The 115,343-nt window shown below is 52.4% G+C and carries 103 protein-coding genes and 1 tRNA gene (2 of these 104 running past the window's edge); 38 read left to right on the forward strand and 66 right to left on the reverse strand.

Annotation, left to right across the window (positions count from 1 at the left end):
- Both O4H49_RS11210 and O4H49_RS11215 read right to left on the reverse strand, forming a co-directional pair.
- A protein-coding gene (locus O4H49_RS11210) for an alpha/beta hydrolase (RefSeq protein ID WP_269423512.1) crosses the window boundary here: on the reverse strand, positions 1-552 show its 5' end (the start). 582 nt of this gene lie to the left of the window's left edge; 552 of the gene's 1,134 nt are visible here — the first part of the coding sequence; it begins with the start codon at positions 550-552; its stop codon lies off the left edge, out of view.
- A 119-nt stretch (positions 553-671) separates the two neighbouring features.
- The gene (locus O4H49_RS11215) at positions 672-1,685 is read right to left on the reverse strand and encodes an ABC transporter ATP-binding protein (protein WP_269423513.1); all 1,014 of its coding nucleotides are present in this window, start codon (positions 1,683-1,685) and stop codon (positions 672-674) included.
- A gap of 194 nt (positions 1,686-1,879) precedes the next feature.
- Here O4H49_RS11215 and O4H49_RS11220 point away from each other — a divergent pair, with 194 nt between their 5' ends.
- The 3 genes from O4H49_RS11220 (at position 1,880) to polA (ending at position 6,054) form a co-directional block, all read left to right on the forward strand.
- Positions 1,880-2,059: a zinc-finger domain-containing protein gene (locus tag O4H49_RS11220; protein ID WP_269423514.1), complete on the forward strand. Its 180-nt coding sequence runs from the start codon at positions 1,880-1,882 to the stop codon at positions 2,057-2,059.
- A 215-nt stretch (positions 2,060-2,274) separates the two neighbouring features.
- Entirely contained in the window at positions 2,275-3,108 is an 834-nt protein-coding gene (locus O4H49_RS11225) for a DUF4344 domain-containing metallopeptidase (protein ID WP_269423515.1), read from the forward strand.
- A 165-nt stretch (positions 3,109-3,273) separates the two neighbouring features.
- A complete protein-coding gene (gene polA, locus O4H49_RS11230; RefSeq protein ID WP_269423516.1) occupies positions 3,274-6,054 on the forward strand; it encodes a DNA polymerase I in 2,781 nt (926 codons plus the stop codon).
- A gap of 81 nt (positions 6,055-6,135) precedes the next feature.
- Here the strand turns inward: polA and O4H49_RS11235 are convergent, their stop codons facing one another.
- The 4 genes from O4H49_RS11235 to O4H49_RS11250 all read right to left on the reverse strand — a co-directional run bounded on the left by O4H49_RS11235 (position 6,136) and on the right by O4H49_RS11250 (position 9,447).
- On the reverse strand, positions 6,136-6,906 hold the full coding sequence (locus tag O4H49_RS11235) for an HAD-IIA family hydrolase (protein WP_269423517.1): 771 nt from the start codon (positions 6,904-6,906) through the stop codon (positions 6,136-6,138).
- A gap of 20 nt (positions 6,907-6,926) precedes the next feature.
- Positions 6,927-7,787 (reverse strand): phosphodiesterase, encoded by an 861-nt coding sequence (locus O4H49_RS11240; RefSeq protein WP_269423518.1) that lies wholly within the window; start codon positions 7,785-7,787, stop codon positions 6,927-6,929.
- Positions 7,788-8,006: 219 nt separating this feature from the next.
- Positions 8,007-8,447 carry a hypothetical protein gene (locus O4H49_RS11245; RefSeq protein WP_269423519.1) on the reverse strand — a complete coding sequence of 147 codons (441 nt, stop codon included), beginning with the start codon at positions 8,445-8,447 and terminating at the stop codon, positions 8,007-8,009.
- Between the two features lie 211 nt (positions 8,448-8,658).
- Positions 8,659-9,447, reverse strand: coding sequence for a HugZ family protein (locus tag O4H49_RS11250; RefSeq protein ID WP_269423520.1), 789 nt, complete (start codon positions 9,445-9,447; stop codon positions 8,659-8,661).
- 293 nt (positions 9,448-9,740) lie between these two features.
- Between O4H49_RS11250 and O4H49_RS11255 the strand changes: the two genes are divergently transcribed.
- A complete protein-coding gene (locus O4H49_RS11255; protein WP_269423521.1) occupies positions 9,741-9,968 on the forward strand; it encodes a cold-shock protein in 228 nt (75 codons plus the stop codon).
- A 239-nt stretch (positions 9,969-10,207) separates the two neighbouring features.
- On the opposite strand, the gene O4H49_RS11260 is transcribed toward O4H49_RS11255, so the two are convergent.
- Positions 10,208-11,230 carry an NAD(P)/FAD-dependent oxidoreductase gene (locus O4H49_RS11260; protein ID WP_269423522.1) on the reverse strand — a complete coding sequence of 341 codons (1,023 nt, stop codon included), beginning with the start codon at positions 11,228-11,230 and terminating at the stop codon, positions 10,208-10,210.
- Positions 11,231-11,697: 467 nt separating this feature from the next.
- On the opposite strand from O4H49_RS11260, the gene O4H49_RS11265 reads away from it, so the two are divergent.
- From O4H49_RS11265 to ptsP, 8 genes are all read left to right on the forward strand, one after another.
- A complete protein-coding gene (locus tag O4H49_RS11265; RefSeq protein WP_020590626.1) occupies positions 11,698-12,396 on the forward strand; it encodes a response regulator transcription factor in 699 nt (232 codons plus the stop codon).
- 71 nt (positions 12,397-12,467) lie between these two features.
- The gene (locus O4H49_RS11270) at positions 12,468-12,968 is read left to right on the forward strand and encodes a hypothetical protein (RefSeq protein WP_269423523.1); all 501 of its coding nucleotides are present in this window, start codon (positions 12,468-12,470) and stop codon (positions 12,966-12,968) included.
- Positions 12,969-13,013: 45 nt separating this feature from the next.
- Positions 13,014-14,669, forward strand: a complete 1,656-nt coding sequence (locus O4H49_RS11275; protein ID WP_269423524.1) for a stimulus-sensing domain-containing protein — start codon at positions 13,014-13,016, stop codon at positions 14,667-14,669.
- A 3-nt stretch (positions 14,670-14,672) separates the two neighbouring features.
- Complete coding sequence (locus O4H49_RS11280; RefSeq protein WP_269423525.1) at positions 14,673-15,137, forward strand: HPr kinase/phosphorylase; 465 nt, start codon at positions 14,673-14,675, stop codon at positions 15,135-15,137.
- A 43-nt stretch (positions 15,138-15,180) separates the two neighbouring features.
- A complete protein-coding gene (gene rapZ, locus O4H49_RS11285; protein ID WP_269423526.1) occupies positions 15,181-16,080 on the forward strand; it encodes an RNase adapter RapZ in 900 nt (299 codons plus the stop codon).
- A gap of 155 nt (positions 16,081-16,235) precedes the next feature.
- Complete coding sequence (locus tag O4H49_RS11290) at positions 16,236-16,640, forward strand: PTS sugar transporter subunit IIA (RefSeq protein ID WP_026261189.1); 405 nt, start codon at positions 16,236-16,238, stop codon at positions 16,638-16,640.
- A 49-nt stretch (positions 16,641-16,689) separates the two neighbouring features.
- Positions 16,690-16,956: an HPr family phosphocarrier protein gene (locus O4H49_RS11295; protein WP_269423527.1), complete on the forward strand. Its 267-nt coding sequence runs from the start codon at positions 16,690-16,692 to the stop codon at positions 16,954-16,956.
- 76 nt (positions 16,957-17,032) lie between these two features.
- Complete coding sequence (ptsP, locus tag O4H49_RS11300) at positions 17,033-18,799, forward strand: phosphoenolpyruvate--protein phosphotransferase (RefSeq protein WP_269423528.1); 1,767 nt, start codon at positions 17,033-17,035, stop codon at positions 18,797-18,799.
- Positions 18,800-18,816: 17 nt separating this feature from the next.
- Here ptsP and O4H49_RS11305 read toward each other — a convergent pair whose 3' ends face one another.
- A complete protein-coding gene (locus O4H49_RS11305) occupies positions 18,817-19,497 on the reverse strand; it encodes an ureidoglycolate lyase (RefSeq protein WP_269423529.1) in 681 nt (226 codons plus the stop codon).
- Positions 19,498-19,639: 142 nt separating this feature from the next.
- Here O4H49_RS11305 and O4H49_RS11310 point away from each other — a divergent pair, with 142 nt between their 5' ends.
- The 8 genes from O4H49_RS11310 to trxA all read left to right on the forward strand — a co-directional run bounded on the left by O4H49_RS11310 (position 19,640) and on the right by trxA (position 32,908).
- Positions 19,640-20,512, forward strand: a complete 873-nt coding sequence (locus O4H49_RS11310) for a LysR substrate-binding domain-containing protein (RefSeq protein ID WP_269423530.1) — start codon at positions 19,640-19,642, stop codon at positions 20,510-20,512.
- Between the two features lie 137 nt (positions 20,513-20,649).
- Entirely contained in the window at positions 20,650-21,945 is a 1,296-nt protein-coding gene (gene ahcY / locus O4H49_RS11315) for an adenosylhomocysteinase (RefSeq protein ID WP_269423531.1), read from the forward strand.
- A gap of 201 nt (positions 21,946-22,146) precedes the next feature.
- Positions 22,147-24,600: a PAS domain-containing sensor histidine kinase gene (locus O4H49_RS11320; protein ID WP_269423532.1), complete on the forward strand. Its 2,454-nt coding sequence runs from the start codon at positions 22,147-22,149 to the stop codon at positions 24,598-24,600.
- Positions 24,601-24,640: 40 nt separating this feature from the next.
- The gene (tsaE, locus tag O4H49_RS11325) at positions 24,641-25,147 is read left to right on the forward strand and encodes a tRNA (adenosine(37)-N6)-threonylcarbamoyltransferase complex ATPase subunit type 1 TsaE (RefSeq protein ID WP_269423533.1); all 507 of its coding nucleotides are present in this window, start codon (positions 24,641-24,643) and stop codon (positions 25,145-25,147) included.
- Positions 25,148-25,909, forward strand: a complete 762-nt coding sequence (locus O4H49_RS11330) for a nucleotidyltransferase family protein (protein WP_269423534.1) — start codon at positions 25,148-25,150, stop codon at positions 25,907-25,909.
- A gap of 9 nt (positions 25,910-25,918) precedes the next feature.
- Positions 25,919-28,957 (forward strand): double-strand break repair protein AddB, encoded by a 3,039-nt coding sequence (addB, locus tag O4H49_RS11335; RefSeq protein WP_331283759.1) that lies wholly within the window; start codon positions 25,919-25,921, stop codon positions 28,955-28,957.
- Entirely contained in the window at positions 28,954-32,454 is a 3,501-nt protein-coding gene (gene addA, locus O4H49_RS11340; protein ID WP_269423535.1) for a double-strand break repair helicase AddA, read from the forward strand. Before addB ends, addA begins: the two co-directional genes overlap by 4 nt.
- A 130-nt stretch (positions 32,455-32,584) precedes the next feature.
- On the forward strand, positions 32,585-32,908 hold the full coding sequence (gene trxA, locus O4H49_RS11345; RefSeq protein ID WP_020590642.1) for a thioredoxin TrxA: 324 nt from the start codon (positions 32,585-32,587) through the stop codon (positions 32,906-32,908).
- Positions 32,909-33,070: 162 nt separating this feature from the next.
- Here trxA and O4H49_RS11350 read toward each other — a convergent pair whose 3' ends face one another.
- The 16 genes from O4H49_RS11350 to aroA form a co-directional block, all read right to left on the reverse strand.
- Complete coding sequence (locus tag O4H49_RS11350; protein WP_020590643.1) at positions 33,071-33,265, reverse strand: tautomerase family protein; 195 nt, start codon at positions 33,263-33,265, stop codon at positions 33,071-33,073.
- A 152-nt stretch (positions 33,266-33,417) separates the two neighbouring features.
- Positions 33,418-34,704, reverse strand: a complete 1,287-nt coding sequence (locus O4H49_RS11355) for a bifunctional folylpolyglutamate synthase/dihydrofolate synthase (protein ID WP_269423536.1) — start codon at positions 34,702-34,704, stop codon at positions 33,418-33,420.
- A 7-nt stretch (positions 34,705-34,711) separates the two neighbouring features.
- Positions 34,712-35,638, reverse strand: a complete 927-nt coding sequence (gene accD, locus O4H49_RS11360; RefSeq protein WP_020590645.1) for an acetyl-CoA carboxylase, carboxyltransferase subunit beta — start codon at positions 35,636-35,638, stop codon at positions 34,712-34,714.
- Between the two features lie 38 nt (positions 35,639-35,676).
- On the reverse strand, positions 35,677-36,507 hold the full coding sequence (trpA, locus tag O4H49_RS11365; protein ID WP_269423537.1) for a tryptophan synthase subunit alpha: 831 nt from the start codon (positions 36,505-36,507) through the stop codon (positions 35,677-35,679).
- Positions 36,508-36,521: 14 nt separating this feature from the next.
- Entirely contained in the window at positions 36,522-37,733 is a 1,212-nt protein-coding gene (gene trpB, locus O4H49_RS11370) for a tryptophan synthase subunit beta (RefSeq protein WP_269423538.1), read from the reverse strand.
- Positions 37,734-37,835: 102 nt separating this feature from the next.
- Positions 37,836-38,717, reverse strand: a complete 882-nt coding sequence (locus O4H49_RS11375) for a phosphatase PAP2 family protein (RefSeq protein ID WP_269423539.1) — start codon at positions 38,715-38,717, stop codon at positions 37,836-37,838.
- Positions 38,717-39,364 (reverse strand): phosphoribosylanthranilate isomerase, encoded by a 648-nt coding sequence (locus tag O4H49_RS11380; RefSeq protein ID WP_269423540.1) that lies wholly within the window; start codon positions 39,362-39,364, stop codon positions 38,717-38,719. The genes O4H49_RS11375 and O4H49_RS11380 overlap by 1 nt, the downstream gene beginning before the upstream one ends.
- A gap of 67 nt (positions 39,365-39,431) precedes the next feature.
- On the reverse strand, positions 39,432-40,364 hold the full coding sequence (locus O4H49_RS11385; protein ID WP_269423541.1) for a hypothetical protein: 933 nt from the start codon (positions 40,362-40,364) through the stop codon (positions 39,432-39,434).
- 87 nt (positions 40,365-40,451) lie between these two features.
- Positions 40,452-41,360 (reverse strand): hypothetical protein, encoded by a 909-nt coding sequence (locus O4H49_RS11390; protein ID WP_269423542.1) that lies wholly within the window; start codon positions 41,358-41,360, stop codon positions 40,452-40,454.
- Between the two features lie 34 nt (positions 41,361-41,394).
- Complete coding sequence (gene pyrF, locus O4H49_RS11395) at positions 41,395-42,099, reverse strand: orotidine-5'-phosphate decarboxylase (protein WP_269423543.1); 705 nt, start codon at positions 42,097-42,099, stop codon at positions 41,395-41,397.
- A gap of 126 nt (positions 42,100-42,225) precedes the next feature.
- Positions 42,226-43,173, reverse strand: a complete 948-nt coding sequence (locus tag O4H49_RS11400; RefSeq protein ID WP_269423544.1) for an ornithine cyclodeaminase family protein — start codon at positions 43,171-43,173, stop codon at positions 42,226-42,228.
- Between the two features lie 180 nt (positions 43,174-43,353).
- Complete coding sequence (locus tag O4H49_RS11405) at positions 43,354-43,704, reverse strand: LapA family protein (protein WP_269423545.1); 351 nt, start codon at positions 43,702-43,704, stop codon at positions 43,354-43,356.
- A gap of 21 nt (positions 43,705-43,725) precedes the next feature.
- Positions 43,726-44,019, reverse strand: a complete 294-nt coding sequence (ihfB, locus tag O4H49_RS11410) for an integration host factor subunit beta (protein ID WP_020590655.1) — start codon at positions 44,017-44,019, stop codon at positions 43,726-43,728.
- Between the two features lie 273 nt (positions 44,020-44,292).
- Positions 44,293-45,984, reverse strand: coding sequence for a 30S ribosomal protein S1 (gene rpsA / locus O4H49_RS11415; RefSeq protein WP_269423546.1), 1,692 nt, complete (start codon positions 45,982-45,984; stop codon positions 44,293-44,295).
- A gap of 139 nt (positions 45,985-46,123) precedes the next feature.
- Positions 46,124-46,765: a (d)CMP kinase gene (cmk, locus tag O4H49_RS11420; RefSeq protein WP_269423547.1), complete on the reverse strand. Its 642-nt coding sequence runs from the start codon at positions 46,763-46,765 to the stop codon at positions 46,124-46,126.
- 80 nt (positions 46,766-46,845) lie between these two features.
- Positions 46,846-48,171: a 3-phosphoshikimate 1-carboxyvinyltransferase gene (gene aroA / locus O4H49_RS11425; RefSeq protein ID WP_269423548.1), complete on the reverse strand. Its 1,326-nt coding sequence runs from the start codon at positions 48,169-48,171 to the stop codon at positions 46,846-46,848.
- A 392-nt stretch (positions 48,172-48,563) separates the two neighbouring features.
- Between aroA and O4H49_RS11430 the strand changes: the two genes are divergently transcribed.
- Together O4H49_RS11430 and O4H49_RS11435 are read left to right on the forward strand one after the other, a co-directional pair.
- Positions 48,564-48,896: a TIGR02300 family protein gene (locus tag O4H49_RS11430; RefSeq protein ID WP_269423549.1), complete on the forward strand. Its 333-nt coding sequence runs from the start codon at positions 48,564-48,566 to the stop codon at positions 48,894-48,896.
- Positions 48,897-49,011: 115 nt separating this feature from the next.
- Positions 49,012-49,087: transfer RNA gene (locus tag O4H49_RS11435), tRNA-Ala, on the forward strand.
- Positions 49,088-49,216: 129 nt separating this feature from the next.
- Here the strand turns inward: O4H49_RS11435 and O4H49_RS11440 are convergent.
- Positions 49,217-50,143 carry a LysR family transcriptional regulator gene (locus O4H49_RS11440; protein WP_269423550.1) on the reverse strand — a complete coding sequence of 309 codons (927 nt, stop codon included), beginning with the start codon at positions 50,141-50,143 and terminating at the stop codon, positions 49,217-49,219.
- A 148-nt stretch (positions 50,144-50,291) separates the two neighbouring features.
- Here O4H49_RS11440 and O4H49_RS11445 point away from each other — a divergent pair, with 148 nt between their 5' ends.
- Entirely contained in the window at positions 50,292-51,311 is a 1,020-nt protein-coding gene (locus tag O4H49_RS11445; protein WP_269423551.1) for an MBL fold metallo-hydrolase, read from the forward strand.
- A 6-nt stretch (positions 51,312-51,317) separates the two neighbouring features.
- On the opposite strand, the gene O4H49_RS11450 is transcribed toward O4H49_RS11445, so the two are convergent.
- The 8 genes from O4H49_RS11450 to hutG form a co-directional block, all read right to left on the reverse strand.
- Positions 51,318-52,310: an FAD:protein FMN transferase gene (locus O4H49_RS11450; RefSeq protein WP_269423552.1), complete on the reverse strand. Its 993-nt coding sequence runs from the start codon at positions 52,308-52,310 to the stop codon at positions 51,318-51,320.
- 38 nt (positions 52,311-52,348) lie between these two features.
- Positions 52,349-52,915 carry a nitrous oxide reductase accessory protein NosL gene (locus tag O4H49_RS11455; protein ID WP_269423553.1) on the reverse strand — a complete coding sequence of 189 codons (567 nt, stop codon included), beginning with the start codon at positions 52,913-52,915 and terminating at the stop codon, positions 52,349-52,351.
- Positions 52,912-53,742, reverse strand: a complete 831-nt coding sequence (locus tag O4H49_RS11460; RefSeq protein WP_269423554.1) for an ABC transporter permease — start codon at positions 53,740-53,742, stop codon at positions 52,912-52,914. Before O4H49_RS11460 ends, O4H49_RS11455 begins: the two co-directional genes overlap by 4 nt.
- A 1-nt stretch (position 53,743) precedes the next feature.
- A complete protein-coding gene (locus tag O4H49_RS11465; RefSeq protein WP_269423555.1) occupies positions 53,744-54,670 on the reverse strand; it encodes an ABC transporter ATP-binding protein in 927 nt (308 codons plus the stop codon).
- A complete protein-coding gene (locus tag O4H49_RS11470; protein WP_269423556.1) occupies positions 54,667-56,001 on the reverse strand; it encodes a nitrous oxide reductase family maturation protein NosD in 1,335 nt (444 codons plus the stop codon). The genes O4H49_RS11465 and O4H49_RS11470 overlap by 4 nt, the downstream gene beginning before the upstream one ends.
- 26 nt (positions 56,002-56,027) lie before the next feature.
- Positions 56,028-57,929 (reverse strand): TAT-dependent nitrous-oxide reductase, encoded by a 1,902-nt coding sequence (gene nosZ / locus O4H49_RS11475; RefSeq protein WP_269423557.1) that lies wholly within the window; start codon positions 57,927-57,929, stop codon positions 56,028-56,030.
- Positions 57,930-58,055: 126 nt separating this feature from the next.
- Positions 58,056-60,434 (reverse strand): NosR/NirI family protein, encoded by a 2,379-nt coding sequence (locus O4H49_RS11480; protein WP_269423558.1) that lies wholly within the window; start codon positions 60,432-60,434, stop codon positions 58,056-58,058.
- A 326-nt stretch (positions 60,435-60,760) separates the two neighbouring features.
- Positions 60,761-61,597: an N-formylglutamate deformylase gene (gene hutG / locus O4H49_RS11485; protein WP_269423559.1), complete on the reverse strand. Its 837-nt coding sequence runs from the start codon at positions 61,595-61,597 to the stop codon at positions 60,761-60,763.
- A gap of 96 nt (positions 61,598-61,693) precedes the next feature.
- On the opposite strand from hutG, the gene O4H49_RS11490 reads away from it, so the two are divergent.
- Positions 61,694-63,073, forward strand: coding sequence for a formimidoylglutamate deiminase (locus O4H49_RS11490; RefSeq protein ID WP_269423560.1), 1,380 nt, complete (start codon positions 61,694-61,696; stop codon positions 63,071-63,073).
- The gene (locus O4H49_RS11495) at positions 63,070-63,771 is read left to right on the forward strand and encodes a GntR family transcriptional regulator (RefSeq protein ID WP_269423561.1); all 702 of its coding nucleotides are present in this window, start codon (positions 63,070-63,072) and stop codon (positions 63,769-63,771) included. The genes O4H49_RS11490 and O4H49_RS11495 overlap by 4 nt, the downstream gene beginning before the upstream one ends.
- A gap of 14 nt (positions 63,772-63,785) precedes the next feature.
- On the opposite strand, the gene O4H49_RS11500 is transcribed toward O4H49_RS11495, so the two are convergent.
- From O4H49_RS11500 to O4H49_RS11515, 4 genes are all read right to left on the reverse strand, one after another.
- Positions 63,786-64,331: a helix-turn-helix transcriptional regulator gene (locus O4H49_RS11500; RefSeq protein WP_269423562.1), complete on the reverse strand. Its 546-nt coding sequence runs from the start codon at positions 64,329-64,331 to the stop codon at positions 63,786-63,788.
- 20 nt (positions 64,332-64,351) lie between these two features.
- On the reverse strand, positions 64,352-64,891 hold the full coding sequence (locus O4H49_RS11505) for a cytochrome b/b6 domain-containing protein (RefSeq protein WP_269423563.1): 540 nt from the start codon (positions 64,889-64,891) through the stop codon (positions 64,352-64,354).
- 57 nt (positions 64,892-64,948) lie between these two features.
- Positions 64,949-65,209: a PepSY domain-containing protein gene (locus tag O4H49_RS11510; RefSeq protein ID WP_269423564.1), complete on the reverse strand. Its 261-nt coding sequence runs from the start codon at positions 65,207-65,209 to the stop codon at positions 64,949-64,951.
- 264 nt (positions 65,210-65,473) lie between these two features.
- Positions 65,474-66,700, reverse strand: coding sequence for an aminotransferase class V-fold PLP-dependent enzyme (locus O4H49_RS11515; RefSeq protein WP_269423565.1), 1,227 nt, complete (start codon positions 66,698-66,700; stop codon positions 65,474-65,476).
- Positions 66,701-66,972: 272 nt separating this feature from the next.
- Between O4H49_RS11515 and O4H49_RS11520 the strand changes: the two genes are divergently transcribed.
- Positions 66,973-68,646 carry a PAS-domain containing protein gene (locus O4H49_RS11520; RefSeq protein WP_269423566.1) on the forward strand — a complete coding sequence of 558 codons (1,674 nt, stop codon included), beginning with the start codon at positions 66,973-66,975 and terminating at the stop codon, positions 68,644-68,646.
- A gap of 12 nt (positions 68,647-68,658) precedes the next feature.
- Here the strand turns inward: O4H49_RS11520 and O4H49_RS11525 are convergent, their stop codons facing one another.
- From O4H49_RS11525 to O4H49_RS11605, 17 genes are all read right to left on the reverse strand, one after another.
- Positions 68,659-69,642 carry a carbon-nitrogen hydrolase family protein gene (locus O4H49_RS11525; RefSeq protein WP_269423567.1) on the reverse strand — a complete coding sequence of 328 codons (984 nt, stop codon included), beginning with the start codon at positions 69,640-69,642 and terminating at the stop codon, positions 68,659-68,661.
- Positions 69,643-69,800: 158 nt separating this feature from the next.
- Positions 69,801-70,856: a putative transporter gene (locus O4H49_RS11530; protein ID WP_269423568.1), complete on the reverse strand. Its 1,056-nt coding sequence runs from the start codon at positions 70,854-70,856 to the stop codon at positions 69,801-69,803.
- Positions 70,857-71,052: 196 nt separating this feature from the next.
- Positions 71,053-71,922: an NAD(P)-dependent oxidoreductase gene (locus O4H49_RS11535; RefSeq protein WP_269423569.1), complete on the reverse strand. Its 870-nt coding sequence runs from the start codon at positions 71,920-71,922 to the stop codon at positions 71,053-71,055.
- A gap of 158 nt (positions 71,923-72,080) precedes the next feature.
- A complete protein-coding gene (locus O4H49_RS11540) occupies positions 72,081-72,386 on the reverse strand; it encodes an ArsR/SmtB family transcription factor (protein WP_269423570.1) in 306 nt (101 codons plus the stop codon).
- 148 nt (positions 72,387-72,534) lie between these two features.
- The gene (locus O4H49_RS11545) at positions 72,535-73,665 is read right to left on the reverse strand and encodes an NADH:flavin oxidoreductase (protein ID WP_269423571.1); all 1,131 of its coding nucleotides are present in this window, start codon (positions 73,663-73,665) and stop codon (positions 72,535-72,537) included.
- Between the two features lie 133 nt (positions 73,666-73,798).
- A complete protein-coding gene (locus O4H49_RS11550; protein ID WP_269423572.1) occupies positions 73,799-76,312 on the reverse strand; it encodes a CHASE4 domain-containing protein in 2,514 nt (837 codons plus the stop codon).
- Positions 76,296-76,715, reverse strand: a complete 420-nt coding sequence (locus O4H49_RS11555; RefSeq protein ID WP_269423573.1) for an iron-sulfur cluster assembly scaffold protein — start codon at positions 76,713-76,715, stop codon at positions 76,296-76,298. The genes O4H49_RS11550 and O4H49_RS11555 overlap by 17 nt, the downstream gene beginning before the upstream one ends.
- Positions 76,705-78,390 carry a molybdopterin-binding/glycosyltransferase family 2 protein gene (locus O4H49_RS11560; RefSeq protein WP_269423574.1) on the reverse strand — a complete coding sequence of 562 codons (1,686 nt, stop codon included), beginning with the start codon at positions 78,388-78,390 and terminating at the stop codon, positions 76,705-76,707. The genes O4H49_RS11555 and O4H49_RS11560 overlap by 11 nt, the downstream gene beginning before the upstream one ends.
- Positions 78,387-79,082 carry an XdhC family protein gene (locus tag O4H49_RS11565; protein WP_269423575.1) on the reverse strand — a complete coding sequence of 232 codons (696 nt, stop codon included), beginning with the start codon at positions 79,080-79,082 and terminating at the stop codon, positions 78,387-78,389. The genes O4H49_RS11560 and O4H49_RS11565 overlap by 4 nt, the downstream gene beginning before the upstream one ends.
- Positions 79,079-79,441: an XdhC family protein gene (locus O4H49_RS11570; protein WP_419715222.1), complete on the reverse strand. Its 363-nt coding sequence runs from the start codon at positions 79,439-79,441 to the stop codon at positions 79,079-79,081. The genes O4H49_RS11565 and O4H49_RS11570 overlap by 4 nt, the downstream gene beginning before the upstream one ends.
- The gene (locus O4H49_RS11575) at positions 79,438-80,727 is read right to left on the reverse strand and encodes a vWA domain-containing protein (RefSeq protein ID WP_269423576.1); all 1,290 of its coding nucleotides are present in this window, start codon (positions 80,725-80,727) and stop codon (positions 79,438-79,440) included. The genes O4H49_RS11570 and O4H49_RS11575 overlap by 4 nt, the downstream gene beginning before the upstream one ends.
- A gap of 3 nt (positions 80,728-80,730) precedes the next feature.
- A complete protein-coding gene (locus tag O4H49_RS11580; protein WP_269423577.1) occupies positions 80,731-81,666 on the reverse strand; it encodes an AAA family ATPase in 936 nt (311 codons plus the stop codon).
- Between the two features lie 69 nt (positions 81,667-81,735).
- Positions 81,736-82,515, reverse strand: coding sequence for an FAD binding domain-containing protein (locus tag O4H49_RS11585; RefSeq protein WP_269423578.1), 780 nt, complete (start codon positions 82,513-82,515; stop codon positions 81,736-81,738).
- A 15-nt stretch (positions 82,516-82,530) separates the two neighbouring features.
- Positions 82,531-84,882: a xanthine dehydrogenase family protein molybdopterin-binding subunit gene (locus O4H49_RS11590; protein WP_269423579.1), complete on the reverse strand. Its 2,352-nt coding sequence runs from the start codon at positions 84,880-84,882 to the stop codon at positions 82,531-82,533.
- A gap of 2 nt (positions 84,883-84,884) precedes the next feature.
- Positions 84,885-85,352 (reverse strand): (2Fe-2S)-binding protein, encoded by a 468-nt coding sequence (locus O4H49_RS11595; protein WP_269423580.1) that lies wholly within the window; start codon positions 85,350-85,352, stop codon positions 84,885-84,887.
- 132 nt (positions 85,353-85,484) lie between these two features.
- On the reverse strand, positions 85,485-86,093 hold the full coding sequence (locus O4H49_RS11600) for an SRPBCC family protein (RefSeq protein WP_269423581.1): 609 nt from the start codon (positions 86,091-86,093) through the stop codon (positions 85,485-85,487).
- A gap of 205 nt (positions 86,094-86,298) precedes the next feature.
- Positions 86,299-87,279 (reverse strand): GAF domain-containing protein, encoded by a 981-nt coding sequence (locus O4H49_RS11605; protein WP_269423582.1) that lies wholly within the window; start codon positions 87,277-87,279, stop codon positions 86,299-86,301.
- A 308-nt stretch (positions 87,280-87,587) separates the two neighbouring features.
- On the opposite strand from O4H49_RS11605, the gene O4H49_RS11610 reads away from it, so the two are divergent.
- Positions 87,588-87,803, forward strand: coding sequence for a hypothetical protein (locus tag O4H49_RS11610; protein ID WP_269423583.1), 216 nt, complete (start codon positions 87,588-87,590; stop codon positions 87,801-87,803).
- A 541-nt stretch (positions 87,804-88,344) separates the two neighbouring features.
- On the opposite strand, the gene O4H49_RS11615 is transcribed toward O4H49_RS11610, so the two are convergent.
- The gene (locus O4H49_RS11615) at positions 88,345-88,536 is read right to left on the reverse strand and encodes a hypothetical protein (protein ID WP_269423584.1); all 192 of its coding nucleotides are present in this window, start codon (positions 88,534-88,536) and stop codon (positions 88,345-88,347) included.
- Positions 88,537-88,645: 109 nt separating this feature from the next.
- Here O4H49_RS11615 and O4H49_RS11620 point away from each other — a divergent pair, with 109 nt between their 5' ends.
- Positions 88,646-89,566, forward strand: a complete 921-nt coding sequence (locus O4H49_RS11620; RefSeq protein WP_269423585.1) for a LysR family transcriptional regulator — start codon at positions 88,646-88,648, stop codon at positions 89,564-89,566.
- A 72-nt stretch (positions 89,567-89,638) separates the two neighbouring features.
- Here O4H49_RS11620 and O4H49_RS11625 read toward each other — a convergent pair whose 3' ends face one another.
- Both O4H49_RS11625 and O4H49_RS11630 read right to left on the reverse strand, forming a co-directional pair.
- Complete coding sequence (locus O4H49_RS11625; RefSeq protein WP_269423586.1) at positions 89,639-90,604, reverse strand: homocysteine S-methyltransferase family protein; 966 nt, start codon at positions 90,602-90,604, stop codon at positions 89,639-89,641.
- Positions 90,605-90,680: 76 nt separating this feature from the next.
- Positions 90,681-91,889, reverse strand: a complete 1,209-nt coding sequence (locus O4H49_RS11630; RefSeq protein WP_269423587.1) for a PQQ-dependent sugar dehydrogenase — start codon at positions 91,887-91,889, stop codon at positions 90,681-90,683.
- A 242-nt stretch (positions 91,890-92,131) separates the two neighbouring features.
- On the opposite strand from O4H49_RS11630, the gene O4H49_RS11635 reads away from it, so the two are divergent.
- The 3 genes from O4H49_RS11635 to O4H49_RS11645 all read left to right on the forward strand — a co-directional run bounded on the left by O4H49_RS11635 (position 92,132) and on the right by O4H49_RS11645 (position 94,551).
- The gene (locus tag O4H49_RS11635) at positions 92,132-93,469 is read left to right on the forward strand and encodes an aspartate aminotransferase family protein (protein ID WP_269423588.1); all 1,338 of its coding nucleotides are present in this window, start codon (positions 92,132-92,134) and stop codon (positions 93,467-93,469) included.
- A 397-nt stretch (positions 93,470-93,866) separates the two neighbouring features.
- On the forward strand, positions 93,867-94,016 hold the full coding sequence (locus tag O4H49_RS11640) for a hypothetical protein (RefSeq protein ID WP_157230773.1): 150 nt from the start codon (positions 93,867-93,869) through the stop codon (positions 94,014-94,016).
- Positions 94,017-94,245: 229 nt separating this feature from the next.
- Positions 94,246-94,551, forward strand: a complete 306-nt coding sequence (locus O4H49_RS11645; protein WP_269423589.1) for a hypothetical protein — start codon at positions 94,246-94,248, stop codon at positions 94,549-94,551.
- Between the two features lie 64 nt (positions 94,552-94,615).
- Here O4H49_RS11645 and O4H49_RS11650 read toward each other — a convergent pair whose 3' ends face one another.
- From O4H49_RS11650 to O4H49_RS11660, 3 genes are all read right to left on the reverse strand, one after another.
- Positions 94,616-95,815: an NnrS family protein gene (locus tag O4H49_RS11650; RefSeq protein ID WP_269423590.1), complete on the reverse strand. Its 1,200-nt coding sequence runs from the start codon at positions 95,813-95,815 to the stop codon at positions 94,616-94,618.
- Between the two features lie 171 nt (positions 95,816-95,986).
- Complete coding sequence (gene hemN / locus O4H49_RS11655; RefSeq protein ID WP_269423591.1) at positions 95,987-97,336, reverse strand: oxygen-independent coproporphyrinogen III oxidase; 1,350 nt, start codon at positions 97,334-97,336, stop codon at positions 95,987-95,989.
- 109 nt (positions 97,337-97,445) lie between these two features.
- Positions 97,446-97,979 carry a c-type cytochrome gene (locus tag O4H49_RS11660; RefSeq protein WP_269423592.1) on the reverse strand — a complete coding sequence of 178 codons (534 nt, stop codon included), beginning with the start codon at positions 97,977-97,979 and terminating at the stop codon, positions 97,446-97,448.
- A 313-nt stretch (positions 97,980-98,292) separates the two neighbouring features.
- On the opposite strand from O4H49_RS11660, the gene acnA reads away from it, so the two are divergent.
- Together acnA and O4H49_RS11670 are read left to right on the forward strand one after the other, a co-directional pair.
- Positions 98,293-100,971 (forward strand): aconitate hydratase AcnA, encoded by a 2,679-nt coding sequence (acnA, locus tag O4H49_RS11665; RefSeq protein WP_269423593.1) that lies wholly within the window; start codon positions 98,293-98,295, stop codon positions 100,969-100,971.
- 117 nt (positions 100,972-101,088) lie between these two features.
- A complete protein-coding gene (locus tag O4H49_RS11670) occupies positions 101,089-101,958 on the forward strand; it encodes a DUF1223 domain-containing protein (protein WP_269423594.1) in 870 nt (289 codons plus the stop codon).
- A 20-nt stretch (positions 101,959-101,978) separates the two neighbouring features.
- Here O4H49_RS11670 and O4H49_RS11675 read toward each other — a convergent pair whose 3' ends face one another.
- Positions 101,979-102,878, reverse strand: a complete 900-nt coding sequence (locus O4H49_RS11675; protein ID WP_269423595.1) for a LysR family transcriptional regulator — start codon at positions 102,876-102,878, stop codon at positions 101,979-101,981.
- Positions 102,879-103,000: 122 nt separating this feature from the next.
- Between O4H49_RS11675 and O4H49_RS11680 the strand changes: the two genes are divergently transcribed.
- From O4H49_RS11680 to O4H49_RS11690, 3 genes are read left to right on the forward strand one after another with little or no spacing between them, the layout of a single operon-like run.
- On the forward strand, positions 103,001-103,306 hold the full coding sequence (locus O4H49_RS11680) for a putative quinol monooxygenase (protein WP_269423596.1): 306 nt from the start codon (positions 103,001-103,003) through the stop codon (positions 103,304-103,306).
- A complete protein-coding gene (locus O4H49_RS11685) occupies positions 103,303-103,548 on the forward strand; it encodes a DUF2798 domain-containing protein (protein ID WP_269423597.1) in 246 nt (81 codons plus the stop codon). Before O4H49_RS11680 ends, O4H49_RS11685 begins: the two co-directional genes overlap by 4 nt.
- A 4-nt stretch (positions 103,549-103,552) precedes the next feature.
- A complete protein-coding gene (locus O4H49_RS11690; protein WP_269423598.1) occupies positions 103,553-103,927 on the forward strand; it encodes a RidA family protein in 375 nt (124 codons plus the stop codon).
- An 80-nt stretch (positions 103,928-104,007) separates the two neighbouring features.
- Here O4H49_RS11690 and htpG read toward each other — a convergent pair whose 3' ends face one another.
- On the reverse strand, positions 104,008-105,900 hold the full coding sequence (gene htpG, locus O4H49_RS11695) for a molecular chaperone HtpG (protein ID WP_269423599.1): 1,893 nt from the start codon (positions 105,898-105,900) through the stop codon (positions 104,008-104,010).
- Positions 105,901-106,158: 258 nt separating this feature from the next.
- On the opposite strand from htpG, the gene O4H49_RS11700 reads away from it, so the two are divergent.
- Complete coding sequence (locus O4H49_RS11700) at positions 106,159-106,803, forward strand: hypothetical protein (RefSeq protein ID WP_269423600.1); 645 nt, start codon at positions 106,159-106,161, stop codon at positions 106,801-106,803.
- Between the two features lie 28 nt (positions 106,804-106,831).
- Here O4H49_RS11700 and O4H49_RS11705 read toward each other — a convergent pair whose 3' ends face one another.
- The 4 genes from O4H49_RS11705 to O4H49_RS11720 all read right to left on the reverse strand — a co-directional run bounded on the left by O4H49_RS11705 (position 106,832) and on the right by O4H49_RS11720 (position 112,610).
- On the reverse strand, positions 106,832-109,636 hold the full coding sequence (locus O4H49_RS11705; protein WP_269423601.1) for a cation-translocating P-type ATPase: 2,805 nt from the start codon (positions 109,634-109,636) through the stop codon (positions 106,832-106,834).
- 49 nt (positions 109,637-109,685) lie between these two features.
- Positions 109,686-111,272, reverse strand: a complete 1,587-nt coding sequence (locus O4H49_RS11710; RefSeq protein WP_269423602.1) for an MBL fold metallo-hydrolase RNA specificity domain-containing protein — start codon at positions 111,270-111,272, stop codon at positions 109,686-109,688.
- Between the two features lie 160 nt (positions 111,273-111,432).
- Positions 111,433-112,317: a copper resistance D family protein gene (locus tag O4H49_RS11715; protein ID WP_269423603.1), complete on the reverse strand. Its 885-nt coding sequence runs from the start codon at positions 112,315-112,317 to the stop codon at positions 111,433-111,435.
- Positions 112,318-112,331: 14 nt separating this feature from the next.
- Positions 112,332-112,610, reverse strand: coding sequence for a copper resistance CopC family protein (locus tag O4H49_RS11720; protein ID WP_269423738.1), 279 nt, complete (start codon positions 112,608-112,610; stop codon positions 112,332-112,334).
- A gap of 277 nt (positions 112,611-112,887) precedes the next feature.
- On the opposite strand from O4H49_RS11720, the gene O4H49_RS11725 reads away from it, so the two are divergent.
- Positions 112,888-115,343, forward strand: partial view of a helicase-related protein gene (locus O4H49_RS11725; RefSeq protein WP_269423604.1) — the 5' portion only. Its footprint extends 313 nt past the window's final position; the window shows 2,456 of its 2,769 coding nt (coding positions 1-2,456); it begins with the start codon at positions 112,888-112,890; its stop codon lies beyond the right edge, outside the window.

Here is a 115,343-nt window from a genome sequence, read left to right on the forward strand (position 1 = left end):
CTGTAAGGCGGCCATGATCACAGCGCCGCCCATGCTCTCTCCAACCAGAAACAGCGGAGTGTCGGGGTGTTTGTCGTGCAGTCGGGCGATGGCGTTGCGCAGATCCGCGATCATGCGGTCATGTCCACCCCAGAGCCCGCGATGTGGCGCTGCCCCAAAACCGCGCTGGTCGTAAGCATAGGTCGCGATGCCTGCTTTTGCCCAATATGTCCCCGGCCCGTCGAAGGCGTTGGAGTAATCATTAAAACCGTGGAGCGCGAGGATGATGGCCTTCGGTTTTGGGGGCAGGGTCGAGGCAGGAGATATCAGCGGGACACGGTTTGTTTCGGTAGAGGAATGATCAGTTGTTTCTCCCCGGGATTTAACATCACCGGGAAGCCAGCTGCGCAGCGGCAATGGCAGCCCGTCTTCCGTGATCAGGCTGTCGGGGGTAAGGGCGGCGGCATTGCTCAGAGATCCCGGTGGGGCAAGCCGTGGAGCGCAGGCACCAAGCCCTCCGAGAATCAGCAGGAGAATGACAAACCGGAGTGCGACTGATCGAGAAAACAGCATTGATAACAGACCTTTACCCATAATCTGTTTCAGTATTGCTTGTCGTTGCAGGCAAAGCAAGTACGAGACCGACGGGAGTGCGGCGAGAGGTAAGGTCTGGTCTTGGCTTTGCTCGTGATCTAGCTTTCGTTCGCGTGCGCCCCGCGGGTCAACTGGAGGAAGATATCTTCGAGATCGCCCTGGTCTGTTGTGACGTCCTCGATGACCAGACTGGCAGTGGTCGCCGCGTTAAGGATGTCCGAGATCTGCCCGTCCTGGGCTTTGTAGGTAAAGGTCAGTTGCCGGGGATTAACCAGATCAACATGAAAGGCTTTCAGGTTTTCCGGAATCTCCTTGAGATCTTCGCCAAGTGAAAGCGAGAGGGTCTTGCTTTCGATCCGGGCAAGGAGGGCTTTCGTGGTATCGCAGGCAATGACCTGGCCATGATTGATGATCGCGATCTGGTCACAGAGTTCTTCGGCTTCTTCCAGATAGTGGGTGGTCAGCAGGATGGTGGTGCCGCGTTTGTTCAGCTCGCGCACATAGGCCCAGAGCTGTTGACGCAGTTCAATATCAACCCCGGCGGTGGGCTCATCCAGCACCAGCACAGGAGGACTGTGGACCATGGCCTTGCCGACCATAAGTCGACGCTTCATGCCACCAGAAAGGCTGCGGGTATAGGTCTTGGCTTTGTCCGAGAGGCCCATAACCTTGAGAATCTCTTCGCTGCGGCGCTCGCTTTTCGGCACACCGTAGAGACCCGCTTGCAGTTCCAGCAATTCCAGGGGGGTAAAGAAGGGATCGAAGTTGAGTTCCTGTGGCACCACACCAATAGCCATGCGTGCCGGGCGCATTTCTTTTTCGATGTCGTGGCCCCAGATCCGGGCGCTGCCGCTGGTCTTGTTTACCAGCCCGGCCAGAATATTGATCATGGTCGACTTGCCTGCGCCGTTGGGACCGAGCAGACCAAAGATGCTTCCCCGGGGAATCTTGAGATTGATATCGCTCAGCGCCCGCTTTTCACCGGCATTTCCTGCGGCTTTGTATACCTTGTTCAGACCTTCCAGTTCTACAGCATAGGTTGGCATTCCTGCGGTATCCTTTTGTGTCGCTTCGGGTGTAATCTGATGGGTAAGGGTGTGATCGTCGGGCATTACGTCGTCGCTTACTTTACTATAGGGAGTTTCGGTTGAAAAAGGGGCTGGAAACTTTTCGGGTCGGGCGGTAAAAGAAATTCAGGTTTATTACATAGTGACTATTCGTCTGTTAATAAAGACTGTCACATCAATAAAGCTGTAAACCAGCGCTTCTCGGGGAGCGTCGGCAGCAGCAAAGTCAGGAAAAAATCATGGCCGTGAATGATAGCATCGTTGTTGAAACCAAAGTTGTCGCCTGTGATGGCGGGAAGGGTGGCGAGGGTCATCCGCTTGTCTACCTCAACATGGAAGGCAAGAACGAGATTACCTGTCCCTATTGCAGCAAGCACTTTGTGCTGAAAGAAGGTGCAAGCGGGGATGCCGGTCACTAGGAGAGTTCTGCAGGGGGTTTTAGGGTGTTGGCACAAAGGCTTGTGACGTGTTTGTGTGAAGCGCCTGAGCTGTAATCAGAAGCCCTGCGCCGTTTGCTGCAGGGCTTTTTGTTTATGTAGCCAGCGTTAAAGGGCTAAAGACGAACGATCTGACATATAGGATCGGTGTAAGAAATTATGGGGTCATGGGCTTAACAGCTTGTGTGAGCGAAAGAATGCGTTGTTTCAAAGAGACAGTTATCGGTGCTGTTTTGTCTTTTACACTCCTGATCCTGTGGGGAGACAGGCCAGAGGCGGCAGAGCCAAAAGAGTCTCTGAGTGAACAGGAGTTTATTGCGGGCAACGTGCTCCTGACACTTTACCATGAAGCCGGGCATGCCCTGATTTCGATCTTTGATCTGCCGATTCCTGGGTCTGAGGAGGATGCCGCAGATGCTTTTTCTGTACTGGCCCTGACAGAAGAGCTGAAGCAGGGGGAGATGAGCGAAGTTCGCGAAACCAAGCTCGATAACTATCTTTTTGCCACGGCGCTTTACTGGCTGGTTATGAGTGAGGATGAAGAAGCTGATCCCGCTGATCAGCCGGGAGAGCATTCTCTGGATTCCCAGCGGTTACTCCAGCATCTTTGTCTGGTTTATGGCTCGGACCCCGAGGTCTACATCGACCTGCCCAGGGATTTTGCTGTGGAAGACCGGATAACTTCCAGCTGTCAGCAGACCTATGAACAGACCATTGGAGGCTGGGAGAATCTGCTTGAACCCTATCTGCTGGGTGATCTTCTTGCGGTTGACAAGCTCACGGTGATCGAAGAGGCGCCCGATCCTCAGTATCAGGGCTATCGGGCATGGCTGCATGTGCACGGCATCCTGGATGAGTTTGAAGGTTTTATCGAAAATTCTTTCAACCTGCCCACCAAGATAACCCTGAGGCTGAAATCCTGTGGTGAAGCGAATGCTTTCTGGGATCCACAAACGCTGGAAATTATTCTCTGCGACGAGCAGGTTGCCGAATATAGCCATGTCTATGAAGAGCTTCAGTTGGCGAAGTGAAAAGCCTGCAAGTGACCTAATGGCGTGAAATCACTGTGATCATTGCTGCTCTGCCTGAGTATAAAAAAGAAGAAACCCCTCCTTGGCAGAATAATTTGACGGCAAAGGGAGTGTTTTCTCTCTTCTTTCTCGACTTCATCAGATGGCTTGGGCATTCTGTGCCGCATGACTGATAGCGCACCTTACAAACACCTCTACCTCGTTGATGGCTCCGGGTATATTTTCCGGGCTTTCTTTGGCATTCCCCGGATGAATCGTCCTGATGGTACCCCCGTCAACGCGGTTTTCGGCTTCACCAACATGCTGCTCAAGCTGCGTGATGACATGGAAGCTGATGCCATTGCTGTGATTTTTGATGCCGGGCGCGATTCGTTCCGGACGGAAATCTATGACCAGTACAAGGCCCAGCGCCCGGACGCGCCGGAAGATCTGGTTCCCCAGTTCGCCCTGATCCGCGAAGCCACCGAAGCCCTGAACCTGCCATCAATAGAAATGCGCGGCTATGAGGCGGATGACCTGATCGCGACCTATGCCATGCAGGCCAAAGCCGCTGGCATGGAGGTGACGATTGTTTCATCAGACAAGGATCTGATGCAGCTGGTCCAGCCGGGGATATCCATGCTTGATCCGATGAAGAACAAAACCATCGGACCTGATGAAGTGTTTGAAAAGTTCGGGGTTGGACCTGATCGGGTGGTCGATGTCCAGGCGCTGGCCGGAGATTCGGTTGATAACGTCCCAGGGGTGCCGGGAATCGGGATCAAGACAGCTGCGCAACTGATCCAGGAATATGGTGATCTGGAAACTCTTCTGTCTCGCGCTGGAGAAATCAAACAGAACAAACGCCGTGAGAAGTTGCTGGAAAATGCCGAGCTGGCCCGGATCAGCCGTCGCCTGGTCGAGTTGAAACAGGACGTTCCGGTGGAAGTATCGCTCAATGAATTTGCGACCCGTGAGTTTATTCCGGATCAGCTGCGTCCGTTTCTGGAGATCAATGGTTTCAAATCGCTGATGGCCAGACTGGCATCGCGTCTGGGGGAAGCCCCGATGGAGGTGGTCAATGAGGCCGCAGCCACGGATGCCGCACCGGGATATGAACTGGTGCAGGACGAAGCTGCTCTGATCCGCTGGATTGCGGAAGCAAAAGAAAAAGGATCGGTTGCGGTTGATACCGAGACAACGTCCCTGAATGCGATGCAGGCCAATCTGGTCGGGATCAGTCTTTCAACTGGCGGAAACCGCGCCTGTTATATCCCGCTTGATCACACTGCGGTTTCTGAAGATGGTGACGGAGGGCTGGATCTGATGGGGGGATCAGCCGATCGCCCTAAACAGATTGCAAAGGCGCGGGCACTGGAGCTGTTGAAGCCCCTGCTTGAAGATCCGTCGGTGCTCAAGATTGGCCAGAATATCAAATACGATATGGTCATTCTCTCTCGCAACGGGATCGAGGTTGCCCCGATCGATGACACCATGCTGCTTTCCTATGTTCTGGAGGGCGGGCTGCATGGACACGGCATGGATGAGCTGGCTGAACTGCACCTTGGGCATTCCACCATCAAGTTCAAAGAAGTTGTCGGGACCGGTAAATCCCAGGTTACTTTTGACAAGGTCCCGCTGGACAAGGCGCTGGACTATGCCGCGGAAGATGCCCTGATTACCTATCGGCTGCATGCCGCGCTGAAAACCCGGCTTGTACCGGAAAAGATGGTGAGCGTTTATGAGACCATCGAGCGGCCACTGGTCGAGGTGCTCTCGCGGATGGAGCAGCGGGGCATTAAAGCGGATCGTCCATTCCTGCACCGTCTGTCCAATGATTTTGCCCAGCGCCTTGCCGCGCTGGAAAGTGAAATCCATGAAATGGCCGGAGAGCGTTTTACCATCGGATCGCCGAAACAGCTGGGTGAGTTGCTGTTTGAAAAGATGGGAATTCCTGGAGGAAAGAAGGGCAAAAGCGGATCCTATGCCACGGGAGCTGATATTCTTGAAGGCCTTGCTGCCGAAGGCCATGCCTTGCCTGCGCGGGTGCTGGACTGGCGTCAGTTGGCCAAACTCAAGAGTACCTATACCGATGCTTTGCAGGAGCAGATCAATCCGGTGACCGGGCGGGTCCATACCTCCTATGCCCAGGCTGTGGCCTCGACCGGGCGTCTGTCTTCGTCTGATCCAAACTTGCAAAACATTCCGGTGCGTACTGAAGAAGGGCGCAAGATCAGGGATGCCTTTATTGCAGAAGAGGGTCACAAGTTGCTGTCTGTGGACTATTCACAGGTCGAACTGCGTCTGGTGGCCGAAATCGCTCGGGAAGACGCTTTGCGTCAGGCCTTTGCCGATGGGCAGGACATTCACGCAATTACAGCGCACCAGGTATTCAACGTGCCGATTGAAGGCATGGACCCCATGGTGCGACGGCAGGCCAAGGCGATCAACTTTGGCATTATCTATGGGCAGTCGGCTTTTGGCCTTGCTGCCAGCCTTGGCATTTCGCGCAAGGATGCCAAGGACTATATCGATGCCTATTTTGCCCGTTTCCCCGGGATCCAGCGCTATATGGATGAAACCAAAGCCTTTGCCCACAAACATGGTTATGTGAAAACCCTGTTTGGCCGTCATATCCATGTGCCGTCGATCAATGAAAAGAACCCGATGCGCAAGAATTTTGGCGAGCGGGCGGCGATCAACGCCCCGATTCAGGGAACGGCAGCGGATATTATCAAGCGGGCAATGATCCGGATGGAAGCGGCGCTGGGGCAGACGGACCTGAAAGCCAAAATGCTGTTGCAGGTTCATGATGAACTGATCTTTGAAGTGCCGGAGGCCGAAGTGGAAGAAACCTCGGCAGTTGTGCGCAGGGTAATGGAAACAGCCTGTGACCCTGTGCTGCAACTCTCGATCCCGCTGACGGCAGATGCAGGTGTGGGCCGGAGCTGGGGCGAAGCGCACTAAAACCCCACAATGACCCGTTTAAAGCATTCAGGCCCACCTCAACAGAAGCGGGCCTGAATATTTCAGGGCGCTTTGTAAAAGTTATTCGTCAAAAAGAAGCTGCTCCAGCTCCTGATAGTTTTCTACAATCCAGGTAGGCTTGTGTTGCGCCGCTTCACCTTCAGCCCGTGTGGCAACACCCGTGAGAATCAGGATGGATTTCATACCTGATTTATGGCCGGCAAGAATATCGGTGAAGAGATTGTCGCCAATGATGGCGCAATCGCTGGCGGCTTTACCCAAACGGGCAAGCGCGGCATCCATGATCGGGCGCTCCGGCTTGCCAAATACCTCCGGTTCTTTTCCCGTTGCCGCCTGAACCGCAGCAACCAGTGGGCCTGCTTCAGGCAGGATACCGTCTTCGACAGTAATCAGGCGATCGGTATTGGTGGCGATAAACCGCGCTCCGCCATCAATCAGGCGGAGGGCCTTGCTGAGTTTCTCATAATTCATACCCCTGTCATAGCTGACGATAACAGCCTGGGCATTCTCTTCGGTGATCCTAATGCCAGCCTCTTCAAGAACAGAGGTCAGGCCTTCCTCGCCAAGGCAGTAGGCACGGGTGCCCTTTTCCAGTTGCATGGCAACAGCCTGTGCCGAGGTCAGGACATCATCCGCTGTACAGGGAATGCCCATTTCCACGAGCTGACGGGCCACCTGTTCCGGTCGGCGATTGCCCCGGTTGGTGACAAAGAGAAAGGGAATATTCCGTGCTTTCAGACTTTGGATGAAGTCACTGGCGCCCGGGATGGCGTCACTCCCGCGATAAACGGTTCCATCGAGGTCAAAAAGCAGCGCGGAAATCTGTTGCATGGTCTTCCTTGTGAACGAGATTATTGTTTGCTGATAAAACCAGCATCATGTGTGGGATAGGCAAAGGCGCCACTGTTATATTCCAGATTGACCGTATGGGAAATGAAGTTATCCCTGTCGTTCCAGAGATGAAGTTCATACTTTGGCGCTTCGAGAATAAACCCCTGGGCCCCGTCCGGGCCGAGGCCGAGCGCCTGGGTAAAGGCGCAGGCCGGAGCAATGGATGTGAGAACCCCGGCAAAGACGGTCTGGATCGAGCGGTGGACATGCCCGCAGATGATCCGTACCACCTGTTTGTGCCGTGATAAAACATCGGCGAAGGCTTCGGTTCCGGCAAGATTATAGTAGTCCATTTCGTCGATACCGGTCAGGAAAGGGGGGTGATGCATGAAAATCAGGGTTGGTTTGTCAGGCTGTTCGCTGAGGGCCTCTTCCAGCCAGGCCAGTTTTTCTGCCGAGAGATCACCCTTGTCATTATCAGGACGGTGAGTGTCGAGGCCGATCAACCGGACGGGGAAATCCTCGTCAATGGCGTACTGGATGAAATCTTGTCCGGGTCGTGCTGACATGCCGGGATGGTCGGGAAAAGCTGCGCGCAGCATTGTTCTGTCGTCGTGATTGCCGGGAATCAGATAATAGGGGATACCGATCCCTGCGATCATCTTGCGGAATTTTTCATAAGCCACGGGCTGCTTGTTATCAGCGATATCACCCGTGAAAAGCAGCACATCCGGTTGTGGCTTGAGCTGTTTTATAGCGGCAAGGACCTGTGCGAACTGCTGTTCGGTGTTGGCTTTCCCCTGGGCAAAAACTCCGTTCGGGGTGAGATGTATATCTGTGATCTGGGCGATAAGCATGGTCAGCCTTCGAATTTGTTTCACCGCGCATGGCAGGTGCCGTTGGTACTCTAAGCGACTCTAGCAGTTTCATGTGACAGACAGCTATCTTCCTGCGGCATGGGATGAGGAAAATCGTCGTTCCGGGACAAATATATTTTATTATCTTTTTGGTTATGTCTGTGTTGCGGAACCCCGGAAAGAAAAAAGCCCGGCTGAAACCGGGCTTTTGCAAAGGAGACTGTGATTAATTTTGGAGATCGATCACATCATTTCTTTACTGAATTTAGGGTCTGACAGTAGAGACTTCAATAGGGGGAAATACTCATCCCGGCGCAGGAAGATGATGATCAGACCAGAGAACCAGACGCCAACAGCCTGGGTGAAAAGCTTTCCACCATCGTTATAAGGGTCGATACCCAGCGGTGTGAAAACGTGGAAGAAAATCGCGCCTGTCATCAGAGCAAGAGACAGCAGTCCTCCTAATGACTGCAGACGGGGGATAAATAGTAAAATACAGGCGAGCAGTTCTGCACCACCGGTCAAATAACGCCCGTGAGGTTCAAACCAGGCAAGCCCGCTCCAGTCTTCCAGAACCTGAAACAGGTGACTGCCCGAAGCGAACTTGAAAGGCAGGTAACGCAAAAAAACATAGGCAATGAAAACTGCCAACAGATAAGGCAGGATCTTTTTGATGGTAGACATGATATTCCCCGTGCTGTGTGTTCCTGAGAAGGATATGTCTTCTATTCTGATCAAGAGCCAGTAACGTTTTTGACAGCAGAAAGTTACCGGATCGGTATGGGCAAGCCGGGTCATGCCCTGCTCTGCCGTCCAATATAAGCAATTTCGGGGCAAAAAAAGTTAATATCAATAACCTTATGTAACTCCGGGGAACGGGATAAGGATGATCGTTTCAGGACCTTGCTGCTTTGGCCTGAATGACCAGAGCCTGTCTTGCCTCATTCGCATTCCGGACTGGAGCAGGAAACTGGCACCGTGCATGGCTCCGGCCATCGTGCAGGTCCCAGCCTTCAGGATCAATACCGGTCATTTTCCACTTGGCAGTATGTAAACCGAGCGTTTGTGTTGCAATGGCGAGAAGTGCATCGGTGTGATCTGTGTTCATATGCTCGACGATTGAAGTCTCTGCTTTTGACAGTTCACCTGCTTCCCCACAATCAAGTTTTAGAATGTCCGGTGTTACCCAGACAGCTTTGGCAAAACCACCGATCAGGTGTGCGGCTTCAATTTCATAGTGGTAGAGGCTGAAGTCATTGAAACCAGCATAAAGTGCTGATCCTGGATGGCGGGATAAAAACCGCTGCAGCATGCGCGGATCGTTTACTTTTCTCAGGGTCCCAACCAGTGTCACCCGCCCACCCGCCAGCGGATCCCGATAGCCGGCGGTTCCGTCAAACAGCATACCGGCCCTGGGGTTCGCAATTAAATTCTGGCTGTGATCAGCCAGATCTGAGAGCAACATATAGGGCGTGGCATCATGGTCAAGCGCGACCAGGGAAAGGGAGGCGTAGGGAAAATTTCCGGCGACCCTCTCGACCCGTCCTCCAGGACTGTCTGCCGCTTTCAGGCCGGGTTGCAATTCGGTTGCGAGATAGGCCTTGCTTGCCCAGCGCATGAGATGCCGGGCTTTTTCCGCTTCGTTCATCTCTGGAATATGTCGCAGTTTTTTGTCGTTATTCATCAGCTGTTCTTTAATTTTATATCAGGAAACCAGGATGTTTTCCTCAGAGGCTTCTCTTAATTTCCAGTGTTGTAAAGAGGCCAGCTGTCGCAGGTGGCTGGAATTTTACGCGAAAAGGTAGAAAACAGGAATAACTACGTAGATATACCTATTGGTTTTGTAACAAAAATAACGAAAATTCAACAACCTATTATTGATGTTTTATTATTTATTGCGTACCGTATTTATGGTTAATTTTTGTTAACTATACTCTGTGGTATGCAAAAGCGAATATATAAAAAAACGGGGGGGTAATGCAAAAGGGTGTAGTGCGCTGGTTTAACAGCCAGAAGGGGTACGGGTTTATTACCCCAGACACAGGAGGAGAGGACGCTTTTGTTCACTTTTCCGCGATTCAAAAATCCGGCTTACCGGGACTGGTTGAAGGACAACTGGTCGAATATGAGCTGGTGGAAAGCAGGAAAGGCCGTTATAGCGCCGATAATCTGAAGCTGGCGGAGGGAAGACTGCTGGAGCGGTGAATGATCGAATGCAAACGAATAGCCTGTCTGCGGGATGATCTCGGGAGAGTGTCATGTTTTGGCGGTGTTTCTTCCGTCATCAACTCCTGAATTTATGAACAGGGTGAAGATAAAAACGGCTGTGTTATAACGCAGCGATTTTTGACATCACCCTGTTGCCATCTGATTTTTTATCCAGGGATTTGCTGCAACCGTCCTCCTGATAAGAAGGCAGAGCCTCGCAGAGGTGCAGCAATAGGTCAGGATTCTCCAGGCACACCCTTGGAGGTGGAGTATTGGAAATGGAGTTCCTGTTCCGGGAAGACCAGACTATGGATGGCATGTGCCGCCATGGCAGCTTCGGAAAAACCACAGAGAATAAGCTTGAGCTTGTTCTTGTAGGTTGCGATATCACCAATGGCGAAGATCCCCTGTTGCCGGGTTTCGCAGGTGGTTGGATCAACCAGAATATGCCCACGCTCCAGCGTAAACCCCCAATCGGCAATCGGTCCAAGGTCAGTTGCCAGGCCATAAAAGGGGAGAAGGACATCGGTTTCCAGCGTCCGCTCGTTGCCTTCCAGATCCTTGACAATAACGGCATCGAGTTGACCGTTTTCCCCCGTGAGGCCATGGAGTTGATAGGGAACAATCATCTCGATCTCGCCGCTGTCTGCAAGCGCCCGCATGCGGGCAACTGATTCGGGGGCGGCCCGGAACTTGTCCCGACGGTGAACAACATAAACTTTTTTGGCAACCTGCGGCAGGGACATGGCCCAGTCGACAGCACTGTCTCCGCCTCCGGCGATGACAACCGATTTATCCCTGAAATCCTCACGGCGTTTGACCAGATAGAAAACCGATTTGCCTTCATAGCTCTCAAGATTGGCCAAAGGGGGGCGGTTGGGACCAAAAGCCCCGGCACCAGCAGCCAGGATAACGGCTTTGCTTGTGATGCTGTGGCCTTTGCTGGTGGTGACTTTCCAGCCCAGGTCAGCCGTGCGCTCCAGCGCTGTGACCTGCTGGTCAAGATGATAAACCGGGTCAAAGGGGGCGGCCTGCTGTTCGAGCTGTTCAATCAGTTCTGCCGCAGCGACGGAAGGAAAGCCGGGGATGTCGTAGATCGGCTTTTCCGGATAGAGCGCGGTGCATTGTCCTCCGGTCGCCTCCAGGGCATCGACAACATGGGTTCTCATGCCCAGCATACCACATTGGAAGACCGCAAAAAGACCGGTTGGTCCTGCACCGATGATGGTTACATCAGTCTGATGGTTCTTTTCACTCACGCAGTCTTTCCTTTTATTTTCCTTGTCCCTTGGGCAGAAGGCCAGCCGCTTTCAGATGAACTGGGTCTGGAATAGGGTCGAAATCCGGATCAATTTCGATTCTGCCCCAAGAGTCTATGCAGGAGCATTGTAATTAAGGACCTGGGTGTTTCAATAGCCGAAAAGCGGCAGAATTGTGCTTTTTGTCTTCAATGCCAGGCTTTTATCGGAAATAGTTTGTATTCTTTCCACCCGAAGAAGGGAGAACTGCGGGTGTTTTCTGGGGAGCAGTCTGTGTCAGAGGCGGTGGGTGCAGGGGATGGTTTGCCCCAAATCTGGCCCTGTCATGGACAATTCCCGGACAAAATACTGCCACAGTCACTCTCCACATTGCTTAATACGACAAGATACTTACTATTTGATTCGCTTGAGCGATATGACCGGGCGCCCCTGAGGGGATGCAGCCCCGCAACAAAATGAGGAATGGCATGGAAGGCAATATTGTTCTCGTGGATGACGACCGCAATATTTTGACATCGGTCTCTATCGCACTTGAGGCGGAAGGTTTTAAGGTACGGACCTATACCGATGGCTCGGAAGCTTTGCGCGGCATGTCTTCCAGCCCTGCCGATCTGGCTGTGCTGGATATCAAGATGCCCCGTATGGATGGCATGGAGCTTTTGCGTCGCATCCGTGAAGGCAATCCGATCCCGGTGATTTTTCTCACCTCAAAGGATGACGAGATTGACGAGGTACTGGGATTGCGAATGGGCGCGGATGATTACATTACCAAACCCTTTTCCCAGCGCCTGCTGGTAGAGCGTATCCGGGCCTTGCTGCGGCGGGAAAAAGCCAAGCAGGATGCGAGCGAAGGAAAAGAAGGCGACAAACCGATCCAACGCGGACATATGATGCTTGATGCATCCCGGCATCTCTGTACCTGGAAAGGCAAACATATCAACCTTACCGTGACCGAGTTTCTGATTTTGAAAGCCCTGGCGCAACGCCCGGGACACGTCAAAAACCGGGATCAGCTGATGGATGCGGCCTATGGTGATGCGGTGTATGTCGATGATCGCACGATAGATAGTCACATCAAGCGGTTGCGTAAAAAATTCAAGGAAAGCGATGACGATTTTGGACAGATCGAAACCCTGTATGGTGTCGGTTATCGCTACCGTGACTGAGCATTTTTTGTCACATCTCCAGACTTGCAAAGCCAACTGTTTGTGGCTCCATTCTGCAGTGGGAGAAACGGGTGAAATCTGACAGGATATTTCTGGAGAAGTTGCTCTTTATCCTGGCCATGTCTCTGGTGGTTTTTGGTTTGATACGGCTGTTTTCTCCAGTTGGAGAGCCTTTGCAAAATCAGGGAGTGTCAGTCGTGGGGGCTTCGTCATTGGCAGTGGCTCGGGGGCCCGAGTTGCCTGCCTATGATATTATCCTTTTTAATGATGCAGGGCAGGAGGGAGGCCTTCTTGACCGCTCACTGTCCGGTCTTCAGCAAGAAGCTCTCCGTTTAGGATTACATCAGAACGGTATTGAAACTGCCTGTGATCTGCAGGGAAAACGCCCTGACAAGGTACTCTGGGGGCAACTTGCAGGGCTGGAGCATCCCGATAGCCTGTCAGTCTATGTTGCGGAAAAACTGATTTATCTGGGAAATTATCTCGAGGCCTGGAAAATCCAGGCACAGGGCGGAACTGTGAACTGCTATGTCCTGGATGAGGCAACAACCCGGTTGTTGGCGGAACTGTAAAAAGTATAAATTTAAAAGGTGAACGTGTGATGGTCGGGGGCAGTGGTGGCAGATCAAAGCCATAAACAGCAGGTAGAGATTGCCCAGGCGGTAAAGAAACACCGCAAGGGGCGCAAGCGTGGCTGGCGATCTTCCCTGACACGGAAGATCCTGCTGATTAACTCACTTGTTCTGTTAATCCCGGTCGTCGGTTTGATGCACCTGGAACAATATCGTCTCAGCCTGATTGCCTCGGAACTGGATGCGCTCTCGATTCAGGGACGGGCCTTTTCGCTTAGTCTGGGGTCGACGGCGGTTGTCGCCAGCAAGGTCGGAGACGAAAAGCTGGTCCCCGAGCTGACTAGGAGTCTGATGCGGGGCATGCTGAACGATATTGGGGTGCGCGCCAGAATTTTTGCAACAAGCGGTGAGATGCTGGCGGACAGCCTTTATCTGGCGGGCGTTGGTGGCCCGGTGGAGATTGGCGAATTACCCCCCCCGGGCGGCATGAGTCTGGATGATAAGATCATCGAATATTATGAAAAAATCATCACCTGGTTACCTGGCCGAGATGACTGGCCGCTCTATCGTGAATCCCAAAGACAGAGCGCTGAGGATTACAAGGAAGTCCTGATAGCCATGAAAGGGGAGCCCGCAGGAATGGTCAGGGCAGATACCTCTGGGCGATTGGTCTTGTCCATGGCGGTGCCGATCCAGCGCTATCGACAGGTACTGGGAACGCTGATGCTGTCGAAAGATGCGCAGGTTGTGACTGAGGCTGTGCAGGCCAGAAGGCGGGATATTCTGGCTGTCTGCGGAATTGCACTGGGAGTTACTGTCATGTTGTCACTCTATCTGGCCGGAACGATCGGGCGTCCGTTACGTCGGCTGGCAGATGCGGCTGACTTTGTCCGGTATGGCAAGGGGCGGCAATACGAGATTCCGGATTTTACCCGTCGCCGGGATGAAATCGGAGATCTTTCCGGCGCTCTTCGTGCGATGACGGAGGCGCTCTGGGCCCGCATGGATGCCATCGAGGGATTTGCTGCGGATGTTGCTCATGAAATCAAAAACCCCCTGACGTCTCTCAGGTCTGCTGTCGAGACGGTGGCGCGGGTTTCAGACCCGGAGCAACAAAAGCGCCTTATGGCAATTATTCTGGATGATGTGCAGAGACTGGATCGTCTGATCAGCGATATTTCGGATGCTTCGCGCCTGGATGCCGAACTGTCACGGGCGAATATGGAAGATGTCGATGTGCGTAAGCTGCTGGAAACCCTGGTGGAAATACAGCGGGTTGGTCTGGATGGCAAAGAGGGGCCAACCTTTGAGTTGCGGCTGGATGAGGACGCGGATCTTTGTGTCCCGGGACTTGAAGGGCGCTTGGGGCAGGTTTTACGCAATCTGATGAGTAATGCTCAAACCTTTAGCCCAACAGACGGGAAAATCACCCTGATTGCCAGAAGAGAAGAGAACGAGGTGATGATCACGGTAGAAGATGAGGGTCCGGGGATTATTCCCGGGAAACTGGAAGCCATTTTCGACCGTTTTTATACCGAACGCCCCGAAGGGGAGAAGTTTGGTACCCATTCTGGTCTTGGCCTGAGTATCTCGAAGCAGATTATTGAAGCCCACAATGGTACAATAACAGCGGAAAACCGGGAGGGTGCAGGTGGCAAGATCCGTGGAGCCCGTTTTATCATTACCCTGCCAGTGGGATAGGATATGGCCCCTCAGCAGTTGATTCACGCAACCTGTCTGGCGTTTGAAGCGGTGGGTGATGTTGCCGGACAAAAGATCGGAGTCTTGTTGTGTGGCCCTTCGGGCAGCGGCAAATCAGATCTGGCGCTTCGGGCATTGCATGAAGGTTGTGCCATGCTGGTTTCAGATGACCAGACATCGCTGCTTGTCAGGGATGAGCAGCTACTCGCCAGTCCTCCGCTGACTATTGCCGGGCGCCTTGAAGTCCGGGGTCTCGGGCTGGTTTCTTTTCCTTTTTGCAAGGAAATCCCTGTTAAGCTTGTCGTGGATCTGGTCCCTCAGGGCGGAGTTGAGCGTCTGCCCGAACCGGCGTGGATCGATATTCTGGGTATTTCTCTGCCGAAGATGTCGCTCTATAGCTTTGAAGCTTCGGCCCTTGCCAAGCTGGTACTTGCCATGACCCGACCCGACAGTGATATAGATAGGTAACTATTTGTTCTTTTAGATGATTATCAAAACAGGATTCTCTGTCATGCCGGATAACAAGAGTGCGCAGACAAAAGATCCCCTTCGTGTTGTTCTGGTAACGGGGCTTTCAGGAGCGGGCCGTTCAACAGCAATGAAGGTTCTGGAAGATCACGGATTTGAAGCGATTGATAACCTGCCTCTGGATTTGCTGGATGTTGTGATCGGGGATAAACGCCGTCAGCGCCCGCTTGCTGTCGGCATTGATATCCGTTCCCGCAACTTTTCTGCCAGCCCGCTTTTGCAACATATCGAAAAACTGCACAGTGATACGGAACTGGATGTTTCTCTGGTTTTCCTTGATTGTTCGGTCGATGTGCTGGAACGCCGTTTCAAGGAAACCCGCCGACGTCATCCTCTTTCGGCGGACCGCCCCCTGAAAGATGGTATTCTGGCTGAACGCCGGCTGGTTGCACCGCTTCAGGCCCGGGCCAACTATGTGATTGACAGTTCGGACACCACCACAGCTGATTTCCGCCAAAATCTAACGGCCCTTCTGGGGCTGGAAGAAAGCGGAATCATGACCATCCAGGTGATGTCTTTTTCCTATCGTTTCGGGGTGCCCCGTGAAGCTGATCTGATGTTTGATGTCAGATTCCTGCGTAATCCTCACTATGACCCTGATTTGCGCCGGTTGACCGGGCGCGATAAGGCTGTTGCGGATTATGTTCGGGAAGATCCTGACTACACGGAATTTGCCGACAGCCTCAAGAAACTGCTCCTGCCGCTGTTGCCGCGGTATCAACAGGAAGGCAAAAACTATCTGACCATTGCCATTGGCTGTACCGGTGGCCGACATCGGTCCGTTGCGTTGACGGAGTGGCTGGGTCGACATCTGGGTAAGATATGGTCACAGGTTATTATTACCCATCGCGACATTGATCGTGAGCCTGACCGTTATCGCTGAGGCCTGACAAACAGAGAAAGCGCCGCAGCTTGGGGAGTTTTCCTTGAGCCGGGATGCGGTCTTATTGAGTTGACCCTAGGCTTTATCTTGTACGATGACCGGGAAAGCTGCTAGTTTTCCGAAATAAAGGGAAAGCGCCTGAGGAAAGGGAAGGCATGATAGGGATGGTTTTGGTTACTCATGGTAACCTGGCGATCGAATTCGTGGCGGCATTACAACATGTCGTGGGCGAACAGAGCCATATTGCGACGGTCTGTATCGGACCAGATGATGATATGGAGCAACGCCGCAAGGATATCCTCAGTTCGGTCAAGCAAGTGGATGATGGTCAGGGTGTTGTGATCCTGACGGACATGTTCGGGGGCACACCATCTAATCTGGCGATCTCGGTGATGGATCAGGCCAATGTTGAGGTGGTTGCCGGTGTGAACCTGCCACTGCTGATCAAGCTGGCCGGATTGCGTGAGTGTAAAAAAATGAAGGCCGCAGTTCTGGAAGCTCAGGAAGCGGGACGGAAATATATTCACGTCGCTTCAGAGCTTCTGGGAGACAAGGCCTAGGCCTCGGTTACCGGAAGGTAAAGCTGGATATTGCGGCGGGGGGACAAGAGTGCTGACGCGGAAAGTTACCATTCTCAATAAACGAGGGCTGCATGCCCGGGCTTCGGCCAAATTTGTCAAACTGGCAGAAAGCTTTGAGGCGGATGTTACGGTTCGTAAAGATGATACGGCTGTTTCCGGTTGCTCTATTATGGGGTTGATGATGCTGGCGGCTGCGCCGGGGTGTGAAATCGAATTGACGGCAGCGGGGCCTTCAGCCGAGAGCGCCATGGCAGCTTTGATCGAACTGGTGGCCAACAAGTTTGATGAGGATTAAATCCGACAGGATAACTGTCCGGCAATATCAGTTTGGGCGAAGCGTTTTTATAGAGGCAAGAAGTTAGGGAAGCGACGTGAAAGAGAATCAGGGCGAAAGGATTTTTGAAGGTCTCGCTGTTTCTCCAGGCGTGGTCATTGGGCCTGCCTACGTCAGTGAAGCCAGCGATATCCAGATCCAGGAATACAGGATTCCGACGGCAAAAATTCCGTCTGAACTGATCCGTTTTGCCGAGGCGGTAGAACGGGCGCTTGATCAGGTTTCCAAGCTGCAGGGCCAGGCCCTGGATTTCCATGGTACGGCAGCAGAAGAGCTCGGCTACCTGCTTGATGCCCATGTCCAGATGCTCAAAAGCAGCAGTTTGATCGGGGGAATCAAGGCCCGGATTCAGACAGGGCAGAAAAACGCTGAAGCTGCTGTGATGGCTGAGGTAGGGCAGATCGCCCGAAAATTCACCTCGATCAAGGATCCCTATCTGCGGACAAAAGCCCATGAAGTCCGGGAAGTGGGACACCGTATTGTCCGGAATCTGAGCAAGATAGAAACCGACTCTTATTCCGGTCTCAACGAAAATTCGGTGATTCTGGCTGAAGAAATTACCCCTGCCGATACTGCCATGATGGATCCAGCATGGATCGGGGGCTTTGCAACGGTGCTTGGTGGACCAGAAGGTCATACCGCGATTATGGCACGGTCTCTTGGTCTTCCTGCAGTCCTCGGGGTACCTGGACTTTTGGCCGGGATTGAAAGCGGCCAGACAATTATTGTTGATGGCACCAACGGTCTTGTTTTTGTTAATCCGACCGAGGCGCGGATCAAGGATTACAAACGCCGACAAAAGGATATCGAACGCGAAGTCCGCTCTCTTGCCCGCCTGCGCGATGTTCCTGCGGTTACGAAGGATGATCACCGGGTTGCTCTGCAGGCAAACGTGGAACTGCCAAGAGAGACCGGGCAGGCCGTAGCCAATGGTGCTGAAGGTGTCGGGCTGTTGCGTACTGAATTTCTGTTCATGAACCGGGACGAGCTGCCGACAGAGCAGGAACAGTATGAGGCACTTGCTGAAATCATTGATGGTATGTCGGGGCGTCCGGTGACGGTCCGCACCCTTGATGCAGGGGGGGAAAAGCTAGTTTCCGCTTTGGGAACTGCCCCAAGTGAATCGCTGAACCCGGCTCTGGGATTAAGGGCGATCCGGTTATCGTTAAAACACCGGGATCTGCTCGAGACGCAGTTGAGGGCTATCTTGCGCGCCAGTGCACATGGGCCCTTACGGATTTTGTTGCCGATGGTGACGCACCCGGGGGAGGTGCGTGAGGTTCGCCGCTGTATGATGGAAGTGGCCGAGGAGCTCAAACAGCGCGATATCAGGATTGCAGATCCTCTCCCCCCTCTCGGAATTATGATCGAAGTGCCAGGGGCTGCACTGCTTGCTGACGGACTGGCTAAAGTTGCCGATTTTTTTGCCATCGGCACCAATGATCTGACCATGTATACACTGGCGATTGACCGGGCAGAGGAACAGGTGGCGTACCTTTATAATCCCCTGCATCCCGCGGTTCTGAAGCTGATTTCCCTGACCGTGGAGGCGGCACGACGGGCGCATATTCCTGTATCGGTTTGTGGTGAGGTTGCTGGGGACGTTAATTTTGTGCCGCTGCTACTTGGGTTGGGGGTCCGCGATCTTTCCATGAGTTCCAATGCCTTGCCCCGTGTGAAGAACCGTATTTTACAACTGGATATGGCCGAAGCTGTTCGCCGCGCAGAAACCATCATGACCCAGCATGATCCGGGCCGTATCGCGATGCTTCTCCAGGATTACAACGAACGTTTCACCAGCTGATTGCCTAACCCTGTTGCCTAGATATCATCAGGTGTGAGGGGAATTCTCATGAAGACACCAAATTCTTCGGTGAAGTTGCAGCTGACCCGGGCATGAACGGCACCTTGTTTGTCGTAGAAGCGTGACCTTGGCGAAAGCGGTGTGATGGCTTCATGCCAGATTCCCGGATGAATACAAATTCCAGCACTGCCGTCACAATAAAAGGCGACCCAGTCTTCGGGTTGCATGTCATCTCCGGTTTTGGCCAGGGCTGTGACAAAGGGGCGGTTGTCCAGCGGATAAAACAGCTGGGCACCGTCGGGATGGTAATTGGCGTGCCAGATCAGGAGCTGGTCGCGTTTTGAGTCCGGATTGTTTCTCCTGGCCTTTGCCGGCAGCTCGGACCAGCCAAGAATATAACGGTCCTTGACGGCCATGTTTTCTCCGAGCAGGAAATCTCCTTCCCACCAGAACTCGAAAATACCTTCGAGATGCCCGGCTTCATCCCCGGTTCCCTCGTCTATGGAACGCCATCCCTGGGCCGGCCAACGAACAATTTCGACTGGGTGGGTCATGTAATCGGTGACAAGTGTACCAAATCCCTCGAGGCTTTCCGGGGTTGCTCTGACCAGGGGGATGTCGAACAGCGGTAACTCGCCCGGTACAGGCGGCGCCATGTAATCGAAGCCCTTTTTTCGATCTGGATATTTTGTCGCCATGTGATGGTACCTTTGTTTCCTGATGAAGCGTTTGGCCGTGATATTGCAGCTTGCAAAGGCAGGGGCGGACAATCAAATTAAATAATCTGTATTATAAATTTAAATTTTTTTAATCTCTGTGGTTTTTGGGGGTAAAATCGGCATGCGACACAGTCAGCTTCGGGCGTTTGATGCTGTGGCAAGGGAGGGCAGCTTTTCCCGCGCGGCCCAGCTTTTAAAACTGACCCCACCTGCGGTAACGATTCAGGTGCGCAGCCTTGAAGAAACCTATGGCTTGACCCTGTTTCACCGCAGTGGTGGACAGGCTTTGCTGACAGAAGACGGGCAGCAGCTGTTTAACAAGACCCGGCAGTTTTTTCTGGAGGAAGAGAAAATCCAGGAGCATCTTTCTGCCTCCTCTGCTCTGGAGAGGGGGCATTTAAAGATTGCAGCGGACGGCCCCCATGTTGCCTTGCCCCTGATCGCTGCCTTCCGGGAACGTTATCCAGGGGTGACACTTTCTGTCAGCCTTGGGAATGCCGAGTCCGTCCGGCAGGACATTCTCGCCCAAAGAGGTGATGTCGGCATCACGGCGAACTGTGCTGGAGACGACCGTCTGATTCTTGATAACCTGTCCCTTCAGTCGATGGTTGCTCTGGTTCCTGCCGAACATTCCCTCGCAAAAAGCAAGCGGATCGGGCTTGCTGAACTGATGGCCGAACAATTGATTTTGCGGGAACGTGGGTCCAATACGCGCAGAGTTCTGGATCTTGCTGTGAAACAACAGGGGCTTGCCTATGAAGAGATGCTTGAACTGGGCAGCCGGGAGGCCGTCCGCGAGGCTGTGGCGGTGGGGCTGGGGATCGGATTTCTTTTTGAACATGAGGTCTGGGGAGACAATCGAACCCATGCATTGCTCATTGATGAGTTACGTGACAGCAACAGGGATATGGTTATCTGTTTGAAAAGCCAGATCAAGCGGCGTTCGGTGGAAGCTTTTGTCTCGCTGGCCCGAGAAACAGCGGGAGCCAGTTAACCAGCGCAAGAGCCGCCCGAATAGGTGGCGGTGGCAAAACGGGTTGCCATTTACCCCCAAGGCTGTTATCTATTTTGCCAAATTACAACATAAAGAATTCTTTATGTAGAGATATTTTCTTTGATGAGAGTGATAGAATGACTGAATTTACGGATTACAAAGTTGCCGATATGTCCCTGGCTGACTGGGGTCGTAAGGAAATCGCCATTGCCGAAACCGAAATGCCGGGCCTGATGGCTCTGCGTGAAGAGTTCGGGGCGAGCAAGCCTTTGGCTGGTGCGCGCATCGCCGGTTGTCTGCACATGACCATTCAGACAGCTGTTCTGATCGAAACATTGACTGCGCTTGGTGCTGAAGTCCGCTGGTCTTCCTGTAATATCTTCTCGACTCAGGATCAGGCTGCTGCTGCGATCGCAGCTACCGGGGTTCCTGTCTTTGCTTGGAAAAAAGAAACCGAAGAAGAATTCATCTGGTGTATCGAGCAGACAATTGAAGGTCCAAACGGCTGGCGCCCCAACATGATTCTGGATGATGGCGGTGACTTGACTGTTATGATGCACGATCAGTATCCTGAGCTTCTGAAAGATGTCCGGGGCCTCTCCGAAGAAACAACAACGGGTGTGCACCGTCTTTACGAGATGGTGAAAAAAGGCACACTTGCTGTTCCTGCCATTAACGTGAACGATTCAGTTACCAAGTCAAAATTCGACAACCTCTATGGCTGCCGTGAGTCACTGGTTGACGGGATCAAACGTGCAACTGACGTGATGATTGCCGGAAAGATCGCTGTCGTTTGCGGTTTCGGTGATGTGGGTAAAGGTTCTGCTGCATCACTTCGTACACAGGGTGCCCGGGTTCTGGTAACAGAAATCGATCCGATCTGTGCCCTGCAGGCTGCGATGGAAGGCTATGAAGTCACCACGCTGGAAGATGCTGCTGCGCTGGGTGATATCTTTGTCACGACAACTGGTAACAAAGACATCATTACCATTGATCATATGCGGGCGATGAAAGACCGGGCGATTGTCTGCAACATCGGTCATTTTGATTCCGAAATCCAAATCGCTGCCCTTCGCAACCTGACATGGCACAACGTCAAGGATCAGGTGGACGAGGTTGAATTCCCGGATGGTAAACGTCTGATCGTTCTGGCTGAAGGACGTCTGGTTAACCTGGGCTGTGCAACAGGTCACCCGAGCTTCGTGATGTCTGCGTCTTTCACCAACCAGGTGCTGGCGCAGATCGAGTTGTGGAACAACGCTGCAGATTACGAGCGCAAGGTTTATGTCCTGCCGAAACACCTTGATGAAAAAGTTGCTGCACTGCATCTCGCCAAACTTGGTGTGAAGCTGACCAAGCTGAGTCAGGAGCAGGCAGAATACATCGGGGTTCCTGTTGAAGGACCTTTCAAGCCGGATCATTACCGCTATTAAGCTGGCAGATAATCGAACCGATCAGGGGGCGCAGATTATTCTGCGCCCCCTTGTTGTTTCAACGCCTTGTTCCATCTGAATAAAATCTTTACACTTGGTTAAGCTGTATCGGCTGTAGGCCGGACGGGTCTTCAAGGGAATGTTCTGCTGGCTGGGGGTGCCTGATGGTATATTCCTTCCGGATTTACTGAGGGGAACGCGGTGTCGTCATTTTCGGCTTATCTGCCGGGTCTGTTTTTTGCCTTTATGATCTTGATCGGGGCGACAGTTCTCGTCTTTGCCTATCGTTATCGCTGGATGATGGCGCAACAGAAGTTTCAGGAACTTCAGTCTCGGGCTGGTCTTGACCGCGCGGCACTTCTGGCTGCGCCATTGGGCTGCCTGACCTTTTCGCACAAGGACCAAAAACCCAGGGCGAGCGCGGGTTTGATCCGGGAGTTCGGTCTTGATCACGGCGAGATAGATTTTAACGCTGTCTCCATTCTGTTTCAGCGCGGTGGCACCAAGCCGAATGCCCTCATTGAAGCTGTTGAATCTCTGCGAGGAGCGGGGAAACCCTTTACCCTGACCTTGCCAGCCAAAGGCAGAACCTATCGTATTTCCGGTCAGCGGATCGAACCCTTTACCGGTCAGCCTGTCGCGGATGTGGTGTGGTTTTCGGACATCAGTGATCTGGAAAGACAGATTCAAACTGCTCGCGACAACTCACGGCATTCGGGCGATTTGCTTGACAATCTGCCTCTGCCGGTGTGGATGCGGGATGGCAACCTGTCCCTGACCTATTGCAACAAGTATTATGCAGCAATCGTTGAGGTTGACGCGGCGGAAGCGGTTAAAAAAAACCTGGAATTGCTTGATCGTTCCAAGGCAGGACAAGCACTTGACCTAGCCCGGCGAGCATTGGCGACAAAAGAGCTGGTTTCGCAAAGGCAACATGCGATCATTGGCGGGGAACGACGTCTGCTGGAGATTTGCGAGAAAGCATTAGATGATAATTCGCTGATCGGTTTTGCCCTGGATAAAACCGGACTTGAAGAGGCTGAAGGCGAATTGAGTCGCCACATCAATGCCCATGCCCAGGTGTTGGAAAATCTCGGCATTGCTATTTCTATCTACGGGCCGGACCAGCGGTTGAAGTTTTTCAACTCCGCTTATGCCACGCTTTTCAAACTCAATGATGAGTTCTTGCGGTCGGAACCGATGCTCAGCGAGGTTCTTGATAGTCTGCGGGAAAACCGCCGTCTTCCTGAATATGCCAACTTCCCCGAATTCAAGCAGCAACGCCTGCGGGAATATCGGACCATGATCGAACCGGTAGAGGAGCTGATGCATCTGACAGATGGAACAACGCTTCGTTCCGTCGCGACGGCTCACCCCTTTGGCGGTGTGTTGGAAACAGTTGAGGATGTGACCGACCGGCTTGCTCTGGAACGTTCCTATAACACCCTGACAGCTGTACAGCGCGAAACCCTGAACAAGCTTTATGAAGCTGTTGCGGTCTACGGTGCAGACGGACGATTGAAACTGTTTAATCCGACCTTTGCCCAGATCTGGAAGCAGCCGGAAGAGTTCCTCAAAACCGAACCGCATGTCCGCGATGTTGTGGCACGTGGACGAGAACTGTTTGATGTTAATGACGAGGAATGGGAAGCCCAGCAGGAGTTTATGGTTGCCCGGGTCTGTGAGCCGGAGGCGAGGAGCGGACGCAAGGTCCGGGCCGATGGTGTCGTGCTGGACTGGGCCCAGGTTCTGTTGCCTGATGGAGCTTCCTTGCTGACCTTTTTGGATGTGACGGATTCCTTTACCGTCGAGCGCGCATTGTTGGAAAAGAATGAGGCACTGGAAACCGCTGATCGTCTCAAGACCGAATTTATCGCCAATGTATCCTATGAACTGCGTACACCCTTGAATGCGATTGTTGGTTTTGCCGAGATACTGGAAAACCAGTTCTTTGGTGAACTGAATGAACGGCAGAAGGAATACAGTCAGGCTATCGTGGAATCGTCGCATCGCCTGATGGCACTGATCAACGATATTCTTGATCTGGCGACAATCGAAGCCGGATATCTTTATCTTGATCTGGCCGAGGTCAAGGTCGACCAGATGTTGCAACATCTGCACACAATCGGACATGAACGTGCCCGCCACCGCAATGTCGAGATAGATATTGATTGCAGCGATGACATCGGTTCGGTTCTTGTTGACGAACGCCGCTTGACCCAGGCGCTCTTTAATCTGCTCATCAATGCCGTGAAATTCTCGCCCGAAGGCGCAACAGTCACCATTACGGCCCGAAAGGATACGGAATTGCGTCTGTCGGTTTCAGACAGCGGCGTGGGGATTGGCCGGGCAGATCATAAAAGGGTTTTCGACCGCTTTGAACGAGGTGAGGGGCATGCCAAACAGGCCGGGGCCGGCCTTGGACTGTCTTTGGTGAAAAGTCTGGTTGAACTGCATGGAGGATGGGTTGAGCTGGAGTCCGAGATTAACGAAGGGACCACGGTCATCTGTCATATCCCGTTGCTTGATGACAAGGATGTAAAGAAAAAAAGTATCAAGCCACCAGAGCAGGAAATCACCTCGGGAAATATCCGTAGTATCACCAGTGCGCTGGATAAATTTGCTGCAGATGAACCGCCTGTAAATGAGCAATAACAGCGGTCAAAATTTTCCGGAATTATTATGGGGATGTAAGGTGGCAGGAGATCAGGAAATCGGACAGGTACTCTGTCAGGATGAACAGGCAACCCAGGCTTTTGCAGCGCGACTGGCCCCCTTGCTCAGGGGGGGAGATGTTTTGGCGCTTGATGGTGATCTCGGAGCGGGAAAGACGGCATTTTCACGGGCTCTGATCAATGCTTTTCCAGCCAGCGCAGGCCAGGATGAAGTCGAAGAAGTTCCCAGTCCAACCTTCACGCTGGTTCAGGTATATGACCGGGAGGAGGCACAGATCTGGCATCTTGACCTCTATCGACTGGAGGAACCGGAAGAAGCTTTCGAACTGGGCATTGAAGAAGCTTTTGCCGAGGCAATCTGCCTGATTGAATGGCCTGAAAAACTTGGACGATTCATGCCGCGAAACCGTTTGATGGTAAAGCTGAGTTACGGGCAAGGGGAAACCAGCCGAAAAATATCCCTCCATGGTGAGGCAGGCTGGTTATCGCGTCTGTCCCCGCTTTTTGCAGAAGATGGTGCGCAGTAAATGACGCAGATGCAGGTTCCCCAGGACAAAGACCGGAGGATCAAGACGGCAATGGTATTGGCCGCCGGATTAGGCGTGCGTATGCGCCCGATTACGGACAGATTGCCCAAACCTCTGGTTCCGGTTCTGGGCACACCGATGCTGGAGACAATTATTGCCCGGTTAAAGGCTGCAGAGGTCGCATCGATTGTGGTCAATGCCTTTTATCTCAAAGAACAGATCCGGGATTTTATCGGGGCGAAAAATGACCCCGGCCTGTCTCTTTCGGAAGAGGATGTCCTGCTTGAAACCGGTGGGGGGGTTGCCCTGGCTTTACCAAGACTGGGACAAAAGCCATTTATCGTCGTTAACGGCGATGTTTGCTGGCTTGAGGGAGCTGAGCCTGCTTTTGAACGGCTGATGGCAGCCTGGAATCCTGAAATTATGGATGCCCTGCTGCTGTTGCATCCGACCTGTCGAGCTGTTGGGTACGAAGGAAGTGGTGACTTCTCTATGGAGCCCTCTGGTCGGCTGGTCCGCCGACAAGAGTTACAGCAGGCTCCTTTTGTTTTTGCGGGTATCCAGATTTTACATCCAAAGCTGTTTGACAAGGTTCCTGCTGGAGCCTTTTCCTTGAATCTGATTTATGACAGGGCGCTGGAAAATGATCGTCTGTACGGGTTGCGCCATGAAGGTGAATGGTTCCATGTCGGAACCCCCGAAGGCCTGGTCGAGGTAGAAGAGAGACTGAAAGACAGAAGCAACCCCTCTGACTTCTTCTAGGAAGTAAACATGATGGCCGGGCAAATCTTTACCATTCCTTCGAATGTATCCTTTGTCGATGCTTTGGCCGAAGGTGTCCTTGAACGCTGGGGTCATGACCCTCTTGAACTGTCCCGGGTGATGATCCTGCTGCCGACACGCAGGGCCTGCCGCAGCCTTCAGCTGGCTTTCTTGAGAGCATCGCAGGGGCGGGCCCTGATCCTGCCCCGGCTACTGCCTCTGGGGGATCTTGATCCGGATGAATTGTTGATCTCGGCGACAGATGTTGGGGTCGGGGGTGAATTGGCAGCCGATCTGCCGCCGGAACTGCCTAAATTGAAACGGCAGCTGTTGCTGAGCCAGCTGGTGTTGAAGTGGTCGGAAAGCCAGGCTAACCAGCAAGATAACAGCCGGATGCCGGAAGACCAGGCCGTGCGTCTGGCGGGGGAGCTGGGACGCTTTCTGGATCAGGTTGAAACGGAAGGGCTGAATTTCAGTCATCTGGCAACGCTGGTGCCTGCGGAGTATGCTGAGCACTGGAAGGTTACTCTGGAGTTTCTGGAGATTTTGACCCGGGTCTGGCCTGCAGTTGAAGCTGCAACCGGAGGAATCGGTTCTGCGGAGCGGCGACGGCGTTTGCTTGAGGCACAGGTTGCCCATTGGCAGTCCTCCCCACCAGACCACCCGGTTATTGTTGCTGGCTCGACCGGCTCTATTCCGGCGGCGGCTGATTTGATTGCGGTTGTCGCGGGCCTGCCCCAGGGACAGGTTATCCTGCCGGGTATTGATCTGCAGGCCGATGACAAGGTGTGGAGCGAGGTCTTGCGAGACAGTTCTCATCCACAGCATGGCCTGTCGGTTCTTCTCTCCAGGCTTGCTGTTGAGCGTAGCTCAATTGGCTGTTGGTCAGATGAGAGCACGGGACGGGCAGATGATGCCCGTGTTGCCTTTATCCAGACAGCCATGCGGCCTGCCCAGTCGACAACGGAATGGCAGGGTTATATCGAGCGTACGGACGAGAAGACTTTTGAGGTGGCTCTGGCAGGTGTGACGCGTCTGGATTGTCCCGGGTCTGGCGAAGAAGCTCTGGCCATTGCCCTGATCCTGCGATCGGTTCTGGAAGACCCATCAAAAACGGCAGCGCTTGTGACACCCGATCGAAATCTGGCCCGCCGGGTTGCGGCCGAAATGGGGCGCTGGGGAATTCGGATTGATGATTCTGCGGGCGCACCTTTGCCTGAAGCCCCTCCGGCAGTCTTCCTGCGCCTTACAGCTGAGATGATGGTTTCCAGACTTGCCCCGATTGAACTTCTGGCAGCCTTAAAACATCCCCTTTGCAGCGGGGGGATGGAGCCCGGCGTGTTTAACCGTATTCTCCGTCGGCTGGAAATGGCGGTATTGCGTGGTGTCCGCCCAACGCCTGGTTTTTCCGGCTTGTTAAAGGCGCTCAAGGCAGACGAGGATCGGTATCCTGATGAAGAACTCAGGTTGTTTGTGGAGAAGCTGGCCGGGATTGCGAAAGATTTTTCCCAAAAACTTTCGGAAAACCCGGGGACTGAGGGAGGATCGTTCCGTGCATTGATCGATGCTCATGTTGCCTTTGCTGAACAGCTTTCTGCTACGGATAATCAGAGCGGTGCGGAACGTCTTTGGGCAGGGGATGAAGGGACAGCGACGGCTGAATTTATTGCCGAATTGCGTGAAGCGGCGGGGGATGCCCCGGAAGTCTCTGCCCATCGCTATCCGGAAATGATCGCGGCACTGATGGTTGGTCGTGCGGTGCGGGCACCTTTCGGGGCGCATCCGCGTCTGAGTATTCTCGGGGCGATCGAAGCCCGCTTGCAGCATGCCGATGTGGTCATTCTTGGTGGATTGAACGAAGGCAGCTGGCCTGCCGAAACCAAATCCGGCCCCTGGATGAGCCGCCCCATGCGCCGGGATTTTGGTTTGCCGCAACCCGAACAGCAAATTGGTCTTTCGGCGCAGGATTTTGTCCAGGCCTTTTGTGCGCCACGGGTGTTTCTTACCCGTTCGGAAAAGGTAGAAGGAGCCCCGACGGTTCCCTCGCGGTGGCTTTTGCGTATGGAAGCGCTCTTGGAAGGTCGGGGCCTGAAAGGTCTTCTGGAGCGCGAAGCCGCCCAATGGCGTCATTGGGCGGAGACACTGGATTTGCCGGAAGAGCGGATTGCAATTGGTCCACCTGCGCCGCGTCCTCCGGTAAGTGCCCGTCCTCGAGAGCTTTCAGTCACCAGGATCGAAACATGGATGCGGGACCCCTACGCACTTTATGCCCAGAAGATTTTGAAACTGCGCAAACTGGACCCGATTGATGCGGATCCATCGGGGGCGGACAAGGGCAGTCTGATTCACAAGGCACTGGAACTGTTTCTCAAACAATATCCTGATGCCTGGCCCGATGATGCCGAAGCACGACTTTTACACATTGGCGAACAGGTTTTTTCTTCTGTGCGTGATCGACCGGGAATCTGGGCGTTCTGGTGGCCCCGGTTCCAGCGCATTGCCAAATGGTTTGTCGAGCAGGAGAGTGCCCGCCGGAAAGAGGTTTCCCGGTCTCATGTGGAGGTAACGGGACGCTTGACCTTACAGGCGCCAGCCGGAGATTTTGTCCTGACTGCCAAGGCAGACAGGATTGATGAACTGGCCAGGGGCGGACTGGCTATTCTCGATTACAAAACCGGAACGGTTCCCAGCAGCAAGAATGTCTTTCAGGGGCTGTCGCCGCAATTGCCGCTGGAGGCAGCGATTGCGGCAGAAGGAGGATTCGGACACTTTTCGGATGCCGTAACGGAACTGCTCTATTGGCGTTTGACCGGTGGGGAGCCTGCAGGAGAAGAAAAGAAAGCACTGGGACAACGCAGCAGTGGCGAGAGCATTGCTGAAGCGGCAACAGTGGCACTGGAGGGGTTGCTGGATCTGATTACCGAATTTGATCACGAAGAAACGCCTTATGCAGCGAGGCCGCGACCGAAGCAGGCGCTGATCTATAATGATTATGAGCATCTCGCCCGGGTCAAGGAATGGGCCAGTAGCAGCGAGGGCGAAGCATGAGTATCGAGCAGAAAACTTCCCCTGCAGGAATAGAGGAAATCCTTGATAAAGCGACAGGAGAACAGAGGCAGGCCGCAGACCCGACGGCGTCAGTTTGGGTGGGAGCCTCTGCCGGGGCGGGTAAAACCAAGGTTCTGACGGATCGAATTCTTAACCTGTTGTTGAGTGGCTCTGAACCGGGAAAAATTCTGGCCCTGACCTTTACCAAAGCGGCTGCGGCAGAAATGGCCAACCGCCTGTCAGGGAAGCTGGCGCAGTGGTCAACCATTGCAGACGAGGCCTTGTTGCGGGAGCTGTCGAGCTTGTTGGGGCGCCTGCCGAGTGAAGCCGAAGCGATTACAGCACGTCGGCTTTTTGCCCGGGTGCTTGATACACCAGGTGGCATGAAAATTCAGACCATTCATGCCTTTTGTCAGTCCCTTCTGGGACGGTTTCCACTTGAGGCCGGGGTTGCCCCCAATTTTCAAATTCTTGATGATCGCTCTGCTGCAGAACTGTTGACCAGAGCGCGGGAAGATGTTCTCTCGGGGCGGGGGGGAGTGAGCGAGGAAGAGGTCACGCAAGCTCTTTCCTGCCTGACAGCCTATACCCAGGAACAGTCCTTTGGTCCGTTGGTCCAGGAGATTATCCGTGAGCGCGGGCGCATTTCCATATTGCTGCAGAAATACGGGAATCTGTCCGGATTGAAGCAGGCAGTTCACAAAGTCCTTGATGCCCCCGAAGATGTCGGGGTTGAAGAGCTTTTACTGGATGCCTGCAGTGATCGTCTGGTTAATGTGATTGTGCTTGGACAGGCGGCGGATGCCCTTTTGCAGGGGGCAAAATCTGATCAGGAACGGGGCCGGGTTCTCAAAAGCTGGCTTGAGGCAGACCCACAGGTGCGTCGTCAGCGTTATACTGATTATACGGGTGTCTTTTTTACCCAGGCGGGAGAGCCGCGCAGCCGTCTGGCGACCAAAGGCGCGCTTGCTGTATTGCCAGATCTTCCAGACATCCTTATGGGCGAGATCGAGCGTCTGATCCGGGTCAATATCAAATGCAATGCGATCGCGGTTGCCGAAGCGACAATAGCATTGCTGTTGATGGGGGTATCGATCCTCAAACGTTACGAACGCTATAAGGAAGCTCGGGCTTTTCTGGATTATGATGATCTGATTCTCAAGGCTCGGGACCTGTTGCGGGGAGAACGTGCCGTTGCCTGGGTGCTTTTCAAACTGGATGGTGGTCTGGATCATGTACTGATTGATGAAGCCCAGGACACCAATCCGGAACAGTGGGATGTGGTCGGGGCGCTTTGCGAGGAATTTTTCACCGGGGAGGGGGCGCGAGACGTCGTTCGGACAATCTTTGCCGTTGGTGACGTCAAACAGTCGATCTACAGCTTCCAGCGGGCTGATCCGGCAAAGTTTGAGGAAATGCGCCGCTATTTCCAGCAAAAGGCGGTTGCAGCCGAGCAGAAGCTGGCGCGGATCAGTCTTGATGTTTCCTTCCGCTCAACCCCTGCCGTTCTCGGGGTTGTCGATCAGGTCTTTGCCTCGGCAGTCGCGGCGGATGGTGTCTCGTTTGAATCCGTGCCTTTAAATCATCAGCCAGTCCGGCTGGGACAGGCAGGGCGGGTTGAACTCTGGCCCCTGATTGCCAGTGAAGCAGCCGGGGAAGAAACACCCTGGACCCTGCCGTTGGCTCAGGAAGCCGAAATGGAATCCCGCGCTCGTCTGGCGATGGTGTTGGCTCGCCGGATTCACTACTGGACCCGGTCCGAGGCCGGAGCGACTGATCCGCTCTGCCAGTTACCAGCCAAGGGACGGCGTATACGGCCTGGTGATGTTCTGATTCTGGTTCGGCGACGCAATGCTTTTGTCGAAGAACTGGTCCGTGAGTTGAAAGTTCTTTCGGTTCCGGTGTCCGGGGTCGATAGAATGGTATTGACCGACCAGATGGCGGTGATGGATCTGATTGCGTTGGGGCGTTTTCTCCTGCTGCCGGATGACGACCTGACCCTGGCGACTGTTTTGAAAGGGCCGATGCTGGGGTTGCGGGAAGAACAGCTTTTTGCCCTGGCACACAATCGTAAAGGTACCCTTTGGTCGGTGTTGCGTGATCGGGCGCGACAGGATGCTGATTGCGCCAGAGCGGCAGGTTTCCTCAATGGTCTTCTTGCCCGTGCTGATTATACACCACCCTTTGAGCTGATCTCGCACATTCTGGGGCCGCTTGGCGGGCGGAAGAAACTGCTGGCCCGGCTGGGACCGGATGCCCGCGATCCCATAGAGGAATTTCTGTCTCTTGCGCTGGTTTACGAACGGGAGGAAACACCTTCCCTGGAAGGTTTTTTACACTGGCTTGAAGCCGGCGAGCAGGAAATCAAGCGAGATCTTGAACAAGGCGGTGATGCGGTGCGGATCATGACCGTTCATGGTTCCAAGGGGCTGCAGGCACCGCTGGTGATCTTGCCGGATACAACACAGATCCCGCAGGCGGATCGCGGGGTTCTCTGGCTCAGGGAACAGGACAACATTCCGGTCTGGTCGCCCCGGGCCGCCTTGCAGACCCCGGTTATCTCAACGGCGCGTGAAGCCTTGCGCAAAGAAGGGCTCCGTGAATATCGTCGATTGCTTTATGTTGCATTGACCCGGGCAGAAGATCGTCTGGTGATCTGTGGCTGGTGTGGACAGAGAGAGCCTTCGGAAGACAGTTGGTATGCCCTGGCAAAAGCCGCGCTTTCCGAGACAGCAGAAGAAGAAAATTTTGCTTTCCCCGAAGATCCGACAGGCCCTTGGGACGCGCGGGGCTGGCTGGTCGAGAATCCCCAGACGGCGGAAGTGAAAAGAACATCGGGGGAGCGCGCGGAAGAAACTGCTCTGCAGGCACTGCCTCAGTGGGCCTTTTCTGTTCCTGAGCAGGAACCGGTTCCACCAAAGCCTTTGGCACCTTCGCGCCGCAAGGATGATGAACCTCCGGTACGATCTCCTCTGGGGGACGGAGATGACAGCCGCTTCAGGCGTGGATTGCTGATCCACCGATTGCTGCAAACCTTGCCGGAACTGGAACCAGATAAATGGGCGGAGTCGGCCCGACGCTTCCTTTCTTCGCCGCTTCATGAATTGTCAGAAGTCCAGATTACCCGGTTACAGGAAGAGACCCTTTCGGTTCTTGGGCACCCCGAATATCAGGCGTTGTTTGGCCCGGACAGCCGGGCCGAAGTCCCGGTGGTCGGCCTGGTTCGACGGGACGGAGATGTCGAGGTAATCTCGGGACAGGTGGATCGTCTGGTTATAACCGAGAAAAAAGTAATAATTATTGACTATAAAACCAACCGACCACCACCCCTTTCAGTAGAGAAGGTTCATCGGGCCTATTTGCGGCAGATGGCTGCTTACCGGATGATTTTGCAGCAGATTTACCCGGATCACGAGATCGAGGTGCATTTGCTCTGGACCGATGATGCCAGGTTGATGCTGTTACCTGACAGCATTCTTGCACAACATGCACCTTGACGTTGGGGGACCTGCATCCCTACATTCATGCTGACGTTGTGAGCCGGGCTGAGAACATTCTCTGGACATTCTTTACGGGATGTTCTGTCACCAGTCGGCTACACACACCAACAATGGCAAGAGGTACAAGATGGCAACGAGCGCAATCAGCGACGCTTCCTTTGAAACAGATGTTCTGAAGGCAAGCGTTCCGGTTCTGGTGGATTTTTGGGCAGAATGGTGCGGTCCTTGCAAAATGATCGCCCCGGCTCTGGAAGAACTTTCGGCTGAACTGGGTGGCAAGGTCGCAATTGCCAAGCTGAATATTGATGAGAACCCGATGACACCACAGAAATACGGTGTTCGTGGTATCCCGACGCTTCTTCTTTTTAAAGATGGTGAAGTTGCTGCTACGAAGGTCGGCGCAATCGCCAAAGGCCAGCTTAAAGAGTGGATTGAAAACTCTCTTTCCTGAGTGTTATCAAAAGCTGAAGGCAAAACTCTATAGAGTTTTGCCAGGAAACGACAAAGCCCTGCAGATTTGCGGGGCTTTGTTATTTGAGAAGCGCTTACCCGTCAGCCGAATTGTTTGTCAGCTGGTTGTTGTATCAGGCGTAACAGCGATGATATGCGAGTGTTAGTGGCGGGCTTTGTCTGTGCATAAAATTCCGCCAGCACCCCAGTTTTCCTTGTTTACATCATCTATGACGACATAAACGGCATCTCTGTTGCAACCTGTTATCCGGGCTGTTTCCTCGGTCAAGGTTTTAACCAGAGCACGCTTTTGCTCGAGGGAACGGCCCTGAAACATCTCTACACGGATGATGGGCATAGCCTGTACCTTTTTTTACCTTCTGCAAGAGTAGCGGAAAACAGGTAAAAAAGCTATCGAAACCAGCGCTCCTCACCTGTGATAAAACGAGAGCAGATGGGGGATTGGTTCTGCTCCCGTTTTGTTCTTCAGAGGTCGGTTTTCGGTCAGGCTCAACTGCTCTGGGAAAGTATGTGCCCTGCCAGATAAAGGGAGCCGCAAATCAGAATTCTGCCGGGCTTTTCCTGAGTGAGAATTTCCTCTACTGCCTGCTGGACTGTTTCGCAGGCGCTGGCCTCAAAGCCAGCTTCACGGGCGTGAGAAGCAGCATCCTCTGCACTGAGTGAGGCGGCTTCAAAGGGAATCTCGATTGCTCTCAGACTATCCCCAAGCGGTGCAAGTGGGCGGAGGTAATCCGTCGCTGCTTTGGTATTAAGCATGCCATAGATGATATGGACCGGCTGGTCCTGCCATTCCTGCAAAAAACTGGCAAGGGCAAGGCCTGCTGATTCGTTGTGGCCACCATCCAGCCAGAGCTGCCAGTTATTATCGGGAAGCAAGTCGGGAAGTGCACCAGCATGAAGCTGTTGCATCCGTCCTGGCCATATAGCCTGGGTCAGGCCGGAAGCCATATGCTCTTTTTTCAGATCGAGCTGTGTTGAGAGAATTTCGGCACAGGCGATCGCCATTGCGGCGTTTTCGATCTGGTGTGGTCCCAACAGGTTTGGCTTGGGGTAGAGAGCTGTTCCCTTCCTCCCCTTGAAGAGGAAGCCCTCCTGCTCGACTGTGATGGACCAGTCTCTTCCCTCGATATAAAGCTCTGCACCGACATCCCGCGCTTTTTTCTCAATAACAGCAAGAGCCTCTTTGCACTGTTTGCCGACCACACAGGGAACACCCGCCTTGAGAATTCCCGCCTTTTCACCCGCGATGGCTTCGATTGTATTGCCAAGAAACTGGGTGTGATCAATGGAGATCGGGGTGATCGCGGTCAGGGCCGGACGATCAATAACGTTGGTGGCATCAAGACGTCCCCCCAGACCTGTTTCAAGTAACAGGGCATCTGCAGGGACTGTGCTGAACGCAAGGAAAGCCGCGACGGTGGTCACTTCGAAGAAGGTGATGGAATCAGAACCATTGACGGTTTCACAGCGTTCGAGCAGTCGAACAAGCTCTTCTTCGCTGATCAGTTCTCCAGCCAGCCTGATACGTTCATGAAACTTGACCAGATGCGGAGAAGTGTAGACATGTGCTGTCTTGCCTCCTGCTTCCAGGATTGCCCTGAGATAGGCAAGGAGCGATCCCTTGCCATTGGTTCCGGCAACATGGATGACGGGAGGAAGCTTCTTTTCAGGATGGTCCAGAAGCTCCAAGAGCCGCTCGACGCGGCTCAGGGAAAGATCGATTATTTTAGGGTGCAGGAGGCTCAGGCGTTCCAGCACAACATCACTACGACGCATGATTATTTCATTCGGCTTTCGAATTGCCCTTGGGCTTTGCGGCTTTGTCTTCTGTACTGTCCCGGAGGGGCAGAACTTTGGCTGCGGGGCCTTTCTGGGTCAGAAGATTGAAAATCCGGATCAGGGTCTCGCGCAGTTCATGGCGATGAACCACCATGTCGACCATGCCATGTTCCAGCAGGTATTCGGCGGTCTGGAAGCCTTCAGGCAGTTTTTCACGAATAGTTTCCTCGATCACCCGTTTACCCGCAAAGCCGATATTGGCACCGGGTTCAGCGATGGCAATATCTCCGAGCATGGCGAAAGAAGCAGAAACGCCCCCTGTGGTCGGATCCGTCAAGAGGACGACGTAGGGCAAGCCAGCTTCCTTGACCATATCAACCGCAACGATGGAGCGGGGCATCTGCATCAGGGAGAGAATCCCTTCCTGCATTCTTGCGCCACCAGAAGCGGGGATAACCAGAAGCGGTGCTTCCTGCAGTACAGCGAGCCTTGCTGCGGTCAGCAGACCTTCACCAACGGCCGTTCCCATGGAACCACCCATGTAGGTGAAATTAAACACAGCCACAACCGCGGGCATCCCGCCCATGGAACCGTGGGCGACAAGAATGGCTTCCTTGTCTTCGTTCTTGGCATTGGCGTCTTTGATCCGGTCTGTATAGCGCTTCAGATCCTTGAACTTCAAAGGATCGGTCATGGTCTTGGGCAATTCAACAAGGGTGTACTCCCCTTCATCGAACAGCGTTTTCAGTCGGTCACGGGCCGAGATGCGAAGGTGATAACCGCTATAGGGGCAAACCCAGAGATTCTTTTCCAGTTCCTTCTTGAAGATCATCTGTCCCGTAGCAGGGGATTTGACCCAGAGATCGTCCGGTGTGTCATTCTGCACCAGAGCGCGAATTTTGGGGCGAACGTAGTTGGAAATCCAGTTCATGCTGATCTGCCTTGTTTTCTATCTCTTAGCTGTGGCTTTCAGCCACGGGCGCTGCGCACACCTTCGGAAAGGGTGCGCACATAATCCAGTACTGCCTGGGTGAGACCGGGTTTTGGCCGGTTGTTCTCGTCCAGGTATTCTTTCAGTTTATCAATGATCGCTGAACCAACCACGGCGGCATCAGCAACCTGTACAGTTCGCGCGGCCTGTTCCGCTGTCCGGATGCCAAAGCCGACAGCAACAGGAAGATCTGTCTGGGCTTTGATCGTTGCCACGGCATCCCTGACGACATCCTGAGCCGCGGCAGCTGTGCCAGTGATTCCGAGAATGGAGACGTAATATAGAAAACCGCTGGTGTTGTTAAGTACTTTCGGCAGGCGCTCGCCGACAGTTGTCGGAGTGGTCAGGCGAATGAAGTGCAACTCCTGCGCCAGTGCCGGGAGGCAGAATTCGTCATCATGCTCTGGAGGAAGATCGACAATAATAAAACCGTCGACACCTGCGGCTTTGGCGTCTGCGAGGAAGGTCTCGACACCATAGATATAAATCGGGTTGTAGTAGCCCATCAGGATAATCGGCGTATCCTGGTTTCCTTCGCGGAAACTGCGTACCAGATCCAGGGTTTTACGCAAGGACATCCCTTGTTTCAGGGCTCGCAGGCTGGAGGCCTGAATTGAAGGGCCATCGGCCATGGGATCGGAAAAAGGCATGCCGAGTTCAATGACATCGGCACCAGCGGCGGGCAAGCCCTTGACGATTTCCAGGCTGGTAGCCAGATCGGGATCTCCGGCAGTGAGGAAGGTTACCAGCCCGCCACGCCCTTCGGCGCGCAGATCGGCAAAGCGTTTTTCTAGTCTGCTCAAGCTCATCTCTTTATCCCCCCTTAGATCTTCACGCCGAGGGCTTCGGCTACGGTGAAGATATCCTTGTCGCCACGACCACAGAGGTTCATGAGAATGATCTTGTCCTTGTTCATCTTCGGTGCAATTTTGCACACGTGAGCCAGGGCGTGCGCCGGCTCAAGTGCTGGAATGATACCTTCGATTTTTGAAAGCATCTGGAAAGCGTCCAGTGCCTCGTTGTCTGTGGCTGAAGCATAGTTGACGCGTCCAACAGAGTGTAACCACGAATGCTCCGGGCCGATGCCAGGGTAATCCAGTCCAGCCGAAATCGAGTGGGCGTCGGTGATCTGGCCGTCTTCATTCTGAAGCAGGAAGGTCCGGTTGCCGTGCAATACACCGGGTTTTCCACCAGTAAGAGAAGCGGCGTGTTCGCCGCTGTCAACACCATGTCCTGCGGCTTCAACACCGGTGATCGCAACTTCCCTGTCGTCAAGGAAAGGATAAAACAGGCCAATGGCGTTGGATCCACCGCCAATACAGGCGACCAGCTGGTCAGGTAATCTGCCTTCGGCTTCCAGAATCTGTTCGCGGGCTTCGCGTCCGATAATCGACTGGAAATCCCGGACCATCATGGGGTAGGGATGCGGGCCTGCTGCGGTGCCGATGATGTAGAAAGTTTCTTCTACATTGGCAACCCAGTCGCGCAGGGCATCGTTCATGGCATCCTTGAGGGTACCGGTCCCGCTTTTGACCGAGATAACTTCGGCGCCAAGCAGCTTCATACGGAAGACATTCGGTGCCTGGCGGGCAATGTCTGTTGCGCCCATGTAGACAACGCAGGGAAGATTGAACAGCGCACAGAAGGTTGCTGTGGCAACGCCGTGCTGCCCGGCTCCGGTTTCAGCGATGATGCGTTTTTTGCCCATACGTCGGGCGAGAAGGATCTGCCCTAGCACATTGTTGGCCTTATGCGATCCGGTGTGGTTCAGCTCGTCGCGCTTGAAATAAACTTTGGCGCCATCCAGTTCACGGGTCAGGCGCTCGGCAAAATACAGAGGGCTTGGGCGTCCGACGTAATTCTTGGCGTAATAGTCGTAATCGCGTTGAAACGAGGGGTCAGCCTGGGCTGCCTTGTAGGCTTTTTCTACTTCCAGCACCAGCGGCATCAGGGTTTCAGCCACATAACGGCCCCCGAAAATACCGAAATGACCCCGTTCATCCGGGCCGTTCTTATAGGAATTGGGCGTTTCCATAACTCTTTATACTACCTTGTACGTTCGGCTTGATCACTTGTTGGCGGGACTTTGCCCGAAAAGTGGTTTCCCTGCAAGAGAGCGGGCAGGGCAGGAGGTGAATTAGATCCTGAATATCCTGAACAGGCAAGGGGCGCCGTAACTGCACCACAGACCAGTAAAACTTCCGACGAGGAAGGTGACTGTGAGCAAAACGGCTGTGTTCTGATCGGGTGCAAGCAGCAGAAACAAGGCTGTAGGAGGGAGGCCGATCAGTGGTCTGCAAGCCAGACGAATGAATTTGGCGGGTTTTTCAGGATGTTTACCATCAAGCAGGGCCAAGCCTACGAGCCAACCAAACAGGAGGCCTGGCACGAGAACAACATTATCGGCTTTAACCGGGTCGATAGGATGACCTGCATTGAGGGTCCAGAGTTCAAGGACTTCCAGGCCTGCGGCACGTTGTGTGGCAAAGAGGCCAGCTGCGAGCAAGAGGGCGGAAAAACCGGAGGCGGCGGTCAAACGGTTTTTCAGATTCCGGGTTGTCCACCAACGCACGACAGGTTTTTCCAGAAAAATAATCAATAGCAAAAGAGTAATGCCGACTGCCCAACCGGACAACACCTGCTCGATACTGTGAACATGCCCGGCAATCCTGGTCCAGCCGATTACCAGCACGACAGCGGCGGCGAGAAGATAGGCCCAGAGCTTTCGGGAAGAACGGGCGAGCAAGCCATAAAACAGCGGTGGTGTCTGGGCATGTCCCGAGGGCAGGCCGTAGGAAGTGCTTTTTTCGATCGCAGTCAGATTTGGATCAAGCCAGTAAGGCCGGGGTTGGGCAAAAAGCATCTTGAAGATGTGCTGGAGACTGCTGGAAAGGCAGAGTGCAAACCACAGCCGGGTGCCCAGACGCGGACAGACAATCCAGTAGATACAGACCGTAGCGACAAGAAAAAGCCTGACCTCGCCGAGGTGAGAGAGTATCGAAACCAGGAAATCGGGCATCAGCAGCCTTTTGCTTGTTGGATAAACAATTTGATTTTCTCAGGGGATTTGACCCCCGGGCTGTCCTCAACCCCGGAAGAGACGTCGACAGCAGGCGCACCGGAAATGCGTACTGCATTGGCGACATTCTGGCTGGTTAGACCGCCTGCAAGCATCCAGGGTTTGGACCAGTTCCGTCCGGCAAGAAGACGCCAGTCAAAAGCATGGGCATTTCCCCCAGGCAGGGCATTCTTGAGATCTTTTGGCGGCTTGGCATCGAACAGAAGGTAATCCGCAAGCTCTTCAAAAGGGGGGATCGTGTTGAAGTCTTCACGGTCAGAAATTTTGATAACCTTCATGACCTGAAGCTTGAACCGGTTCTTGATTCCGGCGACACGTTCCGGCGTTTCACTGCCATGAAGCTGAAGAATATCAAGCGGAACCTGTTTGAGAATTTCACGGATTTCTTCGTCACTGGCATCAACAAGCAAACCGACCCGTTTGATACCGGGACGTACCTGCCGTGCCAGGGGGACGGCCTGGTCTATAGAAACATTGCGGGGACTTTTGGGAAAAAAGACAAAGCCGAGGTAGCTGGCCCCGGCGGCCTGTGCTGATGTCAGCGCCAGATCCGAATTAATCCCGCAAATTTTTACTTCTGTAGCCAAGGCACTGTCCCGAACATGGTTTTTATAAACGCCAGTTTTATCGCATTCTCATTGATAAACAAAGATATTAGGAAAAACGCTCGGCAATCTCATGGTCATCCGCCCAGCCGGTATTGGTCCGGAAGCAATAGAGAAGCATGTTGAGATACGGCAGGAACATGAAGAAAGTGATGACAACGGCAAAGAGCTGAAGGGGCAGTTGCAGGTAAAGAAAACGGTAGGTTGTCATCATGCCTATCAGAAAGGGGACAAGATTTTCTATACCTCCCATCATGGGGAAAAATAGAGAGATGAGTCCGGACAGGAGGAAAAGGACGATGGCCAGAATGAAAAGAGCGATGAAGAGGATCAGGGCAAGCAGGAAAAAAGATACGAACAGTTTGAGGGACTGCCCCCGGGTATGGCGCCAGCTATCGCCAAAACTGTAGGGTTCATCAAGAGCTGCTGCGGGTATGACATAGGAAAAACGCAGGAACAGAGTGAAATAAATGGCCAGAAGAACCAGAAAAAAGCCGACTTTTACAAATTCAGGGATAAAGTCTTCCAAGGCGAAGGCAAATATGATCATGAACACAGCCGCAACAATATAACTGGCAATAACAAGCAACAGAAACTTGCCCAAAGCGATCCAGTTCCTTTTTTGCAAGGATGTGATCAGGCCGGATTTCATACTGCTTTCGCCTTTGTATAAAAAACGGATCCAGCAAATGTAGAACTGGAGAAAGATCAAAAGGCTAAACAGTGTGGTTGCAAAAGAAAGTGCAAGTTGCTGTACTGCTGATCCCGGGTTGAAATTTCCCGGGTTGGAGAGATCTGATATAATGAGCTCGGTCGAGAGGTAGATACTTAGCACTGAAACCAAGGTTATGGTCAGTGCTGGAAAAATTGCCAGCTTGAGTGCCGTCTTCCCGTTTTTGAACAGAGGATAAAAAGCTTCACTGATAGCTTTACCAACTGCGATAGGGGCGACAGCCCGGCCAAATTCACGATCTATTGTCATAATTTCCCCTCATCCCCTGCGATGCTCTGTGGCTGAAGCAGGGATTATTCAATCAGGGATGGAAGATGCTGTAAAATCGCAAGAACTTCAAGCCGTGAAATCTGTCTCGTCTGTAGGAGCTGGGGAGGGAGCAGATGCAGTTTCTGGAACCCAGCCTGTACAGGTCTGAAAGGCAAGGGAAAGCATGGAGATCACGGCGGCTGTCGGCAGATAACTTAGAGCTATAATGACGATCTGAAAGAAGACAAAAGAAAGGGGGTTGTTTCTAATTTCTGCAGATAGCTGGATTAACACCTCTTCTCCCGTAGCTGGCGCGCCTGCTTGAGCTGCAGTTTCAAATCCGGCAAAGAGATCCGGAAACAACATCGGCAGCATAATAGTAGCGACCATTATGATCACAACGCCAGAAGGGATGACCAGTAACAAAAAGGAGCCAACAAGACGCCACGCCTGGGCTTTTGTATGTTTCCAGCTGTTATTCATACTGTAGTTTTCGCCTACAGCAGCGGCAGGAAGAATAAAGGAAAGCCGTGCAAGAACATAGAGTGCTGCGACGATCAAGCCAATAAAGCCAAAAGGCAACAGAGCTGGGATATTGCCAAACAGAATCCCTACTGGTAGTGAGCCGATCAGAACAAGAAGGTATAAGATGGCAAAAAGAATTACGGTTCTGATCAAAAACTGCCAATGGGTTCGATTCCAGGCAGTGATGCTGGTTGATTCATCTTCCTGCAGGTGGAGCAAGGTCTTTCTGTGCCAGGCCACGGCAAAGAGGGTGTGGGGAACATAACTGGCGACCTGTAACAGGGTGCTGAGAAAGGCACTGCTGGATGCGGGGATAAGCAAAGCCACGATCAGGCTGGAAAGCAGAAGAGGAAAAAGTGCCATCCGAACCAGAGATGCCATGTTCCCTGTGACGATCCGAAGCGCAGCCATGGAGACAGCCCCGACGGGCAGGTCGTTGACGGCTTCTTCTGGTGGTTGTTGCGATGCCATTTCTGCTTCCCTGGAGTTCTTGTAAAAAGGTTTCTTAAAGTTCAGCGACAATCCGCCGGGCGGCTGCAACAGGGTCGTCTGCAGCGGTGATCGGGCGGCCAATTACCAGATAATCCGCCCCTTCTTTGATTGCATCTGCCGGGGTCATAATCCGTTTCTGGTCATCCGCCGAGGCCCATAGCGGACGAATACCGGGGACAACAAGAGTGAAATCGGGACCACAGGCCTTGCGGAGCAGGGCGATCTCCCGGGAGGAGCAGACAACACCGTCAAGACCGCTTTCCTGCGCGAGCAAGGCCAGTCGTTTGACCTGTTCGGCAGCAGGGCCTTTTTGTCCGACATCGGCGAGATCACTGTCGTCCATGCTGGTCAGGACCGTTACGCCCAGAACAAGCGGACGGGGAACACCGAGATCTTCCGAACTTTCCCGGGCGGCTTCGGCTGCGGCCTGCATCATGGCTTTCCCCCCGGATGCGTGCACGTTGACCATAAAGGGGCGCATATGCAACGAGGCACGAATGGCGCCGGCAACCGTATTGGGAATATCGTGGAATTTCAGATCGACAAACAGGGGTTCGCCACCGATAGCGTTACGGACGGCGTCCGGCCCCTGGGCGGTGAAAAGTTCCTTGCCAATTTTAACACCACCGACTTCACCGGACAGCATACGAGCAAGGTCAGCTGCACGTTTGATGTCGGGTGTATCAATGGGAACAAAGATGCGTTCTTTGGGGGTCATGCTGCCGATCTCCGTACAGAGTTGATATCGGAGCCCATCTCTAACAGAGCCAGTCATCCAGGTCACCCTGTTTCATACATGAGCCGTTAATTAGCGACGTTTTATGTAAAGAGGTGGCGCACAGCTTCACTCCGTTTTAAGGCGCTGATCAACCAGTTGTGCAGCAGCCAGATCTTCCAGGGCATGGCCAACCGATTTGAAATAGGTGATTTCCTGGTCATTCTGGCGACCAGAGTGCTGGCCCCGACAGAGATCAAACAGGTCAGCAAGAATGCCTTCTTCCTTCAAGACCCCGTTGCGCAAGGGGATGACGATGTCGCCGCCTTCTTTGGTGGCCCCTGCTCGGGTATCAACAAAGACACTGGAGCGTTGTACGGCAATGTCATCTGCTTCGCGCATATCGGGACGGTAAGCGCCGACAAGATCAAGGTGTTGTCCGGGCTGAAGCCAGTCCCCCTTGATCAGAGGCTCGACACTGAGGGTGGCACAGGAAATGATATCGGCAGCCCGCACGGCGGCTTCGAGGTCATCGCTTGCCCGGGCGGTGAGGCCGGAGGCTGTTACTTCTTGGGCCAGAACGCGGGCTTTTTCCAGATCGCGCCCCCAGATAATGACTTCGTGAATTGGTCGAACAGCGCGGTGCGCCTCTATCAGGTTCGGGGCAAGAACACCGGTGCCAACCATGGTGAGAACCTGGCTCTCTGCTCTGGCAAGATAGGAAGCTGCAAGGGCGGAAGCCGCTGCTGTACGGCGGGCTGTCAGGGTTTTTGCTTCAATCAGTGCACTGGGGGTGCCGGTTTCCCCATCAAAAAGGATATAAATTCCCTGAATTGCGGGGAGGTTTTTTTTGCCATTTTCCGGACTGACAGTGACCAGTTTAACACCAACCGCCTTGCCTGATTCCCATGCTGGCATCAGCAGAAGGGTTGATTCCCGTTGTCCTCCGGGTTGCTCCATATCGTGATGATGCCGTTGCGGAACGGTAATATTGCCTTTGAATGCCGTGTTCAACGCTTCAATGAGGGAGGGGAAATCGAGTGTCTCTGTTACCTGCTGAGCGTTGATATTTTGCACGACATGTCCTGTGATTTAAATTGGATACAATATCCGAAAGTTATCTTCTTTGTGGATCTGGTGCAAAATAAATCACAGGGATATCCAGAAAAGAGACATTTCTGAAGGAAATTTTTCAATCAGTCAGGTGCTGCGGGTGCTTTCCCCTTTGCACAGTTGTCGAAAACTGAATGGGGCTGATCAGGAAGAAAGCAATCCCTGAGATTTTCCTGAAGCAGAAGGTTTCTCTGTAGCTGCGGACTGTAATTTCTGGTTTTTCTCCTGCTCCCGTGACAGGTCCCGCTGCAAGTCCAGCGCACGCCATTCGGCTTGACGGGCTTTTTTCCGCGAAGTGCCTGCTGATAACCAGGCCAGCAAGGCGCCAATCAAAAGACCGACGCCCAGGGAGATAAGAATGATCAGATAAAGCGGGTACTGCAGCTGAATGCCAAAAGGCCAGATTTCAAGAGTCACATCTTCGCGGTTGCTTACGGCAAAGACGAGAATGGCCAGCGTTATTGGTGCTGTCAGAACCCAGCTAAATCGTTTCACTTAGATAACCTGCTTCCGTTTTTATTCAGAATCAACGCCGCCGTTCAGGCGTTCACGGAGTTGCTTGCCTGTTTTGAAGAAAGGAATGTGTTTTGAATCAACTTCGACAGATTCCCCTGTTCGCGGGTTTCTGCCAACACGAGCATCCCGGTGTTTGACCGAAAAAGCGCCAAACCCTCTGAGTTCCACTCTGTTGCCCTCAGCCAGCGCATTTGTGATTTCATCAAAAATCGTGGTGACAATCCGCTCAACATCCCGGTGATAGAGATGTGGATTTTGTTCTGCAATGTGCTGAATGAGCTCTGACTTGGTCATCCCTTACGTCTCCCTGTAGCTGTTTTCGAGCTTTTGTACCACCCGTTCCCTCAGCCCGGTTTTATGTCGGCTTTTGTTCGTCTTAAACTGTTGTGCCGTCGAGTCTGAAAGCCTGTCTATACCAAGGGTGCCAGAGCTCGAAAAATCCGTCAAGTCTAACCCCTTAAGAATAAAGCATTTCCTTGTGTCATTCTGCCTGCTTAATTTGAAAATAGATACAAAAAAGGCCCGGTGTTCGCACACCGGGCCTTTTTTACTACCGAAACATTCGGCTTATTTTTTATCTTCAGCCGCACGGGACAGAGCTTCGCCGAGGATATCGCCGAGGCTTGCACCGGAGTCTGTTGAACCGTAATCAGCCATTGCCTGTTTCTCTTCAGCAGCTTCGTACTGTTTGATGGACAGGGCAATTTTGCGGGATTTTGAATCGATGTTCGTGATACGTGCATCGATTTTTTCGCCCACTGCGAAACGGTCTGTACGCTGTTCGCTACGCTCACGGGACAGTTCGGTTTTACGGATGGCGCCAACAGCACCGTCTGCAATCTGAACTTCCAGAGCGTTTTCTGTAACAGCTGTAATTGTACAGGTTACAACAGCACCTTTTTTCAGGCCTTCAACAGAGCCAGCAAAAGGATCTGCGCCGAGCTGTTTGATGCCGAGGCTGATGCGCTCTTTCTCAACGTCAACGTCAAGAACCTTGACTTTGACCATGTCGCCTTTTTTGTACTCTTTAACAGCGTCTTCGCCGGAGAGTTCCCAATCCAGATCGGAAAGGTGAACCATACCGTCGATTTCGCCAGGCAGACCAACGAACAGACCGAATTCGGTGATGTTCTTGATTTCGCCTTCGAGTTCGGCTTCAGCAGGATGAGTTGCCTGGAAAGATTCCCATGGATTGGAAGAACACTGTTTCAGGCCGAGGCTGATGCGACGTTTGGATTCGTCAACATCGAGAACCATAACTTCAACTTCCTGGCTGGTAGAAACGATTTTACCAGGGTGGATGTTTTTCTTGGTCCAGGACATTTCAGAAACGTGAACCAGGCCTTCGATGCCAGGCTCGAGTTCAACAAATGCGCCGTAGTCAGTGATATTGGTAACGCGACCGACCAGCTTGGCACCCATTGGGTATTTGGCAGCAACGCCATCCCATGGATCGGTTTCCAGCTGTTTCATGCCGAGGCTGATACGCTGTGTTTCTGCGTTGAAGCGGATAACCTGAACATCAACCTGCTGGCCAATGGAGAGGGTTTCGCTTGGGTGGTTGATACGTTTCCAGGAGATATCGGTAACGTGCAACAGACCATCAACACCGCCGAGATCAACGAATGCGCCGTAATCAGTGATGTTTTTAACAACACCCTGAAGAACCTGACCTTCGGAGAGGTTGGCAACCAGTTCAGAACGCTGTTCTGCACGTGTCTCTTCGAGAACTGCACGACGGGAAACAACGATGTTGCCACGTGAGCGGTCCATTTTCAGGATCTGGAATGGCTGTGGGTTGCCCATAAGTGGGGAAACGTCACGTACCGGACGGATGTCAACCTGGCTGCCTGGCAGGAATGCCACGGCGCCGGAAAGGTCAACAGTGAAGCCACCTTTAACACGACCAAAGATAACGCCGTTAACGCGCTCGTTGTCGGTGAAGGATTTTTCAAGCTGTGTCCAGGCTTCTTCGCGTTTGGCTTTGTCGCGGGAGATCATGACATCCCCGGTCTTGCTTTCCATACGCTCGAGGTAAACTTCTACCTCATCCCCGACTTTAAGTTCGGGAGCCTGACCCATGTCAGCGAATTCTTTAAGTGCAACGCGACCTTCGGATTTGAGGCCAACATCGATTACGGCAACATCACCTTCGATGGCGATGATCATGCCTTTGAGTACGTTCCCTTCGAGACGCTCGGACTGACCGAGGGATTCGTCAAGAAGATCGGCAAAACTTTCCATAGCTGCTTCAGCCATTGGTTAGAGTTCCTTTCAAAATATTGCACTATACAGGCCGGCCGGTTTTTCCGGCGGTCTACCCGGGACCATCCCAGGCTAGTCGTTTATACTGTCTGATTAGAGAAACAGGTCCTGCAACAAAACGCCTGAAGGCCTGTCAGAGTGAAAGACGCTCTTTAATAAGCTGTCTAGCCACTTTGAAGGCCTTGTCGGCATCCATGTCACTGGTATCAAGTATCACCGCATCTTCAGCAGCCCGAAGGGGTGCTGTGTCACGATTGCGATCCCGCTGATCACGTTCTCGCAAATCTTCCAGTACGCGGGCGTATATAGACTCTTCACCGCGTTCTAGCAACTCTTTATGTCGACGCAAGGCGCGGACTTCCGGCGTTGCCGAGATGAAAAGCTTGATTTCGGCATCGGGACAGACGACCGTTCCGATGTCCCGGCCATCAAGAATTGCTCCTAAGTGTCCGTCAGGAGGGGTTTTTGCGAAGTTGCGCTGAAATTCCAATAGCGCTTTTCGGACTTCCTGATTGGCCGCGACGATAGAAGCACCCTGGCCAACTATTTCATCGCGGATGTCATCGCGATCAAGATCTTCAGCTGTCAGGGTATCCGCAACCTTCGCAGCGAGAATCGAGTCGTCCGGATCACTGCCGCGTTCTAAAATACAAGAAGCGACGGCGCGATAGAGCGATCCCGTGTCGAGATAAGCGAGGTTGAGGGCCTCGGCCAGACGGCGAGCCAGAGTTCCTTTTCCCGAGGCGACAGGCCCGTCGATAGCGATAACTGGCAAAGTAATGTCCTTAAAAATCGTGCTGCAGCATGCGGGAAAGATAAACCCTGGTAGCTGTTCTTGCTATTGATAAATGGGAACTAGCTGATCCCGGCACCAAGGCCGTTCATCAAGGTAGCAAAGCCGGGAAAGCTTGTATCGATGGCTTCTGCATCCAGCACAGTAACTTTTTGTTGTGCGGCCATGCCCATAACGAGAAAGCTCATGGCGATGCGATGATCAAAGTGAGTCGTGATTGTGCCACCTCCCAGAGGCGCACTGCCGTTTCCTTCGACGATAAGGAAATCTTCACCCTCTTCACAGGTCACGCCACAGGCCTTGAGGCCGTTTGCCACGGCAGAGAGGCGATCACTTTCCTTGACCCTGAGTTCTCCCAGTCCGTGCATCACTGTCTTGCCCTCGGCAAAGGCAGCGGCCACGGCAAGGATCGGGTATTCATCAATCATGGAAGGCGCGCGCTCGGCGGGAACGCTGATGCCTTTAAGCTTGCTGGCCCGAATGACGAGATCTGCCACGGGTTCACCAGCTTCCGTTCGCTCGTTTTCAAGAGTAATGTCGGCGCCCATTTCCTTGAGAGTGATATAGATCCCATTGCGATGCGGGTTCATGCCGATTCCTGGCAAACGTAGCTCGGAACCGGGATTGATCAGGGCTGCGACAGTCGGGAAGGCGGCAGACGAAGGGTCTGAGGGGACGAGAACATCGGCAGCAACCAGTTCAGGCTGGCCTACGATTGTTGTTTCTCTGCCTTCTTTTGTCTGGACAACACGTACCTCAGCGCCGAAGTGGCGGAGCATCAGTTCAGTATGATCGCGGGTGTGTTCGGTTTCGATAACAGTGGTTTCGCCAGGTGTGTTCAGACCAGCGAGCAAGATACAGGATTTAACCTGGGCCGAAGCCATCGGAAGTTTGTATCTGATCGGCATCGGGGTTGCCGCCCCGCGCACCATCAGCGGCAACCGCTGACCTGATCTGCAGGATACCTGCGCCCCCATTTCTGCCAGCGGGTCGGCTACGCGCCCCATCGGGCGTTTGCGCAAAGAGGCATCTCCGGTCATGAAGGTGGTGATCGGGTGGCTGCCGAGAATTCCCATCAGCAACCGGGCAGAGGTGCCGGAGTTCCCCATATCAAGGACATCTTCCGGCTCACAAAGTCCCCCGATCCCACGACCTTCAACGTGCCAGACGCCGTCGTCGTCACGGTGGATTTTGGCACCCAGCGCTGCCATTGCTTTTGCCGTGGCGAGGACGTCTTCTCCCTCCAGCATGCCGAAAACCCTTGTCTCGCCAACAGCCAAGGCTCCAAACATCAGAGAGCGGTGCGAAATGGATTTGTCACCAGGAACTTTAAATGTTCCTTTCAGAGAGCCGCAGGGAGTAGAGGACAACGACGAGTGGCGAGTCATTTATTGTTTCCGTAATTTCTGTTCGGTGGATTCACCTGACTGCCAAAACCGCCTGGTGAATCGGAGAACCACCCCTGTTGCATGTAGGGCTGAGGTTAAGGGTTGTCCCCATAATTGTTGACTGTATCCCTGCAGGAGCCGGGTATTTCATCGTCCTCTTAGCATAGGATAAGAGGCTTTTACCAGAACAAGATCGTTCGGAACCTGTCGTTTTTCCAGAGATCCATGACGTGAAACTGCCCTGTTGTGTCTCTGTTACAAAATAAATATTTTTTGTTTGAAAGCGAATGTTCCTTCACCCTTTGTTGACAGTCTGCGGTGATCATGGCAAAGGCAATTTATCAAGACTACTTTTGTTACCAAAGCGGACTTAACGACTGGAGGATCTGGCTGTGAGTAAGCCGGAATGGGGTAAGAAACATACCTGTCATAGCTGTGATGCTAAGTATTACGATTTTCGAAAATCACCTGTCATCTGCCCGAAGTGCGGTGTTGAGTTCGATCCGGAAGGTGGACGTAGCCGCCGCGGTCGCGCTGCCAAGGCAAAAGCGGAAGCCGTAGTTGCGGCTACTGAAGATGATGATGATATCCTCGTGGATGATGACTCAGATGCCTTTCCGGATGACGAGGAGCTCTTACATCTCGATGACGACGATAACGTTGATGACGATGATGAAGATCTTCAGACGGTTAGTGGTAAGTCAGGTGGGATCAGCGACGATTAATACCCGTTGTTTCCCATGAGATGATCTTTTCTGATCAGGAGGAAATTTTTCTCTTGCCAAGAAGGTAAAGACATCATATTTTCCGCCGCATCCGCAAAAGATGCGGCGGATAAAAGGGGCTATAGCTCAGCTGGGAGAGCGCTACAATGGCATTGTAGAGGTCAGCGGTTCGATCCCGCTTAGCTCCACCAACAAAACCCATCGCCTAAAGCGGTGGGTTTTGTCTTTTCCGGCTTTTCAGCTGACTTCACTATTGATCCGCCGGGTGATTTTCCAGGCGGGACAACTCCAGCCGATCTCGCTAAAAAAAAATGTGCTTTCTATGCGGCTCGCCATTTGTTACCGCGTGCTGGAATGATGCCGTCTGTGTGGGCCATGATACAAAGCAGTTGATCGATAAAAACCTGCGCGCGCCGAGACAGGGACTGCCGGGATGGGTAAAGCAGGTAGACCGGTTTTGAAGGAAGTTGATAATCTGGCAACAGTTCTTCCAGAGCTCCCTGCACAATCTGATCGCGCACCAGAACCCTGGGAAACTTGGTAAACCCGATTCCCCGGTACAGGGCATTAAGAATGACATCTGTATTGTCAAAGATGAAAGAGGTTGCAACCTCTGCGGAATAATTACTGCCCTGACGAATCAGTTCGAGATTTTTGGTGGTGTCTTCTCGGTAGCGTATCATCTGCAGGCCAGCCAGATCAGCTGGAGTCTGTGGTCGGCCGTGCGTGTTAATGAAGTCGGGTGAAGAGACGAGAACCAGGTCCAGATCCCCGATCTTGCGCGCAACGCCTTCGGATTTTCCCAGGGAGCCAACCCGGATTGCAAGATCGAAACGATCCTTGACCAGATCCATCAGCAGATCATTGAGTTTAAGAGTGATATCGAGATCCGGATATTTCGCCTGCATGTCGAAGACAATCGGGGCAACGAGTTTCTGGCCAATTGCGAGCGGTGCAGTAATTCTGAGCTTCCCGGACAGGCTATTGTCAAGATTCCCGAGATCCTCTTCCAATATATTCAGCTGCTCAATAATCGTTTTGGCGGACTGATAAACCAGTCGCCCGGCCTCTGTCGGCAGAACGCCGCGCGAGGTGCGAAACAACAGCTCTTTGCGCAGCTGGCTTTCAAGAAGGGTGATCTGCTGGCTTGCAGCAGGCTGACTGATCCCGCGCGCCTTTGCGGCTGCGGAGAGTGATCCGCCATCAATAGCTGCAATCAGGGTTTTGAAGAGGTGAAGCTGGTCCATGATTTCCTGGATATAAGCAATGATTATAGCGACTATAGGAGGTAGCCCCCTGTCCTGTCACTGAATAAATCCGATATGAATCAGGAAATCACCGTGGATGAGCCCTCGGTTGATAGATCATTCATTTATGAAACACGGAGCAATTACAATGACATTGACCAGAAGAAGTCTGTTACAGGGGTCTTTGAAAGCCGCTGGGGCAACGGTTGGGATTGCAGCAGGAGCCGGGCTTTTGTCTTCGGTTGGCGGAAGCGGGGCTTTGATCGGCTCCAGTCTTGCTGCGGCTGCACCTAGCGGAAGTCAGAGCCCGGGTGTCTATCGCTTTACGGTCGGTGCCTTTGAAGTAACCGCATTGCTTGATGGGTATATCGATGCTGACCCTGCATTGATCCCCGAGTTTGATCGCTCGGTTGCCAGTGAGCTTTATCGGTCTCAGTTTCGTGCGCCTCTGGGGGAAAAGGTAAGAATCGGCGTGAATTGTTTTGTGATCAACACCGGGGACAAGCTGGTGCTGGTGGATTCCGGTACCGCTGATAAATATGGTCCGACAGTCGGAAAGCTTCCGGAAAACCTGCGTGTTGCGGGGATCGCCCCGGAATCAATTGATGCAATTCTCATCACCCATATGCACATCGATCATATTTCCGGTATTTCCTCAGCTGATGGCAAAGCACTGTTTCCCAATGCAGAACTGATTGTTCACAAGGCAGACTGGGATTTCTGGCACGATGATGCAGTGATCGCCAAAGCCGCTGAGTTTATGCAGACAAATGCACTTAATTCCCGTGCGATGGCGCTGCCCTATCAAAAAAGGTTGACCCTGATCGAAGAGGACGGGGAAATCTTGCCAGGAATCGAGGCCATGGCGCTGCCCGGGCATACCCCTGGACATATGGGATGCCTGTTGCGGTCAGACGGACAGGAGCTTTTGATCTGGGGGGATGTTGTCCATTTTTCCGCCTTGCAGTTTGCCTATCCTGAATGGAGTGTCGTGTTTGACGTTGATATGGCCCAGGCCAAACAAACCCGTCGTCGCATGCTTGACCGTGTCGCCGCGGACCGGGTTGCGGTTCTGGGAAGCCACCTTGACTTTCCCGGGCTGGGACATGTAGCCCGCGACGGCGATAGCTTCAGATACGTTCCGTCAAGCTGGCAATATCAGATCTAACCAGGTTTACCCTCTGAGTGAGGTTGATGTCAGGGGCGGCAGAGGTTTTCCGTCCCTGTCGGTTACATGAACGGTAATGTTCTCGAGTGATGAAATAGCTGTTTGGATTTCTTTCTGGCTGAGGAATGAAAACCCGGTGGAAAGTGCATCTGCTGTGGTGGCGTCTGGGGCCACAACGCTGAGAGTCTGGTACGGCAGCTCCTGTTTTTCCGCTTTCGGGTCGAGCAGGTGAGGGGTGCCGTCGCGAAACCTGGTGCCGAGAGATGCCGAGGTGGCAACAGCTTCACCCGGGCGCAGGCTGAGTGAAAACAGCTCTCTGGCGTCCGGCCCGGGGGCGGCAACACTGATTGACCAGTTTCTTTGATCAGGATGCTGGCCCAGTGCACGAATCTCGCCAAGGTTTACCAGACAGTTGTCATAACCTTCCGCGATAAGCATTCGGGTAATTCTGTCCGTGATGTAGCCCTGGGCGATTCCGTTGAGGGTAATGGCCATGCCTTTTTGGGCAAAAGAAATTTTGTCTTGCTGCAATTCGAGCTTTTGATAATCGACCAGTTCGCGAACTGAACGTTCCAGCCGCGGGAAAGCGCTGTCGGGGAAGCGGTCTGCTTCCATATGAAGATCCCAGAGGGGCTGGACCGTGATATCGAAGCTGCCGTCTGTCAGGTGAGAAAAGCGCTGTGCCTTTTCGAGCAGCTCGTAAAGTTCTGGGGAGGGATTGTCTATTACAGCAGTCCGGTTGAGCTGGGTGATCTCTGAGTCATTGTCATAGAGGCTGAAAATTTTTTCGAGCCGTTTGATCTCGTTTACCAGTTTCAGGGAGAGCTTCTCTGAATCGGAGCGTCGGGGCAGGAGAATTTCGGCTTCTCCACCAAGTGCTCGCCCGTGCCAGCGGTGCAGACCTGTTTCAGCTCGCACTCCGGAGGCAGGCAGGGCACCGACAAGAGCGGCAGTTGCTGCGATCTGCAGGAAACGTCTTCTGTTCAGGGGAGAGCGCATAACGAGCACCTTAGTTGATAGTTGTTTAAAGTAGCAGGTTATTGAAACCCGGAAAGGTCAGGATTGTCGGGAATATCGACCATGCCCAGAACATAGTCGCTGGGAATATCATCCAGTGCGACAATGCGTCCGCCGTTTTGCTGGATAAAATCCCGGGCAGCAACAGGGTTGGAAAAGGGGATCACGGCCGGGGCTCCCATACCGCCGCGCCGTTTGCTTTCGATCACGAGTGTTGCCTGTTCCAGTGCAATCCAGGGGCCGGGATCAGGGTGGTTCCAGTCGGCCTTGGCCATGTCAGTTACATAGATGGCCGTGATCTCGTTGTTTTCGTCCGGCAGGCGTAAAAATCCAACGGCATCCCTGGTCGCTGCAAACCACAGGGGAGCATCCTTCCCAAGCAGATGAATCTGGGCTTTGGGACCCGGATGCCCGGCTGCGGTCATGCCGCAGAAGTAGCTCTGGTCGTCCGAAGTCATTGCCTTTGGATCCGGGCGCCTGGTTTCTTCCTGGCCAAAACAGCCGGTAAGGCTGGCAAGAAGGGCTGCGCCCAGAGCCAGGCCAAACAATCCGGGCAGGAAACGACAGGGTGCAGAGGTGGGAGTCATAGTTCTCTCCGTGAAAAGAGAAAGCCGGAAATGGTGAAGGGGATCATGATCCAGGCCCCCAGGGCCCCCAGGGCAAACCAGGGGGGAAGGATTGCCCGACCAGCGATGGAGGACATGCCTGAGAGAGCCGCTGTCCCGTCGAAACCGGTCAGGTTGAGCAGGCGGAATGAATCGGCCGGGTTGAACAGCAAAAGAAGGTTAACCAGATCGGCTTTCAGAGTTTCACCCTGATCGACCACAAGTATACCGAGGACGGCCATATCGTAGAGCAGGACAAAGAAGAGCCAGACAGCTACAGCCAGACCAATGGCTGTCGCACGTTCTTTTACCATGACGCTGAGAAGATATCCCAGCGAGATAAATGCACTGCCCAGCAGGATAGTCGAGCCAATTAAACCGGCAAAGGCTCCCCAGTCTTGCGCACTGGTGGACTCTGCATTCGCGGCGATCAGTATTCCGGCAGAGCCGTAGCCAACTGTGGTTGCCAGCGAGAGGATAAAGCTGTGACCCAGGAATTTACCAAAAATCAATTGCCAGCGGCTGACCGGGTAGGTCATGAGCAGCAACATGGAGCCGCGTTCGATATCGCCCACGATGGTATCGTAGGACAGCATCAAGGCAATGAGAGGAACCAGAAAGACAGAAAGGCTTGCCAGGCTGATGACCGTGACCTGCATCATGCTTGCCCGGACGCTGCCAACCGGCGCTGTTCCGACAAATGCAAGACTGAGTGCTAGAAGAGCAAGGAGGGCGGTTGCGGCAAGGATCCAGCGGTTGCGCAGAGCATCCTTGAACTCTTTTCCGGCGATGGTCCAGATGGCGTTCATTTCAGGCTCCTTTTCTGGTGCTGAACACGGCATAAAGCTGGTCGAGAGAACTGTTGAAAAGCTCGATGTCTTCGACAACCGAGCCGAGCTCTCCGAGATGACGTAACAGCTGCATTTTTGCCTGAGGTGGGCATTCCAGTTCGAGGTGTCGACCATTGAGACGGGTGATCTGCGCCTGATGTTGACGTAAAGGAGTGGCGATTTTTTCTGTCATGCCTTCCTTGACGGTAACCCGAATGTTCAGGGGAAGTCCGGCGCGTTCACGCAGTTGTTCGAGCGAACCAGAGGCAACCACACGGCCGGAATTCATGACGGTGACGGCATCTGTCTGGGCTTCGAGTTCCGTGAGAACATGGGAGCAAAGCAGGATCGTAACCCCTTCGTTACGCAGATCGCGGATGATGTCATAGAACTGTTGTCTTGCTGCTGGATCTAGGCCGGATGTTGGCTCGTCAAGCAGCAGCAGACGTGGCTTTCCGAGCAGGGCCTGAGCCAGGCCAAGGCGCTGTTTCATCCCCTTGGAGTAGGTTTTGAGGCGTCGATCAATCGCATCGCCCAAACCGACAGTTTCCATCAGTTCAAAACAGCGTTTGTCACTTTCGTGTTTTAGCCGGGCATAAAAACGAATCAGCTCCCGGCCTGTCATGTTTGGCTCGAAAGAGACGTTTTCGGGCAGGAAGCCAATTCCTTCGCGTCGGTTAAACGCGTCCCGATCGCAGGGGTCCTTACCCAGAATGGTCAGGTTTCCCGCTGTTGGTCTGATTAGCCCAAGGATCAGCTTCATCAGCGTTGTTTTACCCGCGCCATTGTGGCCGACCAGGGCCATGAGGCAGCCTTCGGGAACAAAGAGATCAACATCGCTTACCGCCTTGTGTGAGGGGTACCACTTGCTGACCTGATTGAGAGAGATGCTGTTGCTGTCTGTCATTGAAGGGGCGCCTTTGTGGCAGGAGGTTTTCCATCTGGCCCGGAGATCCGGAGGGCAGAAATTTCGGGCGGGGTCATCAGCGGGGCGCTGTCGTAGACTCCGCCGGGTTGCAGCGAGGGGAACTGGGATTGTGACCAGCGCAGAATTTCAAGTGCGGGTGAATTGATCAGGAGCTTGGCCGAGGGATAAGCCCAGATCACATGGTCGAGTACATCGTTCGGGCGATAGACACTGTCGGCAATCCCGTCGCCATTGAGGTCAAAAGAAGGGTTGTCGCTCCAGTAATTTCCCCGGTTGTTTTCAGACCAGTCGAGGCTGCGGGTGCCGACATATTTAACCTGGTGCTGATTGTCTATAAAGGCATTCTCGGTGACGGAGTTTCTTTCTGAACCTGCAGTGAAATGAATGCCGATTTCGCAGCCTTCAAAATGGTTGCGGCGAAAGCTGTTCTTGCTGGAATTATAGATGAACACGCACTTTACCCCGCCGTTTTGCACCTGATTCTCTTCGAAAAGGGACTGGTTGGCATAATTCAGGGCGAAGCCATGTTCCCGGTCATGGATCGAGCGGTTGTTTCTTACGGTGAGATTTTTCGAGAACATCAGGGCAAAGCCGACATCGTTCCCCTGTGAAATATTCCCGGAAACCTCGCTGTCGTTGGTATACATGTAATGGATGGCAAAGCGGGTCTGTTCGAATGTATTGTTTCGAAATATGTTTTTCTTGCTGGTTGTGGTGAAGATGCCATCCCGGCCATAGCGGACGGTGTTGCCTTCGACCACTGATCCCGGAGAATTCCAGATCTGGATGCCGTTGCCCCGGTCATTGACCTGCAGGACCTGTAACCCTTCAATCAGATTGTTTTCTACCACGGCCTGGCTCGGCCCCCATAGATAGACTCCAATCAGGTTATTCTGGAGGTGGTTGTTAGAAATCCGGCTTCCGGTGGCTGATTTACTGACAAAGATCCCTGCATCCTGGCGGGAAAGATCCTGGCCTGAATTGATGATCTTCAGCCCTGATATAAGAGTATCAGGTGCCAGAACCTCAATTGCGTGGCCTTTTGCCTGTCCGTCAATAATGGCGCCGCTTTCACCCTGTAGTGTGATGCTCTGGTTGATCAGGATCGGGCCATTATAAGTGCCAGCGGAAAGAATGATTTTGTCACCGTCGCGGGCTTTCTCCAGAACCTCTGTTAAGGGAAGAGATTCTGGAGATACCCTGAAAATCTCGGCCTGGCTTATCTCAGGAAACCCAAGTCCGAACAGACAGCAACCAAGGGCAAGGATGCTGCGGCAGGAGAAGGATTTTCTGCGAGGGGCACAGGGCATGATTTTCACTCTGCTAATCAGGTTGATCAGGCTGGTTCGACCAGCATCCGGCCGCGCATCTCCATATGGAGGGCGTGGCAGAACCACTGGCAATAGAACCAGTGCACACCGGGCCGATCAGCAATGAAGGTGGCCGAGGCGGTCTGTTGCGGACTGATTTCGAAGGCGATGCCGTAGTTGGCAAGGGTAAAGCCATGAGTGAGGTCTTCAACGTCATCCAGGTTGGTGATGACGATGGTGACTTCATCACCCTGTTTGACGGTGAATTTCTCAAGGCTGAACTCTGGTGCTACCGAGGTCATATACACCCGTACCTTGTTGCCATCACGAACAACGTCCTGGCAGTCTTCCGGGTCAATTCCGTCAGCCTTGGCCATGGCAATGGTATCGGCAAAGGTCGGATCGTCCCGTTTGTAGATATGAGCAGGATTCACAACGGATCGGTGAACAAGAATACAGTCATGGGGTTCGGCAAAGGTCGGACCATCATGAACGATTTTCATTTCATCACCGGAAATGTCGATTAATTGCTCATTCTCAGGTTTCAGCGGTCCGACATTTATGTAGCGATCTTTTGAGAATTTATTTAGTGATATCAGCCATTTACCGTCAGCTTCAGAAGTTTCGCCCATAGTGGTCGAGTTATGGCCGGGTTGATATTGAACATCGATTTTCTGAATGATGGGGTCAACTTCTTCGCCTTTATAGGCCCGGATTGCTTTGCTGATGTCCCACTTGGCAATCTGGCTGTCGAGGAAGAGAGTTGTATAGGCGAAACCACGGTTATCGAAAGCAGTATGAAGCGGGCCAAGTCCCAGTTGTGGTTCAGCGACAATGGCGTCTCTTGGGGCAATTTTACCTTCGAAGACATCGTCCAGAAGCTCAACGTCGATCACTGACACTGTTGGTGACAGCTTGCCATTGATCACGATGTGGCGCTTGTCCGGTGCTGCATTCACGCCATGGGGGCTGTTTGATATTGGAATGTAGGTTGTTAGTGGAGAACCTTTGCGACCATCGACAACAGGTACCCCTCCTTCATAAACCTCATAATCACCCTTTGCGACAGCCTCCTCGATGCGTTTGATATTGAAAACAACACAGTGGTCCTGCTCTGAGGATGTCATTTCGGCAAGTGTGGTTCCCTCTTCAGAGTTATAACAAGAGGAGATGGCATACTTGCCCTGGTAATCGGCATCAACGTTGTCGAGGTTCCCACTGACCTTGACCTGCCATTTGACTTCCATTGTGTCGCCGTCGATGGCACTGAATATAGCAACGTATTTACTTGGGTCATCCAGAACAGAGCCGTCGTTTGGCAAAGGAATTCTGTGTTCGCCGTTGGCAAAAATGTATCCGGTGCGTGGGTATTTTTGCGGGCGCAGACCATGAATATCAGACGCGTTCGGAATTTCGATGACTTTATCGACCTTCATGATGTCACAGCGAACACGGGCTACGCGAGTGTTGGCTTTGTCATTCATGAAGAGATAACGGCCATCGTATGCTCCGTCGGTAAAGGACATGTGCGGGTGATGCAGATCCCCGTTCATGTAGTCCCCGCCACGGGTCTCAAGGAACTTTTTTGTTTTTGGCAGCAGGTTTTCGGTCAGAATCTTTTTACTCTCGTTGGTCAAGCCCCAACCTGTGGCAGAACAACGGTTGAAAACCGGCACACGCATCAGTTCACGCATGGAAGGCAAGCCAAGAATACGCAATTCACCAGCCTGGCCGGATGACCAGAAGCCGTAATATTCGTCGAGTTGCCCCGGTTCAACGGCGGCGAGGTTATTGCCGGAAGCCTGGGCGGCTGTCGGGAGGCCGCTGACAACAGCGGCTCCTGTTGCTGCGCCGACACCGGCAATGGTGGCCAACTTGGCAGAACCACCTAATAGATCTCTTCTGGACAGGCCTTTATTTTCAGACATGTCTGTGCTCCTCTTTAATGTGCCGGTCTGTCGCTTGTCTCACCACTCAACAGGCCTGGCGGGTAGTCACCCCTACGGTGACGGCTCGGCTGCTTCGGGTTTTTGTCGACCCGAAGCAGCTTTGTCCTATTTGCCTTTGGCAGAAAGGACAGCTTGTTTCTTGTCATCTACCCCGATGAAATCGGGGATCTCGGCAGCGGGACACCCTCCCTTGATTAGCTCTGCGCTTTTGCTTTGCATGTCCTGAAGCCGTTCGCTGCGTTTGCGCTTCTGCACCATGGGCGGGCAGCGATGATCGTCGTGATAGACGACCTGACAGTGCAGGCAATAGAGACACTCATTCGGGTTGATTTCGCCTGTGGGGTGGATTGCCTGGACCATGCATTCCTTGGCGCAGGTCTGGCAGGGTTTTCCACAGTCTTTCGGATGCCGTTTCAGCCATTCGAACATGCGCATGCGTCCGGGGATCGCCAGGGCGGCGCCAAGTGGACAGAGATAACGACAATAGAATCTTTCGACAAATAGTCCGGCGGCCAACAGGCTGATTGCAAAGAGCACCCAGGGCCATTCGCGGGCAAATTTGAGAATGATGGCTGTTTTGAAGGGTTCAATCTCAGCCCAATGTTCTGCATCCTGCAAAGAGTAGAGTGAGAGGCCAAACAGTGCGAGGAAGATGATATATTTTAAGGGCCAGAGGCGTTCGTGCAGTCCCCAGGGCAGCTCAAACTGAGGGACTTTGCAGCGTTTGGCAATCTGGTTCACCAGTTCTTGCAAGGCACCAAAGGGACAAAGCCAACCGCAATAGGCACCACGACCCCAGAATAGTAATCCGCCAGCAACAGAGAGCCAAAGCAGGAAGATCAGGGGCTCCATCAAGAAATAGTTCCAGCTGAAGTCAGTCAGAAGGGCGTTGAAGAAAGTCAGGACGTTGACAACAGACAATTGGGCCTGGGCATAGAAGCCAACAAAAAACAGGGTAAAGGTCAGAAAGCTGTTCCGGGTCCAGACAAGCAGGCGCGGATGTTTGACCAGCCAATCCTGGAAGAAGAAGATAACAGTCAGTACCGCGAGCGCGAGGGACAGTGCGCCAATTTCAAGTTGTTTCAGATCCCACATGCGTTTCCAGAGCGCGGTGCGACTGGCATCTTCTGATTGATCTGTCGCTGTGACTTCTGGGCTGATTGCTGCGGGAAGAACGGGAGCCAGTTTCTCGACTTTGACATAGCTGGCGGGCAGGTCATAGCTCAGATCAAAGGCAAGGAATACTTTCTTGATAGCGCCAACTTCGCGGTTGGCCAGAAGCTCGATTCTAAAGGTTTCAGCCGGGTTGAAAGGAACGTTGGTCGGAATTCTGAAAATACCGATTTCCTTGAAAGCCGGAGAGCCTTCTGCTTCGAGATCGCCGATACGGGTATGAAGTTTATCGCGGAATCGAACGCTGTTTTCGCCCTGAATCAGCTGGAAGCGGTCAAAAATTCCACCGCGAACATAGCCTGATCCCTTGAAAGAATACCGGCCATTGGCAAAAACCATTATCGCTTCCTGTCCTGGCTCCAGGCTGGCAAGAAGGTTCTGGTATTCGGCTTCGCCAAGCAGGGTTCGTCCGATAACAGGAACAGAAACCGGGGCAAGATAGAGGTCGATGTAGGTTTCTTCGGGATCACCTTTTTCCGGTCTTTTGGCGGCAACAGGATCACCGGATTCAGCAAAGGCGGCATTGATTCCGCCAAGGCTGATAACCCGGTGTCTGACGGCACCGTTACCAAGCAGGGTTTCCCAGTCCACGGGTGTTGTCTGGCTCAGGTCTACAGTTCTGCGTTCGCTCGGCTGCTGCTCGACAGCCGCACTCAATCCGCCAATGCCGATATGGCGGGCAAATTTGATGGCAGAACGGAAAATTGAATCCTCGATCACCATAATTGTGACGGTCGCACCGCTGATCATGTCCACTTCGCCGGTATCCCGGCCTTTTCCTGTACGGGCTATGGTGTCAATGCCAGTGTAGCCAGCCATAAAGTTGGTGATCTTTTTTTCCGGAATTCCGATCAGCACGATGGGTTCGCTGTGTTTAACCAGTTTTGTACCGGTAATCACGCCCTTGAGATCAATGCCGACCATGACGTGAATGGGTTTGCCGGAATAGCCTGTCGCATTGACAAAATCGGTATTGAGATAGGCAAAACCAACTTCTTCGCCATCAGCAATGATTTTGGCATAGGGGGGTGTCGCCGCAACCGGTTCGAGACTGCTGGCGCCAGGGAAAAGCTCTTCTGCGATGATTTCGTTGCTATAGCGGGCAAAATTACCGCCGGACGGAGCGGCATAACTTTTACTTTCCGCCAAGCCTGGTGCAGTCAGAACAAACAATAAACTTAAGGACACCAGCAGGGCGACAACGGCATGAACAAGGACCGTGCCTTGTGAGAAAACAGGCGTTAGGGCAGCTGTGTCTGAGCCTTGGTGTAAATTTTTAGTATCTTGAGCCCACGCCTTTTGGTCTGGCACGCGACAACTCCCTTCGCATCCATTAAGTCCTGACAGAGCGATATTCTGCCTGTCACAGGGGCTTGCCCTTGATGTAGGTCAATAAACGAAAAAAGAAGTGCTTCAGGTGAATGTTATGGCGGCTGCGCGCGATTGGGGGGAAGAAGTATTGTGTAACCGTTTTCTTCTCGCTTAACCCTCTACCCCATATGGGTAAAAGGGCAGAGGGGGAAGGTTTTGAGTCGGTTTGATTGCTGCAACAGAGAAATTACGCACTAATGGCGATATCTTTGGCATCCTTAAAATATCGGCAAGGAATCCGGCTCTGTGAATCAGCAAGAGCGAATTCAGGGGCGTAGGCTGCCTGAAAGAACCAGTTGTGTGAGCTGATCAAGAATTGCCTTAAGGTATGGGCGGAGGAGGTCAGCCTTGGCCTTGTCATAGTCAAAGGGGATCTGTTCCCCTGCCAGATGGGTCGCCTGGGTCAGTTCCATCTGGATTGCGTGAATTCCGGTTTTTGGCTGTCCATAATGACGTGTTGTCCAGCCACCCTTGAAGCGCCCGTTAAGAACAGTGGTAAAGTCTTCTGCCTTTTGACAAATACCTTGAACTGTCTGTTCAATCAGAGGGTGACAGGTTTCACCATTATTTGTGCCGATATTAAAATCTGGCAGCTTGCCATCAAAGAGAAAGGGAATATGCGAGCGGATTGAGTGACAGTCATATAGAATGGCTGAGCCATGAATCTGGCGAACCCGTTCCAGTTCGCTGGCAAGTGTTTCATGATAGGGACCATGGAACAGCGTGCGCCTGCGTTCGATTTCATCTGCATCCGGTTCCTGACCTGCCTGATAGATCGGCTGATTATCAAAGTCTGTCAGCGGGCAGAGACTAGTGGTGTTCTGTCCGGGATAGAGACTGACTCCACTGGGATCACGGTTGGCATCAATGGCATAGCGGTGAAAGTTGGCTTTGACGATTGTTACTTCTGGTAACAGACCGGTATAGAGCTGATCGATGTGCCAGTCGGTGTCCGTCAGCATTTTCCCGGTTTCATTCAGCTTTTCCAGTATATCTGCGGGGAGCCATGTACCTGTGTGGGGCATACCGAGAACCACAGGACTGTTTCCCCTTGTCACGGTTACAACAGCTGGGGTCGAAGGATGTGAACTGGAAGAGGGCATAAGGAACCTCGCTTGCAAACGGGCTTGATCAGGGTGAACTTTTTAGTATTATGTCTGCACATAATACTTTGTCAAGATGATGACCGGAGAAGCAGAGTGAGACATTTGTGGGCGGAGCAGGCCCTGACCGACAGAGGCTGGGAAAAAAACGTTCGGGTAACCATTGGCGTTGATGGCGTAATCTCAACTGTGGAAGCAAATTGCCCCGCTCCGCAGTCTGTTGCCGAGGGCGAGAGCTTTGGAATTCTCCTGCCGGCCCCAACCAATCTCCACAGCCATGCTTTCCAGCGCGCTCTTGCTGGTATGACAGAGACCCGTGGACAGGATCCACGCGACAGTTTCTGGACCTGGCGCAAGCTGATGTACCGTTTTCTTGACCATCTGACACCGGATGACATTGAAGCCATCACGGGCTTTGTTCAGATGGAGATGCTGGAAGCCGGATATGCTGCGGCTTGTGAGTTTCACTATGTCCATCACCAAGCTGGCGGTATTTCCTATGACGATATAGGGGAACTTTCCAGTCGCGTGATCGCTGCCACGGCTGAAACCGGGATTGGCCTGACCCTATTGCCGGTGCTTTACGAACACGGAGGCTGTGATGGTCGTGTACTTGGACCGGGGCAAATCCGTTTTGGCAATAGTCCTGAACGTTTCCAGAAGCTGTTTGAGGCTGCTGGCAAGGCGCTTGATGTCTTGCCCGATGATAGCCGCTTGGGTGTTGCGCCGCATTCCCTGCGCGCGGTTAGTCAGGAAGGGCTGACTTTTGCAGCGGGCCTGGCTCCGAAGGCTCCGCTGCATATGCACATTGCAGAGCAAACTGCCGAAATCGAGGAAATTCAGGCGGCATGGGGCAAGCGCCCGATGGAATGGCTGCTTGAAAACCACGAGGTTGATAATCGCTGGTGTCTGATCCATTCAACCCATATGGAGCCGCACGAAACTGAAGGGCTAGCCAGATCAGGTGCCGTAGCCGGGCTTTGTCCGATCACCGAGTCCAGTCTTGGGGACGGAATTTTTGACGGCGTACGCTATCTGGCTGCAGGCGGGAAATTCGGGATCGGCTCTGACTCCAATATCCGGATTTCCCTGGCGGAAGAGCTGCGCACACTGGAGTATTCCCAACGGTTACGCGATCGGGGCCGTGCGGTACTGGCAACAGCAACACAGTCAACCGGACGCGTGCTGCTTGAGGGAGCAGCCTTGGGGGGAGCCCAGGCCGGGCAACGGAATGCAGGGGTTCTGAAAGCGGGCAAGACGGCAGATATTTTTGCGCTGGATGCCAATGCAGTGGATCTGCTTGGGAAAGAGGGGGATGCGCTGCTGGACAGCTATATCTTTGCTGGCGATGACCGAATGATTACCGATGTCTGGTCAGCGGGCCGTCATCTGGTAAAAGAAGGACGGCACATCAAGCACGATCTGCTGGTTGAACGTTACAAAAAGACAATGAAATCGCTTAGGGACAGAGTTTGACGCTATCGGAGATCAACAGCTGGCAGACGATCAAGGCGGAGGTGATGCGCCGTATCGTCGAGCGTGTCTGGCTGCCGGGAGATCAGATACCGAATGAGGTTGATCTGGCCGAGGAATTTGGCTGTGCCAGGGCCACTGTCAATCGTGCGTTGCGCGAGGTGGCAGAAGCCGGACTTGTCGAGCGACGGCGCAAGGCAGGAACCCGTGTTGCGCTGAACCCGACACGCAAGGCAACACTTGAAATTCCCATTACCCGTCTGGAAGTTGAGCAGCGCGGGTGGCGTTGGCGTCATGTAATCCTCGAACGAGAGGAAACCTTGCCGCCAGCTGTCGTAACAACAAGGCTCGGCCTGTCTGACAAGATTCCGATGCTGCATGTTCGCACCCTGCACTATGCAGATAACAGCCCCTTTCTGTATGAGGATCGCTGGGTCAACATCTCGGCCATTGAAGCAATCCGGTCTGTCAATTTTCAGTCTATTGATGCCAATGAATGGCTGGTGCAAAACGCGCCTTTTACCCGTGGAGACATCACTTTTTCAGCAGCGAATGCCACGGAACTTGAGGCCGAGCTACTGGAAGCAAAAAAAGGGGCGGCAATTTTCGTAATAGACCGCACAACATGGAACGGTGATATTCCAGTTACCCTTGTCCGTCTGGCCTATGCACCGGGATACCGAGTCCATACGGAACTATAAAAACTATATCCATCTTAGGATTGAGGCACTGGCGTTGAAGGCATCAGCTCATCAGCAAGAAGTTCTTCAATAAAAAAGCTGAGAAGCTGTGGGCGTCCTGATACCGAGGCCTTCCTGTAGATCGCGTTACACTGTGCCTTGATTGTCCCCTCACGTGTCTGGCGAAGCTGGGCAATGTCAGAAAACGACAGCCCCTTGATCAGAAAGAGGGCAACCTCGCGCTCGGCAGGGGTCAAGGTCCATTCGATAAAATACTGGTCCAGCATCTGGGCAAATGCGCCTGAGGCGATCCTGAGTTGCTCTTCCATCCGGCGCTGCCGATACAGCACGCGTTTTATCTCTGTCGCGGTGAAAGCCACGCTGATGCTCATGGCGACGACGACAAAAAATTCGGTAACATCGTGGTCCAGCCCCGGGAAGTGTTGACTGGCGAAGAACTGATCTCCCAGGGCATCAGACAGGAAAAAAAGCGTGCCGCTGATCTGGACAAACAAAAGTATCCAGAGCATCACACGCCGATTGAATACAGGATTGGCAGGGCCGGGTGATGTGCTGGACATGAATGACCTTCTTCTCGCAGTTACCTGTTTTTTCCAATAATCTCCGGCATTTCTTTTACGCCGGTTATCATCGCTTTTACCAGATTGATTTTAGAGCGTTTGGTTTCCCAGACAACGCCGAGAAGGTGAAATATTACGGAAAGCATTGTATAATTTGCCAAAAATTCATGCAGTTCCTCAAGCCATTTCATGCCCCAGAAAAAAACGGTTTCAGAAAGAATACCAGTCAGACTCAACAGGGCGAGAGAGCCAAGAAGGTTCAGCACCATCAGTGCCCCAAGCGGGTTGTGGCCGACATGATTTTCTTGGTGCCGGAAAAACTGTCGCTTCAGATGTTCTTTCAGCTGTGTTGACGTCGGCACAAAATTATCAAAACGGGCATGATATGAGCCGATAAAACCCCAGACTATTCTCAAGATAATAAGAATAAGCAGTGCGTACCCCAGCAAGCTGTGCAGCTTGCCACCGTCTTCCGTGACAAAAAAATTGAGCAGGAAAAACAAGGCGGTTGCGCCGTGAAACAAGCGAATAAAAATATCCCATACCTTGATGGATTGCATGGTCGTTCCCCTTGAAAAACAGGGAGCAGCAAGCTGTGCTGCCCCTGATCTGCGTTATTAATCGTCTTCTTTGATCTTGATGACCTTTCCGGTCTGAGGATCGATATAGACTTCATAACGCACGCCGTCTTTCAGGGCATAGGCCTCGAGATAATCATCTTCGTTTTCAATGCTGCGGATTTCATACCCCATGCTTTCCAGCTGTTGGGTGATCTCTGCTTCTGATTTTCCGGCATATTGGCCATCCAGATTGCTGGCGAAAGCGACACCGCCAAGTGTCAGGAGCCCGATTGCTGAATAGAGAATGGTGTGTTTCATGGTTCTGTCCTTTGTAACGAGATATTAAAAAAGTGGTCTCGAGAACAGAACCTGGGGAAGTCGGGGCCATAAACCCATTGGTCAAAGGCTTATATTGCAAGGTTTATATCAAAAGTTTATGCAAGATCCATCGGCTGAAACAGGGACCGGCAAAGGTTTAATCCCGATACACAACAGATAATTTGCGGGAAAATTTACTCTGTTTTCCAACCAGGCTTCAGCCCTTACAAGGATCTGAACGCACTCTGAGGTCAGGAGGGACTGCTAAAGAGTAGCGTCCAGAGCCTTGATCAGTTTTTCGATATCGTCCGGGCTGGTGTAGTGGACGAAGGAAACGCGCAGAGCCCCTGCTGCAGGATCGAGATTCATTCCCTCGAAAAGCCGAAAGGAATAGAAGTGGCCCCCGGCAGCCATGATGCCATGCTTCGCCAATTTTTCTGCTGCAGCACGACCGCCTCCTTTAACGACCATAGAAATCGTCGGTGCCCTGTCCGTCGGCGTATCGGGACCAAGGAGCCTGACATCGTTGCGGTTGCGGATATATTCGAGCAAGGGCGCCATCAGGGCTTTTTCCTGGGCCTGGAATAGATCGTGGATCTGGTGTCCCCGCCTTGCCGCGTCCGGCTGATCCTTGAAGTGGTGTGTATGAACCGCATCAAAATAGTCGATAATGCCACCAGATGCCGCGATCTGGGCATGATCTGGCCCGGCCGGGGTGAGGCGTTTATGAACAAGGTCTGCATTGAAAAAATGGCCCTGATTGGCTAGGGCTTCCCGGGTTTCTTTCCGGACAACCATTAAGCCCTGATGCGGGCCAAAGGTTTTATAAAGTGAAAACAGGTAAATATCAGCTTCGAGAGCCTTGACATCAGGAAAGCCGTGTCCTGCATAAGAAACCCCATCAACCACGACACGGGCACCGACAGCATGTGCCCGACGGGTAATTTCTGCAACAGGGTTGACCTGCGCAATAATGTTCGAACAGTGTGGAAAGGTTACCAGACGGGTTTTGTCGCCAAGGAGCTGGTCGAGGACTTCTAGATCTAGATAACCGGTTTGTGGATCGACCTGCCATTCCCGAATGACAATCCCGCTTTCGGATAAGCGGCGCCAGGAACCGGAATTGGCCTCGTGATCCTGATTGGTGACAATGATTTCGTCTCCGGGTTGCAAGATCGCCCGAAAGGCCTGGGCCAGAACATAGGTGTTCTGGCTGGTGGACGGACCAAGATCTATCTCGTCTTCTCCAACATTTAGATAGGAGGCGAGCCTGCTTAACGCCTGATCCATTTCCTGCCCAGCCCGTTCAGAAGCAGGAAAGGGGTGGTAGGGCTGTAACTTGGTTTGCCGATAATAGCGGTTCAGATGCTCAATCACCTGGGTACAGGCATAAGATCCGCCCGCATTCTCGAAAAAGGACCAGTTTTGCAAAGAAGGTTCTTCAAAAGCAGGGAACTGGGCGCGGATAAAATCGAGATCAAGGCGGGTCATGAAAAGCTCGCGGGACAGGAAAGGGGAAGGCACGATCTGTTGATCGTGGACGCAGAGCCATTATCAAACAGTCTTTTTCTGCTTTGCGTCAAGTCATTCCGCTACCCAGCTTTTCAGCCTCGGCCTTCAGATACTTACACTGAATGATAGAATTTATTAATAAAGCAGAAAGTATTATGACCGCTTGCGTTTGCCCTGAGGCGGGAAACCAAGCCTGATATTAACACCTGATATTAAGGACGACATATATTTACCATGACGAGATTCTTCGAATGAGCATAGTGTCTGGCCTTACAACAGCAGAAAATCCGTTGTATTTGCCAAAACAGACGATCGCTTTTTTTGACTCGGATAAATGCCTGGTCGGTTGTAATGCTGATTTCCAGATGTTTCTTGGTCTGCCCTTGATGCTTGTTCAGGCAGGAACTCCGATGGTTCAGATTCTGAAACATTGTTTGGGGGAAGAAGGGGCCGCTACTGGACCTGCCGTTAGGGATCAAGGCAGAAGCAGTGGCCTTGAACGGTGCCAGGAGCTTTTTGGCAAACAGCAGCCGGTGGTGATCCTGCTGCAAACGAAGAAACTGGTGCAGCTGACAACTGCCGATCTGTCCGGAGGTGGGCTTAGCCTAGTTGCAACAGATGCGACCCCCTACTGTGCGGGGGGGCTGGAAACCGTCGCTGCCAAGTTAAAGGTTGTGGTGGAGAGTATCAGTCAGGGAATATCCCTGTTTGATCATAATCTTGATCTGGTTCTCTGGAATGAACGTTTTTGTGAAGTGATGGAGTTCCCCCCTGAACAGCTCAGGCCGGGAATCCCCCTGTCGGAACTGTTTCGTTTTAATGCGGAAAGAGGGGAATATGGCGCTGGCGATGTCGAGCTGCTGGTAGCGGATCGCATGGAGCTGGCAGCCCGGTTCAAATCACATCGATTTATCCGAAAATTGCGAGACGGCCGGGTGATAGAAATTTCTGGTCATCCCGTGTCTGACGGTTTTGTCACGACCTATACCGATATAACCGAACAGCATAAATCAGCAGCAGCTTTGGCCGAAGCCAACAGGCAGCTGGAACAGCGGGTCAGTTTGCGCACGCGAGAACTGGAACAGGAGCTGGATAACCGGATCAAGACAGAACAACGTCTGTTACAGACCATGGAGCAGGAGCAGCTGGCAAATCGGGCCAAAACTGAGTTTCTGGCAAATATGAGCCACGAACTGCGTACACCCCTGAACTGTATTATCGGTTTCTCGGAGCTGCTGAAGAAGCAAATATTCGGACCTTTGGGGCAAGAGCGCTATGTTGAATATTGTACGGACATTAATTCTGCCGGGGTTCACCTGCTTGAGGTTCTGAATGATGTTCTTGATGTCTCAAAGCTCGAAGCCGGAGAAATCGAGTTGCGTGAGGTCAGCTTTGACCTGGGAGAAATCACCCAGGCCAGTATCCAGATTGTGGCAACGCGGGCTGAGAATAGCAATATTGCGATAGATACCCGTTTTCCCATAGACCTTCCGCTTCTTTTTGCTGATCCCCGCCGCGTTAAGCAGGTCCTGATCAATCTGCTTTCCAATGCCGTCAAGTTTACTCCTGAGGGCGGAAAAATAGAGGTTTCCGCATCGGCCTCGCGCCAGAGTGGTTTGCTGCTCACGGTGCGGGATACAGGGATCGGGATTGCCGTGAAAGATCTGAAGCGGGTTATGGAGCCCTTTGTACAGGCGGGGGACAGTCTGACCCGCAAGCAGGAAGGCACCGGACTGGGTCTGCATATCGTGGGCAACCTTATGGAAATGCACGGAGGAACGATCGAACTGGAAAGTGAACCAGGTGAGGGAACGACGGTTACATTGTTTTTCCCTAAAGAACGCTTGAGGTATGACCCGTTGGATAAATCTCAAAAAGCGGGGCATGCAGAAGAGCAGCCACAAATTGACCGCCTTCTGCATTAGAAAACCTGAATTTTATTTTGCCGGGTCTTTGATCACCAGGGTGGATTGACGGGTTCTGTCAACAACCAACTGGGTTATGTCCGGGCGGGAGTAGTGCCCGGCAGGATCAAAATTCTGGCGTTCCCGGCGGACCATCCGATGATCAATGGTTGCCACGGCCAGACGCTCTTCCCCAATGATCGGCTCAATCACCCACTGTCCATCCGGTCCCATCAGGCAGGTCCCACCATTGGCAAGCAGCCCCCTGGTCTCATTCCCCATGATCAGATCCCGGTGAGGAACATCGGCAGGAATGTCTTCGATCCGCATCAAACCACAGACCGACATGACATAGGAACGGGATTCCTTGGCGATAAAGCCAGGTAGATCGTGGGTGTTGTGGGAGCCGCCGGGCCAACAGGAAAAATGCAGATCTTCGCCCTGCGCGTAAAGCGAGGCCCGGGCCAGCGGCATCCAGTTTTCCCAGCAGTTCAGGCCGCCAACAGTAAAGCTGCCGAGAGGGTGGGTGCGCAGGCCATGTCCGTCCCCCGCCGCCCAGCAAAGACGCTCTTCATAGGTTGGCATCAGTTTGCGATGAACCGAGCCGATCTGGCCTTGTTTGTCGATATAGACCAGTGTGCAATAGAGGCTGTGGCCACCCCGATCCAGGGGGCGTTCCATTATGCCGACATAGATCGCAATCCCGCGATCTTTTGCCAAAGCGCAAAGCGGGGCGAGATCACCCCGTTCGATACAGACGCCTTCGTCGAGGTAGCGGGCATGGATCTCTTTCTGGATATCCGAGTTGAAGCGGGCACCGTCGGTACGATCCAGCCAGAATGGATAGCCCGGCGCCAAGGCTTCGCCAAAGCCGACGAGATCACAGCCCTGATCCGCGGCCTGTGAAGCATAGTCAGAAATCTTTGCCAATGTGGCGTCTCGATTGAGCCAGACAGGGGTGATCTGGGCAAGGCCAACAGTGAGGAGATCTTTATTGGAGGCGTTCAGGGCAGTCATCTTTTTCTTCCACAGGATTAATGTCGTGGAGAAGTTTAGATGCAGGTTCGAGTAGAGATCAAAGCCAGATGACGGGCGACAGAACGAATAGCGCAAGAATGTGAAAAGGCGGCAGGATATCCTGCCGCCTTTGGAAGAAGGGTCTGTCAGGGGTGAAATCAAACTGCCAGAGAAGCCCCGCTTTGAGGTTTTTCATATCGCTGCAAATTGTGCTCGAATTCATGCAAGCGGCGATAGATCGAGCGTAACTCGGTGATGGTTGTCCAATTTTGTAAGAAGAGAGAGAAACTGCCATGAACTTTTTGGAATGCGTTGGATACTTGCACCATTACTCCAAGTAAAATCGCGCCAGTAAACAGGCTCGGTCCCATGATCAGGTAAGGAACGATAATCATAAATTGATCGTAACTATTGAGCCAGACATCAAAATATCCGTAGTGCCAGTAGAGCCGCCTGTAGTTAAAGCGAACTCCGGTAAATAACTCGAACAGACTTTCTTGATTTGCATAGATAGCCTTGTTGTCTTCAGCTAAAACCAGTTGTTTTCTGAATGCAGCTTCCACACGTTGATTATTATATTCGAGTCCAGGCAGCTTTATTCCGACAAACCAGGAAATTGCCATGCCACCGAGGGAGACGAGAAGGGCGAGCCAAACCAATGACCCCTCTATGTCACGGAAAACCGGGATATCAACTTTTTCACTTAGGTCCCAAAGGATGGGAAGGAAAGCAATAAGAGTCATGACTGCCCGGATAATTTGTAAGCCGAGTGATTCAACAATTCGGGCAAAGCGATTACAGTCTTCCTGGATACGCTGGGAGGCACCCTCTATCTCTTCTTCGACGATGCGCCAACGAGGGATGAAATTAAATGTCATAGCCTCCCTCCACGATAAGCCGTACATCCGGGTGAACCAGGCTGTTACAGTTGCAAGGATAATGTACGGAGTAGCGAGGACGAAAAACGAAGGCTCACCTTCAAATCCATTTATCACATAATCAATGCTAATGATATTATCGTAAAAAAGAGTGACCCCTTCTGCTGGTTTCTCGTAATAGTCCTTTGCATTTTGCAAAAGATCATAGAAGCGGCCATACCAAGCATTAAAAGCCACAGTGAACTGAACCTGTACCCATAGAGATATGATAAGGATCGCTCCACCGCCATAGGCCCAGAGGGCCCATTCCTTGGATTTGAAGAAGCTGTGAAACATGGATTTCTTTCTCTTGAGGACTCAAGATTTATGACAGGTGCCATACTGACAAGAAGGTAAGGCGAGATCATGGCAGACGATAGAAGAAGGTATCCTCTGCATCCTTGAGAATACCTTCTGTAGCGGAATGTTTATCACAGGTTTTTACGCGGCTGCGAGTACAAAATCATGAGGACTTTAGTCCATGAGAAAAGGATCAGTCGTTTTGCAGCAGATGCACCAGGCTGGAGGTGTCCCAGCGTTTGCCGCCCCGGCCCTGGACCTGGGCGTAGAACTGGTCGATCAGGTGGGTCACGGGCAGGCGCGCTCCATTGCGCTGGGCCTCTTCAAAACAAATGCCGAGGTCCTTGCGCATCCAGTCAACGGCAAAGCCAAAGTCGAACTTGCCTTCGCACATGGTGCTGCCCCGGTTTTCCATCTGCCAGGAGCCAGCTGCACCTTTGGAGATCACATCGATGACCTTGGCCATATCGAGATTGGCTTTCTGACCGAAATTCATGGCTTCACTCAGCCCCTGAACCAGCCCGGCAATGGCGATCTGATTGACCATCTTGGTGAGCTGCCCTGAGCCAACGGGGCCCATCAGGGTCACCGCGCGGGAAAAACAGTCGGCAACGGGTTTGATGCGGTCAAAACTGGTCTGTTCCCCGCCGCACATAACAGTCAGTACCCCGTTTTCGGCTCCGGCCTGACCACCAGAAACGGGCGCATCAATAAAATGAAGCCCTTGCTCGCGGGCGATGCCATCCAGTTCCCGGGCGACGTCTGCCGAGGCGGTGGTGTGATCCACCAGTACGGCACCGGGTGTCATGCCTGCGAAGATACCGTTTTCGCCGAGGACCACCGACCGCAGATCATCGTCATTGCCAACACAGCAAAAGACGATCTCAGCCCCTTCGGCTGCGCTGCGTGGGGTGTTGGCCTTGTTGCCCTTGTGGGCTTTGACCCAGGCCTCGGCCTTGGACGTGCTGCGGTTGTAGACGGTGACATCATGTCCTTTTGCAGCAAGGTGTCCTGCCATGGGGTAGCCCATAACTCCCAAACCGACGAATGCGACTTTAGCCATGTTTTGTTCCTTCAATCATCCGGGGCGATCTGATCAGGCGCGGGCGCAAAATCAGAAAATCATTTCGGAAAAGAGCTTAGAAACTTGCCGGAGGTGACGCAAGGGAAGCTGAAAATTGTCTGCTTTAAAGAAGGTACAATTTGTACTGCTTAAGGAATTCAGAGTGATTCTTCCAGGACACGGATAAATTTCAGTATCGTCTGGTTTTCCCGTTTGTAGTAGGTCCACTGTCCGTGCCGTTGGGAAGAGACCAGATTGGCCCGCTGCAGGGTTGCCAGATAGAGCGAGGTCGTTGATTGGGAAAGCCCTGCTTTTTCCTGAATCCGCCCGACACATACTCCGTATTCTGCCATGTCGAGAGGTTGCGGCGGAAAATGTTTTTCCGGTTCGCGCAGCCATTGCAGAATAGCCCGTCGGGTCGGGTTGGACAGGGCTTTCAGTATCTCGTTGATTTCCACGCTCATCAGCTTAGAGGGAGTCCATTTAGTGAAAAATTCTGACGGAGATTTGTTCCAGTGAGTGTTTCTCTTGCTACAGGTTGGTGATGCTAATCGCCAATGAGTGTTCTTGCAACTGCCACTCCCTGATGGAGGGCAGTTGCGAGAGCTTTTATCAGGTCAGGCTTTGCAAGGCTTCCTTGTCAAATGGCGTGATCAGGTCCAGTTGACCGGCCTTCATTTTGTTGGCCCACTGTGGATCGCTGAGCAGCGCCCGGCCAACCGCGACCAGATCGAAATCATCTCGCGCCAGGCGACGATTGAGTTCTTTGAGATCGGTTGTTGCAGCTTTGGGGTCTTCTGTTCCTGAAAAAATTCCAGATGAAAACTGTTTGTCGAGGCTAACCGAGCCAACGGTAACAACGGGCTTGCCGGTTAATTTTCGCGCCCAGGTGGCCAGATTGTCTTCGGAACCTTCAAAAGCGGGTTCCCAAAAGCGTCTGGTACTGGCGTGAAAGACATCGACACCAGCCTGGGCAAGCGGTTGTAGTATACGTGCCAGCTCTTCAGGGCTTTGAGCGATCCTGGCATTGTAATCCTGGCCCTTCCATTGAGAGAAACGATAAACAATCGGAAAGTCAGGGCCAACAGCAGCACGGATTGCGGTAACAATTTCCAGGCCCAAGCGGGATCTTTTTTCAAGTGAGCCACCGTAGGCATCCTGGCGGTGGTTACTTCCCTCCCAATAAAACTGGTCGATGAGATACCCATGGGCAGCATGGATTTCGATCCCGTCAAACCCAAGTTTTTGGGTATCAAGGGCAGCGCGGACATAAGACGCGATAACTTCTTTGATGTCATCAATGCTCATCTGCTGTACCACGACATGATCGTCCTCGCGGATTTCAGAAGGTCCCTGACCCGGAACGGCCGGGTCGGGTTGCAGGCCGGCCCGGCGAACGGAACCGACATGCCAGATCTGGGGGATGATCTTTCCTCCGGCAGCATGGACCTCTTCAACCACTTTTTTCCACCCGGCCAATGCTTTTTCACCGTAAAAAGCTGGTGCATTATCATAGCCATTGGCTGCTTTGTGGTCGATGTAGGTTCCTTCAGTGATGATCAGGCTGACACCACCTTCTGCCCGGCGGCGATAGTAAGCTGCAACATCTTCGCCGGGGATGCCGTTTGGGCTGTGCAGACGGGTCATGGGAGCCATTACAACACGGTTGGCCAGGTCAAGTGAACCCAAACGGAAGGGTTTGAAAAGCGGGGCGATAGTCTCAAGGTCGGTCGTACTGTTCATTGTATCTTACTCATCAGTCTGTAATCAGGTCTTGTTTATGTGGTCTCGTCGGAGACAGGATAAAATTGAAATAATCATATATCGAGAAATATCAATATGCAGGTGAAAATAAATGATACCCGACCCAAGGGGATTACTTTTGCGAGAGATGAGTGTAGTGGTGGATCAGTTCAATAAGTCTTTTGAAATCAACAGGCTTTGACAGATAGTCATCCATACCTGCTGCAAGGTAACTATCGCGGTCTCCCTGCATGGCGTTGGCCGTTACGGCGATGATCGGAACCCTTCCTTTCTCGCCTTCGAGGGTACGTATTTTTTGTGTTGCCTGTATACCATCCATATCGGGCATCTGGATGTCCATCAGGATAACATCAGGGGTTTGTTGCTTTACGAATTGGAATGCTTCTTTGCCATTGATGACGACATCAATCCGATGCCCCTTTTTGGAGAGAAATTTTGTCAGGAGCATCTGGTTTATCTGATTATCTTCAGCAATGAGGATATGCAGTGAATCCGCACTGATGTTCTCGGATTGTAAAGGGGGAGATATCGGAGTGGTGCTATCGTCGACGGTTTCCTCGACGAAAACCGGTGTTGGTTCAGAAGAAACTTCAGCTTCTCCGCCAGGTGCTTTGCCTATTTCCAAAGGTATTTTAAACCAGAACAGACTGCCTTCGTCCGGAGTACTTTCCAGGCCGACTTCTCCCCCCATCTGGTCACAGAGATGCTTGACGATGGATAGTCCGAGACCCACCCCGCCGTGTTTGCGACTGGCAGACCCGTCGACCTGGGTAAAGCGTTCAAAAATTCTTCTTTGATCTTCTGCGGCTATGCCGATGCCGCTATCCTTGACGCAGCAATAAACCATCTGAGTGGTACCTTCGAGAGGCAAAGCGGCAGAAATAGTGACCTTGATTTGTCCCTTGTTTGTAAACTTGATCGCATTTGCGAGCAGATTGTACAGCATCTGTTTTAATCTGGTCGGGTCGCCCTGTAACCAGAGTGGCAGAGCAGGATCCAGCTCATTAACCAGCTTGAGCCCCTTTGCTGTCGCATGAGGAGATTTTGCTGTGATGACAGAATTGAGCAGCTCGGCGATATTGAAATCATGGTGCTGAAGTTCGCTGGTACCGGTTTCCAGTTTGGAAATGTCGAGGATATCATTAATGAGAACCAGAAGGTGATCTGCTGACTTGCTGATTGATTGCAAGTATTCTTTTTGTTCCTGATCCAGATTGCTTTCCATCAGGAGACTGGTCATTCCAACCACGCCGTTCATCGGTGTTCTGATTTCATGGCTGACAGTGGCGAGGAATTCAGATTTGCTCTGGTTTGCTTTCTCCGCATCAAGCTTGGCTGCAAGGAGACGCTGTTCTGTTTTCTGCCGCTCCCTGATCTCTCTTTCTAACTGTCCATTGGTTTCCTGGAGCCATCGTGTCCGGTCGCGAACCTTGTTTTCCAGCTCATTCTGATGTTCCCGAATTTCTTCCTCCATTGCATCAAAGCTCTGGAGTGCGAGTTGGAGTTCGTTGGAGTGTGAAGGCTTGCTGGTTCCGTCCGAGTGCTCGCGGCCATGCCCCAGGGAAGTGATCTTGTCGCGCAGGGTGGCCAGGGGCAAAACCACAATCCGGCGCAAGGTAATCACCACAAAAAACAAGGTGATGGCAAAAAAAGCGGCAATTAGCTGCAAGGCGGAACTGATGGCGAATTGCCCTTTAGCGAGGATATCCATCGGGTGGGGATGGACCAGTCGCATCAGGGAAACGCTGGTAACATCCCTGATATCGAAAAAGGAATAAAAAACTTCTTCATCCGCGGGGCTATAGAGAGCGACGTTGCCGGGATCAATCGTTTCTGTGAAAAGATCCTCCGGGATGGGATGCTTCGGAGGCAGTGCTTCAGGGTCAGTTGATATTTTATGAAAAACGACATTGAGGTCTGCAGCAATTTTATCGAGGCGTTTCTGATCAAGAAAACGCCCTATGATCGCTATCCCGTTGGGCGGGCCGTCACCATTGCTTTTAAGAATTGGATAGGCCGCGAGTAACATCGGCCCTTGCCGGGTCTGGATATAGCCAGAGATTGATTCATTTGCGATGACATTTTCTGGCGAGAAATGCCGGATGGTTTGATGAGTACTATATTTCAGGTCGAGGTCACTGTATCCTTCTTCTTCAATGTTCCGCCATCGACCCCAGACCAGCTCTCCGTCCATATTGATGAAGCCGAGCAGATCAATATCTGTAAAGACCAGGGTTTCATCAGGTGCGCTGGAGTTGATGAAATTAACATCCCTGCTGTCCATATAGTTGTACGTGTCATCCCATATACCCCAGTCGCTGGAATAGACCACCAGATGCGCCAGTTCATCATTGAGAGTGTTCAGGATCTGACGGGCACTCTGTATGGCATTGTCATGGTCGAGATTTTTGAACTGGGGAATAATGACCTTATAGAGAATTCCTGCACTGAACAGGATCAGTGCGAGAAAAAGCACAGCCAACAACGAGCCGATTTTACTCTGGATTGTCATCTTGCTGCCGCTTTCCTCTCCCGGACTTTGCGCGTCATAGTGCGTCGTTACAGCGGAATTTTCAATGGTTGTCGTTACAAGCTGTACATCTTTTAGTTTAATTTTTCCTTTCAATTTTTTCGATTGCCTGAAAAGGAAGCAAAATGCAGCTGTGCCGGTTCTTGATCGGAACAGCTGGCTGGAACAGGGAAAATTTCTTCCAGGGAGCAGAAAAGGTAAGAACAGCCTGTTCTTTTAATTGCATTTTTAATTGCAGGTGCAGGTTTGTTATTGTCTCAAGATCTTTTCCAACGGCACAGGTGCGCAGTAACTCGGCGGAAGCCTTGCAAAGAGCACAGGACCGCGCTTTGTAGCCGAGTGCTGAAATGGTTCTCTGGTCCAGAGTCAGATCGAGTGTGATCCGGTCTCCACAAAGAGGATTGTCATGCAAGACCGAGATATCTGGATGTGCGAGAGGGCTGTCGCCAGCAGAAGCCAGTTTGAGAATTGACTTGTTGTAGAGAGCATCATCCTGCATCGCCGGGATCCTCGCAGATTTTTGTCATGATTTTTCCCGTAAGTTTTTCTGTAAACTTTTCTCGTAAGTTCTTAAGGGCTTCGGGCGTATCAATATCTGAAAGTATGGCATCTGTGTCCATAGGGACCTCACGGATGTCACTGGCATAATTCCCCAGCAGGTGGCGGGCACCATTGTCCCCTTTTATGGTAATCATTTCCGGGATGAACTGGCGTGACCACAGAACCGGGTTGCCCCGTTTTCCGATAAAGGTGGGGATGCAGATGGCAGCACTGTTTTCTGGATCAAAGACACTGATCAGCTGGTTTATCTGGTCTTTACTGATCAGGGGCATGTCCCCGAGACAAACCAGTACGGCGTCACTATCCGCGGGGACAGCCTTGAGACCGGAGATCAGGGACGTACTGAGCCCCTCTGCAAAGTCGGGGTTATGTACAAAATCCAACTTGTCATCAGCCAGTTCTGCCCGGATTTTTTCGGCATCATACCCTGTGACGACGATGATGTTGTCAACTGTACTTTGTTCGAGGCTGTCCACGACCCATTGGACCATGGGTTTTCCCTGCCACAGTTGCAGGAGCTTGTTGAGCTTTCCCATGCGGCGGGATTGTCCACCCGCAAGGAGTAGCGCTGTGATCTTGTACGCGGGAAGAGAAGAAATGTCAGACAGGTTATTGCTTTGGGATATTCGTTCGCGGGGTTGGGGTCTGGTGACAATTTCAGACAAGAGACCACCACAGCCAAGGGAAGTTAAGTCGTTTGCTGTGACCTTTATATCGGCCAGACAGCGTTGCAATATCCAGTCAAAACCATTGAGCTTGGGAGAACGGGCACAGCCGGGCAGACCGATCACCGGGACACCGCTGTGTTCCCCCAGAAGAAGAAGATTCCCAGGGTCAACCGGCATGCCAAAATGCAGGATTTTTCCACCTGCTTTTTCCAGTCCGGCGGGTAGACTGTCACGTCGGTCAGTAATGGCTGAAGCACCAAAAACAAGTATCAGATCGTGATCGCGGTTCCTGAGTTCCTGAATAGCAGAGGCTATAGCGTCGGTCTTGTGGTCTGTTATAAGACAGGTCTGTAAATCGTTGTCACAGCTCTGTAACCGTTGGGCAACCACCTGCCGGGTTTTCTCAAGAACGCTGTCCTTGCTCTGGGGCAGACGCGTGAGAATAAGGCCTATCTGTTTTTTTCTGAAGGGCGCAACGGATAGCCGGGCGGCCTGTCCCGCCAGCTCGACGGATCTAGCCGGGGCTGAGAGGGGAATGATCTTGGCTGTGGCAACCATCTGCCCGGGATATACCACGGTGAAGGGGGGAAGGGTTGCGATGGTGATGGCTTCATCAATTCCATTGAGCTGATTGACCTCATCCGGTTTGGCAATCAGCAGACCATGCACTGCGCTATAGAGATTACAACGTCCGGTAAAAGCTTCTTTTACTGTGATGTTCTCCTGTGAGACTGCCCTGGCCAGTTGGGCCGCCGCGATATCCTCGTGCAGATCTCCTGCCTCCAGTCGCAGGGTTGTCACCTTGTGATGACCGGCACGGACAAGATTGTGCAGATCGGTTTCTGTCAGTTTGTGGCCTTTGCTTAACCGGCCCTCGGCGATTTTTATTGAATGAGAGAGATAGGTCCCAACTGCGGCTTTGGTCTCGATTTCGGCAAAAATCACTTTTCGTCTCCCTGGCGGAGCGCAGCGGTGATTGCTCCGAGAATGGAGAGGGCAATTTCAGCGGGGCTTTTCGCGCCGATATCCAGACCAACCGGCCCGTCTATCCGATCCAGTCCGGGAAGGTGTTTCAAGCGTTCCAGCCGTTTGGCATGAGTACGTCTACTGCCCAGGGCACCGATATAGAAAGCGGGTGAAGGCAGGGCTATTTCCAAAGCAGGGTCGTCCAGTTTGGGGTCGTGTGTCAGAATAACAACTGCCGTCCGGTGGTCGGGTTTCAGTTCGGCCAAAGCGTCGTCCGGCCAGTCATTGAGAATGGAGCAGTCAGGAAAACGCACCGCATTGCCAAAGGCGCGGCGTGGATCAATGACAGTCACGTCATAACCAGCCATCCGGGCCATAGGGACAAGAAACTGGGAGATATGGACGGCGCCGACAATAATCAGCCTTAAGGGCGGGTTGTAAACCTGGATAAAGGTTTGTTCGCCGGGCTCTTCATGAATACCCGGGGCTTCATGAATAAAAGAAAGATCCTCGCGAACAGCAACCAGAATCTGGTCGAGCAGTGGATGTGCGGCCTGTGGGTCGAGAGGATAGAAAATCTCCTGACAACCTGTTTTCATATCGGTCAGCAGAACCATTGTCTGTTTGTCCTGTTGTGACCGAACCAGTTGATCGAGCGTGGATCTTTTCATGGTTGTTCCAATCGCTCAACATAAACCCGGATCGTTCCGCCGCAAGCCAGCCCAACGTCCCAGGCCTGTTCATCGCCAACCCCGAATTCAAGAGTTCGCGCTTTGCCGTCGATCATGATCTCTTGGGCTTCCAGAATGACGGCACCTTCGATGCAGCCACCACTGACTGACCCCAACATGGCCATTTCATCGTTAATGATCATCATACTACCGGGCGGGCGGGGCGAAGATCCCCATGTCTGAACCACTGTTGCCAACGCGACTTTCCGACCCTGATCCTGCCAGAGGGCTGCCGTCGAGAGCAGATCCGGGACAGAATCGTTTGATATCGTGGGAGTGGTTTTAAGTGAGGCCATCATCTGTTCCGGATTTGTGTTGTATCGATATTTGAGCTGAGGGAGATCTGTCTGAATTTCGGGAAGGTGTTTTTGTGTCTGGGACCGCTTTGCAAACTATCAACCAGGCTTTCCAGGCTGTTGATGTTATGGGCTGACCGGAACTGGTCAACGTGGGGTAACATCAGTTGTATGCCTTTGGCCCGGGGCTCAAATCCATCGAACCTGAGCAGGGGGTTAAGCCAGATCAGCTTGCGACAGGAGCGGTGCAGGCGATCCATTTCCAACGAAAGATCCTGATCGCTTTCGCGTTCCAGCCCATCCGTTATGAGCAGGACATTGGCGCCCTGCCCCAGCACGCGTCGGGACCAGGTTTTGTTGAAGTCATGCAGGGTTGCGGCAATCCTTGTTCCACCTGACCAGTCATCAACCTGTTTGCCTACGGCATCAAGGGCCTCATCCACATCTCTGTGGCGCATCTGTCGGGTGATGTTGTGCAGGCGCGTGCCAAAAACAAAGCTGTGTATCCTGTCCCGGGCGGAACTCAGTCCATGGATGAAATGGAGCAACATCCGGCTGTAGTGGCTCATGGAACCGGAGATATCGCAGAGAATTACCAGAGGTGATTTTTCCCTACGGCGGGCCTTCCGACGCAGAAGGATACTGTCACCCCCCAGCCGGAGACTCGTCTGCAGGCTTTTGCGGCCATCAATCATCCTGCCTTTGGTGTCGGGGATAAAGCGTCGGGTCAGGATATCTTCTGAGGGGAGTGTCAGTTTTCTCAGCAACTGCAAGGCCTGGCTTTGTTCCTGACTGGTCATCTGTTCAAAGTCACGATGACGCAGCACGTCTTCCTCCGAAACAGTCATTCTGGCGTCAAACTCGATCTCGGGTTCGTCATCCTCGTCATCACGCGGTGGGTGGGGCTGTTGTTCGGGGGCAAAGGCCTCACTTACCCGGCGCAGGGCCCGATCCTTTTCATCCTTCGGGGCATTTTCCAAAAAGGTGGTGGGCAGAAGCATCTGCATCGCCCGTTCCAGCAGTTCGGGGTTGCGCCAGAAAATATGAAAACACTGGTCAAAAATTTCCTGCTGGTCATGACTGGTAATGAACAGACATCGCAGGGTCGCATAAAAATCATCACGCCGGGACAGTCCGCCGATTTTTATTGCATCAATTGCCTCGTGCACCCGGGATGGGGAAACAGGTAATCCCGCTTTTCGAAGGGTGCGGGCAAAGTGGAGCAGATTTTCTGCGAGGTAGCCCGCTTTTGTGACCTGGGGTGAAAGAGAGGGAGAAGGGGAGCGCATGGTTCAGGTTCCGGTCAGAGCCATCTCGCTTTCGACCCGTTTCAAGATCCGGGCGGCTTCGGTTCCCTGTATTCTGGCAATGTCATCCTGATACTTCAGCAAAACCCCGAGCGTGTCGGTCACAGATTCCGGGGCGAGTGAAACACAGTCGAGCTGGGTGAGCGCCTGGGTCCAGTCGATGGTCTCGGCGATACCAGGCTGTTTGAAAATATCCGGATTTCGGCGAAGCTCCTGAATAAAAAGGACAACTTGTTGACTGAGCTGTTCGGCAGCTTCCGGAGCCTTTATTTTGAGGATGGAGAGCTCCCGCGCGGCATCAGGATAATCGACCCAGTGATAAAGGCAGCGCCGTTTCAAGGCATCGTGAATTTCCCGGGTCCGGTTCGAGGTAATGATAACAATCGGCGGCTCGCTTGCCTTGATCGTACCGAGTTCGGGGATGGTAACCTGATAATCGGACAGAATTTCCAGTAGATAGGCTTCGAAAGCTTCGTCGGCGCGATCAAGTTCATCGATCAACAGAACCGGACTTTGTCCGGGCTGGCCTTCGAGGGCTTCGAGCAAGGGGCGTTTGATCAGAAATTCCGGTCTGAAGATATCCTGGGTCAGGGCTTTTCGATCGGTTTGCCCACTTGCTTCGGCAATGCGGATCTCGACCATCTGGCGCGGATAGTTCCATTCGTAAACAGCAGAACTGATGTCCAGGCCTTCATAACACTGCAGGCGGATCAGGGGACGATCCAGCGTTGTCGAAAGAACCTTGGCGATTTCGGTTTTCCCGACACCGGCTTCGCCTTCGAGAAACAGCGGACGTTGCATTTTCAGAGCTAGAAACAATACCGTCGCCAGAGATCTGTCGGCGACATAGCGCCCTTCGCTAAGCTGTTGGAAGGTTTCATCAACGGATGCTGGAAGCGTGCTCCGGGAGAGGTCTGGCATCGTGGTACTCCTGCCTGAACAAAAAAGAAAACCGCTTTCTGTGCAAACACAGAAAGCGGTACAGGCAACCTAGCCGCCGATCTGGGCGACAGCTCGTTTGGTCAGGACTTTAATCAGATTGGCCCGGTATTCGGCCGAGGCGTGAAGATCGTTATTCAGGCCTGTAGCGGAAACGGTGACGGTATCGACGGATTGAGCCGAGAAGTTACTCGTCAGGGCCGTTTCCAGATCCTTGTGGCGGAACACACAAGGCCCGGCCCCTGTGACTGCGACCCGGACGCCACCCCCGGTTTTTGCTACAAATACACCAACGATGGCATAGCGGGATGCCGGGTTGTCAAACTTGACATAGGCAGCGGCCTGAGGGCGGGGGAAGGTCACATTGATAATGATCTCGTTTTCTTCGAGAGCGGTCTCGAACAGATCAACAAAGAAGTCATCCGCAGCGATAACCCGTTTGTTTGTCGTGATCTGGGCATTGAGGCCAAGCACCGCAGCAGGGTAATCCGCAGCGGGGTCGTTGTTGGCAACCGAACCGCCGATGGTTCCCCGGTTGCGTACCTGTGGATCACCAATGCCTGCTGCCAGACAGGCAAGAGCAGGGATATCGGCTTTGCTGGCAACCTCGGCGTGGGTTGTCATGGCCCCGATGGCGAGCTTGTCATCATCGGGGCAGACCCCCCTGAGGGTTTCTATTGCGCCAAGATCAACCAGCATCTCGGGTTGAGCCAGGCGTTGTTTCATTGTGGGGAGCAGGGTCTGCCCACCGGCGAGTAGCTTGCAGTCCTCCTTGAGGAGGGCAACGGCTTCGTCCAGAGTTGCTGGACGCTGGTATTCAAAATGATACATTTGCTGTTCCTCCCTTTACAGGCCCTGTGCTGCGCGCCAGACCTTTTCCGGCGTTGCAGGCATGTCGATTTCCTTGCCAAGAGCATTGGTGATCGCGTTCATCAATGCCGCAGGGGCAGAGATGGCACCGGCTTCACCACAGCCTTTGACACCCAGTGGATTGGTTTTGCAGGGGGTGTTGATAGTCTGGACCCGGAAGGTCGGCAGATCATCGGCCCGCGGCATGCAATAATCCATGTAGGAACCGGTCAGGAGCTGGCCGCTTTCCTTGTCGTAGACACAGTTTTCCAGCAAGGCCTGCCCGATCCCCTGGGCAATGCCACCGTGAACCTGTCCTTCAACAATCATCGGGTTGATGACATTGCCAAAATCATCGACGGCAACCCAGTCGAGGATTTCTGTCGTTCCGGTGTCCGGATCAATTTCCACCTCGGCAATATGTGTTCCTGCCGGGAAGGTAAAGTTCAACGGATCATAGAAGGCGGTCTCGTCCATCCCAGGCTCGACATCGGCAGGATAGTTGTGCGGCACATAGGCAGAGAAGGCGATCTCGGCCATGGTCATCTGTTTGTCCGTACCTGCGACTTTGAAAACGCCACCAGAATGTTCGATATCCTCGACAGAAGCTTCGAGAGTGTGTGCGGCGATTTTCTTGCTTTTCTCGACGATCTTGTCGATAGCCTTCATGATCGCCGATCCCCCGACGGCGAGTGAGCGGGAACCATAGGTGCCCATCCCGAAAGGAACCTTGCCCGTATCGCCGTGGGAAATTTCGACCTGGTCAATCGGGACGCCCAACTGGTCCGAGATAATCTGGGCAAAAGTGGTTTCATGCCCCTGTCCGTGAGAGTGGCTGCCTGTAAAGACGGTCACACTTCCAGTCGGGTTGAAACGCACCTGGGCTGATTCCCAGAGCCCTACACCAGCTCCGAGCGAGCCAACTGCCGCGGATGGCGCGATGCCACAGGCCTCGATAAAGGCAGAAAATCCGATACCGCGCAGTTTGCCTTTTGTCTGTGACTGGGCCTTGCGTGCGGCAAAACCACTATAGTCGATTGCCTCAAGCGCCTTGTCCATGGCCAGGGCATAGTTACCGCTGTCATAGGTCATGATCACCGGGGTCTCATAAGGATAGGCATCGGGGGCAATGAAGTTGCGCTTGCGGATTTCCGCTGGATCAATGCCCATTTCCCGGGCGCCGATTTCAATCATGCGTTCTACGACATAAGTGGCTTCGGGGCGTCCGGCACCGCGATAGGCATCAACCGGAGCCGTGTTGGTGAAACCTGCCTGAACCTCACAATAGATTGCCGGGATCGTGTATTGTCCGCTTAAAAGCGTGCCATAGAGATAGGTTGGCACGGCCGAAGCGAAGGTCGAGAGATAACAGCCGACGTTTGCCTTGGTCGACACCTTGAGGCCGAGAATTTTCCCGTTGGCATCAAATGCCATCTCGGCAAAGGTTTCGTGGTCGCGACCATGGGCATCACTGAGGAAGGATTCAGAGCGTTCTGCTGTCCATTTAATCGGGCGGTTGAGCTTTTTGGTTGCCCAGGCGCAGACGGTTTCTTCGGAATAAATAAAGATTTTAGAGCCGAAACCGCCCCCTACATCCGGCGCGATAACCCGCAGTTTATGTTCAGGGGCAACGGCATTGAAAGCCGACAGCACCAGACGGTGAACATGCGGGTTCTGGCTGGTAGTGTAGAGGGTGATCTCGTCTGTTCCTGAATCGTAATCACCCAGGGCTGCCCGAGGTTCCATGGCGTTGGGGATCAGGCGGTTGTTGCGTAGCTTCATGCGGGTGACATGATGCGCGGCGCTGATTGCACCATCGGTTTTGGCGCGGTCACCAAGTTCCCAGTCGAAGGAAAGATTCCCGGGGACGTCATCGTGGATCTGTGGTGCACCTGCTGCAAGGGCATCACCGACTTCGATAACGTGATCAAGTTCTTCGTACTCGATTTCAACCAGTTCGGCAGCATCACGGGCCTGTTGCAGGGTTTCTGCCACAACAAGGGCGACCTGATGGCCAACATACCGCACCCGGCCAATTGCCAGCGCAGGATGGGCAGGGGCTTTGTGCGGGGTGCCGTCTTTGGAGGTGATGCCCCAGCCACAGATCAGCGGGCCGATGCCATCAGCCTGCATGTCCGGTCCTGTCAGAACGGCAACAACACCTGGGGCTTTCAGCGCAGCAGTTGAATCAAGGCTGGTGATTTTTGCGTGGGCATGAGGAGAGCGGATGAAATAGCCATAGGTCTGGCCTGGCCGGGAAATATCGTCGAGATAACGTCCCTTGCCGATGATAAAGCGTTTGTCTTCCTTGCGTTTGACCGAAGCGCCAATACCTGTTTGTGTTCCCATGATCAGCCCTCCATTTCCTGTGCAGCCGCTTTCACGGACTTGACGATGTTCTGATAACCTGTGCAACGACAGATGTTGCCTTCCAGGCCTTTCCGGATGGTCGCGTCGTCCGGTTTTCCGTGTTTTTTCACCAGATCAACGGCGCTCATGATCATGCCGGTTGTGCAGAAACCACATTGCAGGCCGTGATTTTCCTGAAAGGCCTTTTGCATTGGATGGAGGTTATTGCCTTTGGCCAGGCCTTCGATGGTTGTGATCTCTGCACCGTTGGCCTGTAGGGCAAGCACGGTGCAGGCTTTTGCGCTCTCGCCGTCTATGTGGATCACACAGGCACCGCATTGGCTGGTGTCGCAGCCGACGTGGGTGCCGGTCAGTCTGAGATTTTCTCGAAGAAAGGAAACAAGCAGTGTATTTGGCGCGATCTCGGCCGTCACTGGCTTGCCATTTACTGTCATGGATACCGTTGGCATCGGTTTCTCTCCTGTTCATGATATCGTAGCCGGGCATTTACTGCTTGTTGGTCTACGTGCCCGAGGGGGCGAAGGTATCGGCCCGTTTTCAGGGGATACCGGAAGTAATACGTTGCGGGTCGCCCGAGCTGATCAGCTCAGCTGGTAAACAGCCACAACAATCAGGATTGCTGCGGCAATCCAGTAAAAGGGGGTGTAACCTGTCCCCCCGGCAGTGGAGGGTTTTTGTGTGTCTGCCTGAGCGTCGGCGGAAGTGCTGGATACAACGCCGCTCAGGTTTTTCGGCTGATTTTCAAGGTCGATTTCGCCGACAATCTCTGTAAAGGTAGCAAAAAAATCATCGGCCATTTTTTTTGCAGCGGCATCCACCAGACGAGAGCCGATCTGGGCGAGTTTGCCACCGACCTTGGCGTTTACACTGTAGGTCAGGAGGGTTTGTCCATTCTGTGTTTCGAGAGTGACCCTGGCCTGTCCCTTGCCAAAACCTGCTGCACCTCCCTTGCCCTCTCCTGTGAGGGTGTAGCCATTCGGTGGATCAAGATCAGAAAGTGTCACCTGCCCCTTGAACTTGGCTTTTACCGGGCCGACCTTTGCGGTCAGGCTGGCCTGGAGTTCCGTGTCGGACGTTTTTTCAACGCTGTCACAGCCCGGGATGGATCGCTGAAGAATCTCCGGGTCGTTCAGGGCTTCCCATACTCTGTTCTGGGAAGCGGGGATCAGCTGTTGCCCTTCCATTTCCATTTTACTGTGCCTGACTGTTTGTTCTGGTCCCGGTTTTTGTCCGGAATTTATTCTTGAGGATTTTTGTTTTCAAACTCATTTACAGCAAGCAGCGTACACAGGAGTGTAATTCGATGTCACCGCCAGTTTTAACGCTGTTTACAAATGGCTTCTGATAGTGTCGCGAAATTGCGACAGTTAATCCGGTAAAGAATATTGCCTCTATTCAGGCATCCAGTTTAAGCCGCTTGATCTTGCGGTGGAGCGTTGCGCGATTGATCCCCAGAGCCCGCGCTGCTGCTGTTACGTTTCCCCCGGAACGTGCGAGGGCGTTCTGGATCGTGCGCCGCCCCACAAGCTGGTAGTCCCGGGCCTCATCGACTTCAAGCCCATAGAGCGTTGAAAGGGGAAGAGGCCGCGCCAGATCCTTGTCACGCAAGCCGTAAAGCGTCCGGGCACTCCGTGTCGCGCCGATGACGAGGTCATCCTGATCTACTGCTATAAGCGCGGGGCTTTGCCGACTGACAGGGACGGAGCTCATTTCATTTTGCGGGGTCGCGAGGAGAATGCGGGAGACAGAGAAATTATAGCGGAAGTATTCAGTTTCGATACTGCGCGCGGCATCAATAACGGCAAGAGAAATCAGCCGTGAAAAACTCTCGGTGAGATCTGCCCGGCAGGAAGAGACATCAATGATGGCCAACAGTTTCCCGGTTTGATCAAATACAGGGGCAGCTGTGCAGGATAACAGGGTGTTTTTGCTATGAAAATGTTGGTCTTTGTGGATGGTCAAGGCGCGTTCTTCGGCAATACAGGTGCCAATTCCATTCGTGCCTTCGCTCACTTCGCTCCATATTGCTCCGGCTCCCAGTCCCCACTTGTCAAAAGTCGTTTCATCAGCCGCCGCGCCGCGTCGATCCAAAAGAATACCATTGGCATCAGAGAGCAAAACGCAACATCCCATGCCGCCAACGGCAAGATAAAGACGGTCAAGCATGTCAGAAGCGATGCGAATAAGGGGCGCAACGCGTTCGCGAGCTTGTCGGAGTTCCGGGTCAGATAGTCTTTCCGGGGAACGGGGCTGTTCTGGGTCGAGCCTGTGCAGCATCATGGATCGCTGCCAGGATGCGATAAAGAAGTGCTGTGCTGCTTTGTTGCCCGCAATCGCGTTTTCAATACGCTCCGCGTGGCTCGGCGCGGATTTCAAGCGTTTCTCCCTGTGTATTTTTATTTCCCGATAACACGCTGTTTTGTTTTGATTAATTTAAATGTGCCGGGTTTTTGTGCATTATAATAACAAAGATTGCCTCGCCTTCAAATGGGTTTTACGGCATGCCTGCTTTCATAAAACTAGTGCATTGGAATAATGGGGAGATTTGGTTGAGCTGTTTTAATATATAATGCAACCGGCTGCGGCTTTGAGGTTAAATGGCGGGGGCGTTTGATTGGCCAGGTCGAATTTTTCGTCAGAATGTGCTATGTTTATTAACCATTGTCATAAGCGAGGAACTTACGATGGAAAAAAATCATCGCTTTTATGCTCAATTCAGAACGACGCAGGATGCAGCCAGACCTGAAGGAAATCATGGATATTTTTTCTTTCGCCGAGAAATGCTGGAGCGTCAGAAGCGCAGTTATAAAGATCCGCTGAAACTCTTTCGGATAATCCGGACCAAACAGGATCAAGACCGTCCCGCTGGTGCAACAGATATGTTTATGCACCGCGATTAACAGGTTACGAGTAACGAAAAAAAAAGACCAACCGGGAGAAACCGGTTGGTCAAGGCGGGTGCGGATACTCAGGGGGGGAAGGTTCTCGTCTAAAGCGTGAGGCCCGGACCCTTGCATCGGGGTAAGATGCTCTTTTATGAAACCTGTTCTCGCGCTCGGGGTGCTTTTTGGCGGCGGTGAAACAGTTCCAAATTCCTATTTATCTCCTGTTACCTGTCTCCAGACACAGTTCTCAAGACACAGTGGCATTTGATTTGGATTGAAAAAATTCAATCACTGGAGTCTTTGTCTGTTGTTCTTTCAATTTATGATTGTTTATTGCGAATGTCAATCCGAGACAAAATTACCAGTCAGAAGAACTATTTGGGGGGAGGGCAGAAACTTCGCCTGAACTGCTAGTTCCAAGCGTTTAGACAAACAAAAAAAGAGAGCCGTTAGACTCTCTTTTTTACAATCAGGGGCAACACAGAGCGTTCTAGGAACGGGCCTGAAGCATACTTGTGGGAGGCTTCAGGGGTTGTAATCTGGTGCTTTAGCTGAATCAGGCTGTTCTTGTCAGAGCAAGGACGTAGCGTGTTTTCATGCCGACAAATGGCGAAGCCAGCAGATGGAGCAGTTTTGCAACAATCCTGTGAGCTTCTGCAGAGCGCATGCGGCGTGCTGCAAGGATGTGCTGTTCCATATCAGCAGCAGAAAAATCAAAAGCGTCATTATTCAGATTCTGGTATTTCATTGGCTTGATCCTTTCAGATAGTTAGCCGTTGTTCTCAATATGCGCCTTTTCTGCAAAATGATAATATCTCTTGTTGGAGAAGGATTGTTTCGTATATTTTGATAATGCTATGGATATAATCAGTGACATGACCGTTTTTGTTGAGGTTGTTGAAGCTGGCGGCATGACAGCTGCCGGGCGGAATCTCAACCTTTCTGCTGCAGTGGTAAGCAAGCGGATTGCCAATCTTGAAGAACGACTTGATGTTCGGTTGCTCAACAGGACGACACGTCGTTTGAGCCTGACTGATGAGGGAGCGGGCTATTTTGCCCGCTGCAAGGTTATCCTTGAGGATATTGCCGATGCTGAAGCTGCTCTTTCCGGTGTTACTGGGCATGTCAAAGGTACGCTCCGAATAACGGCACCGGCTTCCTTTGGACGAAAGCATATTTCCAGCCTTTTGCCCGAGTTTCTCAAATTGCATCCTGAGGTTGCGATTCAGATCAGTTTAAGCGACCAGATCGTCGATATGGTTCACCATGGATTTGACCTTGCCATCAGGACCGGTGAGTTACAGGACAGCAGCCTCATTGCCCGGAAACTCAGCCCGGCCCGCCGGGTTGTCTGTGCTTCGCCTGACTATCTTGCACAGGCGGGAGTTCCCGGACATCCCAAAGATCTGGAAAAACATAACTGTCTGGTCCTGGGGTATCCTGGCGGAGTACATGACCATTGGCATTTCAAGAGTGCCGAGGGCGAGATTTCTGTGAAGGTTCGGGGTACACTTGAAACCAACAACGGGGAGATCCTTCGCGATGCGGCAAAGGAAGGTATCGGAATTGCGATCAAATCAACCTGGGACATCGCCGAAGAACTGAAGGCGGGGTTGTTGATACCCATCTTGACGAACTATGAACTGCCAAGCGCCGCGGTTTATGTGCTCTATCCCAACCGCCAGCACCTGCCAGCCAAGAGTCGTGCTTTTATTGATTTTCTCGAAAGCAAGTTTGGCAGTGAACCCTATTGGGACGAAGGTATTTCTCTGGCGTAGGGAAACGGCATACCTGACCGATCAGTCTAAAATCAAGTCAGACTATGGCGAGAGGGGCGCGGGCTTGTTTGTTTAAGCTTTGGCTGGTTTTAAAGCTTTGGCAATTTCGGTGACGTGGCGCAGATCTGAACCACAACAGCCGCCAAAGATGTTGAGCCAAGGCATCCGGGAATAGATAGCCTGGTATTGTTTCGCCAGTTCATCTGGATCACCTGAATCGAGTAGAGTGCAATTATCCAATTCCGCATGACTCATGCGTGACGCATTACAGCGTATACCTTTGATCCGCTTCGCCCAGTTTTGGTCTTTAAGCTTTTTTGTCATGAGGGAAGCGGGGAAATGATCAGGGTGAGCGCAGTTGATCTGAAAATAAATAGCTGTAGTCCCTGTTTCCAGATCTACCTGCTCAATCGCGTCTTGCAGACTCTGTCCTGTTGGCAAAAAGCCATCTGTTTCCAAGGTAAACGATACCGCGATGGGTAAACCGGCTTTTTGCGCAGCCCGTACGGCTCCAATTGCCTCTTCGGCCTGGGTAAAAGTCATGGCGGTGATCATGTCGACCTGAGTACCCGATAACCAGGAGATTTGTTGGCTGTGGTAATCTTCCGCCTCGCGTTTGCTTATTGTGTAATCAGGAGCATAGGCGTCACCTTTGGGGCCGAGAGAACAGTTTAAAACAATTGGCTGCCGATTGTCTCTGTATTCATCCCTAAGCGCGGCGATATAGACCACAGATTCACGGTTTGCCTTCCCTAGATCATCAAGGCTTTCCCCAAGATCCTTCGCCCAGTGAGCGTGTGCTTTCCAGGTTTGTCCATCGAGAATAAAGCCGGTATCCATCACTTGGGCGAGGGACAGAAAACCACGATAATAGTTTGTCAGGGCAAGTCGGCCCATTTGCTTCGGGAGAAGTGTGTGGGCAGCAAAGCCTTTTATCTCGATACCGTGATTAAATATAAGATCAGTTTCCAGGCCGGCATCTGTAAGAAAAAGGTCGCTGCCAAGCTGGGGGAGTTTTTGTCTGTATCTGGCCTGCATTTAAGTTTCTCTATTCCTGTCCAGTTGCCGTTGTTGGTTATCCGGGGTGTGGATTATTTGAGAAGGGTATAGGAACTCATTTCAATGGTTCCAGGCGATAGAGTCCCCCCTTGCTTTCATCGCTAAGCAGGTAGATCAAGTCGTCGGGGCCTTGGCTTATGGCCCTGATCCTGCCAATTCTATGGGGGATTAGCTGTTCTTCTTCAGTGATATCCCCATTGGTGGTATAGCGCTGACGGACCAGCATCCTGAATTTAAGAGCAGCCGTTAAGAGATCGCCCCGCCAGCCCGGAAAAGCTGTTCCGTTGTAGAAAGTGATCCCGGCAGGGGCAATAGAGGGTGTCCATTGATGCCGGGGCTGTTGCATGTCGGGATGCTCTTTATTACCAATTGTGCCCCCAGAATATTCTTCGCCATAGGTAATCACCGGCCAGCCATAGTTGGCCCCGGCAATAAGCTGGTTGATTTCATCACCGCCCTTTGGGCCGTGTTCGCTAAGCCAGAGTTCGCCCGTATCAGGGTGCAGGGCCAGGCCTTGCGGATTTCGATGCCCCAAGCTGAAAATTTCCGCAAGGGCGTCACTGTTGTCTGAGAAAGGGTTGTCAGGGGGAGCTTTTCCTTCGTCTGTCAGCCGCAGAACCTTTCCGGAATGGAGGGTTAGTTGCTGGGCGCTGTCGCGGTTTCCCCTGTCGCCAATCGTCACAAACAGATAGCCATGGCGATCAAACAGCAAGCGGGAGCCGAAGTGGATACTGGCACTGGAATCCGTTCGGGCGATAAAAATTGTTTGTACATCCCGCAGCTGGTTTTGTTCCAGTCTAGCTCTGGCCACTGCTGTGGTTGAGCCAAGAGCAAGGCTGTGGCTATAGGTGAAATAAATCAGGTGGTTGGTTGCAAAATCAGGGTGCAGGGTAACGTCAAGCAATCCGCCCTGTCCGCGGACGTGAAGGTCAGGCAGGGGGGGCATGGTGATTTTTTCAAGATGCCCGGCTTTATAGAGGAAAAACTGTCCGCCGCGTTCTGTGATCAGCAAGCTCTGATCAGGGAGGAAAACCATTCCCCAGGGATTTTTCAGCCCTTGTGCCAGGCGAACAAGCCTGAAATTTTCCCGTTCACTGCGGAGGGTTGCCATCACCTCTCCTGGAGCGAGGGTTTTCTCGGCTGCGTAACTGTTTCCCGAGTTAGCCTGAACAAGGCTCAAGCAAAAAAAGGTGAACAGAAACGAGAGGGACAACCGCTTGATCAAAAAAGAGGGCGTCAGTTTCTGTCGCTGAAAGAATGGCATTGGATACTCCCGGGAACCGGATCAATAGGGCAGAAGCTTGTACATAAGGATAAAGGAAATATGAGTGATTCCGAAACTTTGACTGAACAGATTTTCGTGAAGATAATTTTTTTTGGAAGATTTAGCAGTTTTATTAAATTGTTGGCTCTCTTCAGGCGGCTTAAACCGGGGAGAGAACAGAAATATTCCATTAAATTCTGATCCCACCCGTTCCTTAATCTAACAGATCAGCGGAGAGAGCCATGACCCGGAAAAAAGACAATCTTGCAGAAGGAAAGCAGAAACAATCTATTGCCGGACGAGCGTTGGGCATCTTCACAGCGGGGATTTCCAATGGCGAATTTGGCTTCCCGCCTGAAACACTGATGATGTTGGAAAAGGGTAAGGGAGCGAAACTATGGGATAGTACTGGCCGGGAATATCTTGATTTTTCTATTGGATGGGGATCTTGCCTTGTTGGACACGCCAGAGAGGAAGTTGTCGAGGCGGTCCGTGAGCAGGCGGTACTGGGGTCGAATTTTTCCTATCTCAATCGCCATGCACTGGAACTGGGGGAAGAGATCCAGCGATTGTCACCCGCGGTTGATCGCCTGAGATTTTGTGCATCCGGTACCGAGGCGACCATGTACTGTCAGCGCTTGGCCCGAGCCTTTACTGGCAAGCCTAAAATCCTCAAATTTGAAGGGGCATATCACGGTGCCAATGAAGCAGGCGTAACATCGCTTTTTCCACATCAGAATCTGCCCTACCCGACACCGGAATTAACATCGGCCGGGACTCCAATGGCCCGGGAAAATCTGTTGGTTGCCCCCTATAACGATCTGGAAACAACCCGCCAGATTATTGCCAATAATCAGAACGATCTGGCGGGTGTATTGATGGAGCCGCTACAGCGTTGTACGCCGCCTTTGCCAGGTTTCCTTGAGGGAGTACGTCAGCTTTGCGATGAATACACCATTCCTCTGATTTTTGATGAAGTGGTCACGGGCTTTCGTCTTGCCTATGGCGGCGCGCAAGAGAAATACGGCGTTATTCCAGATCTGGTGGCCTATGGAAAAGCGCTTGGTGGGGGGTACCCCATCGGGGCATTCGGAGGGCGGGCTGACATCATGGATCATGTGAATGAGCACTATATCGGGCAAGATAACTATGTCTGGATGGCTTCTACGCTTGGCGGAAACCCGATTTCCACGGCTGCAGCAAATGCGGCGCTGTCGGTATATCGACAGCCGGGAATATATGAAGGTCTGTTTGAAAGAGGAAGATATCTGCGCAAGGAAATGCGGCTGATTATTGAAGATCTGGGGGAGACGGCGCAGGTGATCGGTGACGGCCCTCTGGCACAGATTGTTTTCACTGATCAGCCCGTATTCAATTATCGTTCTACCGCGCAAGGTGATAAAAAAAAGGGGCGGGCAATGATGCTGGCGCTGTTCCGCCGCGGTATTTTCCTCAATCCAATGGGGACCAAGCTTTATCTGTCGATCGCGCATGATCAGCAGCTTTGTGATGACTTTCTTGATCGTTTTCACAGCAGTTTATCCGAAGTCAGGGAGCTGCCATTAACGGATACAGTCTAAACCTGTGTGATGGTAAGGATCAGGAGCGTCGAGGTCATCGAGACTCGGCGCTTTTCTTCCTTCCTGAAATTTTAGCAGCTATTTCCTTTTTCCGAACCGGTGTGTCAAATGGGGGATGCCTGTGGAAATCTTTTTTATACGCTTGTAATCAAGGCGATCCCTTCATACCTTCTGCTCAGCCTTAAATTATCTTCAAATCATCACATGATTGTCTTGTTTAAAATCGAGATTTTACGATAATTGTTATCTAATCGTTTGATCGATTGGTGAGGGCGGAGTATCAGGACAGGAATGATCCTGAAAGCCATATCGAGAGCTATTGATGAGAGAGTCTTTGCGCATGCCTGAAATAGGTGATGTTTTTTCAAAAAGGGATGCTTCATATCAGGATTGGGTCGTGACTGAAGTTTACAAATCAGCCATCGACGGACTGATGTATGCCCGTCTGCGCAATAAAAACATTGGTGACAAGTCTGTCAGCGCTGTTGAACTGACGCGCCGGGGATCTGACTGGTTACGCAAGATGGCAGCTCCACCAAAGAGCTGACGGCTTCTGTTCGACCTGAAGGATTGACGAGAGATAAACCCGCCGCTTTGCTGCGGGTTTTGCTTTTGGGGTTCTGTCGCAACCAGCGGCGCTGGGGCCGTTGTGTGTCGATAGGGTGATAAAGATATGTAAAGGCTCCTGCAGCCTTCTCACGGCCTTGAAGCAGACCTGTTGCTTCCATAATTTCTGAGCATGCTTACCAGATATCGAGACAACAGAAAGATGTGTTATGGCCATGCTCAAATCAGGTAAAAAATTACCGGAAACTGAAAAACTCCCCCAGGTCGGGGAAGTCTATTCAAAACGGACCCGTTTTCTCCAGGACTGGTTGGTGACGGACGTATACAGATCTCACGTGGACGGCGTGATTTATGCCCGTCTGAGCAATTCTTTGATGGGAGAAAAAAATGTCGGTGCAGCTGAATTGCTGCGCCGTGGGTCCGACTGGAGTCAAAAAGTGGCAAGCTCTGGAACCAAAGAGCAGCAAGCGATCCCGCCAATCCATTCAGATTTGCTGATGGTGCAGGGGAAGTAACCCCCGAGTCCGGGTTGCAATGGATTGGTTCTGGCTGTCCTTTGGCCGGTGTTTTATTTCGGGATCACCCGGTTTTGCCATCAGCGCGCGGCTGGAACATAATCGGGAAAAAGTAGAACACATAGAGGCCAAAGGCCAGAATCCAGAGCAGAGCTGAACAGTGCAGAAGGTGCGTTGTCCAGTTCCCGTCAAAAAAGCTTTGCAGAACCCGAAAGAGTGCGGAAAGGCTGAGGAAAACCAGAGCAAGGGTTAGAACTCTGGTACTGGTAAGGGCTCTGCCGGAATGTCCCAGCCCAGCCCGGATCATGACGATGAGGATCATTGTCGCGATGGAGCCTGCAGTGAGGGCATGGAGTGCACCTTCCCAGAAATAGCCGTACTGCTGGAGACCGAACGCCTTGAGCAGCAGCCCGGCGGGAAGCCAGAGATATCCCAGATGCATGCTCCATAGCAGTGGATCGCCAAGGGTACGCCAGCCCTTCCAGAAGGCGAGCCGGGCAAAATGTAAAAGGGAAAGAAGCAGGCAGTAGATGGCAAATGCCTCGGGAGAGATCTCTGAGAACCACAGATCGCCCGGAACCATAAGGACAGTCCCGATAATACAGAGCAGGGTCAGGGGGGGCGGCGTTGCAATTACAATCATTTCCCCCTTTTTCTGTAAGGCATTCCGGGTAAAGGCAGGAATGATCCTGCCGCCAATGATTGTGATCAGGACCAGCAGAATGGAAATGGCGGCTTCCAGGGGGGCGCGAGGGCTGAGCGAGACAAATCCGAGTTCTGCGAGATAGAACAGCAGATTACAACCAGCTAAAAGCAGAAACACGCAAGGGAGCACCAGGTTGCGGAAGTTACCTGATTTATAAAGTGTTAGCGCTGTCAGGCCAGCCAGGACCGGAAGAAAAAGCAGGTCGAGGATCGCCACAACCTCCAAAGTCAAAAGGGGGCCTGACCATAGGGCAACGCGTCCAGCTAACCAGAGGCTATAGAGCCCGGCAAGAGGGAGGCCGGAAAGCGGCGTTGTTCCTGTCCAGTTGGGCATGGCTGTAAGGATAAAGCCAGCCACAGCGGCAGTTCCGAGCCCAAATATCATCTCGTGACCATGGATCAGGGAGACAGGAATCGGGGAGTTGACCTCGAGCAGACCTGTAAGATTCAATATCCAGAGCAACAAAGCCAGCAGTGCATAAACTGCTGCGGAGAGAAAAAACGGCCTGAAACCTGCTCTCCAGAGAGGCGCCGCCGCGCTTTGCATGACTGTGTCCATTTGGTCACCCGTAAAAAATTAAGAAGCATATTAAATGCATCTAATAAATTTCATCTCACCATGGGCCTGTAGAAAGTACAAGAGGGACTGGCTGCGACTTATTGTTCCTGCTCCGGGAGCAGTGGAAATGAGCAGCAGCGATCCTGTCGGGCGCTTGTTGTTGAACGTGCTTCAGACAGCCTTGGAATAGGCCCGGTCCCTCTGTCCGTGGTATTCATCAAACACGGCACAGACTGTCCGAACCAGAGAACGGGCATCGTCGGTGACCGAGATCAAACTGCCATCCAGAGTGACAATGCCATCGTTGGCAAGATCCTGTAACTGGTCAAACTCATAGAGGAACAGGTCGGTGGAACAGCCGTATTGTTTACACAGAGGGGCTAGATCAACCTGATGATAACACATGAGTTGCTCGATGATGGCCGCCCGCAGTTTGTCCTGACCCTGGAAAGGAATTGATTTCAGAACGGCAAAATTGCCTTTGTTGATTGTGCTTTTATAGGTGGTGATCGGCACCTGGTTCTGGATGAAACCGGCAGGAAGGCACCCGATGGAGGAGGCACCAAAGCCGATCATGGCTTCGGCCTTGTCGGTGGTATAGCCCTGGAAGTTCCGGCGCAGGGTGCCGTTGGCAAAAGCAATGGCCATCGGATCGTCCTGCTTGGCAAAGTGATCAAGGCCGATGCGGACAAATCCATAGGAGCCGAGTAACTCTGCGGCAGCTTCCTGTTGTTCAAAACGTTCGTTAAAATCTGGCAAAACCTCTTCCGGAATCAGGCGCTGGTGAGGTTTGAGTGCTGGAATATGAGCGTAACCAAAAAGTGCTATACGCTCGGGTGCCATCTCCATGACCTGGCGGACGGTTTCAAGCACTGATTCCACAGTCTGGTATGGCAGGCCGTACATCAGGTCCATGTTGATTCCATGGACTCCGGCCTCATGCAGCCAGGAAGCAACCTGCGCCGTTTGTTCAATACTCTGGATCCGGTTAATGGCCTGTTGTACCTTGGGCTGGATGTCCTGGACACCAAGACTGGCCCTGTTGATGCCGCTTTCCGCCCAGGCATTGATTGCTTCCCGGGACATATCACGGGGATCGATTTCAACCGCGAGTTCGGCATCAGCTGTAAAGCGGAAGGCTTCCCGCAGGGTTCCGAAGAGCGCACGTACATCTTCTGGAATGAGAATGGTCGGACTGCCGCCGCCAAAATGCAGGTGGCTGACGGGTCGTCCCATTCCCATGACGTCGGCAGTCATCGAGATTTCTTTTTGTAAAACAGCCAGATATTCCCGGATAGGCTTGTATTTCTGGGTTATCTTGGTGTGACAACCACAGAACCAGCAAAGACTGTCGCAATAAGGAATGTGGGCATACAGAGACAGGGGCATCTCTTCGGGGACAGCGGCAAGCCATTCCCGATAGGTAGCCTCGCTCAAGCCTGCCTGGAAAAGATGTGCCGTTGGATAGCTCGTATAACGAGGTACACCGCGGTCGTATTTCTGTATGGTTTCTGTTTTCATGAAAGCAGAAATATCCGAGCTGTTGAGTCGGAGCCTTGATTTATGTCAAGCGAGGCGGTTTGGGCTCTTTTATTCCTGATTATTTTCGTATCAATACTTCTGGACGTGGCTATTGAGTGCTTTTTGCCGTGATCTGTCTCTGACGCAGCTGAACTTCTTGGGGCCAACGGCTTTTAATGTAGGCCAGGGTAGCGGAAATTTCCTCGTCTGTGAGACTGTCCCCGAAAGCAGGCATGCGGCTGATGAACCCTTCTGGAGCAACAGCTGCGCCACCAAATTTGGTGATGTGAAATAGCAGATTGTCGGGATGATGCCAGGTGTGACCATCCTCGTTATGTGGGGGAGCAGGAAGCGTGCCGTCCGAACGGGGAGATCGCCAGTCGGGTTCTCCTTCCAGGTTCTGGCCATGGCAGGAAGCACACTGTTCGGCATAAATACCCTGACCTAGAGAAACCTGCGCTTGATTCGCCGGATTCGGGGCGGGAAAGGAAGCGAGTGGTTCACTGTTTGACTGTTCGACTTCGGTTCTGAAGCCCCGGTTCATTAAATAAACAAGGCCGGATAGGACAAAGACTGTGACGAAGCAGGCGGCCAAGACACTGGATCGGGTCCATCGTGCAGCCTGGGGTGGTTTTTCTGCCATAGCGGTCTCTATATTTGCCAATGTGAAGTGGATCGAAATTTATGGTCAGGACCATAGTTGTTCCAGTTGGGGGAAGCTCAAGCAGTAAATGCTTATTTTAATATTAGTGATTACTTATTAAGAAACTTAATTTTTCTTATTTTTGCGGTGCGGCATATATTGATTTTTGTCGTTAAAGGCGTATTTTAACTTCAATGAGTTACGTTTGATGAGAAGGCCGGATCGTTGAGAGCCACTCTTTCGGGAGCTGGATTCTCTTTCTACGTGAAGAGGCCCCATCTGGAGAGAAGCATACCAGCCGAAGGAGACTAAATTGGCTCTTGGTAAGGATACCCTGAAAACCCGTCGCCAGCTTAAAGTTAATGGCAAAGCCTATGACTATTACAGCCTGGAGGAAGCTTCGAAAACACTCGGTGACATTTCTCGTCTGCCGTTTTCCCTGAAAGTTCTGCTCGAAAATCTGTTGCGCTTTGAAGATAATCGCAGTGTGACCGTTGACGATATCAAGGCCATGGGCAGCTGGCTGAAAGATTGCCGTTCGGACCGTGAAATTGCCTATCGCCCTGCGCGCGTTCTGATGCAGGATTTCACAGGTGTTCCTGCTGTTGTCGATCTGGCGGCCATGCGTCAGGCCATGGTCGATATGGGTGGCGATCCAAAAAAGATCAATCCGCTGTCCCCTGTTGATCTGGTGATCGATCACTCGGTTATGGTCGACTCCTATGGTGGTCCCGGCTCGTTCCAGAAAAACGTTGATCTGGAATTCGAGCGAAATGGCGAGCGTTATGCTTTCTTGCGCTGGGGTCAGAAAGCCTTTGATAACTTCCGGGTTGTTCCTCCGGGAACCGGTATCTGTCATCAGGTGAACGTCGAAAACCTGGCTCAGGTGGTCTGGACCAAGGAAGAAGAGGGTGTGACCATCGCTTATCCGGATACTTTGGTCGGTACTGATTCGCATACTACGATGGTCAACGGCCTGTCAGTTCTCGGTTGGGGCGTGGGGGGCATCGAAGCCGAAGCCGCCATGCTTGGACAGCCGGTTTCCATGGTGATTCCTGAGGTTGTCGGTATGAAAATGACCGGCGAAATGAAAGAAGGTACAACCGCGACTGATCTGGTTCTGACCATTACAGAAATTCTGCGTGCTCACGGCGTGGTTGGAAAATTTGTCGAATTCTACGGTTCCGGCCTTGATAATCTGACACTGGCAGATCAGGCAACCATTGCTAATATGGCACCGGAATACGGCGCGACCTGCGGGTTCTTCCCGGTGGATGCGGAAACCATTCGCTACCTGCGTTTCACTGGTCGTGATGAAGACCGTGTCGCTCTGGTCGAGGCCTATGCCAAGGCACAGGGCATGTGGCGCGAAACCAACACACCTGATCCTGTCTTTACCGCGTCGCTGGAACTTGACCTTTCTACCGTTGAGCCGAGTCTGGCAGGGCCAAAACGTCCTCAAGACAGAATTTCGCTCAGCAACCTGGCTTCAAAATCGATTGCGACGATTAAGGAAGCTGTCGGTGAAGACATCACCAAAACCGCGGCTGTTGCAGGCAAGGATTATGGCCTGAATCACGGCGATGTAATGATTGCCGCGATCACCAGCTGTACCAATACCTCGAACCCATCTGTTTTGATCGGTGCGGGATTGGTTGCGAAGAAAGCCTATGAACTTGGTCTGACAGTCAAGCCATGGGTCAAGACCTCACTGGCACCGGGGTCACAGGTTGTGACTGATTATCTTGAAAAAGCCGGTTTGCAGGATTACCTCAACAAACTCGGTTTCGACCTTGTCGGGTATGGTTGTACGACCTGTATCGGCAACTCCGGTCCTCTGGCTGATGAATACATCGATGCGATTGACAAGGAAGGCCTGCAGGTTGCTGCGGTTCTTTCTGGTAACCGTAACTTTGAAGGTCGTGTCAGCCCGCAGACCCGTCTGAACTATCTCGCTTCCCCTCCGCTGGTGGTTGCCTATGCTCTCGCCGGGAATGTCACGCTTGATCTGTTGAACGACCCGATTGGTCAGGACAAGGCAGGCAAGGATGTCTATCTCAAGGATATCTGGCCGTCTTCTCAGGAAATCGCTGAAGTATCCGGCTATGCTCTGACACCGGAGATGTTCAAAGACCGCTACAGTAACGTCTTTGAAGGTCCGGAAGAGTGGAAGAAGATCGAAACAGCTACCGGTCTGACCTATGACTGGAATGACCAGAGCACCTATGTACAGTATCCGCCATTTTTTGAAGGGATGAGCCGCGAAGCTGGTGGTTTCAGCGATGTCACTGGTGCGCGGCCTTTGCTGGTCCTGGCAGATAACATCACAACTGACCATATCTCACCTGCTGGTTCGATCAAGGCAGACAGCCCGGGCGGCAGTTATCTGACAGAGCATCAGGTTCGTCCGGTTGATTTCAACTCATACGGTTCTCGTCGCGGCAATCATCATGTGATGATGCGCGGTACCTTCGCCAACATCCGGATCAAGAACGAGATGGTTGACGGTATCGAGGGTGGCTTCTCCAAGTACAAGGGTGAGACCATGCCGGTCTATGATGCAGCCATGAAGTACATGGCTGACGAGACGCCGCTGGTTGTTTTTGGCGGCAAGGAATACGGTATGGGCTCGTCACGTGACTGGGCCGCCAAGGGAACCCGTTTGCTGGGCATTAAAGCGGTTATTGTCGAGAGTTTCGAGCGTATTCACCGTTCCAACCTGGTTGGTATGGGCGTTCTGCCGCTGCAGTTCAAAGACGGTATGACCCGACAGAGTCTGAAGATCACCGGTGATGAGACCATTGATCTGTCCGGAATTGCGGATGGCATCAAGCCGGGGATGGATGTGGAGTGCCGGATCAGCCGTCCGGACGGCTCTGTAGAAAATATCAAGCTTCTTTGCCGGATTGATACGGCTGATGAGGTGGAATATTACCGTCATGGCGGAATCCTGCATTACGTATTGCGTAACCTGATGAACGACGCCGCCTGACGGCGATTTCATTACTCGTAAAAAAGGCAGCCGGGATTTCCCGGCTGCCTTTTTTGATCGCGCAAACTTGAAGGTGAGTGACTGGTGTCGCAGAGGGCCCAAGCTTAATCTGGGCAGATGAAACACTCTTTTTCACCCCTGCTCAAACATCCCGTTGCCAAGGTTATGGCTGTTATTCTTGGGCTTTCTTCGGCCTGGATCTATCAGGCTGTAAGGGGACCTTCTGCCGAACAGATTGCAGAAGCAGAAGCCCGACTTGGGCTTGGGCAGATCGTTACCCAGGCTGCCGAGGCATCCGAACTTCCTGCCGGAATTCCGGATAGGACTTCTCCCGTTGTTGTCGAGCTTTTTACCTCTCAGGGGTGCAGCTCTTGCCCTCCAGCAGATGCCTTGCTTAACGAATTGGCTGACCTGCCGGGTATCATCGTGCTTTCCTATCATGTGGACTATTGGGATTATATCGGCTGGAAAGATCCTTTCTCCAGTCCTGAGGCCACGGCAAGACAACGGCGATACGCACAGGCACTGGCACTACGCTATGTCTATACCCCGCAGATTGTGGTTGATGGTGTGGATGAAATGGTTGGATCACGCAGGGGAGATGTTCTGTTGGCAATTGAAGCCGCAGCAAGGAAGGAGAAGCCGACCAAACTCCAGATCAGGTCTGATCACGGCGCAGGAGGTGGTGATGCGCTCGTTTTTGAAGGCGAATTACCAGAAGCGCAAGGCGTGACATTATGGTTGGCAACTTTTGACCACAAGCATGAAACCAATATCAGCAGGGGAGAAAATGACGGATTGTTGCTGATCAATCGCCACGTTGTACGCCGCTTGACCCCGGTTGTTGAATGGAATGGTCGGGACAGGTTACTTCCTCTTGATCGGGTTTTGTCAGGGTTTGATCCAAAACAGGGTTATGCGTTTCTTCTTCAAGAGAAGGGTACAAACAGTGTTCTGGGGGCTGTACTTCGAAAGGACCCGCAATAGACAGGGGGGCGTTTCCTAAATCAGACGTGATCCTGTAATACAGCTGTTTTTGCCATATAGGATTGCATAAAATCCCGCAGGCATTTTGCCCGGGCGCTTAACAGGCGTCCACTGGGCCAGACTGCAAATATATCCCTTTGAGGTCCGTGATAGGGCGGCAGAATTCTGATTAGCTGATTTGTCTGCAAGGCATTGCTGACCTCGCTGAGAGGCAGAAGCGCAATGCCAATGCCATCAACAGCCATTTGTGTCGCCAGGGTGATATCATTCACGAAGGTGCCGGGCTGAGGATAAAAGCGTTCCCGGATTTTTGTTTCGGGATTATACAGGTCCCAAACCGGAAGGATATTTCCGGTGATCAGGTGGTGCTGTTCCAGATCGGCCAGTACCCGGGGCGTGCCCTGCTGTTGAAGATAATCCGGTGCGGCAACCAGAACGGTCGAGACTGATCCCAGGCGCTTTTGATAGAGCTGGGAGTCTTCTTGCGGCCCGATCCGAAGGGCCAAATCAATCTGTGCCGATAACAAATCTTCCCGCTCATTATTCAACAGCAGATGCAGCTGGATAGCCGGATAGCTTTTGATAAAGGCCGACCACATTGGCTGTAGCAGGCCAATGGAAATATTGGTCGGGGCCAGAACCCGGAGCGGACCTTGCAACTGTTGCAGGTCCTGATTGAGGTTGCGTGTCGCGGCTTCAAGCTGTTCCAGTAAGGGAGCGCAGGATTGATAATAGGCTTCACCCTCGCTGGTCAGGCTGAATTTCCGGGCTGAACGGTGGATCAATTGATAGCCGAGGGTGGCTTCAAGTTTTTTGAGGCGTCGGGTTACCGTTGCCGGGGGCAGCTTCAGATATTCAGCCGCTGCGGAAAGGCTCTGGTTTTTTACGATATGGGTAAAAAGGGAGAGGTCGTCAAACATGATTCCATTATTGGAATTTATATGATCAATATTCAATATATATTTTGCTTATGGAATTTATTACCTCTGGATCTATCGAGTTTAGCCACAGAAACCTAAACACAGAAACAGAGGAAACAGTTATGTTATGGATTAGTGCCGGGATCGAAGTACAGGATCATGCAGAGATAGAGCGGGCCAGAACAGAGTTGGAAAAGCTGGTTGCTGCTACACAGCATGAGCCTGATTGTTTCAAGTTTGAAATTCTCCAGAATATCGAGAAACCTCAATGTTTCACGCTCTGGGAATGTTGGGCAGATGCAGACGCATTGAAAGCTCATTTCGAAACAACCCATACCAAGGCCTATCTGGCGCTGGGGCTGACAGAAGTCAATTATATTGAGCGACTGGAATCCTGTGCCGGGGGGGCGATGGAGCAAGCAGCATGAAACAGCGCCTGCTTTTTTCCGTTCTTATGTCACTCGTTTTATCCTTCCTGATGTCCTGTTGGGTCACATGGGTGAATCTTGGTCTGAGTGAGGTTTTTGTCGAGCGCTGGATGAACGCTTTTGTCCTGGCCTGGCCCGCGGCGGCGATCATTTCGTTCTTTTGCGGGCCATCGGTTCAAGGGGTGAGCCAACGTATGCTTTCGTCAAAAAGCCTTTCCCATAGCGCCAAAAATCGAGGGTGAAATCATGGAGCCAAAACGCATAAACCTGCCGGAACTGGGACTGCCAGTTGGCCCCTACGTACATGCTGTCCTGCATCAAAGCACGCTCTATACCTCCGGCTTTACCGCTTATGGTACGGATGCCCAGTCGGGTTCGGTTTCTGAACAGGCACGGGCGATCTTTACACAGTTATTGACGATTGCGGAGAGCCAGAACACGTCAATCGAGAAACTGGTCAAGGTGACACTCTTTGTCACGGATCTGGAGCGTATCTCCGAACTGAGAGATTGTCTGATGGATCTCTATGCTGGCGCAGTTCCGGCCAGTTCACTGGTCAAGGTCGATCAGCTGTTCTCACCGGAATTGCTCATCGAGATCGAGGCGATCTTCGCCCTTTGATCAAAGCGTCAGGCAATAAACAGGGGCGATGCCATTGTACATCGCCCCTGTTGTTTTGTCGGCGGTCTTGGTTGTGTGGGTTAGATCAGGCCTTTGCCCATAACCCGGGACATCCGCTGGGCAAAGGTCGCGGCGTCTGCAGGGGCCTGGCCCTCCAGAATCCGGGCCTGATCGAGAAGCAGCCAGGCCACGTCTTCCAGTTCGGAAGCACCACCGTCTTTTTTGATCAGGCTGGAGAGCTGTTTGACCAGGGCATGTTTGGGATTGATTTCCAGAACACGCTTGCTGATCTGATCAACCTGTTTGTGACTGCGCAAGATACGCTCGAGGTGAATATCCATATCCCCGTCGTCAGCCACCAGACAGACAGCAGAATCTGTCAGACGCTCAGAGCTGCGAACATCCTTTACTTCCCCTTCAAGGGTCAGTTTCATGAAGCCAAGCAAGGCGCCAAGTTCATCCTTGTTCTCGTCTTTGCTTTCGGCTTTGTCCTCATCGGATTTCGCCCCGGAGATCTTGCCGAGGTCTGCACCACCACGGGTAACTGATTTGAAGCTCTTGCCTTCAAAATCTGTAATGGTGGTCATCCAGAACTCGTCAACAGGATCAAAGAGTACCAGAACGTCAATATCCTTGGCCTTGAAGCCCTCGATCTGCGGGCTGCGGCGCAGGGCCTTTTCATCTTCACCAGAGATGTAATAGATGTGTTCCTGGCCTTCTTTCATGCCGGCGATATAATCCGCAAGGCTGATCCAGCCATCGGATTTGATCGAGCGGAAGCGACAGAGCTTGAGCAGGTCGTCCTTCTGGGCGAGATCTTCATAGAGACCTTCCTTGAGGACCGGGCCGAACTGTTCCCAGAATTTGATATATTCCTCAGCTTCTTTTTCGGCTTTTTTCTCAAGCAGACCCAGCACGCGTTTGGTGATCCCACTGCGGATTTTCCGCAGGAGCGGGTTATCCTGCAGCATTTCGCGGCTGATGTTCAACGGCAGGTCTTCGGTATCGATCACACCCTTGAGGAAGCGCAGATACGGCGGGATCAATTCCTGGCAGTCGTCCGTGATGAATACCCGGCGAACATAGAGTTTGACCCCGTGTTTGCGTTCAGGGTGGAACAGATCAAAGGGTTTGCTGCCGGGGATGAAAAGCAGGCCGGAATATTCATGTACGCCTTCGACCCGGAAATGTTCCTGAAGCCAGGGATCGTCATAGGCATGCGCGACGTGATGGTAGAATTCCTTGTACTGCTCATCTGTGACTTCGGATTTGCTCCGGGTCCAGATGGCTGAGGCGGAGTTCAGTGTTGCCCACTCTTCGCCTGCTTCCTTGTCTTCATCTTTCTTGACTGCCTTGAAACGAATGGGAATCGGAATGTGATCAGAGTAGGTTTTGATGATGTTACGCAGGCGCAGTTCTTCGCCAAATTCGCCCTGGTCCTCTTTCAGGTGCAGGGTGATTGACGTGCCGCGGGTTTGCTTGTCGGTTTCGCCGATGGTAAAGGCACCCTTGCCGTCGGAATCCCATTTCCAGCCCTGCTCCTCGCCAGCCTTGCGACTGATCACGCTGACCTTGTCCGAGACCATATAGGCCGAATAGAAACCAACACCGAACTGACCGATCAGATTGTTGCCGTCTTTGCTGTTTTCCATCTGTGACATGAAGGCGCTGGTACCGGAGCGGGCAATCGTTCCCAGATTGTCTATCAGCTCTTCACGGTTCATGCCGATGCCATTGTCGCTGATGGTCAGCGTTTTTGCGTCCGGGTTTACTTCCAGATCAATCCGGAAATCCGGGTCGTCTTTCATCAGATCACCATTGGTCAGAGCCAGGTAACGCAGCTTGTCACAGGCGTCGGATGCGTTGGAGATCAACTCGCGCAAGAAGATTTCTTTATTGGAATAGAGCGAATGGGCAACGATGTCCAAGAGGCGAGAAACCTCGGCCTGGAAGGAGAGTTGTTCCTCAGACATGATTCTTTGTCCACCTTTGTTATGCTATGTAATTGATGTTGTTCAGCTCCTGGAAAGATATCTCCAGGAACACAAGAGATATGGCGCAGTCGGGCGGGTTTTTCAAGTTATTAGGGGAAGGGAGAGGACATCGGGTCCAAAGGATTGTCACCGTGGGTTGCGGCTGGAGATCGGTGCGGGTTTTGCAGATCAGAAGGATCTGGGGTACAAAGTTGAAAATTTCGACTGTAGATAATCTGAGTACCGTCAGGAGAGGGTATGTTTAGCTTGGCTCAATGGCCTGTTTTTCTGGGTGTTATACTGCTTTTGGGCGGATGTGCTGCAGGTCGGAATTCTTCGCCGATGATGATTTTCGAGCGCAAGGGGGTCGCTGAACCAACAATAGAGGCTTTCCAGTACTGTCACGGCTATGGTTGTCAGACCAAGGTGGAGCTTTCCCTCAATGAACTGGAAAAATCGGGACTTGTTGAAGCTTTCGGGATAGCCGCAACGCCTCGGGAAGAACGCGCGGCCATGGCGCGGGCGGTTGCCTATATGGAAAAACTGAACGGCCCGAAAACCGGAACCGACAAGGATATCGGCGGAACTTTCACGGGGTATGGCGAACCCGGGCAACTTGATTGTGAGGATGAAGCGACAAACACGACGACGACGCTGATCTTTCTCCGCGACCTTGGTTTATTGAAACATCACCGCCTGCGTTCCCAGGTAACCAGAGGTTTTTTCTTTGGCGGATGGCCACATACCTCGGCAGCAGTGATCGAGATTTCTTCCGGTAAAAGCTATGTGATTGATTCCTGGTTTGAAAACAGCGGAGTGGTCCCGCATATCGTGCCCTACGACATATGGTCATCCGGATGGGACCCGGCCAAGGATGGGCCGATCGCTGAAGAGACCTTCTGATTTGGGATGAAATTGTAGTGTGGATCGACTACAGATGAGGAGGAAGGGGGGCTGCCTGGGTTCTGTTTCTCGTCCGTTCCCTATAAAATGATGAAACGATACCCACCAATAATTTCTCGAATTCAACGAGGAGCATTAATGCTATCGCGGCTGCGACCACCAACACCCAGTCTTTTAACGCCAAGGAAGATAAACCGAAAATTTGCTGTGATAGCGGCAGGTATGTAAAACCCAGTTGTATGAGAATCACCAGTGTGATTGCCAGGAGAGATGGCTGGGCTCCCCGGAACATATTTTTTCTGAAAATGCTCTGATGCAGATATCTGCAGTTCAGAAGATAAACGGCCTCGATCATGACAAGGGTGTTGACGGAAACTGTCCGTGATAACTCAAGTGAAGCTCCTGAACTTTGGTAATGGGAAAAAAGGCCAAAGACTACGACGGCTGTCGCGATGCCAACCAGGAATATCCTGAGTAAAAGACTGAAGGTAATCAGGCCCTGTGTTCGCGATCGGGGAGGCAACCGCATGATATTTTGATGCGAGCGTTCAAATGCCAAGGCCAGTGCGAGGGTCACTGCGGTGACCATATTTACCCAAAGAATCTGGGCAGTCGTAATGGGTAAAAGACTGTTCAAGAAAATAGCAGTCATAATGACACCAGCTTCTGCGAGGCTTGTCGGCAGAACGAAAAGAATAGATTTCACAATGTTGTTATAGACGGTTCGGCCTTCGGCAACGGCGTTGGCGATCGTGTTGAAGTTGTCATCCAGCAACACTATGTCAGCGGCTTCTTTTGCTGCATCTGTCCCACTGTGCCCCATGGCGACACCAATATCTGCTTTGCGCAAAGCGGGTGCATCATTTACCCCATCCCCTGTCATTGCAACGATATGTCCACATCGTTGCAATGCAGCAACCAATTGGAGCTTGTTTGTCGGGCTCGTTCTGGCAAAAATATCTACTTCAGTGACAATTTTGGTTAAATGTTCGACTGGTAAGCCCTCAAGATCCTGCCCAGTGAGGGATTTTTCTGCCTTAAGGCCTAACTCGCGACCGATAGCTACTGCCGTTAAAGCATTGTCTCCGGTGATCATTTTGACTGTGATTCCGGCAGCATGGCATCGTTTTATACTGTCAATGACTTCTGGTCTTGGGGGGTCGCTAATTCCCACCAGGGCGAGGAGGGTCAGGTTGCTCTGAATGTCGTCGTGGGATAACTCTGTTCCGTTTCGGGCAGGCGTTTTTTGTGCCAGGGCCATTACACGCATACCGCCCCCGGCGAGCTCTTTTAAGGTGTCTTGCCAAAAGTCAGGGTTGATGGGTTGCGTTTCGCCGCATTCTGAAAGTTGAAAGCGACTATACTCTATGAGTTTGTCTGGTGCGCCCTTTATAGAAATGATTGCGTGTGTGGTCGGGTTTTGGTGCAGGGTCGCCATGTAGCGTCGTTCAGTTTCAAAGGGCAACTCATTGATTTTTTGCCATTCCCTGTTGCAGTTTTCGGGACTTAGCCCGTGCTTTCTGGCGAGGGAGAGTAACGCGCCTTCGGTCGGGTCTCCATGAAGAACCCATTCGCCGTTCTCTTCGGAAAGGTGGGAATCATTACATAACAGGGCGACAAGTGCGGCATTATCCAGGCTGATATCTCGGCTGTCAGTCGGAAAATTTAACGGCTGTTTATCCGTTGATGTGTTCTCTATGGTGCCGATGGGTCTGTAGCCTTCTCCTGAAATAGAGTATTGCCCAAATGGTGTTACTATGGCCCGCGCTGTCATCTGGTTCGTGGTGAGAGTACCTGTTTTGTCAGAACAGATTACATCGACTGAGCCAAGTACCTCGACGGAGGGAAGGTGTCTTACCAGAGCTTTGTTCTTTGCCATCCGCTGGACCCCAATTGCCAGAGCAATTGTCACGACTGCGGGGAGTCCTTCGGGGATTGATGCGACAGCGATGCCGATCGCCGCTTGCAACATTTCCGTCAGGGGCTGGTTCTTGATAAAAAAACCATAGAGAGTTGTAGAAATAGCGACGAAGAGAATGCCAAGACTGAGCAGGAAAGCAAATTTCTTGAGCTGTTGTTGCAAAGGGGTAAGAGCTAACGTGGTATTCTGAACCAGTGTATTTATGGTGCCGATTTCAGTGCTATTGCCTGTGCGGCAAACGATGCCGCGAGCCACCCCAAAAGTACTCATTGTACCAAGGAATGCCATGTTTGTTCGTTCTGATAGCTCGGTATTCTGCTCCTTTATTCCGGTTGTCTTCCTGACAGGTTTCGACTCACCCGTCAGGGCAGATTCATCGCAACTCAAGTCTTTGCAATAAAACAGTCTGATATCCGCAGGAACCCGGTCGCCTGCCTGTATCAGTACGACATCCCCAGGCACAAGTTCGGAACTGTTTATGGTGTTGGTGGCGCCATCGCGAAGGACCAGGCAGCGGGTCTGTGCCATCGACTTTATTGCACGCAATGCGGCTTCAGCCTTACTCTCTTGAACAAAGCCGACGAAACCATTGATCAAAATGACTGCAAAGATCACACCGCTATCTACAAAATGCTGCATGGCAAGACTGATTACGCCACTGGCAATCAAGATATAGATCAGCACGTTGTTGAACTGGGAAACAAAACATTTCCAGGCTGGAAGCGGAGGTGAGACGGGAAGTTCATTCTTCCCATAAATCACACGTCGGTCTTCAGCTTGTTGGAGGGTTAAACCTTGTTCAGATGTTTCCAGATTCTCAAAGAGCGCTTCTGCAGGGTGTGCATGCGCAAAAACGAGAATATCATCTCCATGTTGCTTTGTTTTGCGAAGGCCGGGATCATGAGACTGCATTGATTATCAAGCTCTTGAATAGAACAGGTGTCTGGGGAGCGGGGTGTTTTTATTCAAGTGCTTTGATCAGGCGGGATAGAATGACCTGCCGTTGTTTGTCGCTGTTGGCTTTGTCGAGAGCTGTGCGAACATCGAGGCTGAACTGTGCAAGATCATTATGCCAATCCGGTTTTTCAAGTGAACTGGATTCAATTCGGCGGACTGTTTCCTGTTGCCGAGTTTGTTCTCCGATTACGGAGAGATTGTAACAGTCGTCCAGCTGCGGAATGATAACTTTATCTGGTGCCAAGCCTGTTTCCAGAAGTGTTTTTTTCATGGCAGCTAAAGCATTTGTATTGCCATGCGTCAGGAATATCCTCTGTTTTACTGGTAAACGATCACGGACCCACTCTAGTAATTCTTCTCCATCTGCATGGCCGGAATAGCTGTCTAGTGTCCTGATGTTGGCTCGCACGATGATTTCTTCGCCCTGGATTTTTACTTTCTCTACACCCTGTTGGAGAAGCCGGCCGAGAGTACCTTCTGCCTGGTATCCGACAAGCAGGATAGTAGACTGCGGGCGCCAGAGGTGGTTTTTTAGATGATGCCGGATCCGCCCCGCATCACACATGCCTGATGCCGCAAGAATGATTGCGCCACTGGAAAAGCGGGCAATGGCTTTGCTTTCCTCTACCGATTCAGTGAAGTGAAAGCTTGGATTGTTAAAGAATCCTCTATGACTGCCAACGTCTTCCAGTTGTTGTGCGTGATCTGTGAAAACCGATGTGACGCGGATGGCAAGCGGACTGTCGATGAAAACCGGTGTAGGTTCTATCACGTCACTTTGAAGGAGAAGTGAGAGATCATTCAGCAGTTCTTGCGTTCGTTCTACGGCAAAGGAGGGAATAAGCAGACTACCCCCGCCGCTCATTGCATCCTGAATCTCTTTGGCCAGCAGATCCCGGCGTTGTTCGGGGGTATAGTCCGTACGTTTTCTGCCGCCATAAGTAGATTCACAAAAAACATAATCAAAGTCGCTCGGTGCATCCGGGTCAGGGTGAAAGGATTTGTGTTCAGGCCCTATGTCGCCAGAGAATAACAGGTGCAAAGGTTCATCATTTTCCTGGGTATCTGGAATTTTGAGTTCAATCGATGCTGATCCCAGTATGTGTCCTGCATTCCAAAAGCGTGCTTGGATTCCTGACACTTCAAACCATTTTTCATAAGAAACAGTGTTAATTTGCTGCAGACAGTTTTCGACATCTTCTTTGGTGTAAATAGGTTCGACTACTGGTTTGCCTCTTTGCCGATTTCGGAAATTGAGCCGCTTTACCTCGCTTTCCTGAATATGCGCGCTATCAGGAAGCATATAGCTGAGTAGATCCCGGCTTCCGGAGGTCATGAATATTTCGCCCTTGAACCCCAGTTTTGTCAGCTTCGGTAGCAGTCCGGCATGATCTGTATGGGCGTGGGTTAAAAATACAAAATCAATCTCTTCCGGTTTGAAAGGAAAAGCCCCGTAATTGAGCTCTTTTACGGTCTTGGATCCTTGGAACAGGCCACAATCAACCAAGAACTGGCGCTTTGGAGTCCGGAACCAGTAACAAGAGCCTGTTACTGTACCTGCTGCACCACAAAATTGGATTTTTACAGACATTTTCGCAGGCTCCTCCTTGTAATGTTCGGACAATTCGGCAGAAGTATTATTGTCAGATATTACCCTGTTACAGGCGGGCTGGCTTTGCGTTATGTCAATTTACGGGATAGGGAGAACAGGAGGTATTTCTTCCTGCGTGGATCGTGTCGTCAAAAGGAAGTTACATGCGATGACCCAGATTTTCCGGAGGAACGAGCGTTGTAATGCTGGCTGTGGCCAAAAGAATTACAACAACCAACAATATTTCGCACCAGATAGACCGCTGCAGGTGCTGAATTGCAAGCGGGCTTCCCCGACTGATCGAGGGGACCAGATACAATTTGTTCAGTCCAGCAACACCAAGCAACAGGCCGACTATCCCGATTTTACCCAAGAGTACCCAGCCGTAAGCCGTGTTAAAGAGCCCCTGAAAACCGCCAGCAATAAACCATGCCATCACAGCGCCGGAAATCAGCAGCAAGGGGATAAGCCAACTGGCAACACGTCCAAAATGTTCAAGGGTTGGAGCGGCACTGGCCGGGGCTTTCTTCAAAAGCATAAGAAGCGGAGCAAAGCTGCCTGCCCAGAAGCTGGCCACAACGAGATGAAAAAGTATCAGGGTTTTGAGGAGAATTTCCGGGCTGTAGAGGCTAGTGTGCCCGGTTAATACATAAGAGGTCAGGATTAGCAGCAGGCCAATTATCGAGAGAGACGATATCGCGGTTGTCGTTCCTGATAAGGTGAAGAGCAAAAAACCCAATGCCAATAACATGGAAAGTTTGCCCGCATCAGAAAACAGGACAAGTTGGACCAGTTGCAGATCAGCAAGCGCGGTGATTTCCCCGCCTCCCAGCCAGATGGTATTGGTTGCAAGGCTGAGAGCGACAAAAAGGATGCCACAGAGCGAAAGCCTTCGGATCAGCCTGAATATCTGGTTTTTGATGAGGATGATATCTGCGGAAAAGATCAAAGAGAAAATCGTGCTGCCACAGGCAAAGAGACTTAGCCCATACAAAACGGCTTTTTCACCTAGTAACAGGAGCTCGATCAGTGTGTCTGAAAACATTCGGGATGTCTTTGTTAAGGCTTGATCGTAAAGCTGAATGATCCTTTGGTCGGGTGACCATCGCTTGCCAGACCGCGCCAATTCACCTGGTAGGTGCCAGTTTCAAGTATGGGCAGGGATACAGAGATGGCCGATGCCGGTTCGATATTCTGCGCGTTCTCCAGGGGGATCTTATCTCCTGCGGCTGTTTCCAGCTTCAAAGAGGTTAGGCGTACGGGAGCAGGGAAAGTAAGGGTGATCTGTTTTGGGGGAGTTGAAAGGACAGCTTGGTCAGCTGGTTCACTCATCACCATTTTCCCATGGGCGAAGGTGTGTGTCGGAAGAACAGTGGCAAAAAATAGGATGCAGAGGATCCTGAAGGATTTGAACAATGGGCTTCTCCTGTAAGTCTGGACTACCAAGCCTAAACCTTCTCCTAGCGGGAAGGTCAACAGGGGTAAATCTTGTCGGGAACATTTCCATTGCCTGTTTTTCTGTGTATAGAGTGCGCCATTGCATCAAGTCATAAATTAAAGATTCGGATTTGCTTCTGTCAGGTTGTTCCCGGGTCCCTTAGTCAGGAGGGATTGTATGAGTTTTCTCGCTTCCAAAAAAATCACTGCTGTGCTCGGACCGACCAACACCGGGAAAACCTTTTTGGCCATGGAGCGCATGCTCGGCTACAGCTCGGGCATTATCGGTTTTCCCTTGCGGCTGCTTGCTCGGGAAAATTATGACAAGGCCGTTGCAATCAAAGGCAAAAATAACTGTGCGCTGGTGACCGGCGAAGAAAAAATTCTGCCCAAAGGAGCACGGTATTTTTTCTGTACGGTTGAGTCCATGCCGCTGGACAAGCTGGTGGAGTTTCTGGCTGTCGACGAAATCCAGTTGGCGGCGGATGAAGAACGCGGCCATATCTTTACTGATCGCTTGCTGCACGCGCGGGGGACGGCCGAGACCATGTTTATGGGATCGAGCACCGTCCTGCCGCTGCTGCGCAAGTTGATCAGGGATATCGAACTTATCGAGCGGCCCCGCTTTTCAAAATTGACCTATGCCGGGAGCAAAAAAATCATCCGCTTGCCGCCGCGAACGGCAGTTGTGGCATTCTCGGCGGCTGATGTTTACATCCTTGCCGAGACGATGCGGCAGCACCGGGGAGGGACCGCGGTGGTTCTGGGGGCGTTGAGCCCCCGTACACGCAATGCCCAGGTGGCGATGTTCGAGAATGGTGAAGTTGATTATCTGGTCGCAACCGATGCCATAGGCATGGGGCTCAATCTGGATGTCAATCACGTGGCCTTTGCCCGCATGGAAAAATTTGATGGCCGGGTCTCGCGTAGATTGATGCCATCCGAGATCGGACAGATTGCCGGTCGTGCAGGACGTCACACGCGGGATGGTACCTTTGGGGTGACGGGCAATGTCAATTCTTTAAGCGAAGACCTGATCGAACGGGTGGAAAATCATATCTATGATCCGCTTAGAGTTCTCTTCTGGCGCAATAGGGATCTGGATTATCGTTCACCAGAAAGCTTGATGCAGTCGCTGGAACAGAGATCAGATGATTCTGTCCTGATGCGGGTTCGTGATGCTGATGATCATCTGGCTCTTGCCGCACTCATGCAAGAAACAGCCGTTCAGGAGAAGGCAACAACACAAGCATCGGTTAAGTTACTGTGGGAAGTCTGTCAGATCCCGGATTTCAGAAAAATCCTGACTGATCAACATATTCGGTTGCTTTCTCAGATATATCATTATTTGATGAGCAACCGTGGGCTGTTGCCTGATGACTGGGTTTCGGGACAAATTCGGCGGTTTGATCGCATTGACGGGGATATCGACACCCTGGTGTCGCGAATATCCCATATCCGTACCTGGACCTACATCAGTCACAGGGCGGACTGGTTAGAGGATAACGAGCATTGGCAGGGCGAAAGCCGTGCGATAGAAGATCGGTTATCAGATGCATTACATACCCGTCTCACTCAACGTTTTGTTGACAGGCGGGCAACGACATTAGTGCGGAGCCTCCGCGCGGGAGAGAGTATAGTGGCGGCGGTTAAAGCGAGCGGAGATGTAATTGTCGAGGGAGAACTCCTTGGACGGATTTCCGGATTTGCCTTTGTCTTAGACGAAAGTCTGCAGGGCGGTGATATCAAGACGGCCCTTACAGCGGCGCGGAAAACCCTGATGGCGGAAATGCCAGCCCGGGTGAGCATGCTGGAAGATGACAACGACGGTTCTTTTCTGCTCAACGATGCCGCAGAACTGACCTGGCGTGGCGTGGCGGTTGGCAAGCTTGTTAAAGGCGACATTCCGTTAAATCCTCTTGTCGAGGTCTACAGCACAGAGTTTCTTGACGGTCCGATGCGTGAACGCGTGCGGGTCCGCCTGAGCGGGTGGCTTGAGCGCCATCTTCGTGCTCAGCTCAAACCGCTGTTCTTCCTGTCGGAGGCAAAGCTCGAAGGGGCTGCCCGCGGTATCTCTTTCCAGGTTCTCGAAGGGCTGGGGCTGGTGCCACGGCATCTGTTGCGAGATCAGATCAATGGCCTGAGCAAAATTGACCGGAAGGCTTTGGCTGATCTGGGATTGCGGCTGGGCCGTGAAAGCGTTTATCTGCCTAATCTTAATCGTCCTCGTCCCTGTCGGATCCGGGCATTGCTTTGGGCGGCCTGGAATGAAATATCTGTGCCAGAGCTGCCGGATTTTGATCTGGTCAGCTTCGAGCCACAAATGACGCAAAGCGACAGCTTTTGCGGGGCCGTCGGGTATCGTCGGCTTTCTGATCGCAAGGGCAAAGAGCTTGTTCTTCGGGCCGAAATTCTGGAACGATTGTCTCACGAGGCTTACAAACTGTTGCGCTTGAGCAAGGAAACTGCCGAACCCAAGCCTGAGAAAGCCAAAAAAGAAGCTGTGGTGACAGGTGTTACGGAAATCGAAGTGCCTGTGGCTGAAGCGCCACTGGTCGAGAATGCAATTGCAAGTGACACCACCCCGCAAACCCCGCTTTCTGATGTCGTTGACGAGACGGTCGCAAGTCCGGC

The sequence above is a fragment of the Kiloniella laminariae genome, assembly GCF_027214005.1.
GTDB lineage: Bacteria > Pseudomonadota > Alphaproteobacteria > Kiloniellales > Kiloniellaceae > Kiloniella > Kiloniella laminariae_A.

Coding starts and splice junctions, on each gene's coding strand:
- pyrF (WP_269423543.1), bottom strand. CDS start 42,099: ATGACCCCCAAAGAACGCATCTTTGTTCCCATTGATACACCCGACATC.
- O4H49_RS11580 (WP_269423577.1), bottom strand. CDS start 81,666: ATGCCAGACCTCTCCCGGAGCACGCTTCCAGCATCCGTTGATGAAACC.
- hemN (WP_269423591.1), bottom strand. CDS start 97,336: ATGAAAACAGAAACCATACAGAAATACGACCGCGGTGTACCTCGTTAT.
- trpA (WP_269423537.1), bottom strand. CDS start 36,507: ATGAGCTTGAGCAGACTAGAAAAACGCTTTGCCGATCTGCGCGCCGAA.
- O4H49_RS11470 (WP_269423556.1), bottom strand. CDS start 56,001: ATGCCCTGTGCCCCTCGCAGAAAATCCTTCTCCTGCCGCAGCATCCTT.
- O4H49_RS11685 (WP_269423597.1), top strand. CDS start 103,303: ATGAAACAGCGCCTGCTTTTTTCCGTTCTTATGTCACTCGTTTTATCC.
- O4H49_RS11310 (WP_269423530.1), top strand. CDS start 19,640: ATGCGACACAGTCAGCTTCGGGCGTTTGATGCTGTGGCAAGGGAGGGC.
- accD (WP_020590645.1), bottom strand. CDS start 35,638: ATGAACTGGATTTCCAACTACGTTCGCCCCAAAATTCGCGCTCTGGTG.
- O4H49_RS11280 (WP_269423525.1), top strand. CDS start 14,673: ATGGCCCCTCAGCAGTTGATTCACGCAACCTGTCTGGCGTTTGAAGCG.
- addA (WP_269423535.1), top strand. CDS start 28,954: ATGAGTATCGAGCAGAAAACTTCCCCTGCAGGAATAGAGGAAATCCTT.
- O4H49_RS11630 (WP_269423587.1), bottom strand. CDS start 91,889: ATGCCATTCTTTCAGCGACAGAAACTGACGCCCTCTTTTTTGATCAAG.
- trxA (WP_020590642.1), top strand. CDS start 32,585: ATGGCAACGAGCGCAATCAGCGACGCTTCCTTTGAAACAGATGTTCTG.
- O4H49_RS11705 (WP_269423601.1), bottom strand. CDS start 109,636: ATGCAGTCTCATGATCCCGGCCTTCGCAAAACAAAGCAACATGGAGAT.
- O4H49_RS11720 (WP_269423738.1), bottom strand. CDS start 112,610: ATGGTGATGAGTGAACCAGCTGACCAAGCTGTCCTTTCAACTCCCCCA.
- O4H49_RS11590 (WP_269423579.1), bottom strand. CDS start 84,882: ATGGGAACACAAACAGGTATTGGCGCTTCGGTCAAACGCAAGGAAGAC.
- O4H49_RS11220 (WP_269423514.1), top strand. CDS start 1,880: ATGGCCGTGAATGATAGCATCGTTGTTGAAACCAAAGTTGTCGCCTGT.
- O4H49_RS11465 (WP_269423555.1), bottom strand. CDS start 54,670: ATGACAGACAGCAACAGCATCTCTCTCAATCAGGTCAGCAAGTGGTAC.
- O4H49_RS11545 (WP_269423571.1), bottom strand. CDS start 73,665: ATGAACAGTACGACCGACCTTGAGACTATCGCCCCGCTTTTCAAACCC.
- O4H49_RS11535 (WP_269423569.1), bottom strand. CDS start 71,922: ATGGCTAAAGTCGCATTCGTCGGTTTGGGAGTTATGGGCTACCCCATG.
- rapZ (WP_269423526.1), top strand. CDS start 15,181: ATGCCGGATAACAAGAGTGCGCAGACAAAAGATCCCCTTCGTGTTGTT.
- O4H49_RS11620 (WP_269423585.1), top strand. CDS start 88,646: ATGGATATAATCAGTGACATGACCGTTTTTGTTGAGGTTGTTGAAGCT.
- trpB (WP_269423538.1), bottom strand. CDS start 37,733: ATGGAAACGCCCAATTCCTATAAGAACGGCCCGGATGAACGGGGTCAT.
- O4H49_RS11520 (WP_269423566.1), top strand. CDS start 66,973: ATGAGCATAGTGTCTGGCCTTACAACAGCAGAAAATCCGTTGTATTTG.
- O4H49_RS11440 (WP_269423550.1), bottom strand. CDS start 50,143: ATGGACCAGCTTCACCTCTTCAAAACCCTGATTGCAGCTATTGATGGC.
- O4H49_RS11450 (WP_269423552.1), bottom strand. CDS start 52,310: ATGCGCTCTCCCCTGAACAGAAGACGTTTCCTGCAGATCGCAGCAACT.
- O4H49_RS11525 (WP_269423567.1), bottom strand. CDS start 69,642: ATGACTGCCCTGAACGCCTCCAATAAAGATCTCCTCACTGTTGGCCTT.
- O4H49_RS11245 (WP_269423519.1), bottom strand. CDS start 8,447: ATGTCTACCATCAAAAAGATCCTGCCTTATCTGTTGGCAGTTTTCATT.
- O4H49_RS11615 (WP_269423584.1), bottom strand. CDS start 88,536: ATGAAATACCAGAATCTGAATAATGACGCTTTTGATTTTTCTGCTGCT.
- O4H49_RS11460 (WP_269423554.1), bottom strand. CDS start 53,742: ATGAACGCCATCTGGACCATCGCCGGAAAAGAGTTCAAGGATGCTCTG.
- O4H49_RS11565 (WP_269423575.1), bottom strand. CDS start 79,082: ATGAAAAGATCCACGCTCGATCAACTGGTTCGGTCACAACAGGACAAA.
- hutG (WP_269423559.1), bottom strand. CDS start 61,597: ATGCCCTCTTCCAGTTCACATCCTTCGACCCCAGCTGTTGTAACCGTG.
- O4H49_RS11610 (WP_269423583.1), top strand. CDS start 87,588: ATGGAAAAAAATCATCGCTTTTATGCTCAATTCAGAACGACGCAGGAT.
- addB (WP_331283759.1), top strand. CDS start 25,919: ATGATGGCCGGGCAAATCTTTACCATTCCTTCGAATGTATCCTTTGTC.
- O4H49_RS11710 (WP_269423602.1), bottom strand. CDS start 111,272: ATGTCTGTAAAAATCCAATTTTGTGGTGCAGCAGGTACAGTAACAGGC.
- O4H49_RS11215 (WP_269423513.1), bottom strand. CDS start 1,685: ATGCCCGACGATCACACCCTTACCCATCAGATTACACCCGAAGCGACA.
- O4H49_RS11235 (WP_269423517.1), bottom strand. CDS start 6,906: ATGCAACAGATTTCCGCGCTGCTTTTTGACCTCGATGGAACCGTTTAT.
- O4H49_RS11600 (WP_269423581.1), bottom strand. CDS start 86,093: ATGGAAATGGAAGGGCAACAGCTGATCCCCGCTTCCCAGAACAGAGTA.
- O4H49_RS11390 (WP_269423542.1), bottom strand. CDS start 41,360: ATGGCATCGCAACAACCACCAGAAGAAGCCGTCAACGACCTGCCCGTC.
- rpsA (WP_269423546.1), bottom strand. CDS start 45,984: ATGGCTGAAGCAGCTATGGAAAGTTTTGCCGATCTTCTTGACGAATCC.
- O4H49_RS11375 (WP_269423539.1), bottom strand. CDS start 38,717: ATGCCCGATTTCCTGGTTTCGATACTCTCTCACCTCGGCGAGGTCAGG.
- O4H49_RS11670 (WP_269423594.1), top strand. CDS start 101,089: ATGAAACACTCTTTTTCACCCCTGCTCAAACATCCCGTTGCCAAGGTT.
- O4H49_RS11255 (WP_269423521.1), top strand. CDS start 9,741: ATGCAAAAGGGTGTAGTGCGCTGGTTTAACAGCCAGAAGGGGTACGGG.
- htpG (WP_269423599.1), bottom strand. CDS start 105,900: ATGTCTGAGGAACAACTCTCCTTCCAGGCCGAGGTTTCTCGCCTCTTG.
- polA (WP_269423516.1), top strand. CDS start 3,274: ATGACTGATAGCGCACCTTACAAACACCTCTACCTCGTTGATGGCTCC.
- O4H49_RS11505 (WP_269423563.1), bottom strand. CDS start 64,891: ATGCAATCCATCAAGGTATGGGATATTTTTATTCGCTTGTTTCACGGC.
- O4H49_RS11510 (WP_269423564.1), bottom strand. CDS start 65,209: ATGAAACACACCATTCTCTATTCAGCAATCGGGCTCCTGACACTTGGC.
- O4H49_RS11290 (WP_026261189.1), top strand. CDS start 16,236: ATGATAGGGATGGTTTTGGTTACTCATGGTAACCTGGCGATCGAATTC.
- O4H49_RS11500 (WP_269423562.1), bottom strand. CDS start 64,331: ATGTCCAGCACATCACCCGGCCCTGCCAATCCTGTATTCAATCGGCGT.
- O4H49_RS11305 (WP_269423529.1), bottom strand. CDS start 19,497: ATGGCGACAAAATATCCAGATCGAAAAAAGGGCTTCGATTACATGGCG.
- O4H49_RS11680 (WP_269423596.1), top strand. CDS start 103,001: ATGTTATGGATTAGTGCCGGGATCGAAGTACAGGATCATGCAGAGATA.
- O4H49_RS11540 (WP_269423570.1), bottom strand. CDS start 72,386: ATGAGCGTGGAAATCAACGAGATACTGAAAGCCCTGTCCAACCCGACC.
- O4H49_RS11385 (WP_269423541.1), bottom strand. CDS start 40,364: ATGACAATAGATCGTGAATTTGGCCGGGCTGTCGCCCCTATCGCAGTT.
- O4H49_RS11355 (WP_269423536.1), bottom strand. CDS start 34,704: ATGCGTCGTAGTGATGTTGTGCTGGAACGCCTGAGCCTCCTGCACCCT.
- O4H49_RS11570 (WP_419715222.1), bottom strand. CDS start 79,441: ATGATGGCCTCACTTAAAACCACTCCCACGATATCAAACGATTCTGTC.
- O4H49_RS11575 (WP_269423576.1), bottom strand. CDS start 80,727: ATGCGCTCCCCTTCTCCCTCTCTTTCACCCCAGGTCACAAAAGCGGGC.
- aroA (WP_269423548.1), bottom strand. CDS start 48,171: ATGACTCGCCACTCGTCGTTGTCCTCTACTCCCTGCGGCTCTCTGAAA.
- O4H49_RS11445 (WP_269423551.1), top strand. CDS start 50,292: ATGACATTGACCAGAAGAAGTCTGTTACAGGGGTCTTTGAAAGCCGCT.
- O4H49_RS11250 (WP_269423520.1), bottom strand. CDS start 9,447: ATGAATAACGACAAAAAACTGCGACATATTCCAGAGATGAACGAAGCG.
- O4H49_RS11595 (WP_269423580.1), bottom strand. CDS start 85,352: ATGCCAACGGTATCCATGACAGTAAATGGCAAGCCAGTGACGGCCGAG.
- O4H49_RS11635 (WP_269423588.1), top strand. CDS start 92,132: ATGACCCGGAAAAAAGACAATCTTGCAGAAGGAAAGCAGAAACAATCT.
- O4H49_RS11690 (WP_269423598.1), top strand. CDS start 103,553: ATGGAGCCAAAACGCATAAACCTGCCGGAACTGGGACTGCCAGTTGGC.
- O4H49_RS11660 (WP_269423592.1), bottom strand. CDS start 97,979: ATGGCAGAAAAACCACCCCAGGCTGCACGATGGACCCGATCCAGTGTC.
- O4H49_RS11650 (WP_269423590.1), bottom strand. CDS start 95,815: ATGGACACAGTCATGCAAAGCGCGGCGGCGCCTCTCTGGAGAGCAGGT.
- nosZ (WP_269423557.1), bottom strand. CDS start 57,929: ATGTCTGAAAATAAAGGCCTGTCCAGAAGAGATCTATTAGGTGGTTCT.
- O4H49_RS11700 (WP_269423600.1), top strand. CDS start 106,159: ATGTTTAGCTTGGCTCAATGGCCTGTTTTTCTGGGTGTTATACTGCTT.
- O4H49_RS11515 (WP_269423565.1), bottom strand. CDS start 66,700: ATGACCCGCCTTGATCTCGATTTTATCCGCGCCCAGTTCCCTGCTTTT.
- O4H49_RS11625 (WP_269423586.1), bottom strand. CDS start 90,604: ATGCAGGCCAGATACAGACAAAAACTCCCCCAGCTTGGCAGCGACCTT.
- O4H49_RS11330 (WP_269423534.1), top strand. CDS start 25,148: ATGACGCAGATGCAGGTTCCCCAGGACAAAGACCGGAGGATCAAGACG.
- O4H49_RS11530 (WP_269423568.1), bottom strand. CDS start 70,856: ATGTTTCACAGCTTCTTCAAATCCAAGGAATGGGCCCTCTGGGCCTAT.
- ahcY (WP_269423531.1), top strand. CDS start 20,650: ATGACTGAATTTACGGATTACAAAGTTGCCGATATGTCCCTGGCTGAC.
- O4H49_RS11265 (WP_020590626.1), top strand. CDS start 11,698: ATGGAAGGCAATATTGTTCTCGTGGATGACGACCGCAATATTTTGACA.
- O4H49_RS11350 (WP_020590643.1), bottom strand. CDS start 33,265: ATGCCCATCATCCGTGTAGAGATGTTTCAGGGCCGTTCCCTCGAGCAA.
- O4H49_RS11645 (WP_269423589.1), top strand. CDS start 94,246: ATGGCCATGCTCAAATCAGGTAAAAAATTACCGGAAACTGAAAAACTC.
- O4H49_RS11675 (WP_269423595.1), bottom strand. CDS start 102,878: ATGTTTGACGACCTCTCCCTTTTTACCCATATCGTAAAAAACCAGAGC.
- ihfB (WP_020590655.1), bottom strand. CDS start 44,019: ATGACCAAGTCAGAGCTCATTCAGCACATTGCAGAACAAAATCCACAT.
- O4H49_RS11455 (WP_269423553.1), bottom strand. CDS start 52,915: ATGACTCCCACCTCTGCACCCTGTCGTTTCCTGCCCGGATTGTTTGGC.
- O4H49_RS11555 (WP_269423573.1), bottom strand. CDS start 76,715: ATGCAGGATGATGCTCTCTACAACAAGTCAATTCTCAAACTGGCTTCT.
- O4H49_RS11585 (WP_269423578.1), bottom strand. CDS start 82,515: ATGTATCATTTTGAATACCAGCGTCCAGCAACTCTGGACGAAGCCGTT.
- O4H49_RS11715 (WP_269423603.1), bottom strand. CDS start 112,317: ATGTTTTCAGACACACTGATCGAGCTCCTGTTACTAGGTGAAAAAGCC.
- O4H49_RS11225 (WP_269423515.1), top strand. CDS start 2,275: ATGCGTTGTTTCAAAGAGACAGTTATCGGTGCTGTTTTGTCTTTTACA.